We start from the raw sequence: 114,020 nt of genomic DNA, 5'->3' as shown, positions 1-114,020 counted from the left end.
CGTTTACTGCCATTCCGATACCGGACGGGGAAACGTATTCGTTGGCCGCGGTGACCGATCCTTCCGTCACTGGAAGGGTCGTGAAGTCGATGTCGCCGCGTACCGCCGGGTTCAACTTGTCGGTGGCAAGGCTGGGCAGTTCCCAGGTGCCGATGTTGTACATGGCAGCTTTGCCGGAAGTGAACTGGTTCTGCGCGTCGGAGTAGCCCTGCGAGGAAAAGCCGTCCTGGAAGCAGTTGGCCTTGCCCAGCGCAGACATCCACTGAACGGTTTTCTGGCCAGCGGGATCGGAGAATTTGGCCTCGCCCTTCTTCACCTTCTGGATGAAGTCCGGACCGGCTGCCCGGAAGGGCTGGTAGGCGACGTAGCGCTCCAGCGGCCACTGGTCCTGTCCGTCGATGGCGATTGGCGTGATGCCGGCCTTGCGCAGGGCTGTGCACATTGCGGGGATGTCGTCCAGGGACTTCGGGACGGCCACGCCCGCCTTCTGCAGCAGCGCCTTGTTGTACCAGATGAACTCCAGTTCGAACTGGAACGGGATCATGTAGAGCGACCCGTCGTCGAACCGCTGGTAATCCAGGGCGGCGGGCCGGTAGGTGTCGTAGACGTTCAGGGTCTTGAGCAGCTTTTCGGCGTCGACCATCTTGCCCTGTTTTGCCAGCTGTTGGGCGAACGGGGTGGCATCAGTGTCGAAGAGCTCCGGGAGTTTGTTCGCGGCGGCGAGGGTTTCCAGCTTTTGGATGTAGGACGGCCTGTCGGGAGTGGTGATCAAATTCAGTGCGAAGCCTGGGTGGTCCTTGGCGTATTCACCAGCGAGCTTTTTCATGATGTTGATGACCGCGCCATCGGCCGGTCGAGACAATAGCCACGAAATTTCACGGGGCTTGATTTCTCCGGTGGGAGTGACGTTGGAGGGGCTGCTGGCATCTCCGCCGGCGCAACCTGCGAGGGCCAGGACGGCGACGGCTGCCACGGCAGCTGCTCGGAACAGTTTTTTCATTGCGGCAATCTTCCTTGATTGATTCGGGACCGTACGGGTTGAAGGGCTATTCAGTTTGTGCTGCGCTGACGAATGTCAAGTTCGGTGACCGCCACGGAACCCTCGCCGGCGAACACGCCGAGCAGGCCGTCGGCCAGGTCGTAGACTCTGGTGCTGAGGGACACCTGCCGGTCCAGGACTGCGACGCACAGGTCTCCGTCCACGACAACTTCGAGCGTGTGCTCCCCTGGGCTGAGGTCGCACGGGCGCTCCAGCTCGATGTCGAAGGGAACGTCCCCTGAGACGTGCCACTGCGCATTGCCGGTGATCTTCCGGGGCCATCGGTCAAATACCATGCGGCCCCGCTTCGGTTCTAGACGGATGATGTAGGACCGGTCCCCGTCTGCGCTGGAGCGAAGCAGCAGACCGCACTCTGTGGTGCCCGCCTCTATTTGCAGGACGGTTTTGGCGTAGAACTGACGGGGCACGTTGTTGCCGGTCAGGATCGCTTCGTATCCGTCCGGGACCGTCAGCGTGGCGGGAAGTTCCCGGTCCAGGCCGGCAGGGATCTGGTCCCAGAAACTGTCCACGAGTTCGTCCGAAAATGAGAACGCCAGAGTGCCGTCAGCGTTTTGTTTGGCCTCGAGCACCGACATCGTGCCGGCCCACTGCCAGGGTCCGTCGTCGCGGCCGTTCTCTTTGCTGGCGATCCAGCCGAAGAAAAAGCGCCGGCCGTCACGTTCGGCCGACTTGGATGCGTAGAAGGCGCGCCCGTCGATGCTGTCCCGTTCCGGCACACTCCATGGACCGTTCGGGCCTTTGGCCATTCGGTACCGGGTGGTGAACGACTCGGAGAACTCGGAGTAGACCATGTACCACCAGTCGCCCCAGGCGAAAACGTCCGGGCATTCGTGGGTTATGTAGCGCCGGGGATCCCAGAACGGCTCGGTGTGCTCCCAGTTCATCAGGTCCGAAGACATGCACTGGGCGATCACGCCGCGGCGGCGTTCCGGCCCTTCGGCATGCCGTGCGGCCAGCAGCATCCGCCATTGCCCGGCTTCCTCGTCCCGGAAGACAAAGGGGTCACGCCAGTCACCGGTCTCGTAGCCTTCCGGGGCCCCAAAGGTGAGTTCCGGATGTTTGGTCCAGGTCTTCATGCCGTCGGTGCTGGTGGCATGCATGACGAGTTGCAGCGGAACACCGTCCGCGCCGGGATTCCCGGGGTTTTGTCCGGTGTAGAAGAGGTGGTGGATGCCTGTTTCGTCCGCGACGATGCTGCCCGTGTAGGCGTTGAAGTCAAGGTCGCCCGTCCCGCCGTGGTGCAGCGAAACCCCGTGGTCTTCAAATTCCGTGAGGTCCTTGGTGGTCACGAGGTTCCAGGACGTCCCGGGCTTCGGAACCGAGCGGAGTTCGTGAAGGTAAAAGAGCCAGAACTCGCCGTCCTTCTGAAAAGGGATGAGGTCTCCGACCCATCCGTCGGCGGGCTGGAAGAAGATTGGGTGATTCATCGGCGCTGATGTCCATTCTGCTAAAGCGTTTGATCAACCGCAGACTAGCGCGGAACACAACCGTGATCAAGCGTTTTAGCAAAATAGCCCGGAGGTCCGTGGTTCGTTATCCGGCGGTTGGCAGCTCCAGCAGCTAAAAACGGCAACGCGGGGTCACTTCGCGCCCCATGAAACCTCCGGATTGGGCGCGAAGTGACCCCGCGTTGCTTTTAGCGGGCCAACCGACCGACTGAACCACCGCGGAAGCGGAGCCCGCAGCAGCGCAGTCCTGAAAATCCAGCTGCATGGCTAGTGTGAAAGGAAAGGCAATGACACGCGAGGAAGCCTTCGCAAGTTGCACGTCGGACTCGTACGTCGAGTTCTACGGCGGTCGGTGGCTCGTAGTGCCATTCGCCCAGGTGGAGCAGTCGGTGTTCTTCGTTTGCTCACCAGGGACGCTCCGCAGCAATCTTTGAGTTGAGATGGAGCGTGTGAGAGGTGATCGGCATTCCGGGGGAGCATTATTCCAGGCGTTTGTAAGTCAATTCTCGGGGCATCTTTAGTGATTAGAAATGCTGTGGCGTCGGAAATTACCGGTGCCGAATCAAACTTATTCCAGTCGTGGGACCGGTGTCTTTTCAAGACCCGCTCTACCAATTTTCCGGCATTTCTGGTGAACTTCTGCTCAGTTGCTGGCTGAGCGGGCCGGCGTGACCTGCGGCCCTATGCGCAGCCTGGCGGGAACTTCAGGCTGCCTGTTGAGCTTCGAATCTGGCAATTTCGAGCCCGCGCGTGGCGCTAAAGGCGCTGAGGCTCTCCGGCGAGCAAACGAAGAATTGTGGCTGCTCAACCGGCGCGAAGGGAACGACGAGCCACCGGCCGCCGTAAAACTCGACATACGAGTCCGGGGGGCACCTTGCGTAAGCTTCTTCCCGAGTCATGACCTTTCCTTCCATTGAGAACCTGAACCAGATGCTGCTGGTCTTTCTGCGTGATATCCATGATTCCGAATCAAACAGGCAGGGGTAACGCCGTTTTCTGACGGTTCTGACTACCCTTTCGGATGGGGTCCTTGTTGAACCCCGTCAATTGCAGGGGTGCCAAGGCTGTCCAAAGCCTCAAAAGACCAGCAGGGCCGGCGGAGAAACCGCCGGCCCTGCATTTTTTGGAACCACCACATCACCAGTGATTCGCCGTCACCCGTGCGCGCCGCGCGCGGGAGTCGTTAGGAGCGCAGGAAGAATGTGCCCCCAGCGCGCTCGTTCTTGCCCACCTTCGCCAAAACGAGGACGCCGTCCCGGAGCACCAGGTAGGAACCCAGCATGTCGACCGACTCGAAGGAGGCGCCGGCAGCATCCGAGAGCCCGCCCCGCTGAAGGAAGGCCGACGACGATCCCTCTGTGGATGCAATGGCAACAGATGACGCCTGCACCCGGAGGTAGCGGCCCTTGGTCAGTACCGGCTCGATGACCACCGAGTTCTTCTTGGCGTACCCCGGGGCGAGCCGGAACTGGGATGCACCCAGCGCAGGGGAGGAAGCGGCGGTGACGGTGACGCCGTCGTGCGCCAGGAACGTTCCCGGAGCGGCGGCGGATTCGAGGCGCACCGGCAGTTCGCCGTCGCCCACCGGCACGCCGAAGTTCGGCGTGCCGTCCACATTCCAGGACAGCCGCTGGACCCGGGCGTGCCGGTTGGGGTCGTAGAGCGGGTCGCCGACGATGGTGCGGTAGGACCGGGCGTGGTACACCAGCACGTCATTGCCCGCCTCATCGACGGTGAAGGAGTTGTGCCCCGGGCCGTACTGCTTCGAGCCCTCGTTAGTGGTGAACACCGGAGTTGGTGTCTTGGTCCAGGATGCCGCTTTGAGCAGGTCGGCGCCTGCATCGGCAGTCAGGAGGCCCATGCAGTAGTTGGCGTCCGTGGCGCTGGCGGAGAACGTCACGAAGACGCGGCCGTTCCGCTTGATCACCGCAGGCCCCTCGTTCACCTTGTAGCCCCGGGTCTCCCAGTCCAGCGTCGGCACGGCGATGCGCACTGGGGTGCTGGACAGCGTGGAAGGCGACGACATGGACGCGATGTAGAGGCTGGAGTTCACGCCGGTGTCGCTCTGCGCCCACACCAGGTAGCGCGTGCCGGCGTGCTCGAACGTGGTGGCATCCAGCGAGAACGTATCGGCGTGGGTGTACACCCGGACCGGAGCATCCCAGACGGCGTTGGTCGGGTCCGCGGCGTCCGTGGAAATCACGTAGATCCGCACCCGGAAGACATCGTTGCTGTCGCCGGCGGCGAAATAGATGTGCCACTTTCCGTCGAAGTGGTGCAGTTCGGGCGCCCAGATGTGGCCACCCATCGTTCCGGACGCGGGCCGCGTCCACACGACCGCCTCCGAAGCGCTGCCCAGCCCCGCGATGGTGGCGGAGGAGCGCACAACGATGCGGTTGTACTCCGGCACGGAGCCGGTGAAGTAGTACTTGCCGTCCGTGTGCTTCATGAGCCACGGGTCCGCACGCTGCGGCACCACCGGGTTGATCACGGGTGCGGTGCCGACTGTGGCAGCGGCTGCAGGCGCCGCCACCAGGGCTCCGCCGCCGGCACCCGCGACGGCGAAGGCGGCTGCTGCGGCGGATCCGGAGCCGAGGAAGAGCCGACGGGAGAACTGGCGGTTGACGGAATCACTCATGCTGAAAAAGTCCTTTCGACGTGCGGGAGGTGACGTGCGGGAGATGACGTGCGGTAGGTGCGGGACAGGTAAAGAGTCAGCCGGCTTTCCGGGCGAAGAGCCGCTGCAGCAGGATGAAGACGAGGAGCAGGCCGCCGATCACGATCTTGGTCCACCAGGAGCTGAGGGTGCCGTCGTAGGCGATGAAGGTCTGGACAATCCCCAGCACCAGCACGCCGACCACGGAGCCCAGGACGTAGCCGGTGCCGCCGGTCAGCAGGGTGCCGCCGATGACTACCGCAGCGATGGCGTCGAGCTCCATTCCCTGGGCCGCGAGGCTGTAGCCGGAGAGGCTGTAGAAGGAGAACAGGATGCCGGCGACGGCGGAGCAGAGGCCGCTGAGGGCGTAGACCAGAATCTTGGTGGCCTTCACCGGCAGGCCCATCAGCGTGGCGGAGTGTTCGTTGCCGCCGATGGCATAGACGGTCCGGCCGAAGCGGGTGTGGTGCAGGACGAAGAAGGCAATGGCCACAATCCCGAGGGCCAGAAGGACGCCGGGCGAGACGAAGAGGTCCCCGGGCAGCGGAATCTGCGCCTGCGCCATCCCCGTGAAGAACCCCTCGGTGACGGGAATGGAGTCGAGGCTGATGACGTAGCAGAGGCCGCGGGCCAGGAACATTCCGGCCAGCGTCACGATGAACGGCTGGATGTCGAAGTACTGGATGATCAGCCCCATCAGGAGCCCGAGACCGCCGCCGATGAGCAACACGAGGACGATGACGGCCCCTGCATTCCAGCCCTGCTGCAGGAGCGTGGCGCTCACCATCATGGCCAGTGCGACGACGGCCCCCACCGACAGATCGATGCCGCCGGTGAGGATCACGAAGGTCATGCCGACGGCGAGGACGATGAGGAAGGTGTTGTCGATGAAGAGGTTCAGGAACACCTGGCCGGAGAGGAAGCTCGGGTACATTCCCGCCCCCACGGCGAACATGGCGATGAACAGACCCGCGGTGGCAAGCGTCGGCGCATAGCGCGCACCCCCGCGCAGGCGGTTGCGCGCCGGTGACGGCTTTTTGACGGTCAGGGGCGTGAGCGTGGACAGCGGGGACATCAGATGGCCACCTTTTCCTTTGCGGCTTCCGTTGCGGCGGGCTTGGGTGCCGCCTTGAGGCGGCTGAGCATGTTCCGTGCCTTGGGCGCCTGCAGGAGGCAAACGGTGATGACCACCAGCGCCTTGAACACCAGGGTCACCTCCGGCGGGATCCCGAGGGTGTAGACGGTGGTGGTCAGCGTCTGGATGATGAAGGCCCCGACGACGGTTCCCACCAGGGTGTACCGGCCGCCTGCCAGCGAGGTGCCGCCGATGACCACGGCCAGGATCGCGTCCATTTCGATATAGAGCCCGGCATTGTTGGCGTCGGCCGCTGTGACGTTGGAGCTGATCATCAGGCCGGCGATTGCGGCGCAGACGGCGCTGAAGACGTAGACGGTCCAGATGATGTTCCGGGCGCGGAGTCCGGCCAGGCGGCTGGCGACCGGGTTGATGCCGACGGCCTCGATCAGGGTTCCCAGCGCGGTGCGCCGGGTGAGGATGGCCGCCAGGGCGAAGACAGCGGCGGTGATCAGGATGGAGATCGGAAGCGTAAAGAGGTAGCCGGCGCCGATGGACTTGTAGTGGTCATTGGACACGGACACGATCTGGCCGCCGGTGATGAGCTGGGCCACGCCACGGCCGGCCGTCATGAGGACCAGGGTGGCGATGATCGGCTGCACGCCGATGGTGGACACCAGGAAGCCGTTCCAGACACCCAGGGCAAGGCCGGCGACGACGGCGATCAGCACCGCAGTTGCTGCCGTCACCGGGGAACCGGGCTCGGGGGAGCCGGCGATGTAGGCGCAGGAGGCCGCGCCGGCGATCGCCACCACTGCCCCCACCGAAAGGTCGATGCCGCGGGTGGCGATGACGAGGGTCATGCCCAGTGCGATGAGGATGGTGGGTGCGCCGTTGCGCATAATGTCGATGAGGCTGCCGTAGAGGTGGCCGTCCTGCATCCGCAGTCCCAGGAAGTCGGGCCGGAAAACCTGGTTGAGCAGCAGCAGCGCTGCCAGGGCGATGACCGGCCACGCAAGGCGGTGTTTCAGAAGGGATTTCACTGGGCGCCTCCGGCGATGACCGTCATGACGTCTTCCACAGAGACGCCGTCGTTGTTGATTTCGGCGACCATCGCCCTGTCCTTGATGACGGCGATGCGGTCGCTCACGCGCAGGACTTCCTCGAGCTCGGAGGAAATGAAGAGGATGGACATGCCCTCGGCAGCGAGCTGGCTGACGAGTTTCTGGATCTGGGTCTTGGCTCCGATGTCGATGCCGCGGGTGGGCTCGTCGAGGATCAGGAGTTCGGGGTGGGTGACCAGCCAGCGGGCGAGGAGTACCTTTTGCTGGTTTCCGCCGCTGAGGTTCCGGATGGGTGCGTCGGGGTTGGCCGGGCGGATGTCGAGGGCCTTGATGTACTCGGCCACGAGCTCGTCCTGGACCTTGCGGGGAATGCGGCGCGCCCAGCCCCTGCTGGCCTGCATGGCAAGGACCAGGTTGTCGCGGACGGTGAGGTCGCCGATGAGGCCTTCCTCCTTGCGGTCCTCCGAGCAGAATCCGATCCGCTTGTCGATGGCGGTGCGCGGGGAGCGGATTTTCTGGCCCGCTCCCTTGATTTTGATGGAGCCTTCGTCGGCCTTGTCGGCTCCGAAGAAGAGCCGGGCGATCTCGGTCCGGCCGGCGCCGAGCAGGCCCGCCAGGCCCACCACCTCGCCCGGATGGATGGACAGGTCCACGTTGGAAACCGATCCCTTCCTGCCGAGCCCCTGGGCCTGGACGAAGGGCGTTACGCCGTCCCCGGTGCTGGCGCGGGTGCGGGCGGATGCCTGGTCCAGTTCGGCGAGGGCTTCCATGTCCTTGCCGATCATCTTGGAGATGAGGCTCATCCGGGACAGGTCCCGGGTCAGGTATTCGCCCACGAGTTTGCCGTTGCGCAGGACCGTCATGCGGTCGGAGATCTCGTAGACCTGTTCCAGGAAGTGGGAGACGAAGAGGATGGCGACGCCACGGTCGCGGAGGTCCCGGATGACGCGGAAGAGCTGGCTGACCTCGTCGGCGTCCAGGCTCGACGTCGGCTCGTCCAGGATGAGGACCTTGGCGTTGATCTCCACCGAGCGGGCGATGGCGATCAGCTGCTGGACCGCGATGGAGTGCATGGACAGCAGCGATCCGGGATCGATGTGGTCCAGCTGCAGCTCGGCCAGGACCTCCCGGGTCCGGGACCGCACGCCCTTCCAGTCGATGGAACCGCGGCGGCGCGGCTCGCGGCCCAGCAGGACGTTTTCCTCCACGGTGAGGTTGGGGCAGAGGTTGACTTCCTGGTAGACGGTGCTGATGCCGGCTGCCTGGGATTCCCCGGGCGTCGAGAACCGCTTTGCTTCGCCGAGCACGGTGATGGTGCCGGAATCAATGGTGTACACGCCGGTCAGGGCCTTGATCAGCGTGGACTTTCCGGCGCCGTTCTCACCCATCAGGGCGTGGACCTCACCTTTGAAGAGGCGGAAGTCGACGCCGTCGAGCGCCTTAACTCCTGGGAATCCAATAGCTATGTCGGTCATCTCGACGACCGGAACGATCTCGTTCATCCTTCTGTCTTTCCTGTGCTTGGTCTGCCATGCTGCGGCTGGTGTGCCGTGCGGCGGCGGTTCTCCGCCGCCGCACGGACGTTCAGGGGCGCCGCCGCTTAGTAGGGGCGGCTGGCAAGAACCTGCTTGGCCTGGTCCGGGGTAAAGGTAGTCTCCTCGGTGACGACACGCTCCGGAACGCTGTCGCCGGCGACGACCTTCTTGGCCAGCCCCATGAGCTGGTCACCGAGCATGGGGCTGCACTCGACGATGTAGTTGATCTTGCCGTTGCTCAGCGCGGTCATGCCGTCCTTGGTAGCGTCGATCGTGATGATCTTGATGTCTTTGCCCGGAACCTTGCCGGCGGCTTCGATGGCCTCGATGGCGCCCAGGCCCTCGTCGTCGTTGTGGGCGAACACCACATCGATCTTCGGGTTGTTCTTGAGGAAGGCCTCCATGACCTGCTTGCCGCCGCTACGGGTGAAGTCGCCGCTCTGCGAGGCGATGATCTTCAGTTTCGGATCAGCTTGGATGGCGTCCGCGAAACCCTTCTTCCGGTCGTTGGCGGGTGCGGATCCGGTGGTGCCCTGGATTTCGACGATGTTGACGGTGTCCGTTGCGGACTTGGAGTCCTTGACAAGCCAGTCCCCGGCCTTCTTCCCTTCTTCGACGAAATCGGAGCCAATGAAGGTCTTGTACAGCGTCTTGTCAGAGGAATCCACCGCACGGTCGGTCAGGATGACCGGAATCTTCGCGTTCTTGGCCTCCTTCAGCACCGTGTCCCAGCCGGACTCCACCACGGGGGAGAAAGCGATGACGCTGACCTTCTGCTGGATGTAGGAGCGGATGGCCTTGATCTGGTTCTCCTGCTTCTGCTGGGCGTCGGAGAACTTCAGGTCGACGCCGGCCTTCTTGGCTGAGTCCTGGACCGACTTGGTGTTGGCGGTGCGCCAGCCGCTTTCGGCGCCCACCTGGGCGAAGCCCATGGTGATCTTGTCGCCGCCGGAGTTGCCGCCAGCGCTGCCGGCGCCAGCGGTTCCGCCACAGGCAGTGAGGGTAAGCATCGATGCGGCGGCCACCGCAAGCAGGGATTTCTTAAACACAACATCCTCCCGGAAGCGTTAGTTACATGCAGGCGGGAGACTTCAAACACCGCCGTTGCTGCAAGTGAGCTGATGCGCTCTGCGAATCATTGTGAACGCTAACAATAGAGCCGTCAAGTAGTCCCGGTCACAAATTCGCGCGAGTCACGCGCAGTCTGTCGATTTTTGAGAACCCCCTTTACAAGAGCGAAAAGATGTCGAATACTCGACTCCGGTCGGCACTTTGTTAGCGTTCACATCGGGGTCACTCGAACTGGTTGCCGGCGAACCGTTCAATGGAGAAAGGCCATCCCTTCCATGCCATCCAAACCATCAGGTCCCGCTAAGCGGACCTGCACCATGGTGCTTGCCGGGTCTCTGACGGCCGCGCTGCTGTCACTGACGCCGGCCCTCGGCGCCACTGCCGACGCCGGGACAAACCGCACCATCAGCGTCAATGCCGACCAAACCGGACCCGCCATAGATCCGGCCATGTACGGCGCCTTCTTCGAGGACATCAACCAGGGCGCCGACGGCGGCATCTATGCTGAACTCGTCCAGAACCGGTCCTTTGAATTCAACTCCGGCGACAACCGTTCGTTCACCCCGATGACCGCTTGGGAAACCCTGAGGCGGGGCAGCGACGGAACGGTCGGCGTCGTCAATGACGATAACCGGCTGAACGAAAACAACCGGAACTACCTGCAGGTCGACGCCACCAGCGCGGGCGCGGGAAGCGGAGCCGGAGTAGGCGTAAGGAACAGCGGCTGGAATGCGGGGCAGAAGCTCGAAGCGCACAAGAAGTACGACTATTCGGTCTGGGCGCGCACCTCCAACCCGGCTGGTTCAACGCTTGCTGTGACGTTGGAGACCCCGGAAGGCGCGCGGTTGGACATTGCCACCATCAAGGTCAAGGGTGACAGTTGGGCCAAATACACGGTGACTCTTTCGCCGAAGTCCTCCACGGACGCCGGCCGGCTCGCGACAGTGGTGCAGGGCACGGGTACCGTCCGGCTGGACATGATTTCCCTGTTCCCCAAGGACACCTGGAACGGACGCTCCAACGGCCTCCGCAAGGACCTGGCCGAGAAGGTTGCAGACCTGCACCCCGGATTCCTGCGCTTCCCAGGTGGCTGCATCGTCAACACCGGCAGCTACGACTCCTACGGAGCCCCGAACTACACGCGGTCCCGGACATACCAGTGGAAGGAAACCATCGGTCCGGTGGAGCAGCGTCCCGCCAACCGCGACTTCTGGGGCTACAACCAGACCTACGGCCTGGGCTACATGGAGTACTTCCAGTGGGCCGAGGACATGGGTGCCGTTCCGGTGCCGGTGGTTCCAGTCGGCGTTACCGGCTGCGGAGACAACAACCAGGTTCCCGATCAGGCCACGCTGAACCGCTACATCCAGGACACCCTGGACCTGATCGAATTCGCCAACGGGGACGCCAGCACCACCTGGGGGGCCAAGCGGATCGCCTACGGCCACCCTGCCCCCTACAACATGGACCGCATTGAAGTGGGCAACGAAGAGTACAAGCCAGAATTCAAGCAGTACTTTGTCCAGTTCCAGGACGCCATCAAGGCCAAGTACCCCAACATCAAGATCATCAGCAACAGCGGTCCCGACGACCAGGGCGCGGTCTTCGACGATCATTCCGTATTCAACGCCCAGCGCAAGGTCGACATGGTCGACGAGCACTACTACAACGACCCCGCCTGGTTCCTGAACAACAACCACCGCTATGACACATACGACCGCAACAGCTACAAAGTCTGGCTTGGCGAGTACGCGTCATTGGACAACAAACCGGCCAACGCCCTGGCCGAAGCCTCATACATGACGGGACTGGAACGGAACGCCGATGTCGTGAAGATGGCATCCTACGCGCCGCTCATCGCGAGCGACGCAAACACTCAGTGGCGCCCGGACATGATCTACTTCAACGGAACCTCCGTACGCACCACCCCCAATTACGAGGTCCAGAAGCTGTTCATGAACAACGTTGGCACCCAGGTGGTTCCTAGCACGCAGGACAACCCGGCCTCCACCGTGGTGCCGATTTCCGGCAAGATCGGCCTGTCCACGTGGGCCACCTCCGCCCGGTACGACGACGTTAAGGTCACCGGAGCTGACGGCGGCACCCTGTTCAGCGACGACTTCTCCGGAACCGCCGCGGCCTGGACCGGCAACGGCACCGGATCCTGGTCCATCAAGGACGGCGGCTACGTCCAGTCGAGCACCACGGCCCAGAACACCATGGTGACCGCCGGAAACGCGGACTGGAGCAACTACACGCTCAGCACCAAGGCCACCAAGCTGGCCGGTTCGGAAGGCTTTTTGGTCTCCTTCGGGGTCAAGGACACAGGCAACTACTTCTGGTGGAACCTAGGCGGCTGGAACAACACGAAGTCGGTCGTCGAGAAGGCCGTCAACGGCGGCAAGACGAACGTCATCGAAAAGAACACCGTGATCCAGACCGGGCACGAATACGACATCAGGATCGAGGTCACCGGGCGCGCCGCGAAGCTGTACCTGGACGGCGTCCTGTGGGGCACGGTGGACGACACACAGGCTGATCCCGTCTACTCCGTGGTCACGAAGGACGCCAAGTCCGGCGACACCATCGTCAAGGTGGTCAATACCTCCGCCGACAAGACGCCGGTGGACATCAAGGTGGCGGGCGCGTCGGGCATCAGTTCCACGGCCGCGGTGACCACCCTGACCCAGACAGCCGACGGGCAGAACCTGGCTCCGGCGTCGAGCACCTTCAGCGGAGCCGGTTCGGCATTCACGTACGATTTCGAGCCCAACTCAGTGACCTTCATCCGGCTCGCCGCAGCCCGCAAGTAAGCAGCACACCAAAGCCACGGCTTTGACCGGGAAGGCCCGGCTGGATTGCGCAGCCGGGCCTTCTCCTTTTACGCGGACCATTTCCCTAGGAGATCCAATGACGAATCACGTGTCCAGGCGCAACATCCTTCGGCTTGGGGCGGCCACGGCCGTCCTGCCCTGGCTGCCATCGCTCGCCTCGGCAGCCGCAACCGCCGCGGAGGGCCCCATGACCACTGCACTCGCCGCAGCGGCGGCCGTCCGTCCCTTCAAGCTGTCCGATGTCAGCCTGGGCCCGGGCGTGTTCGCCCGGAAGCGTGAGCTGATCCTGAACTTCGCGCGCGGCTACGACGAGCGGCGCTACCTCAACGTCTTCCGCGCCAACGCCGGACTGCGGCCGCTCGACGGGGTGGTCCCGCTGCCGGCCGGCGGTTGGGAAGGGCTCGACGGCGAGGCGAACGGCAACCTGCGCGGCCACTTCACCGGCCACCACATGTCCATGCTGGCACAGGCCTATGCGGGCACGGGGGAGGAAGCCTTCGGGACGAAGCTGCGGAACCTGGTGACCTCCCTGCACGACTGCCGGCAGGCGCTCTCCCAGGAACCCGCCATCCAGGCCGTTGCCGGCCGGCTGCCCGGGACCGCCGTCGACATAGCCCGGGGTTCCTACGTGTACGGCCAGCTCCCTGCGGGCACCGTTGACGGGCTGACGGGCATGACTTTCGCCGCGTGGATACGCCCGACGGCGGCGGCGAACTGGGCGCGGATCTTCGACTTCGGCAACGACACCAAAACGTACGCCTTCCTCGCCCAGCGCGACGGCGGCGGGCTGCCGCGGTTCGCCATCACCAGGAACTTTGCCGGGGGTGAGCAGACAATCGTCGGCTCCGCCCCGCTGCCGGTTAACGAGTGGAGCCACGTTGCGGTGACCCTGGACGGCCGCAGCGGAACCTTGTACGTCAACGGCCAGCGGGCCGGCCAGAACAGCGGCATGACCCTGACGCCCGCGCAGCTCGGCAGCCTGGCGAACGTCTGGCTTGGGCGGTCGCAGTACAACGACCCCACCTTTGCCGGCGCCTACCAGGACGTGAACATCTGGTCCGCCGCGCTGACCGCAGGTCAGGTCGCAGAGCTGGCGGCAGCCCGCGCGTCGGGTACTACAGCCGGGAACGGCGACGTCGTCTCCCTTGCCTGCAGCGAAACGGGCGGAAACGTACTGGCCGATGCCTCCGGCAGGGGCCGGCATGCCACGGTCCGGCGCACCTGGGGCTTGCCCAGCCATCCCGGATTCCTCGCGGCGTACCCGGAGACCCAGTTCATCGAGCTGGAGAGCAGGACCACGCCGGACTATTTCCGGGTCTGGGCCCCGTACTACACGGCGCACAAGATCCTGAAGGGCCTCCTTGACGCCTACACGGCAACCGGGGAACCGAAGGCGCTGGACCTGGCCACGGGGCTCTGCGACTGGATGCACTCCCGCCTGAGCATACTCACCCCGGCCGTCCGCCAGCGCATGTGGGGAATCTTCTCCAGCGGCGAATACGGCGGCGTCGTGGAGGCCATCCTGGAGACCTACGGCCACTCGGGCAAGCCGGAGCACCTGGAGCTCGCCAAGTACTTCGACCTCGACTCCCTCATCGATGCGTGCGCCCAGAACAAGGACATCCTCGCGGGCCTGCACGCCAACCAGCACATCCCGATCTTCACCGGGCTGGTGCTGATGTACAACGCCACCGGCGAGGAGCGGTACCTCACCGCGGCCCGCAACTTCTGGACCATGGTGGTGCCAACCCGCATGTTCAGCATCGGCGGAACCAGCCAGGGCGAGTTCTGGAAGGAGCGCGAGAAGATCGCCGCCACCCTGAACGCCACCGACGCCGAGAGCTGCTGCGCCTACAACATGCTCAAACTGTCCCGCGAACTGTTCTTCAAGGACCAGAATCCCGCGTACATGGACTATTACGAGCGGGCGCTTTTCAACCAGGTCCTCGGCTCCAAGCAGGACCAAGAAAACGCCGAAATGCCGCTGGCCACCTACTTCATCGGCCTGCAGCCCGGCGCGGTCCGCGACTTCACGCCCAAGCAGGGCACCACGTGCTGCGAAGGCACGGGCCTCGAATCGGCCACGAAGTACCAGGATTCCGTCTACTTCACCGCCGACGACGGCAGCGCGCTCTACGTCAACCTCTACATTCCGTCGACGCTCCGCTGGGCCGGGAAGAACCTCACGGTCACGCAGAAAACCTCCTACCCCTTCGAACAGCGGACAACGCTGCAGATCGCAGGATCCGGGCAGTTCGAGCTCCGGCTGCGCGTTCCGGCCTGGGCCACGGCCGGCTTCACGGTCCGGGTCAACGGTGCTCCTGTTGATGCGGCGGCCACGCCCGGCACCTACCTGAGCATTGATCGGGCCTGGAAGAGCGGGGACACCGTGGACGTGGACATGCCGTTCACCCTCCGCGCTGAGCGGGCCCTGGACGATCCTTCTGTGCAGACCCTCATGTATGGGCCCGTTCATCTCGTGGCCCGTGACGCCCGCACCACGCTGCTGCCGTTCAGCCTGTACGGAGCAGCCGCGCTCAGCGGCGACCTCGCGCCGGCGCTCCAGCCTGTGGCGGGCAAGCCCCTGCACTCCATGCTGGCAGGAGTGGAGTTGGCACCGTTCCTCGAAGGAACCGAGGACGCCTTCCACTCGTATTTCCGGCGCGCCGAGGCGTCCGTGGTGTTCGGCGGAGTGGACTCCGGAGTGGCCAACCCCGCGGGGGCAGACAAGTCCACGCTCCTGGACGACGTCTGGCAGTCGGCGCCGTTTGCCAACAAACCGGAGCTTCTCCGGCGCGTCACCCGGGTGGCGGACGCCTGGGTTGCCGACGGCTCCCTCACCCGCCCGGACGCGGACCGCATCTACAAGGCGGCCCAGCGGGCGGCATTCGGCAGCCCCGAGGGCGAGATCGCAGACCTTCAGGAGATTGCAGACGCGGCGCTGGCAGCCGGCAGGATCACAACTGAAACCTCCGGCATGCTCGGCGCCCGGCTGAAATCGGCCAGCAAGGCGCTCGCCCAGAAGACCACGGCCAAGGCCGTGCACTATCTCGAGCAGTACATCGACGGCGCCACCCGCAACATTCCTGACCAGGCCCTGCAGGGCCTCCTGGTCAGCGGCGGTCAGGCGCTCATCGTCCGCCTGACCGCCTGAGCCGGCCAGTCCGACGTCGTCCGTTCCGACAGCTTCCACCCTCACCATTCCAAGCAGCGGCCTTGGGCCGCCCGAACGAAAGTGTCTCAATGCTCCCAACACACTCACGGGCCCGCACAGGCCCGGCACTGATCACCGCTGCGGTCCTGGCGCTCGGGGGGCTGGCCGCCGCGGCTCCGGCCCACGCGGCCGTCGACGACGGCCTTGTCCTTAAATACAACCTGACGGAAGCCGCCGGGACGGTGGCGGAGGACAGCTCCGGCAACGGCCGCAACGGCGTCATCAGCGGTGACGCCACCTCGCTGGGCAGCGAAGGGCTGCAGCTCGGCGGGACAAGCGGCCACGTACGCCTTCCGAACGACGTCATGCGCGGGCTTGATTCCATCACCGTCTCCACCGACGTGAAGATCGCCGCCGACCAGGGCGCCCCTTACTTCATCTGGGGGCTGGGCAACACCACCAACGGCACCGGCAACGGCTACCTCTTCACTACCGGCAACGCGTACCGGACCTCCATCGCCACCGGCAACTGGTCGACCGAACAGACCCTTAGCGCCAACCGGGACCTGGCCCGCGGCGCCTGGAAGACCATCACCTACACGCTCAGCGGCGGCACTGCCGTCCTCTACGAGGACGGCACCGAGGTCGCCCGGAAGACAGGCGTCACCATCACGCCCGGAAGCATTGGGGGAGGAACGACGACGGCGAACTACCTTGGGCGGTCCGTCTACACCGGCGACAAGTACCTCAAGGGCCAGGTCCGCGACTTCCGCATCTACAACCGGGCCCTCTCGGCCGACGAGGTGCGCGAGCTCGGGTATGTTTCGCCGGAGCAGCGGGTTGCCCTCGATCTGCAGGACCTGTCCCTGGGGGACACCACCGCAGTGACCGCCAACCTTAAGTTGCCTGCCACCGGGCCCAACGGCTCGGCCTACACCTGGTCCTCCTCGGATCCGGCCAGGGTCTCCGCCCAGGGCGCGGTCACCCGTCCGGTTAACGGAGCCGGCGATGCCACCGTGACCCTGACCGCCACGGCCACCTCGGGCGAGGCGTCGGCGTCGAAAGCCTTCGACGTCACGGTGCCGGAGGATATCAGCGACGGCCAGAAGGTCACCGAGGCCGCCGCAGCCCTCAACGTGTGGGACGCGGACGCGATCCGCGGGAACATCACCCTTCCCGCAGCGGGCCTGTACGGAACCAAAGTGGCATGGGAGTCGAGCGAACTGTCCGTCATCACTGCCACCGGCGAGGTGACGCGGCCGGCGTACGGCAGTGCCCCGGCGAAGCTCAACCTGCACGCCACCGTGTCCTTGGGTAAGACCAAGGTAAGGAAGAAGTTCCGGGTGACGGTGCTGCCGCTGCCCAAGGCGGAAGCCAAGGAAGGCTACGCGTTCGCGTACTTCACCGGCAACGACCTCGCCGGCGAGAACATCTACATGGCGGCGAGCCGCGGCAACGACGCACTCAAGTGGGACGAACTGAACGGCGGGAAGCCGGTCCTCAAGTCCGGCCTGGGCACCAAGGGCCTGCGCGATCCGTTCATCATCCGCTCCCCGGAAGGCGACAAGTTCTACATGATCGCCACCGACCTCTCCATCGGCAGCGGCACCAGCTGGGACTCCTCCCAACGCCAGGGCAGCCAGTACATCGAGGTCTGGGAATCGACCGACCTGGTGAACTGGTCCGGCCAGCGGCACGTGAAGGTCTCGCCGGACACCGCGGGCAACACCTGGGCGCCGGAAGCCCACTATGACGAGAAAATTGGTGCTTATGTCGTGTACTGGGCCTCCAAGCTCTACGCCGAGAATGACCCCAACCACACCGGCGGCACCTACAACAAGATGATGTACTCCACCACCCGGGACTTCCGGAGCTTCACCGAGGCCAAGGTATGGAATGACCCGGGCAACTCGGTCATCGATTCCACGGTCATCAAGGAGGGCGACTCCTACTACCGGTTCACCAAGGACGAGGGGCAGGTTTCGGGCTGCCTGGACATCATGCAGGAAAAGTCGAGCGACCTGCTGGCGGTCGACCTGCCCGCCACGAACCCGCGCAACTGGACGCTGATGGGTAACTGCATCGGCAAGAAGGCAGGAACGGGAGGCGTGGAAGGGCCCACGGTCTTCAAGTCGAACACCGAGCAGAAGTACTACCTGTTCGTCGACGAGTTCGGCGGCCGCGGCTACATCCCGCTGGAAAGCACCAGCCTGGAAAACCCCAACTGGAAGCTTTCCACCAACTACGAGCTGCCCCGGGCACCGCGCCACGGCACGGTCCTTCCCGTCACCAAGACGGAGCTGGAGCGGCTGCACGGACAGGTGTGAATCTAGCTCGCTGAATCACTGAGCAAGGGCTCCGCCGGAACCGGCGGAGCCCTTGCTGGACGTTTTATCGCTTGCCGTACTTCTTGTGGACTGCCTGCTTGCTGACGCCGAGCGCGTGCGCGATCGCCTCCCAGGGCAAGCCTGCCGCGCGTGCCCGCCGAACCAGGGCCGCTTCTGCCCGGCCGACTTCCCTATGCAGCTCGGCAACGGCCTGCAGGCCATTCACCGGATTGTCGCCGTCCATTGATCCCAGCAAGGTTTTCAATCGGTCCACCTCCACGGCGTCAACGTTAGTTGACGGCCCGCCCCGCGTCAACGAAAGTTGACGCGGTTCCTTTGGATGGTCCGGCCCGCTTGTCGAATCATCAACCGGTTGACCAATGGGGATTAAGGGGTTGGGAACACGATCCGAGGCCGGGCCTAGAATCCTTCTATTGATTCTGCCCGCTCCCATACCTTGGAGTTTCTATGATCCGGAAGGCTGTTGCCGGAGACGCTGCCGCCCTTGCTGACTTGGCGGCGGCGACTTTCCCGCTCGCGTGCCCGCCGGGCTCCTCACCTGAGGACATCCGGCTACACCTCAAGCGGACGCTCAGCGAGGACAGATTCGCGGAGTACCTCGCCGACAGCAAGATCGCCATCCTGGTGCTTGAGCAGGGGAGCCGGTTTGACGGGTACACGCTACTCGTCGACCGGCAGTCAACGGATCCCGATGTGCTCCGCGCTTTGGGGTCACACCGTTCCGTCGAGCTGAGCAAGTGCTACGTGCACCCGGACCACCACGGGCGCGGCGCGGCCTCCACGCTCATGCGGGCCTCCTTGGACTGGGCCGCAGACCAGGGGGCGGCAAGCGTCTGGCTGGGGGTCAACAGCCAGAACGCCAAGGCTATCCGCTTCTATGAGAAGTCAGGCTTCACCAAGCTCGGGACGAAGTCATTCACCCTGGGCGACTCGGTGGAGAGCGACTTTATTCTGGAGTGCGCCCTCCCGGCGAAGTGCTGACCAGGCCGCTTCCAAGGCGCGTCCGCCTCCGCGGCAAGGAGGCGAGCAGCTGCTGCCGCAAGGACAGCTTGCTGCTCCGGACCACCACTATCACCGCGAGCAATCCGGTCAGCAGCACGACGGCTCCGCCCGCGGCCACTGACCAGCGGGGGCCGAAGGTGCTGCCGATCCAGCCCATAAGCGGTGCCCCCAAAGCAGTCCCGCCCTGCAGCGTGGCCAGATACAGGGCAAGCACGCGGCCCCGGAAGTGCGGCTCCACGGAGAGCTGGATGCTCGTATTGCAGCTGTTCAGGAAGGTTATTGATGCGAGTCCCACCGGAACCAGGATGGCGGCGTACAGCCAGAACGACGGCGAGACGCTCCCCAACAGCGTGAAGAGGCCCAGGCCCAGCGCTCCGCCGAGCAGGAACCGCAGCCGGGGGCGGGACCTGCGGGCTGCAAGTAGCGCTCCGGCCAGTGTTCCGACGGCCATGATGGAGCCCAGCAGTCCGAATTCACCGGGCCCCATGCCGAATTCCGCCGTGGACATCAGCGCGTTGGTGATGGGGAAATTCATGCCGAAGGCCCCCAGCACGCCCACCAGCACGAGGATCAGCACCAGGTCCGGGCGCTGGCGCACATAGCCGAGTCCCTCGGCCACCTGGTGCTTGCCGCGGACTGCCGATGCGGTGGTGGGGGCCGGCCCTGCTGCGCGGATCCGGGCCAGCGAGATCAGGACAGCGGCGAAGCTGGCGGCGTTGAGCAGGAAAACGGGGCCGGTGCCGACCCAGGCGATGAGCACGCCCGCGATCGCAGGTCCCGTGAGCCGGGCGGTGTTAAAGGAAGCGGAGTTGAGGGACACGGCATTGGCGATGTGGTCCTGTCCCACGAGTTCGGAGACGAAGGCCTGGCGTGCCGGCCCGTCGATGGCGCTGGCCAGCCCGAGGCAGAGGGCAGCTGCATACACCTGCCACAGCTGCGCCGCGCCGGTAACCACCAGGAGCCCGACGGCCAGGCCACACAGGCCCATTGCGGACTGCGTCCACAGCAGGATCACGCGTTTCCGGTGCCGGTCCGCGAGTACTCCTGCGTACGGGCCAAGCAGAAGCATCGGGAGGAACTGCAGGGCCGTGGTGATGCCGACGGCCGTGCCGGAATGGTCCGTGAGGATCGTCAGCACCAGCCAGTCCTGGGCGACCCTCTGCATCCAGGTGCCGATATTGGAGACAAGGGCACCGCCGGCCCACAGCCGGTAGTTGGGATTCTGCAATGCCCGGAAAGTGGCGCTCATCGGCCGCTCATCTCCTGCATGATGTGTGCTGCGCGGCTCAGGGTCTGCCGGTCCTCGGGACTGAGTCCGGCGACTCGTTGAGCCAGCCACGCGGTCCGCTGGCCACGCGCCTCCTCCAGGACGTCTACACCGGCGGGGGTGATGCCCACCCGGATCTGGCGGCCGTCCTCCGGATGCGCTGACCGGGACACGAAGCCCAGCTCCGCGAGGGCGTTCACGATCCGGGTCATCGACGGCGCCTGCACGTGTTCCCGTTCCGCAAGTTCCCTGGGTGTTCGCGGGCCGTCGCTGTGGAGCTGTGCGAGCACCGTGTACTGGCCCGGGGTGATGATGTCGCCGGTTGCCTCGACACGAAGCCGGCGGGAGGTCCGCATTACGGCCGTCCGGAGGTCGATCGCCAGGATATCCGGCCTGATGGATTGAGGGGTTTCTTGGTGTGCCGCTTCCGTCGCAGGCATTGAGGAAGTACGCCTCCTGTTGGTTGAGGGAATAGTTAGCAAAGCTAATTAGCTCCTCTAATCATTATTCACCGAGCGTCCCTGCGCGGCAACCAATGCCTGGGTGAATGTGACCTATTTCCCCTTCGGGGCCGCCGTGCTTGCGCGAATCACGAGTTCGGTGGGCACCAGGGTGACGCCGGGCTCAGTGGTGTTGGTGCGGATCTGCTGGAGGACATTGTCGACGCACTGGTTGCCGACGTCGGCGAAGTTCTGATGCACCGTGGTCAGCGGGGGAGCGTAGGAGGAGGCTTCGGGGACGTCGTCGAAGCCGACCAGACTGATGTCTTCAGGTACTGATATTCCTTTTTCCCGGAACGCCCGCAGCAGGCCGAGGGCCATGTGGTCGTTGGCGGCGAAAACGGCGGTGCAGCCCGGTTCGTCAGCGATTCGGAGCCCGGCCGTGTAGCCGGAGTCCGCTGACCAGTCGCCGCGGAGCACCGGCGGGACCGCTCTGCCCGCGGCGGTGAGGGTGGTGCGCCACGCGGCGGCGCGGCGTTCGCTGGCGAACGACTCCTCGGGGCCCGCGACGTGCCACACCGTCTCGTGGCCGAGATCCAGGAGATGTTTGACGGCCTTGCGGGCGCCGTCGGCCTGGTCGGTGTCCACAACGCTGTACTGTTCGCCGGCGTCGGAGTCGACGACGACGACCTTCACTCCCGGAGGCAGTGTCACTGTCGCTGCGTCGAGGAGGTGGACCTCCATGATGGCGATTACTGCGTCGACGGCGAGTTCGCCCATCCGGGAAAATGCACCCTGGATCCCGGCCTGCGTGGGTGCCGTGACGGGGATCAGTGTGATGGCGAAGTCCTGCCGGGCCGCGTGCAGCGCGATGGCCTCCAGGGTGCGCATGTTCCCCAGCGAGGACAGCGAGAACGTGATCACCCCTATGGTCCGGAAGCTCCCGCGCTTGAGCGCCCGTGCGGCGCTGTTCGGGCGGTAGCCCAACTCATTCATGGCCGCGATGACTTGGCGCCGCGTGCTTTCGATGACGTCCGGACTCCCGTTGGACACGCGGGACACCGTCTGGGAGGAGACTCCGGCGAGCTTGGCGACGTCGGCCATGGACACCTGCTGCTTTCGCTGCAGCGCGGCGCCAGCCGCGCGCTGTGCAGGGGACAAATCGTTGATCGGGGGTTGACCGGGCTCGTGCTCCATGTCACCATCGTACCAATCATGTTTGCGCAAACATTCACAAAACCGCACATCTTATGTTTACGTAAACACAACACGATCTGTCACCCGCCAGGTGACGCAGCCCTACAGAGGACCCTTCATGACAATGACGTCCCCGCAAGTCGCCGCGCCAGCCGGAGCGTCCGCTCCGGCAGGCCCACCACGTCGCCGCGCCAGCCGCCGCTCCTGGGCCGGCTGGTGGTTCATCGGCCCGTTCATGGCGGTGTTCGCCCTGGTTTTCCTGGCTCCGATCGCCTACTCCATCTACCTGAGCGTCTTCCGCAACCAGCTCATCGGGGGTACGGCGTTCGTGGGCCTGGACAACTACGCCCGGGCTTTGGGGGACGCGCAGTTCTGGTCCGCGCTGGGGCGGGTTTCGCTGTTCCTGGCAGTCCAGGTGCCGGTCATGCTGTTCATCGCCCTCGTTGTGGCCCTCGCCCTGGACAGCGGCAGGCTCTACGGAAGGTCGTTCTTCCGGATCTCGATCTTCCTGCCCTATGCCGTGCCGGCCGTCGTCGCCACACTCATGTGGGGCTTTATGTATGGCACCCGTTTCGGTCTGGTGGGAAACATCAACCAGGCCTTCGGCCTCGACCTGCCCAGCCCGCTCTCCCCGGAACTGGTGCTGGCCTCCATCGGAAACATCGTCACGTGGGAGTTCATCGGCTACAACATGCTGATCTTCTACTCGGCGCTGACCGTCATCCCCAAGTCGCTCTATGAGGCCGCCGAGATCGACGGCGCCGGCCAGTTGAGGGTCATCACCGCCATCAAACTGCCGGCCATCCGCGGGGCCGTCGTGGTGGCCAGCATCTTCTCCGTGATCGGCAGCTTCCAGCTCTTCAACGAGCCCAGCATCCTCAAGAGCCTCTCACCCAACACGATCTCGACGTACTTCACGCCCAACCTGTACGCCTTCTCCCTGTCGTTCTCCGGGCAGCAGTACAACTACTCCGCCACGGTGGCGATCATCATGGGACTGATCACCATGGCCATTGCCTCTGCCGTCCAGGTCCGCGGCATGCGAAAGGAGCGCTGACCATGAGCGTTCAGACAGCCGTCCGGCCCGGCAGTGCCTCCGAAGGCAGGGGCGCGTCCTCGCCGGCAAGATTCCGGACCCCGCGGCTGCGGTCTCCACGCACAGCCGGATCCGGGCGCTCCCGCCGGAGCGTGGCACTGACACTCCTGATGGGCCTTGTCCTGCTCTACAGCCTGGCCCCGCTGTTCTGGCTGCTGGTCAACGCCACCAAAACCCAGGACGGCCTCCTCAACTCCTTTGGCCTGTGGTTCGACGGCGATTTTGCCCTCTGGGACAACATCGCCCGGACAGCAACTTACGACGGCGGGATCTTCCTTCGCTGGTTCGCCAACACGGTCCTCTACGTCGTGCTCGGCGCCGGCGGTGCCACTTTCCTGGCCGTCCTCGGCGGCTACGCGCTGGCCAAGTTCGAGTTCCCCGGCCGGAAGGCCGTGTTCGCCGTCGTCATCGGCGCGGTTGCCGTCCCCGGCACGGCCCTCGCGGTCCCCACGTTCCTCATGTTCAGCCAGATGGGGCTCACCAACACCCCCTGGGCCGTGATCATCCCCTCTCTCATCTCGCCCTTCGGCCTCTACCTCATGTGGACCTTCGCTTCCGAAGCCATTCCCACCGAGATCATGGAGTCCGCCCGGATCGACGGCGCCAGCGAGGTACGCACGTTCTTCCAGGTCTGCCTGCCGCTGCTGACCCCGGGCATTGTCACCGTGCTGCTCTTCACCATGGTGGCCACCTGGAACAACTACTTCCTGCCGCTGATCATGCTGAAGAACCCGGACTGGTATCCCCTCACCCTGGGCCTGAACGCCTGGAACGCGCAGGCAGGCACGGCCGGCGGGGAAGCCATCTTCAACCTGGTGATCACCGGCTCCCTGCTCACCATCCTCCCGCTGATCGCAGCGTTCCTGCTGCTCCAGCGCTACTGGCAGTCCGGCCTCTCGGCCGGAAGCGTCAAAGAATAACACCCGTCCCTCACCGACAACGCAGTTAGAAGGAAGACATGATCAAGACCCTGACCCGCCGCGGCCTGTTGCAGAGCTCCGCCGTCGCCGCCGCACTCGCCCTGGGGCTCACCGCCTGCGGAGCCGGCAGCAACGCGGCGCCGCAGCAAACGGTCAACAGCGACGCCGTCGAAGCCGCCCTCCAGAAGGGCGGCAAGCTGACGGTCTGGGCCTGGGACCAGTCGCTGAAGAAGGTTGCCAAGGGCTTCGAGGCCAAATACCCGAACGTGAAGGTCAACCTGGTCAACGCAGGCACCGGCAACGACCAGTACACCGCGCTGCAGAACGCGATCTCCGCCGGCTCCGGCGTGCCCGACGTCGCGCAGATCGAGTACTACGCCCTTCCGCAGTTCGCGCTCAGCAAGTCACTGGCTGACCTCGGCCAGTTCGGCGCCGCGGACCTCGACGGCACCTTCACGGCCGGTCCGTGGTCTTCGGTGAAGGCGCAAGGTGGAGTCTACGGCCTACCCATGGACTCCGGCCCCATGGCCCTCTTCTACAACAAGGAACTGTTCGACAAATACGGCATCGCGGTGCCCACCACCTGGGACGAGTTCCTCGAGGCCGGCCGCGCGCTCAAGAAGGCCAACCCCAAGGCCTACATCGCCAACGACACCGGCGACGCGGGGTTCACCACCAGCATGATCTGGCAGGCCGGCGGCAAGCCCTACCAGGTGGACGGCACCAACGTCGGCGTGAACTTCTCGGACGAGGGGTCCACCAAGTTCGCCGAAACCTGGCAAAAGCTCATCGACGAGGACCTCCTGGCCCCCATCAGCTCCTGGAGCGACGAGTGGTACAAGGGCCTCGGAAACGGAACCATCGCCACCCTGTCCACCGGCGCCTGGATGCCCGGAAACCTCGTCTCCGGCGTTGCCGACGGTGCCGGTAAATGGCGTGTTGCCCCTCTGCCGCAGTGGGAAAAGGGTGCCAACAGCAGCGCCGAAAACGGCGGAAGCTCCCTCGCCATCCCCGCCGCCAGCAGCCAGGCAGCGCTGGCGTACGGCTTCCTGAAGTACTCCAACGTGGAGGAAGGCATTCAAACCCGGATCGCCGGCGGGGCGTTCCCCGCCACCTCAAAGGACCTCGCGTCCGAGAAATTCCAGAACACGGAGTTCAAGTACTTCGGCGGCCAGAAAGCCAACCAGATCTTCGCCGAATCGGCAAAAAACGTTCCCGCCGGCTGGTCCTACCTGCCCTTCCAGGTCTACGCCAACAGCATCTTCAACGACACCGTCGGCCAGGCCTACGTCTCCGGTACCAAGCTCAAGGACGGCCTCACGGCCTGGCAGAAAGCCTCGGTCAAGTACGGCACCGAACAGGGCTTCACGGTCAAGGAATAACAGCCCGCACGTAACCCGCCCCACTTCGGCGGACGCGCCCGCCTGCCCGGCGCGTCCGCCGCCCCCCAAGCGCGCGCCATCCAAGCGCGCCCAAATTAGGAGATCCATGCCCCTCACCACCAACCACCGCTGGCTGCGCTGGCCGTCTCCGGACACCCGGCGGCTGGCCTTCGGCGCCGACTACAATCCGGAGCAGTGGCCGCGCGAGGTCTGGGCGGAGGACGTGCGGCTCATGCAGGAAGCCGGCGTCAACGTTGTTTCCCTGGCGATCTTCTCGTGGGCCCGCATCCAGCCAGCCCGGGATAAATGGGACTTTTCCTGGCTCGACGACGTCATCGGCCTGCTCCACGCCAACGGCATTGCCGTGGACCTCGCAACCGCCACGGCATCCCCGCCACCGTGGCTGGCGGCCGAACACCCGGAAATACTTCCTGTCACCCAAAACGGCGAAACCCTCTGGCCGGGCGGCCGGCAGCACTGGCGGCCCACGTCGCCGGTGTTCCGGGAGCACGCACTGACGCTCGTGCGCACCATGGCCGAGCGCTACAAGGACCACCCCGCCGTCTGCGCCTGGCACGTTTCCAACGAACTCGGCTGCCACAACATCTATGACTATTCCGACGACGCCGCGGCCGCCTTCCGCCGCTGGCTCCAGGACCGCTACGGCACCCTTGAGGAACTGAACACCGCCTGGGGGACCGACTTCTGGTCCCAGCGCTACGCGGACTGGAACCACATCTTCCCTCCGCGGAAGGCAGCCTCCTACCCGAACCCCACGCAGCAGCTGGACTTCAAGCGCTTCTCCTCGGACTCGCTGCGGGACTACCTCCGCGCCGAACGCGACATCCTCAACAGCATCACCCCGGACGTCCCCGTCACCACCAATTTCATGGTGATGGGGGAGACCAAGGGGATGGACTACGCTGCCTGGGCCGCCGACGTCGACTTCGTCTCCAACGACCACTATGTGGTCCCGGGCCTGCAGGACCATGACGAGCTGTCCTTCTCCGCGAACCTGACCGGCAACATTGCCGGCGGCAACCCCTGGTTCCTCATGGAGCACTCCACCAGCGCCGTCAACTGGCAGCCAGTGAACATGCCCAAGAAGCCTGGGGCCCTCGCCCGGGACTCGCTCACCCACGTGGCCCACGGGGCGGACGCGGTCTGCTTTTTCCAATGGCGGCAGTCGCGGGCAGGGGCGGAGAAATACCACTCCGCCATGATTTCGCACGCCGGCAGCAACAGCAGGCTCTTCCGCGACGTCACCGCCCTGGGGCGGACACTGCGCGAACTCTCCGTCATCACGGGCAGCCGGCGTGTACCGGCACGGGCCGCGGTCCTCTTCGACTGGGATTCCTGGTGGGCCAGCGAGCTGGACTCCCATCCGAGCGACCGTCTCCGCTACCGTCAGGAGGCGCTCGACTGGTACTCGGCGTTCCTGGCCAGCGGCATCCGCGCCGATGTCCTCCCCGCGGCGGCCTCCCTCGACGGCTACCAGCTGGTCATCGCACCCGTCCTGCACGTGGTGCCGGCGGAGCTGCGCTCCCGCCTGACCGCTTTCGTCGAAGCGGGCGGGCACCTCGTGACCACGTACTTCTCCGGCGTCGTGGACGAGAACGACCATGTGTGGCTCGGCGGGTATCCGGGCGCCCTCAGCGATCTGCTGGGGATCCGGGTGGAAGAGTTCGGGCCTCTGGCCCCCGGGGAGGAGGCCACGCTCGACGACGGGTCAACCGGCACGCTGTGGGCGGACTCCGTCGCCACCACCTCCGGGGACACGGCCGTCCTGCGCCGGTTCACGTCCGGTGACCACGCCGGCGAACCGGCGGTAACCCGGCGCAGCGTGGGCACCGGATCTGCCGGCTACGTGGCGACGCGCCTCGGACCCGACGGCCTGGTCCCGGTCCTGCAGGAATTCGCCGGCCTGGCCGGCGTCGAGTCTGAACTGCCCGCGGAACTGTGTGGCGCCGTCGAACTCGCCGTCCGCGATGGGGAGGACGGACGCTTCCTTTTCCTGATCAACCGCACCGACCAGGCCGTGGACATCTCGGCTGTGCCTGGATCCGTCCTTGCGGGCACAGGCCCGGCCGAAGGCACCGCCAAGCTCGCAGCCCGCGGCGTGGCGGTCCTCCAGGCCTCCAGATAAAACCCCACACAAAGCAGCAGTCCCCAGAGATCAGCAGCATCACCGCACCGAAGGGAATTCAATGACGAACAGATCCAGACGGCCCTGGGCCGTGACCGCCGCCGGAGTCACCGCGGCGGTCTTCTCCGCAGGGCTCGTGGCCGGACCCGCGCTCGCCGCGGCGTCGCCGGTCAGGGCAGCCGATCAACCCGTGCCGGCCGGAGCCGTGACCGTACGGCCGGACCCGTCCTACCAGGGCGACGCCTTCGAAGGGTGGGGCACCAGCCTGGCCTGGTTCGCCAATGCCACCGGCGGCTACCCGGAGGAGATCCGCGGCAGGCTCGCCGACATGGTTTTCGGCGACGACGGGCTGAACCTCAACATCGCCCGTTACAACATCGGCGGCGGAAACGCCCCCAATGTGAGGGACTACCTCCGGCCAGGTGGCGCCGTGGAGGGCTGGTGGAAGGCGCCCGCCGGCACCACCCGGGAGGACAAGGACTGGTGGGACCCGAAGAACCCGGGGGACTGGAACCTCGACGCCGACCAGACGCAGCGCTGGTGGGTGGACCGGATCAAGAACGACGTCACGCACTGGGAGGCCTTCAGCAACTCCCCGCCATGGTTCCAGACCGTCAGCGGGTACGTCTCGGGCGGCTTCAACTCCTCGCAGGACCAGCTGCGGACCGAGAGTGTCGATGACTTCTCCGCTTACCTGGTGGGCGTCGTCAAGGAGCTGGAAAAGTCCCACGGCATCAAGATCGACACACTCGATCCCCTGAACGAACCGAACACGCCCTACTGGGGGACCAGCCTGAATTCGGCGGGCCAGCCGGTCGGCGGCCGGCAGGAAGGCGCCCACATAGGCCCCGAACTGCAGCAGAAAGTAGTCCAGTCGCTGGCCAAGGCCCTGGCCAGCGCGGACACCGGCGCCGTCATCAGTGCCATGGATGAGACCAACCCCTCCACCTTCGCCAGCAACTGGAACAGCTACTCCGCCGAGGCCAAGGCGAACGTCGGGCAGCTCAACGTCCACACCTACGGGACCGGACAGCGGACGGCCGTCCGGGACATCGCCAAAGGCGAGGACAAGCCGCTCTGGATGAGCGAAACCGGCGGCTCCTGGCTGGACGGGCAGAACTTCACGAGCATGCAGCCCGGCCTTGGACTGGCCCAGCACATGGTTGACGACCTCCGCGAGCTCGAACCCAAGGCATGGGTGTTCTGGCAGCCCGTTGAGGACTACAACAACATGAAACCCGGCGGCGAAAGCGCCATCGGCTCCAACTGGGGCGAGATCCAGCTGCCCTTCAACTGCACCTCGGCGGACACCCTCCAAAGCTGCCCGATCTACACGAACACCAAGTTCAACACCGCGCGGAACTTCACGCACTACATCAAGCCCGGCGACCGCCTGGTCAAGGTGGACGACGCCAACAGCGCGGCCGCCGTCTCCGGCTCCGGAGCCACGGTGGTGCACGTGAACGACAGCAAGCAGCAGCGCCAGGTGGCCCTGGATCTCTCCGGCTTCGGAGCCGTCCGGGGGAACGCCACCGTGACGCCGGTGACCAGCGACGCGTCCGGCGCGCTGGTGAAGGGCGAGCTGGTCGCCGTCGGAAAGGACCGCACGGCGGTCCTCACGGTGCCGGCTGAGTCGGTCACGACGTTCCTCGTCGATGGGGTGCACGGCGTGGCCAAGGACGCCGCCCTCGTCCAGGCGGACCACGTCTACAGCCTCCAGGGCGTCGAAAGCAGCAAGTCCCTTAGCCAGGGAACCGGCAGCGCCGCCGTCATCCGTTCCGGCGCGGGCGCAGGCCAGCAGTGGACCATCCGCCGCCTCAGCGGCGAGAACAGCAGCCGGGCCCGCTACGCAATTGAAACGGCCGACGGCGGGCGGCAGCTCTCCGTCGTCGACGGAACGCCCCAGCTGGCGCCGGCAGAGGCAACGCCGGCCGCTGCCGCGCAGTGGACCATGTCCACCACCGGCGACGGCACGTACACGTTCGTCAACGCGGCAACCGGCCGGCTCCTCGAGGTGGGCGGGCACGCCACCGCGGACGGGTCGCCGGTGACACTGTGGACCGCCAACTCCGGTGAAAACCAGCGCTGGCGGGTCATCGATGAAACTGTCCAGGGGTTCCGGAGCGCCTCGGCCTTTACCGTTCCAGGAACCGCTCCGCAGTTGCCGGCCACGGTGGTCCCCGTCTACCGCGACGGCGCCCGCGGCGAACTGCCGGTGACCTGGACGATGCCGCCGGACAGCCGGTGGAGCAAGCCGGGAACCGTGGATGTGCGCGGCACGGCGACGGACGTCCTGGGCGTTGTGCATCCGGTGACAGCCAAAGTCGCCGTAGACACCCTGGTGGCCACACTTCCGGCGCGGGCCAAGACCTATGCCGGCGGAACGCCCGTGCTGCCTGCCACCGTGACGGCCGTGACTGCCGGCGGCAGCAAGGTGGAGCGGCCGGTTGCCTGGGACGCCGCCGGACCGTTAACCCGCATTGGCGTGGCCACGGTCGCGGGCACCGCCGACGCCGCCGGCGGCCGGACGTTGCCGGCCACCGTGCGCGTGCAGGTGACGGCGGGAACGGCCGACAACGCGGCCGATGACCCGGGTACCACGTTCAGCGCCACCTTCACCGAGCCGGGCTACGGCACGGCCGGACTGGGCAACGGCATCCTGACGGACAAGGCCTGGTCCAACTGGAAGTCGGGCACCAAGAACAGCACGGACACCCTGTCTGTCTCCCTGGCGCAGCAGAAGACGGTGACCGGCGTGAAGGTCCACTTCTTCCGCGACGGATCCACCGACAGCTACGCCCAAAGCCTCCAGGTGCAGACCAAGGCGGCCGACGGCACGTGGAAGAACGCGGGCACAGCGGTCCAGGTTCCCGGCGGCAGCCCCGCCCCGGTGGTCACGGTTCCGGTTGCCAACGTGGACACCAAGGACGTGCGGGTGGTGCTCACCGCCCGGCCGAACACCCACATGACGGTCAGCGAAGTGCAGGTCTTGGCCTCGGCGCCCGGCCAGTCCTCCGACGCCGCCGCGGCCGGGATTTCCGTCAACGGCCAGCCGCTGGCGGGATTCGACCCGGAGGTGACCGCCTACCGGGCAGCTTCCCAGGGGCCGCGCCAGGAGGTCGCGGCCACTGCGGCAGACCCTTACGCGACTGTCACCGTTGAGCAGGCGGACTCGAAGTCGGGAACGGCTGTGGTTACGGTCCGGAGCGAAGACGGAAGCCAGACCCGGACGTATGGGGTCGTCGTCGGGCGGTAGCCGCCCGGCATTCCGGTAAAGCCGGCGTGACTGCAGGCACCGGGTGCGTCCCAACGGGCGCACCCGGTGCCTTCTGCCGTTAATCCGGCTTATGCCGTGAGGGCCGCCCCGAAGCCGGTGGGGTCGGCCAGGAACCGGGCGAATCCCAGTTCCGCCGCGCCAATCATCATCAGGTTGGACCCGAGCGCCGCGGGGTGCACCTTTACCTGGCCGGCGGGTCCGTCCATGGCCTGGGACAGCAGCAGGTCATCGAGGGTGGCCGGCGCGAGGGCGTAGAGCACCCCAAGGAAACCGTCGAGGATGATCACCTCCGGGTTGAAGGTGTTGACGGCATTGCGCAGCGCGATGGCCAGGAAGCCGAGCTGCCGGGATACTTCCTCCGCGACGCCGGGGCTGCCGGACGCGCGGAGGGCCTGTTCCAGCTGGGATGTGTCCCCGCCGCTGAGGCCGAGCAGTTCGAAGAGCCGGCCCTGGGACACCTCGGTTTCCAGGCAGCCGGTGGCACCGCAATGGCACCGTTCGCCGGAGGTCCGGACGAAGGTATGGCCCAGTTCCCCGGCGAAGCCGGACGCGCCGCGGAGCAGCATGCCGTTCGAAATGATCCCGCCGCCGACGCCGCTGGCCCCGCCGTTGAGGTACACGAGGTTGTCCCGCCCGGCGCCGGCACCGAAGATCAGCTCCGCCTCCGCTGCGAGCGAGGCATCGTTGGCGGCCTGGCAGGCGTAGCCGGTGGCCTCGCTGAGCATCCGGGCAACCGGCTCGTCCCGCCAGCCCAGATGGGGCGCATGGCGGACCGTCCCGTCGTCGGGGTTTACCAGGCCGGGCACCGCCACTCCGATGCCGGTGATCCGGTAGGAGTGGTCCAGCTCCGTGCGCATTCCCTCAATTACGACGGCGGCGATATTCACCGCTTCCCTTGCGCTGGGGATCCGTTCGGTGGCGAACCGGATCTTCTTCTGGACGATGCCGCCGAGGTTGACCAGCCCGATGGTGACAGCGTCGATCTCCGGGTAGACGGCGAGCGCCGCGATGGAAGGGCTCGGGCGCACCTCGGGGCTCGGCCGGCCCACCTGGGCCTCGCCCGTGGGTGCGGTCTCGTAGACCAGTCCGAGCGCGGCCAGCTGGCCGATCAGGGTCCCGACTGTTGACCTGTTGAGCCCGGTCCGTTTGGTCAGCTGCGCCCGGCTGAGGACACGGTGATGGTGGACCAAGGACGTGATCAGCGCCAGGTTGTTCCGCCGGGAGGGGTCAAGCTCGCTGGGCGGCGCGGTCGGGGCGGCCCGTTGGCGAGGGAAAGACATCATCGGAACAATATCAGCTGCCGAAAACCTTGGTGTCGAGGAAGTCGTTGCGGAACTTCCCCTCCGCATCCAAACGCCCGGCGAGGGCCTTGAAGTCGGCAAAGCGCGGGTAAAGCGGCGCGAGGCGGGAGGCATCGCCGTCGAACAGTTTGCCCCAGTGCGGACGCGCCCCGAACGGCGCCAGCTCGGCCTCGATCACGGGGAGCACGGCCTCGACGGCGGGCTGGTCCTGCCGCCACGTGAGGTGCAGGCCAATGCTGTCGGTTCCGTAGTTCGGGCTCAACCAGAGACTGTCCGCGGCCATAGTGCGGATTTCGGAGACCAGCAGCAGCGGAGTCACCAGGTGGGACAGCCGGCGCATGGCCTGGATGGCGTCCACGGCGTGCTCTCGGGGCACCAGGTACTCGCTCTGCAGCTCGTCGCCCTTGCTCGGAGTGAACTCCATCCGGAAGTGGGCCAGCCTGTCCGACCAGGGACCGGGCACACCCAACTGCTGCGTGCACGTGCTGCCGGAAACCCCGGCGATGGGATGCCGCGGTTCTTTGGCGGGGGTGCCGCCGAAGAAGCCTCCGCGTTCCGCTGCTGCTTCTGCCTCCGTCCGGGACTTCAGCCAGGCCTGGCCGATCCGGTCCCCGCTCCAGTCGGTGAACAGGCTGGTGCTGTACGCCGAGCAGGTGACGTCGTCGAAATTCTCCAGGACCTGGTCCCACGCAAGGTCCTCGAACACCGCCTGCGAGACCGGGAACGTCGGTTCGATGTCCAGGGTCAGGCTGCTGACGATGCCCAGGGCTCCGAGGTTCACCACCATGCCGTCAAAGTCGGGTTCCCCGCGGCGCGAGGTGAGGATAGCGCCGTCGGCGGTCACCAGCTCAAGGCACGCGACGGCGGTGGCCAGGTTGCCGTTGCGGTCGCCCGAGCCGTGGGTTGCGGTGGCGACGGCTCCGGCCACCGAGATGTGCGGGAGGGAAGCCAGGTTGTGCAGGGCATAGCCCTGTCGCTGGAGCTCTGCCGCCAGGGTCCCGTAGCGGGTGCCGCCGCTCACGGTGACGGTCATGTTTTCGGAATCCACGTCGATGGCGGGCGCGAGATGGCCGAGCGAGACCAGGGTGCCGGTGGTGTCGGCGATGCGGTTGAAGGAGTGCCGCGAACCGAGGGCACGCAGCTTGGTCGCGCCGGCGACGAGGTCCTGGAGCTCCGGCACCGTCGCCGGTTCCTGCACCTCGGCAGCTGAGTACCTGAGGTTGCCTGCCCAGTTGTACTCCTCCGTGTGCAGCTCAGTTCCTGCTTCGCTAACCATTGCCAGCCCTTCGTTTGGTGTTTTAGAGAACATAACACCGGATTGAGTGCCGGCGGTAGCGTATTTAGCGGTTCAACGCTTGGTGGTTTCATCCGGCAAACCATTGACAGCTCGCCAAAACCTAATATGTTTGTTTACGGAACAATTTCCGGATCTTTCCCGCGGGACAGGTCCCGCCAAACTAAACGGGAGTACTCAATGGCGATTCAGCCCACGCGTGATGACAAGTTTTCCTTCGGCCTGTGGACCATCGGCTGGGAGGCGCAGGACCAGTTCGGCTCCGCCACCCGGCCGCCGCTGGACACCGTGGAGGCAATCAACAGGCTTAGCGATCTTGGCGCCTACGGCATCACCTTCCACGACAACGACCTCTTCCCGTTCGGCTGCTCCGCGGCTGACCGGCAGCGGGAGATCGACCGCCTGACCGGTGCGCTGAAGTCCACCGGCATGGTGGTGCCCATGGTGACCACCAACCTGTTCAGCCACCCGGTTTTCAAGGACGGCGGATTCACCAGCAACGACCGGGGTGTGCGCCGCTTTGCCCTCCGCAAGGTCCTGGAGAACATCGACCTGGCCGCCGAGCTGGGCGCCGAGACGTTCGTGATGTGGGGCGGACGCGAAGGCAGCGAGTACGACGCCGCGAAGGACATCCGCGGGGCCCTCGAGCGCTACCGCGAGGCCGTTAACCTGCTGGGCGACTACGTGACGGACAAGGGCTACAACATCCGCTTCGCGATCGAGCCCAAGCCCAACGAACCGCGCGGCGACATCCTGCTGCCCACGCTGGGCCACGCCCTGGCGTTCATCGAGACCCTCGAGCGCCCGGAGCTGGTCGGAATCAACCCCGAGACCGGCCACGAGCAGATGGCCGGGCTGAACTTCACCCACGGCATCGCGCAGGCGCTGTACCAGGGCAAGCTTTTCCACATCGACCTCAACGGCCAGCGCAGCATCAAGTTCGACCAGGACCTGGTGTTCGGCCACGGCGATCTGCAGAACGCCTTTTCCCTGGTTGACCTGCTGGAGAACGGTGGTCCGCAGGGCGGCCGGGCCTACGACGGTCCGCGCCACTTCGACTACAAGCCCAGCCGGACCGAGGACATCAACGGTGTCTGGGATTCGGCGGCGGCCAACATGCAGACCTACCTGCTGCTCAAGGAGCGCGCCAAGGCCTTCCGTTCCGACCCCGAGGTGCAGGCTGCCCTGGAGGCGTCGCGGGTTTCCGAGATCAATGTGCCCACCCTGAACCCGGGCGAAGGCTACGAGCAGCTCCTCGCCGACCGCTCGTCCTACGAGGACTTCGACGCCGACGCCTACTTCGGCGGCAAGGGCTTCGGTTTCGTGAAGCTCCAGCAGCTCTTCATCGAGCATCTGCTCGGCGCCCGCTGATCCTGTGACGGCTGCTCCTATGTCAACGGCTGCTCCTATGTCATTGGTTGCCGGGGTCGATTCCTCGACCCAAAGCTGCAAGGTGGTGGTGCTGGATGCGGGCACCGGCGCACTGGTCCGGGAGGGCCGTGCCGGCCATCCGGACGGCACCGAGGTCCACCCGGACCACTGGTGGCGGGCGCTCTCCAAGGCCTTCGACGACGCCGGCGGGCTCGGCGGGGTCAGCGCGCTTTCCGTGGGGGGACAGCAGCACGGCATGGTGCTGCTGGACCGGGAGGGCAACGTGCTCCGGCCGGCCCTGCTCTGGAACGACACCCGCTCGGCAGAGTCGGCCGCGGCCCTCACTGACGAAGTGGGAGCGGAGGACTATGCGAAGCGGACAGGCCTGGTGCCGGTAGCGTCCTTCACGGTCACCAAGGTTCGCTGGGTCCGGGACCACGAGCCTGACATCGCCGGCCGGGTGGCCGCCGTCGCCCTGCCGCACGACTGGCTGACCTGGCGCCTGCGGGGCTACGGTCCCACCGGCGCCAGCCCGCTGGGACCCGATCTGGGGCAGCTCACCACCGACCGCTCCGACGCCAGCGGCACGGGCTACTGGAATCCCGCCACTGGTGCGTATGACCTGGAGCTGTTCAGGCTCGCTTTCGGCCGGAATGCTGTTGAAGCCGGGACGGATGCAAACGGAACCGGTGAAGCCGGCGCGGCCGGTGACACCGTCATCCTGCCGCGGGTTCTGGCCCCCGGCGCTTCGCCCGGCACCGTCCACGCTGAAATTGCGGGGCAGCCGATTTTGCTCGGGGCCGGTGCAGGGGACAACGCCGCAGCGGCACTGGGCCTGGGCGCGAGGGCGGGTGACGTCGTCGTGTCCGTGGGCACCAGCGGGACGGTATTCGCCGTGTCCGATGAGCACATCGGTGACCCCACCGGGACCGTGGCGGGCTTCGCCGATGCGAGCGGCCTGTTCCTGCCGATTGCCGTGACCCTCAACGCTGCCCGCGTGCTGACGTCGGTCGCTGGGCTGCTGGGTGTGGACTTCGACGAGTTGTCCCGGCTGGCGCTCGAAGCTGAACCGGGGGCGGGCGGCGTGGTGCTGGTGCCGTATTTCGAGGGGGAGCGGACGCCCAACCTGCCGCACGCCACGGCCAGCTTCTCCGGGCTGACCATCGCCTCGACCACGCGCAGCAATATTTCCCGGGCTGCCGTTGAAGGGATGCTGTGCGGGCTGGCCGGAGGACTGGCCGCCCTCCGGGGCCTGGGCCACCCCGCCGAGCGGCTTCTGCTGATCGGCGGCGCGGTGCAGAACCCTGCGGTCCAGCGGATCGCCGCCCAGGTCTTCGATCTGCCCGTGCTGGTTCCCAGCCCCGGCGAGTATGTGGCCCGGGGAGCTGCCGTGCAGGCGGCCTGGGCGCTGACGGGGGAGCGGCCGGCTTGGAACCTGGCGCTGGTCAGTACTCCCGATCCGGATTTCCGGCCCGCCATCGCGGAACAGTACAGGGCGGAGCAACGCAAAGTGGAGCAGACCTGGGTGCAATAACACCCAAGTAGGTAGCACTTCAGGGCGTTCTCAAGGCTGGGAACGCCCTGAGGTGCTACCCAGTTTCCGCGCGCCGGTGAATCAAAAAAAGTTTGTGAGTCCGCCTGAATCTGGTCCCGGATCGGCCTTTAATTCGTACCCCCTCCTCAGACTGTATTTATGGATGGAATTGGGAAATCGGAGCTGGCTTTGGCAGCGGTGCCGCACGGCGGCGTCCTGCAGGCTGCTGCGTTTCCTGACGGCGATTTCCACTTCCCTGACGCCCCGAATCCCGACGCCGATCCGTACTACGGGTTGCCGTACGACGACGATCTCGGCGTCGTCTATCCGGCATCGTTGCCGGAGGATCCATTTCCCGAGGTCCTGTTTGCGGACCGTTCTTTCGACGGGGACCTTTTTGACGACAGCCCTTTCGGCACCGGCACTTTTCACGGCGGCGCTGTTGACGGCGGCGGTCTCTCCGGCGCCGTTACCACTCGGCGCGTTGCGGCCGGTTCCAGCGTCCAGGACAGTGCAACAACGCCGAGGTGGTTTCTCCAGGCACCTGACCTCAGGGCTGACAGTGCGGGACTGATCAACCAGGTCCGCGCATATGAGAACGTCAAGTGCTGGGCCGCCGGGCAACAGGCGCGGCTGGCTGTGGCCGTCGAGGTGCGGCTCCGCCAGGAACAAACGGACCGTGGGAATTACGCGGACCGGAGGCTGTCGGCGGAGGACCTGGGCAAGGACCGCACAAAAGACCGCGACCTGGGTGCGGCTGAGCAGATCGGGCTGGCCCGGGGCGAGTCCCCGCACCGCGGCGGCCGGCTGCTCGGCATATCCAAAGCGCTGATGGAGATGCCGCACACCCTGGGCGCGCTGGATACCGGGCAGCTGAATGAAGAGCGCGTCATGCACGTGGTCAAGGAGACTGCCTGTTTGACCGTGGAAGATCGGACCGCCGTCGATGAGGAGTTGGCTGCGGATATGGGGACTTTCACCGGGGTCGGGACCCGCGGCGTCATCGCCGCGGTAAAGGCCGCCGCGATCCGGCGGGACCCGCGCTCCGTTATCCAGCGCGCGAGTCACGCCGCCTCGGAGCGGTCCGTGAGCCTGCGCCCGGCCCCCGACTGCATGACCTATTTCACCGCGCTCCTGCCCGCGCACCAGGGCGTCGCCGTGTACACAGCACTGACAAGGCGTGCCGAAGCCCTCCATTCCGCCGGCGACCCCCGCGCGCTAAATCAGGTTAAGGCCGACACGCTCGTCGAATGGACCACCGGCACCCCCTGCGGCATCACCGGGATAGACCTCAACCTTGTCATGACCGACCGCACCCTCCTCCAATGCGACAGCGAACCTGCTCGCCTCACCGGCTACGGCATCGTCCCCGGAGAGTGGGCCAGGGACCTCATCGCGCAGGGTGAAGAACAAGGAGAAGGACAGCCCTTGGCTCAGGGGCCTTGCTTGGCAGGGCGCCATGATTCCGGCTCGCCGGATCGCATTCACCCGGCGGCGGGCAGTTCAGCCGACGACCACAAGGACGCGGTAAAGGAACTCAAGATCTGGGTCCGGCGGCTCTACACCGCTCCGGGAACCGGCGACCTCGTCGCGATGGACTCCAAGCGGCGACTGTTCCCGGCCCCGCTGCGCCGCTTCATCCAAATCCGGGACGACACCTGCCGCACACCCTACTGCGACGCCCCGATCCGCCACCACGACCACATCATCCCCTGGCACAACGACGGCCCCACGTCACTGAGTAACGCCGCCGGACTATGCGAAGCCTGCAACCACACCAAGGAACTCCCCGGCTGGAAAGTAAAACCCCGGCCCGGACCGAGGCACACCATCGAAGTCACAACACCCACAGGCCACAAGTACCGCTCCATGGCGCCGCCGCTGCCGGGTACCAGGCTGCGGACCAGTGAACAGCCGGGAACCGGCGAAGCCGGAACCGGGCCGCCCGTAGCCAAACTGTAAAGCGGCGGCGGAAGTACCGCCGCCGCTGGGACCGGTCCAAGGGTGGAGTGAGCTCCTACGAGCTGACCTCGGCCACCTGCGCTGCCAGCGTCGTCAGTTCCACCGGCTCCGGACGGGCCGCCGTGCTCTTGATCTGCACTGCGGAACCCGTCCGGGCCGAAGCCAGCATGGACTCCATCACTTCGAGGACGTGGTAGGCCAACTGACCGCCGGCCCGCGGCTCGGAGCCCTGTGGTGTGGCGACGAGGTCCGCGATCCCGAAGCCACGCCCGGAGTCGACGTAGCCCGCCGAGACTGGCAGTGTCTGCCAGTCGTCGGCGCCGAGCGGGAATACCTGGACTTCGCCGTCGAAATGGTTTGGGTCGGGCACCGCCAGGGAACCGCGTTCCCCGTGGATTTCGATGTTGGGTGACTTGGACTTCACGGCGTCGAAGCTCATCAGCAGCGTGGACAGCGCACCGGAAGCGTGCACCAGCACCCCGGTGACATGTGAGTCCACAACCACCGGCACCGTCTCGCCAGCCCGCGGCCCGGATCCGATGGTCCGCTCGCTGCGGGTGTGGCTCGCAGCGCCGACCACGGAGACGACAGGACCCAGCAGCGTGACCAGCGCGCTCACATAGTACGGACCCATGTCCAGGAGGGGGCCGCCGCCGGGCTGGTAGTAGAAGTCCGGGTTCGGGTGCCAGCGCTCATGGCCGGGCGTCACCATGGTGGCCGTTGCGCTGATCGGCGCGCCGATCAGGCCGTCGTCGATCGCCTTGCGGGCCGTCTGGATCCCGGTGCCGAGCACTGTGTCAGGGGCGCAGCCGACGACGACGCCCGCCTCGCGTGCGGCCTCCAGCACCTGCCGGGCCTCGGCAGTGGTCGCCGCGAGCGGCTTCTCCCCGTAGACGCTCTTTCCGGCGGCGATTGCCTTGAGGGCGACATCGGCGTGGGCGGCAGGGATGGTCAGATTGAGGATGAGGTCGACGTCGTCCGCGGCCAGGAGGCCGTCCACGGAAAGCGCGCGGACGCCGTCGTAGTCGTCCGCAACGGCCTGCGCCCGGGCCGGATCCAGGTCGGCCACGGCTACCAGTTCGATCTGTTCAAGCCGGCGGAAGTTCGCGAGGTACTGGGCAATGATCGCGCCGCAGCCAATGATTCCTACTCTTGTGTGCTCTCCTGCGTCTAGCGACTTGCCCACAGCAGGCCCCTTTCGATGATGGTGCGGACGTTGGTGTCCTGGAGGATGTCGACGTGGTGGCCGGGGGTAGTGACGAAGATCCGGCCCTTGCCCCACTGGCGGGTCCAGATGGCCGGTGAGGTCACCTCGCGGTGCCAGGGGTCCCAGGCGCGGACCTTCTGGGTGGTGGTGGCCAGGACGTCGATGTAGTCGTCAGCCAGGACCCAGTACTGTTCGGTGACGAGTTTGAAGTCGCCGATGCCTTTGGTGATGGGGTGGTCGGCGGCGGCCGGACGCATGTTGACGGTATACGGCACGTAGTTGTCGGACTGCTCGCCGATGCGTTCGTCCGGGTGCTTGCCGGGGTGGCAGGCGAACTGGCCGCCAATCAGGTGCAAGTAGTCGGAGTTGTTGCGGTAGGAATCCGCGATTCCGCCGTGCCAGCCGGCCAGGCCCGTGCCGTTTTCGACGGCGGCCCGCAGTCCCTCGAACTCGTCCTTTTCGATCGTGGTCATGGTCATGCACTGCATGATCAGGTCTACTCCGGCCATATAGGCGGCGTCGGCGTAGACCTTGGGTGATTCCTCGACCCGGACGTCGTACCCGTTGCTTTTCAGGTATGGGATGAACAGTTCGGTGGCCTCGAAGGGCTGGTGGCCGTCCCAGCCGCCGCGCACCACCAGGGCGGATTTTCGTTCGGTCATATCAGGGTTTTCCTTTGGTTAACAGGTGTGGGCGGTTTAGCGGGTGGTGAAGGCGGCGTCGAATGCTGCGGCGGGCGGGGCGATGGCCGCGAGGTCCTTGACCAGGGCGAGCGCTTGCGGCGCGCCGGTCAGCCGGTCCATGCCGGCGTCTTCCCATTCGATGCTGGTGGGGCCGGTGTACCCGATGGCGTTCAGGGTGCGGAAGATCCTGTTCCACTGCACGTCCCCGTGGCCCGCAGTGACGAAGTCCCAGCCGCGGCGCGGATCGGCCCAGGCCAGGTGCGAGCCGAGCCGGCCGTTGCGCCCGTCAAGCTGGCGCACGGACTCCTTCACGTGCACATGCAGGATGTGGTCGGCGAAGTCCTGCAGGAACATCACCGGGTCCAGGTCCTGCCAGATGAAGTGGGACGGGTCGAAGTTCAGGCCGAAGGTGGCCCGGTGACCGATGGCTTCCAGCGTGCGCTTGGTGGTCCAGTAGTCGTAGGCGATCTCCGACGGATGCACCTCGAGGGCAAAGCGGACACCCACCTGGTCGAAGACGTCGAGGATGGGGTTCCACCGGTCGGCGAAGTCCCGGTATCCGGCGTCGATCATGGCCTCCGAAGCGGGCGGAAACATCGCCACGGCTTTCCAGATGGAGGACCCGGTAAACCCGGTTACGGTCTTCACGCCAAGCCTGGCCGCGGCCCTGGCGGTGTCCATCATGGACTGCGCCGCCCGGGCACGCACGCCCTCTGGATCGCCGTCGCCCCAGACCTCAGGTGTCAGGATGCCTTGGTGGCGTTCGTCGATAGGGTCATCGCAAACGGCCTGGCCGGTCAGGTGGTTGGCGATGGCGAAGACTTGGAGGTTGTTCTTCTCAAGAATGTCCAGGCGTCCCTGGACATAGGAATCGTCTTCGGCGGCGCGGCGCGGATCCAGATGGTCGCCCCAGCAGGCGATCTCCAGGCCGTCAAAGCCCCACTCGCCGGCGAGCCTGGCCACCTCCTCGAAGGGCAGATCGGCCCACTGGCCGGTGAACAGCGTAATGGGTCGCGTCATCGCGTTTCCTTGTTCTGCAGTCATTGTTCTCAGACTTTCTGCCATTGGCTGGAGTTGGCTGCACTGGCCTCTACGGCGGCCAGCACGCGCTGGACCTGCAGGGCATCTGCGAAGGATGGTTCCGGCTGCGTGCCCTGGGCAAGCGCGTTGACGAGGTCCACCACCTGGTGGGTGAAGCCGTGTTCATAGCCGAGACCATGCCCGGTGGGCCACCAGTTGCCGACGTAGGGGTGCTCGGGTTCGGTGACGAAAATCCGGCGGAAGCCGGCGTCGGGGGATTCGGCAGCATCGTAGAACGAAAGGGCGTTCATGTCCTCGAAGTCGAAGGCCAGGGACGCTTTGGTGCCGTTCAGTTCCAGCCGCATGGCGTTCTTCCGCCCCAGCGCGTAGCGGGTGGCTTCGAAGACGCCGACGGCGCCCGCGGAACAAGCGCCCGCGGAACCAGCGCCCGCGGAAGCAGCGCCGCCGTCGAACCGCGCGCTGAAGATGGCGGCGTCATCCACGGTGACGGCCCCGCGCGGTGCGTCCTGGCCGGCGTCGCCGTGGCCGCCCAGGCCCACCAGGTCCCCGGCCAAGGGGCGCTCCGGAACGAACGTTTCCAGCAGCGCGGAGACGCCGGTGATCCTCTGCCCGGTGATCCACTGGGCTGCGTCGATGCTGTGCGCTCCGATGTCCCCCAGGGAGCCGGACCCGGACTTGCTCCTGTCCAGCCGCCAGGTCATGGGGGCGTTCTCATCGGACAGCCAGTCCTGCAGGTACTGGGCGCGGACATGCCGGATGGTCCCCAGCCGGCCTTCGTCCACCATCCGTTTGGCCAGTGCGAGCGCGGGTGTGCGGCGGTAGCTGAACCCGCACATCGCAAAGACACCCCGTTTCCCGGCAGCCTCAGCCACAACGGCCATCCGCTCTGCCTCCTCGACGGAGTTGGCGAGCGGCTTTTCGCAGAGCACGTGCTTGCCGGCCTCGAGCGCGGCGGTCGCGATCTCGGCATGGGTGTTGCCCGGGGTGCAGATGTCGATCAGGTCGATGTCGTCGCGTTCGATCAGTCGGCGCCAGTCGGTTTCAGTCGACTCCCAGCCGAGCTTGTCCGCGGCTGCGCTGACGCCGCTGGCATTCCGGCCGGCGACGGCGGTGAGCTCGGGGTGCAGGGGCAGGTCGAAGAAACGGGGTGCTGTCCGCCAGGCATGTGAATGGGCTGCTCCCATGAACGCGTAGCCCACCATCCCGACCCGCAACGGCTTTGCGGTTGTCATCCAATATCCTTTCGTGGAAATCCGTGTGGTTACAGCTGAAGCCGGTTACTTGCTGAAGCCGGCCGTTAGCCCGCTGATCAGTTGGCGCCGCGCCACGATGTAGAGCACCAGCAACGGCAGCGTGGCCAGCACCACCGAGGCGAGCACCGCGGGGATGTTGACGCTGAATTCGCCCTGGAAGGTCCATAGCGAGAGGGGCAGCACTCGCGTGGCCGGGCTCTGGGTGAGGATCAGCGGGAAGAGGAAGCCGTTCCAGACGTGCAAGGCGTTGTAGATACCCACCGTGATCACCGCAGGCTTGGTCATCGGCAGGGCCAGCCGCCACAGCATGGCCCAGTCAGAACACCCGTCCAGGCGCATGGATTCGAACAGCTCGTTGGGGACGTCCCGCATGAAGTTCGAGAGGATCAGGACGGAAACCGGAATGGCGAACGCGATGGAGGGCAGGATCAGCGCCAACAGGGTGTCGTACAGGTGGGCTCGGGTGATCATCCAGTAGATGGGGATGATGGTCGCGTGGAGCGGAATAGCCAGGCCCAGAAGGAACAGGTTGTTGGTCCAGTTCACGAACCGGCCCTTGCCCCGGACGATCGCATAGGCGGCCATGAACGAGACGAACAATGCCGGAATGACGGTGCCCAGCGTGACCACGACGCTGTTCAGGAAGTAACGGGCGAAGTCGTTTTCCAGTACCAGTTTGTAGTTGTCCAGCGTCGGCTCGGCGGCGGGAAGCATCGGGTTGGTGGTAAAGAAGCCGGCCTGGTTCTTCAGGCTGGTAATCACCACGTAGTAGATGGGCAGGACGATCACCGCAAGCCAGAGCCAGCCGCCGAGGCCGCCGGGAAGATTTGGGCGTCGCCGTCCGGCGCGCCTGGTGTTCGGGCGAGGGGTGGCCTGGGGGAGGACCGGTGCCCCCGGCGCCGCGGGGAGCTGTGTTGTGGAAGCCATCAGGCTCCTTCCAATTGGCTGTCGTTCCGGTTCTTGCCGCCAAGGCGCTGCAGGAGCAGGGCCAGGCCCAGTCCGATGACGATGAGGATGACCCCCAGGGCGCTCGCGGCACCCATGTCGTTGGCCTTGAAGCCGGTCAGGTACATGTGCAGCGGCAGCAGCCTGGTGCTGTAGCCCGGGCCTCCGCCGGTGAGGACGAAGATCAGGTCGAAGTACGCCAGGCTGCCTACCACCATGAGGGTGGAGGAGGTGATGATGGTGTATTTCAGCTGGGGCAGGGTGATGTTCATGAACTGCCGGACCCGCCCCGCGCCGTCGATCTCCGCGGCCTCATACAGCGAGGTGGGGATCTGCCGCACGCCGCCCTGGTAGATGAGTGTGTGGAAGGGAACGAACTGCCACGCGATGACGAAGACCACCACGAACAGGACGAGGTCGGAGTTTCCCAGCCAGTCCTGGATCAGGAGCGGCACGTGAAGGCCCGGGCCGAGGCCAAAGTTGGGGTCCAGCAGCGCCTTGAAGGCAATGGCGACGGCGGCCGAGGAGAGCAGGAGCGGCAGGAAGTACAGGACGGCGAGCGCTGCCCGGTACTTCTGGCTTCCTGCCGTAAAGACGCCGAGCAGCAGGCTGATGGGTGCCTGGACGATGAACGAGAAGAACATGATCTTGGCGGTCACCAGCAGGGCGTTGCCGGTGACGGGGTCCGTGAGTACCGTGGTCCAGCTGGCGAGGCCCTCCAGCCGGATCTCGCGCAGTCCGTCCCAGTCGGTGAAACTGAGGAAAACGACGCCGGCCAGCGGGACGACGGCGAACACCAGGAAGAAGACAAGGGCTGGCGCTGCCAGCCACCCCGACGGGCCCGCGTCACGGACCCGTCGGCGGTTGGAACTGGTGATGGTCACGCCGCTACTTCCCGATCGTGGCGTTCATCGTGGAGACGAACTGCTCCGGGGTGATCTTCTTGAGGAAGATCTGGTCGAGGTTGGACAGCATCGCGTCGCCCTGCGCGGGGCTCAGCGCCTGGTCCCAGGACAGCGTGAAGCTCGGGGCCCTCTTGGCCAGGCCGTAGACGAAGCTCAGGAAGTCCTTGTCCGGCGAGGCTTCGAGCTTGCTGTCGATCCCGTTGATCACGGGGACGGCGCCGGACCCAATGAGGGCGTCCGTATCGGCGTCGGTGAACATCCCGTCCTTCACGTAGTCGAGGGCGGCCTTCTTCTGTTCATCGGTGGCCTTGGCGGAGATGGACCAGAAGTTGGAGGGGTTGCCCACCACGTTGGCGGGGTCCCCCTTGCCGCCTTCGACCGTGGGGAAGGTGGTGAAGCCGAGCTTGCCGCCGCTGACGAAGCTGCCGGCGTCCTTCTTCATGCCCTGGTAGATCCAGCCGCCCTGCAGGACCATGGCCGCCTTACCCGTGTAGAGCAGGGCCTGGTCGGCGTTGCTGTCCGCGGCGATGGACGAGAAGCCGTTCACGAAGCCGCCGGCGTCCACCAGTTGCTGGATCTTGGTCAGGGCCGCGGTCACGGCGGGATCGGACCAGGCGTTGGGCTTGTCCGCAGCGATGTTCGCAAAGACCTCCGGGCCGCCGATGCGTTCCACGAGGTACTCCAGCCACATCAGGTCCGGCCACTTGGACTGGCCGCCCAGGGAGAACGGGGCGACTCCTGCTTCCTTGAATTTCGGCACGAGCGCCATGAGCTCGTCCCAGGTCTTCGGCGGCTGTGCGCCAATTTTGTCGAAGACTTCCTTGTTGTAGTAGAGGACGACGGGCTGGACGTTGTTGTTGGGCAGGGCGTAGGTCTTGCCGGCGATCTCGCCGTTCTTCAGGACGGAGGGAAGATAGCGGTCCTTCACCTCGGGGTTCTCCTTGATAAAGGCCGAGAGGTCCTCCACCTGGCCCGCATCAACGTAGGACTTCAGGACACCGCCGCCCCATCCGTAGATGAAGGTGGGGCCTTCGCCGGCTCCGACGGCGGTGCGGACCTTGGTCTTGTAGGCATCGTTGGCGAAGAAGTCCAGCTTGATGGACTCGTCGGAGTGTGCGCTGTTCCAAGCCTCGACGGATTTCTGCAGGACCGGCTGGTTTCCGCCCGTCAGGCCCCACATGGAGGCTGATCCGTCACCGGCAGCGGTGGATCCCGCAGGTCCGCTGGAGCCGCAGGCGGCGAGGCTCACTGAGAGGGCGGCCGCTGAGATTGCCATGACGGCAGAGCGCAACTTTCGAGTTGTCATCTACATTTCCATTCATCCATCGGGCTCGACGCTGATAGCCCGGTTATGCGAGTACGGGAGCCCGCCTGGAGTGAGGCGGCACTGCCCATGAATTGTTTGCTGCGACGTTGACCGCGGTTTCGAAATGTTTCGATAAAACTTGCGGTGTGAGATAAAACATAGCCAGCGCAGGCGAATGCGTCAAGAGTCTCCAATGCTCACTACCGCCGCGGGACGTTGACGAAAGCTCGGGGAGGCTACAGACTAAGGTTCGAAATCTTTCGAAAAGGGAGCGGATGTCCAGGATCGAATCACAAGGCAAGCTGACGCTGGCCGCCGTGGCGCGGGAGGCCGGCGTCTCCACGCCCACGGTCTCCAAGGTGATCAACGGCAGGGACGACGTCTCGGCGGACACCCGTGCCAGAGTGCTCACCGCCCTTGCCCGGACCGGGTACCAGTCTCCGCTGCAGCACCGGCGGAACGTTTCCGGGCGCCAAATGGTGGAGGTGGTCATCGACAACCTCGAATCCGGTTATGCCGTGGAAGTGCTCAACGGGGTGGTGGAGTCGGCAGCCGTCTCGGACATCGAAGTTCTGCTGAATGTCACCGGAAAGCAGGGCGCATCAACGCTGACCCCGGAGCAGCGCGCCCAGCGGATCGTCGATGAGGGCCGTTGCGGCATGATCGTCGTGACGTCAGCATTCGGGGATGCTCAGCTGGACGCCTTTCACCGGCGGAAAATCCCTGTCGTGGTCATCGACCCACTCAACCCTCCGCCGGCGGAAGTGGTTAGTGTCGGCGCCAGCAACTGGGCGGGGGGAAAGGCCGCGACCTCCCATCTGTTGGAGCTTGGCCACCGCAGAATCGCTTACCTCGGCGGCCCAGATGCCGCCGAATGCAACCAGGCGAGGCTGCATGGCTATATGGCGGCCATGAGGTCGGCGGGTGTGGGCGTGGAGGACGACTATGTCCTGTCGGGCCAGTTCCGGTCGGAACACGGCGCCCAGGGCATGAAGCAGCTGCTCGGGCTGGACCAGCCCCCCACGGCCATCTTCGCCGGCAGCGACAGCATCGCCATGGGCGTGCTCGCCGAGGCCCGGCGGCAGGGAATCCGGGTGCCTGAGGACATGAGCCTGGTTGGCTTTGACGGTACTTACCAGGCTGAAGAGTCGGTTCCCCCGCTGACCTCGGTTTCCCAGCCGCTGCAGGAGATGGGTGCCACCGCCCTCCGGTTCCTCTTGCGCCAGATGCGCGGCGAGTTGCTGGACTCGCGAAGGGTGGAACTTGCCACCCAGCTGGTGGTCCGGGAGTCAACCGCCCCGCCGCGGGAAGATGAGCCCCGCAAAGACGCCCCGCGTAAAGATGGAGCTATGTCGCGCTAGCCGCTGCCCGGCCACCTCCTGCGGGTTATTCTGTGACCAGTGCCTTCAAGCGAGGGGGAACGTACTTCATGCTGCTCCGGGGGGAAGAGACTGATGATTCGTGCAACGGGTGTCCAGTCGGAGCTTCGGCCTGGTGGCGGCGCCGGCCCTGACTTGGTCGACAAGGCGGATGCATTCTTTGGCAGTCTGGGAGAACGCGGCCGAGTCATAATCCGGCAACTGCCCCTTTCCGTCACTGTGCTGCTGGTAGTTGCCGCAGCCGCCGTCTTCCATCCCGAAACGCTGGCCGACGAACGCTTCCGGCTCGCCTTGCTGGCCCACACCGCCTTTTTTGGACTGAGCGCGGGCGTACCCTGGGGCAGGCTTCCCTCGGGTGCGTACGCCGTGATTCCGGTGCTGGATTGCGTGGCCGTCGGCTTCACACGGGAGGCTGGCGGGCCCAATTTCAACGTTTTGAGCCTCCTGCTTGTCTTTCCGGTGATTTGGCTGTCCGTGGACAGCAACCGGTCCGGCGTCGTCCTCGCCGTGACTGCAACTGTCCTCAGCACCCTGCTGCCCGCAATGGCCTTCGGCACCGCGCTCACCCAGGGGTCGATGATCCGGACGATCTTCCTACCGCTGGTCATGGCCGCCATCGCCGTCACCGCCCACGTGGTGGCGGGCACCCTCTCCCGCCGGCGCGAGGCCCTGGCCAGGAAGGACGCCGCACTTGCGGACACCGCAGCCGAGAGCGTGCGCCAGCAGCGGCTCCTGGACGCCGTGCTCTCCACCGTCAATGTGGGCGTTTGGGTGGTGGATCGGGACGGGCAGGACGTGCTGACCAACAAGGCCCTGCGGACCCATGCCGCACTGTCCGGGCTGACGCCGTCGGGTGACCGGCCGAGCCTGTTCCAGGCGGACCGCACCACTCCCGTTCCGCCGCAAGGATTCCCGACGGCGCGCGCGGCCGGCGGCGAGACGTTCACCGACGAGCTGTACTGGGCCGGCGAGGGTGAGGAGATGCGCGCCTACTCCGTCACGGCCCGCAGCATGGGTTCCATGAACGGAGACCGTTTCGGCGCGGTGGTCACCTTTGCCGAAGTCACGGCCCTGATTCATGCACTGTCGGCCAAGGACAGCTTTGTCGCCACCGTGTCGCACGAGCTCCGCACTCCGCTGACCTCCATCCTCGGCTACCTTGAACTGATCCTCGACGAGCCCGGCCACGAGGACATCGGCGAGGAACTGCGGATCGTGCAGCGCAACGCCAACCACCTGCTGGACCTCGTCAACGATCTGATCGCGGTTGCCTCTGAGCGGATCGAGCTGACCCTGAAGGAGGCTGACGTGGGCAGCCTGCTTGCCGGCGTCGTGGCCTCCTCGCATACCAGGGCCAGCGTCAACGGAGTGGAGCTGGTGCTCGACGTCGAGAAGCCCCTGACCGCGCGCGTCGATCCCGGACGGATCAGCCAGGTGTTCGGCAACCTGGTGTCCAACGCGATCAAGTTCTCGCCGGACGGGGGAACGGTGATTGCGCGTGCCCATCGGGCGGACAGCCATGTTGTCTGTTCCATTGCGGACACCGGCATCGGCATGGACGGGCAGGAGCAGGAACAGGCCTTCACAAAGTTCTTCCGTTCCGCCCGCTCGCGTGAAACGGCCATCCCGGGTGCCGGCCTGGGGCTGCCGATCAGCAAGACCATCGTCGAGGGACACGGCGGTTCCATCAGCCTGCTCAGCGCGCCGGGCAAGGGGACCACCGTCACGGTGAGCCTCCCCGTCTCCTGAGCATGCGGCCCGCCCACGTAAACTGGCAGCATGCGGTTGGTAGCGAGTGACATAGACGGAACGATTCTTGGGCACGACGGAAAAATCAGTGACCGCACCATCCGTGCCTTCCATGCCTGCCGGAGGGCCGGCGTCGAACTCGTCTTTGTCACCGGCCGCCCGCCGCGCTGGCTGCACCCGCTCGAGGAGCAACTGGGCCACACGGGCACGGTGATCTGTTCGAACGGCGCCGTGGTGTGGGACCTCGAGGCGGACAAGGTGGTTTCCGCGCAGACCATGGCCATCGATGACATCTTCGAAATCCGGCGCATCATCAAGAAGCTGCGCCCTACGGCCCTCTTCGCCGCAGAGACCCTCACCGGCTTCCACCTCGAGCCGGGCTTCATCGAAAACGGCTCGAGCGAGCTGCTCGCCGAATTCACCCCTGCCCCGCTGGCCTCGACGCTCACCGCGGAAGACGCCGTCGTCAAGTTTCTGGCGATCGTCCGCGAAGGCACGGCCGACGAGTTCCTCGCCGAGGTGGGCCCCGCCGTCGGGAGCCTCGCCTCGGTAACGCACTCGGCGCCCACCGTCGCCATGCTGGAGCTCGCCGTGCCGGGGATCAACAAGGCCGTCACCCTGGCCGACTACGCCGCCTCGCTGGGAATCGATGCCGCGGACGTTGTGGCGTTCGGCGACATGCCCAACGACATCGAGATGCTCCGCTGGGCTGGCCACGGCTATGCCATGGCCAGCGGCCATCCGGAAGCGATCCGGGCCGCCGGCCAGCAGGCACCCCACTTCGACGACGACGGCGTGGCCCAGATTCTCGAGGAAAAGCTCGCCGCGCTGGGGCTCCAGCTGCCGTAAGCCGGCCGTCGTCCGCCTGCCACCGAACTCCCGGCTGCCGGTCAACTTGCGTTCATGTCCGCCCCATAGGGTGTGGCCTGTTGGGTGAGTGACCGATAGGGGACATCGTGGCCAGGAAAAAGACCAAAAATGCTGTCGAGGCACCGCTGCGTCCCGTGGAGCCCTCCCCGCACTGGTCGGCGCTGCGCGAGGGCGACCGGGTCAGCGTGCTGCTGGCGCCGGGGTTTAAAACCGGCGGACGCGTTTCGGCTATCACGGCCGACCGCACGGTGGTGTGGGTGGATCTCGACGGCGGCCGCGGCCGCACCCTGCTGCACTGCAGCGACGGCGTGGAGATCCTGCCCGCCTGAGGCTGCTCCGTTAGGCTTCGGAAATGACCGGAACCCTGCCTTACTTCTCTGTTCCCGGGTCCGTCTCGGGAGCCGGATCCGAACCAGGGGTGGGCAGGCCGGTGGCTATGGCTCACCGCGGATTTTCGCTGACGGGCCTGGAAAACTCGCTTGCGGCGTTCCGCGCCGCCGTCGAACTTGGTTATTCCCACCTCGAGACGGACGTCCACACCACCTCTGACGGCGTGCTGCTCCTCTTCCACGACCGCACCCTTGACCGGGTCACCGGCGGCCACGGCAGGATTCATGACCTCGCCGCGGCGGAGGTGCGGCGGGTGCGGATTGGCGGGACGGAGCCCGTGCCCACCTTCGACGAACTTGTGGCGGCGTTTCCGGACGCCCGCTTCAATCTGGACGTCAAGGACTGGCACTCAGTGCCCAGCGTGGTGGCCGCGATCGAGCGCCACCAGGTCCACGACCGCGTGCTGATCGCCAGCTTCTCCGACCGCCGGCGCCGCGCGGTCCTTAAGCGGCTCAGCCGCAGGACCGCATCATCGGCGGGGACCCTGGCGAACGCCCTCTTCCTGGCGCTGGGGCCACTGCTGTCCGTTCGCGCGCTGGGGTCCCCGGTGCGTGCCGTGCTGCGACGGGCGCTGCGCGGCGTCGATGCGCTGCAGGTGCCGGTCCGCTACCGGGCCATTCCCGTCATCACGCCCGGATATGTGCGCCGCGCGCATGCGCTCGGGCTGTATGTGCACGTCTGGACCATCAACGATCCCGCCGAGATGCACCGGCTGCTAGACCTTGGCGTGGACGGGATCGTCTCAGATCGCGCCGACCTGCTGAAGGAAGTTCTGCAGGCACGCGGGCAGTGGGGTTAGCTGTTACCTAGCCGCGTCCCAGGCCGGTGCCCGGGTCCTGGTCACCCTCGGAAGGATCTGCGCGCAATTCTTCCGGGTCTGGATCGGGAAGACCGGCCGGGCCGGGCACGCCGCTGGCCGCTTCGGGGGCATCAGTGCCTGCCGCGCCGATGCCGCCGGACGTCGCCGTCCCGGCCGACTCATCTGCTGTCTCCTGGCCTCCGCCCGTCCCCGTGCCCGTGCCCTGCGGCGCGTGGCCCGTGCGGCCGCTTTGCCGCCGACCGTCGTCGTCGTCGCCATCCGTGGCGTTGGAGCCTTCGCTGATGGAGGAATGGACCTGGATGTCCTCGTCGGATGCTCCGGGCTCAGGCACGTGTGCGTCGTCGGTCGGATCGGACGTCTGCGCCAGGTCCTCCATCGCGTTTTCCGCTGCCTTGCCAATGCTGTCGCCGATTCCCATCAGTTTGCTCCTTCGATACGTTCCGGCCGGGCCGGACTGTGCGGCATCTGACTGTTCCAGAATTATCAGCATGCTTACAATTAGTCCAGTGTTGCCGACCCGGGCGGCACGAGTCCGTTACCGAAGTCCGTCGCCACGCCGGCGGCTTGAACCAAGGAGGACCGCAGGACCATGAGCACCTACCATCCCGAAAATGACCCGGCCAATCCGGACCGGGACGCCGCCAGGACAGGCGAAGCCGGAACCGACGACACCGACCGCGGGGACTCGGCCGCCACGCCCAACCCTGACCCCTTGAACGGCAACATCACGGGTCTCGAGCCCGGCGGCGGAGTTCCGCCCGGCGAGACGCCGCCCGCCGAAGACCAGATGAGCGGGGATCAGGGGCACGACGAATAAGCAGGACGTCCAACAGAAGGAGTACAAGATGGCTGACCGGCTGGTTGCCGACGTAATGGTGGAGCGCCTCAAAGCCTGGGGCGTCAACAGGGTCTTCGGCTACAGCGGGGACGGCATCAACGGCTTTATGGGCGCGCTGCGTCGCAGTACTGAGGGCCGCAGTACCGGGGGCCGGAGCGGCGAGCAGAACGCTAGGGCCGGCGTCGAATTCGTCCAGGCCCGGCACGAGGAAACGGCGGCGTTCATGGCGGTGGGGCACGCCAAGTACACCGGCCAGGTGGGCGTGGTGACGTCCACCCAGGGACCGGGCGCGGTGCACCTCCTCAACGGGCTCTACGACGCCAAGCTGGACGGCGTTCCTGTGGTGGCCATCATCGGCCAGCAGAGCCGCAGCGTGCTGGGGTCGGCCTACATGCAGGAAATCGACCTGCTCACCCTCTTCAAGGACGTGGCAGCGCAGTTCGCGCAAATGGTCAACGTCCCGGAGCAGCTGCCCATGGTGCTGGACCGCGCCTTCCGCGCGGCCCTCGAAACCCGCACCCCCTGCGTCGTGATTGTGCCGCACGACATTCAGAAGGCCCCGGCCCCCGAGCTCGACCAGGAACACGGCATCATCGTCACAGCGCCCGAATGGCGGCCCGCCCGGGTATTGCCCCACGATGACGATCTGGCCAGGGCAGCCGAGGTGCTCGGTGCCGGCAGCAAGGTGGCGTTCCTGGTGGGGCAGGGCGCCAAGAATGCCCAGGCCGAGGTGGTCGCCCTGGCGGATCGGCTGAATGCCGGCATCACCACCAGCCTTCTGGGCAAGCCGTACATGGATGAGACGCTGCCGTTCGCCGTTGGCACGATGGGGCACCTCGGTTCCACCGCCAGCGCCCACCTGATGGCCAACTGCGACACCCTCCTGATTATCGGCTCCAACGACCCGTGGACGGAGTTCTATCCGAAACCCGGCGCTGCCCGCGCCGTCCAGGTGGACATCGACGGCCGGAAGGTGGGCAACCGCTACCCTGTCGAAGTGGGCCTTGTGGGCGACGCCGCCGAAACCCTCGCCCGGCTGGCGGAGTTGCTGGACGGAGCCGGTACGAACGAACAAGCCAGGAAGCAGTGGCGGGCAGAAGTGGAGGAGCAGGTCCGCGACTGGCATGCCCTCTCCGAGGAGCGCTCCCGCATTCCGGCCAGCCCGGTCAATCCTGAGCTCGTGGTCCGCGAGCTCAGCGGCAGGCTGCCGCACGACGCCCAGGTGAGTGTCGACGTCGGGAGTTGCGTTTACTGGTACGCTCGCCAACTGACCCTTCCGGCCGGAGTTCCGGCACACCTTTCGGGGACTCTTGCCAGCATGGGCTGTTCCGTTCCATACGGAATCGCGGCCAAGCTGGCCCGGCCGGACAGGCCTGTGGTGGCCTTGGCCGGCGACGGGGCCATGCAGATGGCCGGGATCGCCGAGCTCGTCACCGTGGCGCACCGCTGGCGGCAGTGGCCGGACCCGCGCTTCGTGGTGTGCGTGTTCAATAACAGGGATCTGGCCGAGGTCACGTGGGAGCAGCGCGAGACCGAATCCGAGCCGCGGTTCCCGGACAGCCAGGAAATCCCTGACTTTCCCTACGCCGGATACGCGGAGCTGCTGGGGCTTACCGGCATCCGCGTTGACGATCCCGAACAGCTCGCCGGCGCGTGGGACCGCGCCTTCGCGGCGGAGCGTCCGGTAGTGATTGAGGTTCTGACCGATCCTGACGTGCCCCTCCTGCCGCCGTTCCCGGCGGGGGCGGAAAAGCTGGACGGCATGCGCTCTGCACTCACCGAGGAAGGCGAAGCCGGAGAGGGTGCGGCGGCATTGCTGGACACCTATGCGGGCCAGGAGGCGTCCCGCAGCTGACCGTATGACGGACCGGGCAAGCGTTTTCCCAAATGGAAATGGCAGGATAGGGGCATGCGTATCCTCATCGCCCCTGACAAGTTCAAGGGATCACTCACCGCCGTCGAAGCCGCCGCCGCCATGGCCGAGGGCGCACTCCGGGTCTACCCGGACGCCGTGACCACGCAGTTCCCGGTGGCCGACGGCGGCGAGGGAACCCTGGAAGCCGCCGTCGCCGCCGGTTACGAGGAGCGGATCAACGCCGTGGTTGGTCCCATCCTGGCCCCGATAGGCGCCGCCTGGGCCCTCCGGAAGGACGGGAGCGGCGCCACCATAGCGGTGATTGAAACCGCGCAGGCGTCAGGCCTGGCGCACATGGAGCCCACCCCCGGGAACTCCCTGCGCGCCCACAGCTACGGCTGCGGGCAGCTCATCGCCGCTGCCCTTGACGCCGGCGCCACGGAAATCGTGCTGGGCGTCGGCGGTTCTGCCATGACCGACGCCGGCAGTGGCGCCTTGCGCGCGCTGGGCCTCAAGCCGCTCGACGCCGCCGGCAACGTGGTGCCGCTGGGCGGCGGCTCACTGGCCGACGCCGTCTCCCTGGACGTTACCGAGCTGGATCCGCGGCTGTCCGCCGTCAGGTTCCGGATCGCCGTCGACGTCCAAAGTCCGCTGTACGGCACCACCGGCGCCGCGCACGTCTTCGGCCGCCAGAAGGGCGCCGATGACGACGCCATTGAGAAGCTCGACGCCGGCCTGCGCAACTGGGCCTCCCTCCTCCGGGAAGCGACGGGCCGGGACGTCAACGTTCCGGGCGCCGGTGCGGCCGGCGGCTTCCCGGCGTCGTTCCTTGCCTTCACCCAGGCCACGCTGGAAGGCGGATTCGCGCTGGTGGCCGCGCTGACCGGGCTGGCCGAGCGGCTCGACGACGCTGACCTGGTGATCACCGGCGAGGGTTCCATGGACTCGCAGTCGCTCACCGGCAAGGCGCCGATCGCGCTCGCGGAGGCCGCCCGGGAGCGCGGCATTCCGGTGGTGGCGGTGGCGGGGCGGATCCTGGTCACGCCCGAGGAGCTGGCCGAGCACGGTGTGGTGGCCGCGGCGCAGCTGCTGGACGTCGCGCCCAGCCCGCAGGATGCCATGGCCGACGCCGGCAAGTACCTCACCTGGGCCACGCGTCAGGTACTGGAAGGGGCCTAGTTTTCCTGCTTCTTGGCCTTCCGGTGCAGGTACACGGGAACGTAGGCCAGCAGGATGGCCAGCACAGCGAAGAGCACGCCGCCGGCAATGAGGCCCACCGTGCGCCCGGCGGTAACGTCGAACACCAGCGCGGCCGTTCCCACACTCAGGGCAGCCACCCCGCCGAGGGCGATCTTGGTGATGTTATCCGCGCTGGCCACGAGGGTTGCCTTAAGCCGCTTCCGGAACAGCCGGCGGTGGACGCTGACCGGCAGGAGGATGAACGCCGTGGTCAGCGCGGCGAGGCCCACGTTCACGAGGTAGAGCGTGACCTGGAAACGGTCGAGGGTCTGGAAGCGCTGCTGGAACGGCAGCGTCAGCAGAAAGCCGGCAAGGATCTGGACGCCCGTCTGAAGTACACGCAGCTCCTGGATCAGCTCCATCCAGTTCCGGTCCAGCTGCTCCTCGCGGGTCTCGTTCCTGCCGCTGCCAGCCAGGGCGTCCGGATCGGTCATAAACCCTCCTTTGTCTGGCCCGCAGCGGGCGTGCTTGCTCCCAACCTAGGCTCAAGTCTGCCCTAATTCAACAAATGCTAAGTTTGCTGACTAGTGTTGTGTCAGGTGATGGACTTGCTCCTCAAACCTGCGTTAGGTTCGAACAACCGGCAGCCCGATAACGTGAGCTAAGCAGTTCCCAGCCAAGCAATTCCCCACAAACAGGAGGAACAGATGAGCGAGGACAACCAGAATGCAGCCCCGGAAGAGGAAGTGGGAGGATACGGCACCCCCACCGCGGAACAGGAAGCCGGTGGCCAGCAGTTCGCCCAGCCCCGGGAAGAGGAAGATTTCGACGCCGCGGGCCTGAACCAGAACAGCCCCGACGGCGAGACTTTCCAGACCGGCACACCGAACCTCAGCCACTTCGCCGAAGAGGACCAGGACAGCTCCGGGGAACCCGGGGCAGGACGCTTCGGCGGAACCGACGAGCAGCTCCACGCCGAGAGTGAGAGCACCGTGGCGGGCTTTGACCCGGTCCCCGGTGAATCGCCACTGCCGCGCGATCCTGACGCCTCACCCGGGGCTGGCGCCGAGGATGGGGACACGGCCGTGCCCTCGGCGGATGCGGAAATCGACGAGGGAAACACGGACGAATCCGGCGCCGGGCAGTTCTCCTCAGAACCCGGGCAGGAGGCCGCCGGCATTCCGGACGGCAGCGGGAACGACCTGCCGAAGGAAGAATCCCCCAACGACGACGACGAAACGTTCGACGCCGGGTAAGACCGCGCGGGACTGGCTTCGGAGGCAGCCCGGAAGCAGCTAGCGCTTCTTGGGCTGCCTCTTTGCTGCGGCGTTGATGGCTGCCTTGGCGGCTGGGGGCAGGCCCTGCTGCTCGGTCTCGGGCTCGGCGGCGGTGCCGCGTGCCTTCGAGATGGCCCGCATGCCGTGGTAGATCACCAGGGCTGCGGCGGACCCGAGCGCGATGCCCGTGAACTTCAGGTCCCCAACGGTCCAGGTGTAGTCCGCAATGCCGATGATCAGGGACACGGCGGCCGTTGTCAGGTTGACCGGATTCGAAAAGTTGACCTTGTTCTGGACCCAGATCTTCACGCCGAGGATGCCGATCATGCCGTACAGCATGGTGGCGGCGCCGCCCAGCACGCCGGGCGGGACGGTGGCGATCAGTTCACCGAACTTCGGCGAGAAGCTCAGCAGGATGGCGAAGATGCCGGCCACCCAGTAGGCCGCGGTGGAGTAGACCTTGGTGGCCGCCATGACGCCGATGTTTTCCGCGTACGTGGTGGTGCCGGAGCCGCCGCCGAAGCCTGCGAGCACCGTGGCGGCGCCGTCGGCCAGCAGGGCGCGGCCGGATACGCCGTCCAGGTTCTGGCCGGTCATGGCGGACACAGACTTCACATGCCCGATGTTCTCCGCCACGAGGACCAGGACAACCGGCACAAAGAGTCCCACCACGCCGAGGTGGAACTCGGGGGTCTGGAAGTGGGGGAGCCCCACCCAGGCGGCGGCGTCCATCTTGGAGTAGTCCACCTCGCCCCGCAGCATGGCTACGAGATATCCCACCACCACACCCAGCAGAATGCTGAGGCGGCCAAGGATCCCGCGGAACAGGACACTCACCGCGATGATGGTCACCAGCGTCACCAGTGCCGTCACGGGGGCGGCGTCGAAGTTGTTCTTGGCTGCAGGGGCCAGATTGAGCCCGATCAGGGCCACGATTGCACCGGTGACAATCGGCGGCATCAGCCGGTTGATCCAGCCGGCGCCGAACTTCTGCACGATTGCGCCGACGACGGCCAGGGCGGCGCCGGCCAGCACCACCCCGCCGAGCGCCCCGGGGATCCCGAACTGCTGCTGGGACGCGAGGATGGGCGCGATGAACGCGAAGCTGGAACCGAGGTAGCTGGGCACGCGGCCCTGGGTGAGCACGAGGAACAGGAGCGTGCCGATGCCGGAGAAGAAGAGTGTGGTGGCCGGCGGCATTCCGGTGATGATCGGCACCAGGAACGTGGCGCCGAACATGGCAACGACGTGCTGCATCCCGACGCCGATGGTGAGCGGCCACGCGAGCCGTTCGCCGGGAGCCACCACCTCGCCCGGGCGCACGGCCTTGCCGTTGCCGTGCAGCTTCCATTTGGTTCCGAGCATGCTCATTTGGCGGGGCCTTTCGGAGGGGAGTTGCCCGCTCGCCGGGCTGGATCTTCAGGAGAAAGAATACCCCGCCGGGCACGGGTGCAAGAGGGCTTCGGGCCAGCAGGTTTGTGCAGTCGGCGTGGGGTGCGTGCGGGTGTCAAAGGTCACGCCGTTGATTTGCCGGTTCCGGGAAGAGCCTGCCCGTTCAGCTGGTTGAACCCAAGCGAAAGCAACCAGTACTGCCCGACGCCGCACGCAGGGATGTCGGCCTAGTGAAAGGGGCACGAATGACAATCGCCCATGAAGAAGCAGTGATCGATTCCGCCGCCGTGGACGCCATCTTCGCCGAAGCCCGTACCGCCAACGCCTTCACCGGCGAGGTCAGCGAGCAGCAGGCGCGAGCCATCTACGAACTGACCAAATTCGGCCCCACCGCCTTCAACTCCCAGCCGCTGCGCGTCACGTACGTGCGCTCGGAGGAGGCCCGCGCGAAGCTCGTGCCCACGCTGTCCGCAGGGAACCGGGCCAAGACGGCCTCCGCACCGCTGGTCGCGATCCTCAGCTTCGACACGGCCTGGCAGGAGCAGTGGGACAACTTCCTCCCCGGCTACAACGCCCCCAAGGCAATGTATGACGCCTCACCGGACCTGGCCACCTCGACGGGCAACAACAACGCCCACCTGCAGGCCGGCTACTTCATCCTGGCCGTGCGCTCGCTCGGCTTCGCCGCAGGCCCGATGACCGGCGCGGACTTCTCCGCCATCGACGCCGAGTTCTTCCCGGCAGGCGACCAGAAGAGCTTCCTGGTGGTGAACATCGGCCAGCCCGGCCCCGAAGCCTGGGGCGACGCCAAGCCCAAGTTCGCTTACGATGACGTGGTCCGCACGGTCTGATGCTGCCGCGGTCTAATGCTGCCGCGGTTTAATGCTGCGCTGACCAGAGGCTGAAGGGAGCCGGACGCGGAATGCCTCCGGCAATATGGGGGACATTCCGGAGGCATTCGGGACAGTATTTTTGCAGTTCAGAACTGCAAGGCATGCATCCGGGCCACTTCCATATTAGCCCTGTTTGGGCCTGTTGGGCTGGTCCGCCTGGCCGAAACGTGGCCCCGGACAGCGGAAAGAAAGCTCCGGATGGCTAATGCCATCCGGAGCTTTCTGGTTACAGGCGGGGCCAGTGAATTCCCGGCGGAGCCTAGGAAATAACCCCGTCCACCAGCGCCTTGGCTTCGGCCTGGACCTGCTTCAGGTGGTCGGCGCCCTTGAAGGACTCCGCGTAGATCTTGTAGACGTCCTCGGTGCCGGAGGGGCGGGCCGCGAACCAGGCGTTCTCCGTGACTACCTTCAGGCCGCCGATGGAGGCGCCGTTGCCCGGGGCCTTGGTCAGCTTCGCCGTGATGGTCTCGCCGGCCAGATCAGTGGCTGTGACGTCCTCCGGCGACAGCTTGCCGAGCGCCGCTTTCTGGTCACGGCTGGCCGCGGCGTCGATCCGCGCATAGACGGGGGCGCCGAACTGGTCTGTCAGACCCTTGTAGAGCTGGGACGGTGACTTGCCGGTGACGGCCGTGATCTCCGAGGCCAGCAGGGCCAGCAGGATGCCGTCCTTATCTGTGGTCCAGACGCTGCCGTCCCTCTTGTTAAAGGAAGCGCCGGCCGATTCCTCGCCGCCGAAGGCGCCCTCGCCGGAGAGCAGGCCCGGGACGAACCACTTGAAGCCCACGGGCACCTCCACGAGCTTGCGGCCCAGGCCGCCCGCCACGCGGTCGATGATGGAGGAGGACACCAGCGTCTTGCCGACGACGGAGTTCGGGTTCCAGCCGCTGCGGTTGCGGTAGAGGTAGTCGATGGCCACCGCGAGGTAGTGGTTGGGGTTCATCAGGCCGCCGTCGGGTGTAACGATGCCGTGCCGGTCGGCGTCGGCGTCGTTACCGGTGGCCACGTCGAAAGCGGCGGACCCGTCCGCACCCACCGTCATCCGGTTGATGAGCGAGGCCATGGCCGACGGCGACGAGCAGTCCATCCGGATCTTCTCGTCCCAGTCCAGGGTCATGAAGGCCCATTGCGGGTCCACGGTGGGGTTGACCACGGTGAGGTTCAGCTGGTGACGTTCACCGATCTCACCCCAGTAGTCCACGGACGCGCCACCCATGGGGTCAGCACCGATCCGGACACCGGCGTTGCGGATGGCGTCCAGGTCCAGGACAGACGGAAGATCGTCCACATAGCTGCTGAGGAAGTCGAACTTTCCGGTGGTCTCCGCCTCGAGGGCCTGCGCCAGCGGAATCCGCTTCACTCCGCGGAGCCCATTCTGCAGCAGTTCGTTGGCGCGGTTGGCGATCCAGCCCGTCGCGTCGGTGTCAGCCGGGCCGCCGTGCGGAGGGTTGTACTTGAAGCCGCCGTCGGCCGGAGGGTTGTGGCTGGGGGTAACAACAATGCCGTCAGCCTGCGGTGCGCCGGCCGGGGCGTTGCGGTTGTAGGTGAGAATGGCGTGGCTCAGTGCCGGGGTGGGGGTGTAGCCGTGCCGCGCGTCGATGAGGACGTTTACCCCGTTTGCCGCCAGCACCTCAAGCGCGGAGTTCTGCGCCGGTTCGCTCAGCCCGTGGGTGTCCTTGGCCAGGAACAGCGGGCCCGTGATGCCCTGCCCGGCGCGGTACTCCACGATCGCCTGAGTGATTGCCAGGATGTGCCCCTCATTGAAGGACGCTTTCAGGCTTGAACCGCGGTGCCCGGAGGTTCCGAATGCCACGCGCTGGCCAGGATCCCCCAGGTCAGGCTTGACGTCGTAGTACGCGTCGAGCAGTGCGGTCAGGTCAACAAGGTCTTGGGGTTGGGCAACTGTGCCCGCTCGACTAGCCATGGCACCAGCATGCCAGACGACAGCGAACGGCAACACGGAGTGTCCGGATTCCGGCCCCTGTGACGCAGAATGTCACAATTTTTCCGCGCTACTTGCATTTGCCCGGAACAAAAAAGTGAGTAGTGCCGAAAAAGTACTTATATACCGCGCCCGGACGAGGCTGTTACGTTCAAACGGCAGAAACTCGTCCGGTGCCATGTACGACGCCGGGCGTCCGGACCAGCGGAAACGTCCCGAAACGCCTGTGGCCCAGTCTCAGTGATGAAATTGGGGCGGGTAATTCGCAGGCTTTGGGCCGGAATTCCGCTGGTCATTGTCCGGGTCTTTTGGTTCGGGCTGTTTTGGGTCCGGCATTTGGAAGACGAGTAACGCAGAGGTGAACAATGGGGGCTGGGGATGCAGCATTCGAACGGACGCGGCTCGCTTCCGAGCGGATCGCGCGGCTGAAGCGCGACCTCGCCCCCGTTGAGTCCGGCGCCCTCGGCGGCGGCGCCGCGCGTGGAGCGGCAACCCGTGGCGCGGGTCCTGTTAGCGCCGAGCAAAGCAGCCATCTGGTGGCCGAAAGGCTTGGCGAGCTGGGGCCTCACGGCTGGTTCCTCCTGCACGACATCCGTTGGCCCGGCCGCCCGCTGGCCCGGCTGGAGCACGTGCTGGTGGGACCCGGCGGTGTTGTGGTGGTCAGCGCCAAGAACTGGTCCGGCGACGTTGGCGTGGCTGACGGCGTGCTCCTCCAAAACGGTCAGGACAGGTTTCCCGTGGTTGAGACGGCGCTGTCGCAGGCGGCCGCAGTGGCTGCGGTCCTGCCGCCGCCGTGGCGGAGGCTGGTGCGCTCGCTGATCTGCCTGACCGCCCAGCCGGAACTGCAGGGCACCACGGCTCCCGGCATCGAGGTGCGGGGGATCGACTCCGTGGCGGCCGTGGTGATGGGCCTGCCAGCTGTGCTGGATGCACCTTCGGTGCTGAAGCTCTATGCCCAGCTTGGGCAGCTCCTCACCCGCCCACCGGTGCCGGGGGCAGGCGCCGTTCGGAACCCTGCGTACCGCCCAGCCGGTGGCCGCCGGCCCAGGGACTACCAGGGCACGGATGAGCCAGTCGCGGTTGACCCGCGCACAGATGAGCCGAACACGTCCGACTCAGCGCCACGGCGCCCGGTCCCCAGGCATCCCGTTCCCCCGCAGTACCTGTACCGGCGGGATCAGCGGCCGGGCACCGTGCTGCGCGTCATTGGAAGGTCGCTCGTCGCTGGCCTGGTCTCCGCCGCACTGCTGGCGCCGCCGCTGTGGCTGCTGTGGGAGCTGCTCCCCAAGTGAGCCGACCTCCCGGGCCAATCTCCTGCCTGCGGCGGTAATGTTTTGTTGAGGACCAGACAAGGGGATTTTAATGACAGAGCAGCGTCCCGGATCCGGTGACGAGCCGGCACCGGACACCCAACACCAACCGCCGTACATCAGCCAGGGCCCGGACATCCCGGCCCCGCCGCTGTACGATCCGCCGCTGTACACCCCGCCCGGCCAGCAGTTTGGCGGACAGTACGGCGACACCGGCCAGCAGCACGGCCAGCCGGCCAGCCCCTATGGCCAGCAGTACGGTTACCAGTACGGCCAGCAATACAGTCAGCAGTATGCCAGCCCGTACGGCCAGCAGTCGTACTTCGGCGCGGCGCCCCAGCCGAAGGGCCTGAGTATCGCCAGCCTGTGCTGCGGCATCGCCGTGTACCTGGGCTTCGGGTTCTTCATACTTCCGCAATTTGCCGCCGTGATCCTGGGCCACATGGCGCTGCGGCGTGAACCGACTGGCCGCGGCTTCGCCATCGCCGGCCTGGTGATGGGGTACCTCGGCCTCGTTCTGACGGTCCTCGCAATCGTGGGGCTCACCATCCTGGCGAGCGTCGCCAGCACGTCCAGCACCATCTGACCGACTGGAACTCGCGTCAGAACCCCAACTGGGCCGCCACCTGCAGGAGCAGTGCCTCTGAGCCGGGCCGGCCGATCAGTTGGATGCCCATCGGCAGCCCCGCGCCCGGGCTGCCCCCGGTCCAGTGCACGGGAATGCTGACGGCCGGCAGGCCGCACACATTGACCATGGACGACCACGGCGCGAACTCGCACTGCCGCCGGTAGTCGCCGTCGGCGTCGCCCGCCCATTCCGACGCCGGCCATCGGCTGTCACCATGGCCCGACCCGGTGAACCAGCCCACCGGACGCGGCGTCTGCGCCAGCGCGGGCGTCAGGATCAGGTCCCACGCCGAGTACTGTGCCAGCGTGTCGCGCTGGAACCGCCGCAGGAACGCCAGGCACTCGTTGAGCTTCGCGGCGCTGCGCTGCTGTGCGCGGCGCCGGAACGTGCGTGTCAGCGGCGTCAGCAGGGCCTCCCGGTGCGGCGCGATCCGGGCTGCACCGACGCCCGCCGTCCACGCGGTGGTGAACGCGTCAGGGTAGCGGTTGTCGTACCGGATCTCAGCCTCGGCCACATCGTGACCGGCGCCGGTGAGCAGCCGGATGCCGGCCTCCAGCGCGTCCAGCGCCTCCGGATCCGGGGTGAACGGGAAGATCCCCGCCCAGGGGCTGTCCAGGCTGATGCCGATCCGCAGCGAAGCAGGAGCCCTGTTCACGGCATCCAGGTACCCTGCGTTCGGCGCCAGGACGTCCAGCATCAACGCGGCGTCGGCAGCGGAGCGCGCCAGCGGACCGGCTACCACCAGGCCCGCAGGATCCCCGCTGCTTTCACCCGCCGGGACAACACCGCGTCCGGGCTTCAGGCCCAGCAGCCCGCACGCCGCCGCCGGGATCCGGATGGATCCGCCGCCGTCGGTTCCCGGAGCAAACGGCACCAGCGCCGCTGACACGGCAGCGGCGCTACCGCCGGAGGAACCGCCCGAGCTCTTGCTCAGGGCATAGGGATTGCGAGACGGCGGCGCAATGCGGTTCTCGCTGTAGGCCGTCAGCCCGAATTCGGGAACCTGCGTCTTGCCGAGGGAGATGGCCCCGGCACCCCTGAGAGCTGCGGCGAGGGCGCCGTCGGCCGGGGCCGGACGCCGGTCCAGCGCTGCGCTGCCGTGGGTGGTGACCACGCCGGCAACGTCGGTGAGGTCCTTGAAGGCCACGGGCATTCCATGCAGCGGCGGCAGCGGCTGGTCCTGGCGACGTCGGGCGAATAGTGCGTCCGCCGCTGCGGCCTCGGCCATCGCCCGCGGCCCGGTGACGGTGATGAAGGCCCCCAGCTTCGGGTTCGAATCCTCGATCCTCGCCAGGAAATGGGCGGTGACCTCGCGGGCGGAGAGTTCCCCGGAACGCAGAGCTGCCCTGAGCTGCACGGCCGGAAGGCGGTGGATGTCAGCCAGGCGGTGTGGGGCGGACACTATACTCCTTTGCGGCGGCTCGCGGGCTCCCGACCAGCGTAACCTGTGCGGCGGCGGCGGGGTGCCGGTGCTGCGCTGGCGATACGCTGGAGCTGAGAGAGCTTGAAGCCAAGGAGAGGACTCCCGTGAGCGACTTCGATACCGTCACCGTGAAGGACGTCCCCGCGGACGCCACCATTCTGGACGTGCGGGAGGACTACGAATGGGCAGCAGGGCACGCTGAAGGTGCCCTGCACATCCCAATGGATCAGTTGCCCGGGCACCTGGACGACCTCGACCCGGACGAGGACCTGTATGTCATCTGCCGGACCGGCGGGCGTTCTTTCAGGGCGGCGCATTGGCTGGTTGGCCAGGGTTACTCGGCGGTGAACGTGGCCGGCGGCATGGACCAGTGGCTCGAATCCGGCAAGCCGCTGGTGTCCGACAACGGGCTCAAGCCCGTGATTCTTTAAGCCGCTCCTCCTGCCCGAGCTTCCCGAACGCGCCCACACGCGCACGCGCCCACACCCGCAAAGGACCATCCATGCCCGCCGCCCGCCGCACCTACACCTTCCTCGGCCCCGAGGGCACCTTTACCGAGGCGGCGCTTCTACAGGTTCCGGATGCAGCCGAAGCGGTGCGCATCCCGTCCTCCAACGTCAATGCGGCGCTGGACCGGGTGCGGGACGGGTCGGCCGATGCGGCGATGGTGCCCATCGAGAACTCGGTGGAAGGCGGGGTGACGGCCACCCTGGACGCCATTGCCGCCGGACAGGAACTGAGGATCATCCGTGAGGCCCTCGTGCCCATCAGCTTCGAGCTCGTGGTACTGCCTGGCGTCGAACTCTCGCAGATCCGCCGGATTTCCACGCACGGGCACGCCTGGGCCCAGTGCCGGCTGTGGGTGGACGAACATATTCCCGGTGTTGAATATATTCCCGGCTCTTCCACAGCGGCCGCCGCGATTGGCCTGCTGGAGGGTGACGCGCACTACGACGCCGCCATCTGCGCGCCGATAGTCGCCACCGAGCAGGCCGGACTGAGGGTCCTGGCCGAGAACATCGGAGACAACCCCGGCGCGGTGACCCGTTTCATTCTGGTCAGCCGCCCGGGCGTCCTCCCGGCCCGGACCGGCGCGGATAAGACGACGGTGGTGGTCCCCCTTCCCGAGGACCGGCCCGGCGCGCTGATGGAGATCCTGGACCAGTTCGCAACCCGCGGCGTTAACCTGAGCCGCATTGAGTCCCGCCCCACCGGGCAGTACCTGGGGCACTATTTCTTCAGCATCGACGCCGACGGCCACGTGGGCGATGCGCGGGTGGCCGATGCCCTAGCCGGCCTGCACCGCATCAGTCCGGCCACGCGGTTCCTCGGCTCCTACGGCCGTGCCGACGCACAGGCTCCCGTGGTGCCGGCGCACACGTCCGACGAGGCATTCCAGGCAGCGCATGCATGGGTCAAAGAGATACTCGCCGGCGAATCCCTGGGCTCGGAGACGCCGGTGGAAGCTTCGCCCTCAGCGTAGATAAATGCCCCTCGGGGCACTTCCCTGCCTCTGTTGCTGTGCGTATGCTTGCTTGATCAACAAAGGGATGGCCCCAGCGAAAGGAGCGGGTCATGTCAGATCAGAAGGACAATGACGGCCAGGGAATGATCGTCAATCCCAAACCCACAGCTGAGAACCAGGACTGGGACGGGGACGAGGCCGACCGTGCGGACCGCCTGCGCTTCGAAGAGGAGCAGGCCATGATCCGCGAACAGTCCGAGGCCCGGGCAGCCGCAAAGGCCGCTGCCGAGGCCGCCAAGCACGCACAGTCAGCCTAGGCAGGCTGTCCCGGGCGCATTCCGAGGCGGGCCGTTTCCTCCCTGACCCGCACCAGCAGAGACCTGGGCTCCACTTGGACCGTCACCTTCGTGGCATCTCCGGACGTGTCGCCGTCGAGCTGCGTTGGCAGGGGCTCCGGGCTTTTGATGACCACCTTGCCGGAGCGGTAGACGCTCATGACGGGCAGATGCCGCTTGTGCTTGAACAGGATTTTGGCGTACATCGCGAGCCAACCCACAGCACTGCGGGGGCTCATGACCACCACGTCCAGTATGCCGTCGTCGATCATGGCCTGCGGGATGAAGTCGATGCCGCCGGGAACAAGCCCGCAGTTCGCAAATAGCACGCTGCGGATCTTCCTGGACTGGTCCGGCTGGTCATCGAGCGAGATGGCGACCTTCTTCCTGCGCCCGGGAAGGTGCCGGACCCCCGCCTCCGTGTAGGCAAGCCAGCCGACGGCGCGCTTGAGGCCATCGTTCGTGTCACCCACCACCTCGGCGTCCATGCCGATGCCGGCGATGACGAGGAATGAGTGGCTTGAGGAGTGGCCGGTGTGGGAGTTTTCGATTTTCATCCGCGCCGTGTCGATGAACCGCTGGTGGCCAAAGAGCGCGGTCTGGATGTTGCCGTGCAGGTCGTAGACGTCCAGGTCCACGTTGCGGGCCAGCAGGTTGCCGGTGCCGAGGGGGACCAGGCCCATCGCCACCCCGGTGTGCGCCAGGGCCTCAGCCGCCACGCGCACGGTACCGTCGCCGCCGCCCACGAGAACGACGTCGGCGCCGTACTCCAGCGCAGCCCGGACCTGTGAGTGGCCCGGGTCCTCCTGCGTCGTTTCGAAGAAGCGGGGCTCCTCCCATCCTGCGGCCAGGCAGGCCCGCTGGATGGTGGCGCGGGCTTCATCGGCCTTGGCCTTGACGGGGTTGATGATGACGGCGACGCGCTGGCGTTCCAGGCCGTGTTCGTGGGCAATTTCCTTGACGGCGCTGCGGACGTGCAGGGCCTTCAGCCTGCGCACGCCCCACCAGCTGGAGACGGCGAAGGCCAGTGCTGCAGCGATCAGGACGTATAGAAGCAGGTCGCTCATGGTGCTCCAACACTATCCCGCCCCGAGTGTCCCGCAGATTCGATACCCTTGTCTGGTGATCGACGTAAAAGACCTCAGCGAAAATCCGGACAAGTTCCGCGCCAGCCAGCGCGCCCGCGGTGCGGACGAAACCCTGGTGGACGCGATCATCGACGCAGACGCCGCGCGCCGCGCGGCACTGATCAGCTTCGAAAACCTCCGCGCCGAACAGAACGTCTTCGGCAAGAAGGTGGCGCAGGCCAAGGGTGAGGAAAAGCAGGCGCTGCTCGCCGAGGTCCGGGAGCTGGCGGGCGCGGTGAAGGCCGCCTCCGCCGAGGCCGACGCAGCCCAGGCCAAGCAGGAAGAACTGCTGCGCACCATCCCCAACCTCATCGAGGACGGCGTGCCGGCCGGCGGCGAGGATGACTACGTGGTGGTCAAGACCGTCGGCACCCCGCGGGCATTCCCTGACTTCGAGCCCCGCGACCACCTCGAGATCGGCGAGCTGATCGGCGCGATCGACATGGAGCGCGGGGCCAAGGTCTCGGGCGCGCGCTTCTACTTCCTCCGCGGCGTCGGCGCCCGGCTGGAAATGGCCTTGCTGCAGATGGCCATGGAACAGGCCATTGAGGCCGGCTTCATCCCCATGATTACCCCCACGCTGGTACGCCCCGAGACCATGCAGGGCACCGGGTTCGACGTGAAGCACGACGCCGAGATCTACCGTCTCGCCGAAGACGACCTTTACCTTGTGGGCACCTCGGAGGTGCCCCTCGCCGGGTACCACGCGGACGAGATCCTGGACCTTACTTCCGGCCCCATCCGCTTCGCCGGCCAAAGCTCCTGCTACCGCCGCGAGGCGGGCTCGCACGGCAAGGACACCCGCGGGATCATCCGCGTCCATCAGTTCAATAAGGTGGAGATGTTCATCTACACCACAGTGGAAGCGGCCGCGGCCGAGCATGAACGCCTGCTGGCCTGGGAAGAGCAGATGCTGGCCAAGTGCGAGCTTCCCTACCGCGTGATCGACACCGCGGCCGGCGACCTCGGCATGTCCGCGGCCCGCAAGTTCGACTGCGAAGCCTGGGTCCCCACGCAGGGCGCCTACCGCGAGCTGACCTCCACGTCCAACTGCACCACCTTCCAGGCGCGCCGCCTCAACATCCGCGAGCGCGTGGTCAGCGAGGACGGCACCCCCAAGGGCACCCGTGCCGTCGCCACGCTCAACGGCACGCTGGCAACCACGCGCTGGATCGTGGCTCTCCTGGAACACCACCAGAACGCTGACGGCTCGGTCACCGTGCCTGCGGCCCTGCAGAAGTACCTCGGCGGGCTGCAGGTTCTCCCGGTTATCTGACATGAAGGGGCCTCCAGGCTCCGAATCTGTTGCGCGGGTAAATACTCACAGCGGGGACGACCTGTGAGTATTTACCGGCTGTTCACACGCTGCTGTGGCCTGCGTCCTAGCTGGTGTCAGGGGTGTCTGCTCTACTAGGAGGCATGACTACACTGACTGAATCCTCAGCCGCTGGCACCGAAGACCAGCGAGAACCGCAACAGCAGCTCATGATCGCCCTGGACGTCGACGGCACCCTTGTTGACCACGACGGCCACATGTCCGCAGCCGTCCGCGAAGCCGCGCAGGCCGTGGTCGCGGCTGGCCACGAGGTCCTGATTGCCACCGGGCGCTCCCTTAACGCCACGCTTCCCATCATCGAACAGATCGGCATGGAGCACGGCTACGCCGTCTGCTGCAACGGTGGCGTGACGCTGCGGCTGGACCCGGGGCTGCCCGACGGTTACGACATTATCCACAAGGCCACCTTCGACCCCGGCCCCGCGCTCCGCGCCCTCCGCAAGCGCCTTCCCTTGGCGAAATACGCGCTGGAGGACGAGGACGGCAACTTCCTTTCCACCGAGCGCTTCCAGGATGCCAGCTTCGGCGTCGAGGCCATCGGCGTCGACTTCCAGACCATGCTTGAGGCCACCGCGGTCCGCGTCGTGGTCTTCAGCGCGGAGAACACGCCGGAGGAGTTCAACGAAGCCATCGAGCACATCGGCCTTGCCGGCGTGACCTATTCAGTGGGCTGGACCGCATGGCTGGACATCGCCGCGGCCGGCGTAACGAAGGCCAGCGCGCTGGAAAACCTTCGCAGCTGCCTCGGCGTTGATCCCGCCGCCACGGTTGCCATCGGCGACGGCCGCAACGACATCGAGATGCTCACGTGGGCGGGCCGGGGGGTCGCCATGGGGCAGGCGCCGGAGGAAGTGGTGGCCGCCGCGGACGAGGTCACCAAGTCGGTGTACGACGACGGCGCCGCCCACGTGCTGCGCGGCCTCCTGTAAGCGGGACGCCGGTAAATCGGGTTCCGGTATCGCTCTGCCGCTAAAACGGGCTAGCGGACGTCGAGAATCAGCGCGAGCAGCCTGGCCGCCGCCGGCCGGGCTGCGTGCTCCTCGTTCCACTGGGACCTCGCCACCGCCTTGCTGACAGCCTGGGAGGTAATGCCGAGTTCCGCTGCCACGGTCTTCTGCTGTCCGCGCACACCGGGAGTCATCAGGTCCAGCACGCGCCACTCGGCCTCGCTCCTGTCCCGGACAATGTGGCCCAGCAGGCGGAGCACGGACTCTGACTCGGCAGCCACGTCTCGGAGCGGGCCCTCCACGGCCACGGGAATGCGCTCCTTGCTGTTGCGGAGGCGGTCCACGGCCCTGCGCGCATAGATGAGGCCGTGCCCGCTGGCGTCCTTGATCTGGTTCGGCAGCGGCTCATTCACGGGTCCCACGCCAATGCCCACATACCAGCTTCCGCAGCGGAGCGCGATCAGGGCGGCATCCACCGCCTGGTGCGGGCAATCCACGATTCCCTGCACCTCGTCCTCGACGGAGCGGTCAAAGTCCAGTCGCGCCGGGATATGCCGTAGGTCCTTGAGGAGATGCGGGACCCGGTCGCCGTCGCGCCGGCTGTCTGTTTGATTGATAGTCAGCGTGAACATGGTGGACATCAGACTACCCGGTGGCCACCCCGAGGCAAGCTGGGAGCCAGCGGGACGTTAGGGATCTCACGGCGCGGGCCTTTGCCGGAAAAGAACGACGGCGGGAGGTGCGGTTCATGAGGAACCGCGCCCCCCGCCGTCGGGCTTGAACGCTGACCGTCAGTGCGCTGCGGGCACGTAACGCTTGATGGAAGCCTCGAGTTCGGCTTCGGCGGCGGCGCGGTCGGCCCAGCCTTCGGCCCTGACCCACTTGCCGGGCTCCAGGTCCTTGTAACGGGTGAAGAAGTGCTCGATCTCCTTGATCAGGAACTCATTGACGTCGCTGACTTCCTGGATGTGGTCAAACCGGGGGTCCGCCGGGACGCAGAGGACCTTGGCGTCTCCGCCGCCGTCGTCGGTCATGTTGAAGACGCCGATCGGACGGGCTTCGACGATGACGCCCGGGTGCAGATCGAAGTCCTGCAGGAGCACCAGTGCGTCCAGCGGGTCGCCGTCTTCGCCGAGGGTGTTCTCGAAGAAGCCGTAGTGGGTGGGGTACTGCATGGAAGTGAAAAGGACGCGGTCCAGGCGGACTCGGCCGGTCTCATGGTCGACTTCGTACTTGACGCGCGATCCCTTGGGGATCTCGATGGTCACGTCATGCTTCATGGAATGCTCCTCGACGATTGCTTGGTGTTCGCGGCACACGCGATGATCAACCAAAAATGGACTGTCGGTGCCGCCGACTACTATTGAGGATATAGCGAGAGTCCCAGGTTTCAGGAACTAATGGGGTAATTTCAGGACTTTGAGGACCAGCAGCATGAGCGGCACCAGGGGCACGGCGAACGGCCGCGGCAGGCTTTCCACGATGGTCCGGAGCTGGCCCACCCTCCTGCTCACCGTGCTTCTCCTGGCGCTGGCCTTTCCCGCGGGGATGCTGATTGCGCCCGCGCTTACCGGCCCCGCCCAGTCCACTGCCCTGCCGGCGCAGACCCCCGCATGGCAGCGGGTTCCGGCACGCCTGTCCGTCCCGCAAGGCATCGACCCGCTCAGCCAAGCGGCACCGGTGCCGGTTCCCGCCAACGTGGCCTCCCGGCTGGACCCCGTCCTCAAGACCGACGGCGGCGGCACCTTCACGGCCGTGGTCCAGGACGCCGCCACCGGCAAGGTCCTGTATGACCGGGACGGCGCCGCCAACAGGATTCCGGCGTCCAACATGAAGCTCCTCACCGCCGTGGCTGCGCTGCGGGGGATCGGCCCAGAGGAACGGTTCAGCACCAGGGTCGTGACCGGCCCGGCCGCAACACCGGGCGCAACACCGGGGACCGCCACGAGGTCAGTCGTGCTCGTGGGCGGCGGTGATGTCCTGCTTGGCGCCGGCGACTCCGCTGAGTCCAAAGTCCTGGGCCATGCCGGACTCGCCACCCTGGCCAGACTGACTGCGGACTCCCTGCGGAACGGCGGCTTCAAGGGGCAGGTCCAGGTGCTCGTGGATGATTCCCTTTTCACGGGCCCTGCACTGAACCCGGCCTGGAGCCTGGATGACGTTGCAGCCGGAGAGACGGCACCGCTGTTTCCGCTGGCCCTGAACTCGGCGCGGTTTGATCCCGCGGACACCACGGGGCCGCGGCCCCAGGACTCCGCCATCGCCGCGGGGGAGGCGTTCGCTGTCCGGCTCAAAGCGGCCGGTACCGCCGCGGGCCTCACGGTGGCACCCGCCGTCGTCCGTCTTGGCGGAAAGCCGGCGGCGGACGCAAAGGTTCTCGCCGAAGTGCAGTCCGCCACGGTCAGCCAGCAAGTGGACCTCATGCTCCAGACGTCGGACAACTACCTCGCTGAAACCCTGGGCCGTATGACGGCGGTTGCGGGCGGCCGGCCGGCCACCAGCGACTCCGCAAGGGCCGCCGTCCTCAACGAACTCGCCGCACTGGGCATCCCCACGAAAGGCATGGCCACCGCGGACGTCTCCGGCTTGGCCCTGGGCAACCAGGTGTCCGCCCGTCAGTTCGCAGAGGTGGTTCGCGCCATCACCAACGGCCACGACACGCGGCTCCGGGCCGCACTGGCGGGATTCCCGGTGGCCGGACTGACGGGCACGCTCGGCGACAGATACATCGACGAGTCCACGGCCGAGGGTGCCGGCCTGGTGCGGGCCAAGACGGGAACCCTGAATTCGGTCATCGCCCTGAGCGGGTACGTGGTGGACGCTGACGGCCGGCTCCTGGTGTTCTCGTTCATCGGCAACGGCCTGACGCCGGGCGCGGAGGGCAACAAGCCGGCGCTGGACACCGCCGCCACGGCGCTGGCCGGCTGCGGCTGCAGCTAGGCCTGCCCCGGCTTCCGGTGCCGCCTGTGCCGGTTCGCCGGTCAGCGAACTTAAGGCGCGCTGCAGGGCGCATATGTTCTGATGGACCGTATGGAGTCCACTGCAAGCCAGTCATCCGCCCCGGCCCAGGCCCTCATCAACTGGGACCTCGCCGCGTCCGCAGCAGCACGGCTGGCTCCGCCGGGTCCGTCGCTGACCGCCGCCGAGATCGGGGACGCCGTCTCCCAGCTGCGCAAGCTGGCAGATGCCTCCGTTCCGTTCGTCCACGAGATCACGGGACTGGAGGCCGCCCGCGACCTTCGTGACTCATCAGTCCTGGTGGTGGACCGCGCCTCCTGGGCGAAGGCCAACACACAGAGTTTCGCGGTGATGCTCAAGCCCGCCATCGAAAAGATGCTGGAGAACCGCCGCGGCACCATCAGCCCCGGAGCCGCCACCGTCAGCGGCGCCATCACCGGCAGCCAGCTCGGCGCCGTGCTGGCCTTCCTCTCCAGCAAGGTCCTGGGCCAGTACGATCCCTTTGCTGCCCTCGCCGAAGGATCACAGGCGCCGTCGGGCGGCCGCCTGCTGCTCGTCGCGCCCAACATCATCGCCGTCGAGCGCGAGCTCAACGTGACCCCCGCGGATTTCCGGCTCTGGGTGTGCCTGCACGAGCAGACCCACCGGGTGCAGTTCGCCGCAGCGCCTTGGCTCCGCCACCACATGCTCAACGAGATCGACAACCTCAGCGGGCACCTTCTGGGCAACGTCGACTCCCTGATGGAACGCGCCTCGGCGGCCGCACGCTCGCTCAAGGACCGGGCCGCCTCCGGGGCAACGCCCGGCCGCGGGGCCATCCTGGACCTCCTGCAGGATCCGGAGGAAAAGGCCTCACTCTCCCACCTCACGGCGGTCATGAGCCTGCTCGAAGGCCACGCCAACGTGGTGATGGACGCCGTGGATGCCAGCATCGTCCCGTCCGTGAAGACCATCCGGCAGCGGTTCAACGCCCGCGGCAAGGACAGGGGCGTCATCGAGAAATTCATCCGCAGCCTGCTGGGCCTCGATGCCAAGATGAAGCAGTACAGCGACGGCGCCAAGTTTGTCCGCGCTGTGGTGGACGTGGCCGGGATGGACGGGTTCAACCGCGTCTGGGAAGCCCCGGCGAACCTGCCCACCGAGGAGGAGATCCACAACGCGAGGATCTGGCTCGACAGGATGGGTTTCTAGGTTTCCGTGCAACACCTCCCCAACACTGCCGGCGGCCCTGTTCCCGGCGGCAGTCTTCCCAGTGGCGGTCTTCCCAGCGGAAGGCGGCGGCCGGGACGGCTGGCGCCGGTGCTCGGCACGGCCCGAAAGATGCTTCAGGATGCACTGGCCGAAGCAGGCTACCCCCAGCGGGTCCTGGTGGCCTGCAGCGGCGGCCCTGATTCCCTGGCTCTCGCGGCTGTGGCCGCCTACTTCGCCCGGCGCGGCCACGTGGACGGCCGGCCGGTTACCGTCGGCGCGGTGATTGTGGACCACCAGCTGCAGCCCGGCTCTTCCGAGGTTGCGGCGAGAACGGCTGAGACGCTCCGGGGGGTCGGCCTGGACCCGGTGCAGATCCGCACGGTTGACGTTGCCGCCACCGGTTTCGGTCCGGAAGCTGCAGCACGCGACGCCCGCCATGCCGCACTGGAGGAGGCGGCGGGGGAGTGGAGAGCCGGCGCCATCCTCCTCGGCCACACGCTCGATGACCAGGCGGAGCAGGTGCTGCTGGGCCTGGCCCGCGGCTCGGGCACGCGGTCCCTGGCCGGGATGCGCCCTGCACGGGGAAAGCTGCTCCGGCCGTTCCTTGGCCTCCGCAGGGCAGACACCCTGGAGATTTGCCGCGCGGAGGAGCTCGAGCCCTGGCACGACCCCAGCAACGCCGATCCCGCTTTCGCCCGCTCGCGGACCAGAGTGGAGGTCATGCCGGTGCTGGAGGAGAAACTCGGTCCGGGCGTGGCCGAATCCCTGGCCCGCACCGCTGCCATCCTCCAGCTGGATGCAGACTATCTCGAGGACGTGGCCAACAGCACTTACGCGTCGCTCGTAGAAAACGACGGACCGGACAGTAGCCTGCCGGAGGCCGCCCTGGCTGAACTGGCCCCGGCCATCAGGTTCCGGGTGATCGCGAAGGCCGCTGCCGGCGTCGGCGGTCAACAGCCCAGCTACCAGCGCCTTATGGCGGCCGAGGCGCTGTTGCGTCGGAAGGGCTCTGCCGGGCCGGTGGAACTGCCCGGCGGGGTCAGCGTGTACCGGCTTTCGCTTGCCGAGCTGCAGGACGGGGAGCGTACCCGGGGCCAGAGCGGGGTGGGCGGCGTTCCCCGCGAGGCCGCGCGCTGTGGGAAGCTTGTATTCCGGCTTCATAAACCGTCCCGCAAATAGTCGCACCCGCATCTACACAGGAGCAATTGGTGGATTCATCCGACGTCCAGGCAGACCTCAAGCACGTTCTCTACACCAAGGAACAGATCCAGCAGCGCATCACCGAGCTCGCGGCCCAGATCGACAAGGACTACGAAGGGCGCGACCTGCTCATCGTCGGTGTGCTGAAGGGCGCTGTCATGGTCATGGCCGACCTCGCGCGGGCACTCCACAGCCACGTCTCCATGGACTGGATGGCTGTGTCCTCCTACGGCTCCGGCACGCAGTCCTCCGGCGTGGTGCGCATACTCAAGGACCTCGACACGGACCTGATGGGCAAGGACGTGCTCATCGTCGAGGACATCATCGACTCCGGCCTTACCCTGTCCTGGCTGAAGACCAACCTCGAATCCCGCGGCACTGCGTCGGTGGAAATCTGCACCGCCTTCCGCAAGCCGACCGCCGCCAAGGTGGAGATCGACGTCAAGTACGTCGGCTACGACATCCCCAACGAGTTCGTGGTGGGCTACGGCCTGGACTACGCCGAAAAGTACCGCAACTTGGACTTCGTGGGCACCCTCGCCCCGCACGTCTACGAGTAGAGACCTCTCGCAAGGCATTTTTGCTCCACTTTCGCCGCACGCGCCGGTGTCGGGCCCTCACAACACGGGTCCGACAGCGGCGCGTGCCACTTAAGCGCGCGCCACTTAAAGAGGTGCAGAAAAGTGCTTGTTCAGGCCGTGCGAGGAAGTCCGTGGGCTGCATGCCGTCCAGCGTGGCCCAGCCGCGTTGGATCCTGGCAGGGGGGCCTGGGTATGTGGACAGCGGAGGCCGCCGCGGGCCTGTGGAGGGCAGGTGTCCGCCAGGTGCCCGGGCGTTTCTGCAGCACTTTCACGGCGCGCTGCGTGGCGTGGCTCAGCAATCCGGCCGGGCGTTTTCCGGGCTGCCCGGAAAGGGTGCAGAAATGCCGGCGGCGGACCCGTTGGCGACGCGACCGCGCTCCGACCAGCCACTACGCCCTGAGGGAACTTTTGTATTACACCGTGCGTGAATTACTCCTGACGGTGTATAGCTAGAAACGACGCAGCACCACACGCGCGCAGTCCTCGCGCCGTGCAGCACTACCAGGAGGGACGGGGCCAGCCCCCGAACAGATGAAAGCTAAGAGTTTCTTCAAGGGCCCGGGCATTTGGATCATTGTGGTGGTCGGCATGCTCCTGCTGGCCTTTGCAACGTTGGCTCCGGGCGGCTCGACGCGCATCGACACGCAGCCGGGCCTCGAGCTTCTCGCCCAGAGCGGCAAGGTGGAACAGGCCAAGATCTTCGACGGCGAAAACCGCGTCGACCTGGTGCTGAAGGACAACCTCGTCATCGACGGCCAGGACAAGGGCAAAAACGTCCAGTTCTTCTTCGTCAATGACCGCGGTCCGGACATCGTCAAGGCCGTGACTGCCGCCAACCCCTCCAAGGGCTACACGGACCAGCCGGTGGAGAGCAACTGGCTCTCGGGACTGTTCTCGCTGCTGGTGCCTGTGCTGCTGCTCGGCGTCCTCTTCTGGTTCCTGCTCTCCCGCATGCAGGGCGGCGGCTCCAAGGTCATGCAGTTCGGCAAGTCCAAGGCCAAGATGGTCAGCAAGGACATGCCCCAGGTGACCTTCGCTGACGTCGCCGGCGCAGACGAGGCCGTCGAGGAACTGCAGGAGATCAAGGAATTCCTTGCAGAGCCGGCAAAGTTCCAGGCCGTGGGCGCCAAGATCCCCAAGGGGGTGCTGCTCTACGGCCCTCCGGGCACCGGCAAAACCCTGCTGGCGCGCGCCGTCGCAGGTGAGGCCGGCGTCCCGTTCTTCTCCATCTCCGGCTCCGACTTTGTGGAAATGTTCGTCGGTGTGGGTGCTTCCCGCGTCCGCGACCTGTTCGAGCAGGCCAAGTCCAACGCGCCCGCCATCATCTTTGTCGACGAAATCGACGCCGTCGGCCGCCACCGTGGTGCCGGCATCGGCGGCGGCAACGATGAACGCGAGCAGACCCTCAACCAGCTCCTGGTCGAGATGGACGGCTTCGACGTCAAGACCAACGTCATCCTGATCGCGGCCACCAACCGGCCCGACGTGTTGGACCCGGCGCTGCTGCGCCCAGGGCGCTTCGACCGCCAGGTTTCCGTGGAAGCCCCGGACCTGATCGGGCGCGACCAGATCCTCCAGGTCCACGCCAAGGGCAAGCCGATCGCGCAGGGTGTGGACCTCAAGGCCGTGGCCAAGAAGACCCCCGGCTACACCGGCGCTGACCTGGCCAACGTGCTGAATGAAGCTGCGCTGCTGACCGCCCGCTCCAACGCCAACCTGATCGACGACCGCGCACTGGACGAGGCCATCGACCGCGTCATGGCCGGCCCGCAGAAGCGCAGCCGCGTCATGAAGGAGCACGAGCGCAAGATCACCGCGTACCACGAGGGCGGCCACGCCCTGGTAGCCGCCGCGCTGCGGAACTCCGCTCCGGTCACCAAGATCACCATCCTGCCCCGCGGCCGGGCCCTGGGCTACACCATGGTGGTCCCGGAGAACGACAAGTACTCCATCACCCGCAACGAGCTGCTGGACCAGATGGCCTACGCCATGGGCGGCCGCGTGGCCGAGGAAATCGTCTTCCACGATCCGTCCACCGGCGCCTCGAACGACATCGAAAAGGCCACCGCCACGGCCCGCCAGATGGTCACTCAGTACGGCATGAGCGAGCGCGTGGGTGCCGTGCGCCTGGGCCAGGGCGGCGGAGAGCCGTTCCTGGGCCGCGACGCCAGCCACGAGCGGAATTACTCCGACCAGATCGCCTACATCGTGGATGAGGAGGTCCGCCGCCTGATTGACCAGGCCCACGACGAGGCCTACGCCATCCTGACCGAGAACCGGGACGTCCTGGACCGGCTGGCCCTGGAACTCCTGGAACGGGAAACCCTGAACCAGCTCGAAATCGCTGACGTCTTCCGAGACATCCGCAAGCGCGACTTCCGCGAGGTCTGGCTGTCCAAGGAAACCCGCCCGGTGCAGAGCGCCGGTCCGGTGGAGTCGCGGCAGGAGCGTGCCGAACGCGAGGCCCAGGAAGAAGCCAAGGAAGCCCGGCTGGAGGAGCCGCTGGACGCGATTCCGCCGCATCCCCAGGGTGTTCCGGAGGACGCCTCCTTCCAGGGCGGAGTAACGGAAGCCGGACCAGACGGCCACCACGGCTAAGCTCTTTGGTGTGACTCACTTCGACGACGACGACCTCACCGCCACCGCCGACCCTTCGGCGGTGGCCGGATCAGGCCACCACCACAAGGTGGACAGGCCCCGGATTGAAGCAGCTGTGCGGGAAATCCTGCTGGCCATAGGCGAGGACCCGGACCGCGGCGGGCTGCAGGACACGCCCAAGCGCGTGGCCAAGGCCTATGCCGAGGTCTTTGCTGGCCTGCACCAGGATCCGGGCAGCGTGCTCGGCACCACCTTCGACCTCGACCACGAGGAGCTTGTGCTGGTCAAGGACATCCCGTTCTACTCCACGTGCGAGCACCACCTGGTGCCGTTCCACGGCGTCGCGCATGTGGGGTACATCCCCTCGCACGACGGCAGGGTGACGGGCCTGAGCAAGCTGGCACGCCTGGTGGACATCTACGCCCGCCGCCCGCAGGTGCAGGAGCGCCTCACCACGCAGATCGTTGAAGCACTGGTCACATTCCTCAAGCCGCGCGGAGCCATCGTGGTGGTGGAATGCGAACACATGTGCATGTCCATGCGCGGCATCCGCAAGCCCGGAGCCAAGACCGTCACAAGCGCGGTTCGCGGGCAACTTCATGATCCGGCCACCCGCGCCGAAGCCATGAGCCTCATACTCGGAAGGTAAAAAACAGACTATGGATTCCCTAGCTGCAGCACCTGGAACCGGCCCCGCAACGTCACCCCTGCCCATCCTGCGCAAACCGCGGCCGGCAGCCAAGTTCGAAGCCCTGCCCACAGACCGCACGCTCGTCATGGGCATCCTCAACGTCACCCCCGATTCCTTCAGCGACGGCGGCAAGCACGCGACGGCGGACACCGCCATCGCCGCCGGCCTGCGCATGTTCTACGCGGGGGCCGACATCATCGACGTCGGCGGGGAATCCACCCGTCCCGGCGCGGAGGAAGTCAGCCCGGCGGAAGAGCAGCGGCGGGTGGTGCCTGTCATCGCAGCCCTCGTGAAGGCCGGCGCGCTGGTCAGCATCGACACCACCCACGTCTCCACCGCCGAAGCCGCGCTGAATGCCGGTGCGGCGGTCATCAACGACATCTCCGGCCTCAGCATCGAACCCGGCATGGCCGAACTCGTGGCGAAGACCAAGGTGCCGTACGTCCTGACCCACCGCCGCGGCGACGCCAAGACCATGACTTCCCTGACGGAGTACGACGACGTGGCTGACGACGTCGTCTCCGAGCTGAGCGGCGTCCGCGACAAGCTGTACGCAGCCGGCGTCCTTCCCGAGCAGATCATCGTGGACCCGGGCATCGGGTTCTCGAAGACGGACGTGCAGAACTGGGAACTGCTGCGGAACCTGGACCGGCTCGATGCCATGGGCCACAAGGTGCTGGTGGGCGCGTCCCGCAAGCGCTTCCTGGGCACGCTCCTGACGGTCGCCGGGAAGGCGGCGCTCCCGGAAGAGCGCGACGCCGCCACCGCCGCGATCACAGCCATCAGCGCCGCCCGCGGCGCGTGGGCCGTCCGCGTGCACGACGTCGGACCCAGCCTTGACGCCGTCAAGGTTGCCGCCCGCATGGCGGCCCCGGATCACGGCCACTGACCAGGAAAGGCCGAGCAGAACCGTCATGGACAGGATCTCGCTGACCGGTGTCACCGCCACCGGCTACCACGGGGTGTTTGATTTTGAGCGCCGCGAAGGCCAGCCGTTTGTTGTGGACGCCGTGCTGCATCTGGATTTCAGCCAGGCTGCAGTTTCGGACGACGTCCGCGACACCGCGCACTACGGTGAGGTGGCCGGACGGATCACCGACTGGATCACCGGCGAGCCGTTGAACCTGATCGAGGGATTGGCGGTGCGGATGGCGGAGGGACTGCTCAAGGAGTTCAAAATCCAGGCCGTGGAGATCACGGTGCACAAGCCGAAGGCGCCCATCGAGGTTCCTTTCGGCGACGTCGCCGTCACCGTTTTCAGGGAGCAGCCATGAATCCGGCACGCGCAGTGGATGAGAAACCGGTGCATGAGAAGCCGGCTCCAGCGAAGACCGGCTACACGCGGGCGGTGCTGGCGCTTGGCAGCAACCTCGGGGCGCGGAACGAGACACTCTCCGAGGCCGTGGCGGACCTTGTGGACCGTCCGGAGGTGCGGCTCCTCGCCGTCTCGCCGATAGTGCAGACCAAGGCTGTTGGCGGCCCTACTGGCCAGCCGGACTTCCTCAACATGGTGATTTCCGTCGAAACATCACTGGAACCGCTGGAGCTCCTGAAGCACTGCCAGTCGGTGGAGAACAAGCACCACCGGGTGCGTGAGGTCCGTTGGGGGCCGCGCACGCTCGACGTCGATGTCGTTGTCTACGGGGACGTCGTGAGTTCTGATCCTGTGCTCACCCTGCCCCATCCGCTCGCGGCGGAACGGGCTTTCGTGCTCTTCCCCTGGTCCCAGATGGACCCCTCGGCCACCCTGGACGGGCAGCCGGTGGGGGAGCTGGCCGCCAGGGCCACCGACTTCCCGGACCTGAAGCCGTTCGACGGTTTCGGGGATTTCGACGGCGTTCCCGCCGGCGGGGCGGTGGAGCAGCCGTGAAGCCCGTGAGCCCGCTGCTGCTCGCAGTCGTGGGCGTAGCCTTGGCCATCGCAGGCTGGTCCGCTGCCGTCCTGACCGTCCGCTATGGCATGGCCACCCCGGTCCTGCCGGCCACGGCCCTGGTCACCATGGGCGTCATCGTGGCGCTGACCCTGGTGCTGGGCATCCGCGTTCTCCGCTGGCGGAACGGCAAGAAGAAGAAGATGCTGAACCCCATCCTGGCGGCGTGGACGCTGGTCCTCGCCCAGGCCTGTGCGTTCACCGGTGCGATGCTGCTGGGGTGGCACGCCGGGATCTTCCTGGACCAGCTGCGGTTCTGGAGCATCCGCAGCGGGCTGGACGTCACCTGGCTCGCCCTTGGCATGGCGGGCGGCGGCCTGGTCATGATCGTGGTGGGTCTCGTCGTCGAACGTTTCTGCAGGATTCCGCCGGAGGACGGCGAGACTGACGCCAGCGAGGGGCTGCCGGGCCACGGCCGGGGCAAGGCCAAGGGGGAAGGCGAGTATGCCTACCGCGGCGATTGATCCTCCCGGGATCACCTGGCTGCGCGTGTCCCCGAAGTACGTCACGGTCCGGCTCGTTGAGTGGGCCCTCGGCAACCTGGTCATGGTGGCCGTGCTGAGCCTGCCGCTGGTGTTCGTCCGGCTCGGCTGGTGGAGGTGGCCGCCCCTGTGGCTGGCCATCGGCATTCCCGCTTTCATGCTGCTGCTGGCACTGTGGCGCCTGGTGCTGATCCCGCGGCAGGTGCGGGCCATCGGCTATGCCGAGCGCGACGACGACCTGCTGATCCGCGGCGGCATCTTCTTCCAGCGCGTCATGGTGGTGCCGTATGGCCGTATGCAGTACGTGGACATCAGCGCCGGACCGGTGGAACGCGGGCTGGGGCTGTGCACCCTGAAACTGCACACGGCATCCGCCGGAACCAACGCCGGCATTTCGGGACTTCCCGCCGAGGAAGGCGCCCGGCTCAGGGAACAGCTCTCGGCCCGCGGCGAAGCCAGGCTGGCCGGGCTGTGAGCGCCGGCGGCCCCGCTTCCGGAAGGCCCGACGGCGAGTGGCTGCGTGTGCACCCTGCGACACCGTTCGTGCGGGGCTGGGTTGCGCTGGCGGCCATCGGGTACTTCTTCGGGCGGGACAGCTTCGAACGGATCCTGCAGGGCCAGACGCTTTTCGATGACCGCATTGCCGGGCGCGCCCCGTGGCTCCTGGGTGGCGGGGCGCTAATGCTGGTGCTGGCGGTGCTGGGCTTCATCCTGTCCTGGTACTTCACCCGCTATCAGGTGGCGGAAGGCTACGTCCGCGTCAACACCGGCTTCCTGTTCAAGCAGCAGCGGCAGGCCCGCCTGGACCGGGTCCAGGCCATCGACATCGTCCAGCCGCTGCTCGCCAGAATTTTCGGCCTCGCGGAACTCAAGTTCGAAGTCGCGGACGCCGGCCAATCGGCCGTCCGGCTGGCGTACCTCCGCATCGACGACGCCCGGCAGTTGCGCGCCACCATTCTCGCCCGTGCGTCGGGTGTCCGGCTGGATCCTGCGTACCCCGAAGCAGCCGCTCCTGAGGCGCCGGAGCAGCAGGTCCTGCGGGTCCCGCCGTCGCGCCTGTTCGGCTCGCTCCTGTTCAGCGAGCAGACCGTGTTCATTGTCCTGGGCGCCGCGGCATCCGTGATGCTGTCCGCGCTGACCGAGAACAGGGCCTTTTTCCTCTACCTGATTCCGGCGGCACTCGGCCTCATTGCCGCGTACTGGAACTCGTTCACCAAGGGCTACAACTTCACCGCGGCCATCTCCCCGGACGGCATCAGGCTCCGGTACGGGCTGCTCGACACCCAGGCCCAGACCCTGCCGCCCGGCCGGATCCAGGCGCTCAGGGTGGCGCAGCCACCGTTGTGGCGCCTCTTCGGTTGGTACCGGATGCAGGTCAACGCCGCCGGCTACGGAGCCGCCGGGGCGAACAACGGCGAGGCCGGCGCCCGCACCACGCTGTTGCCGGTGGGGAAAATGGATGACGTCCTGAACATGCTGGCCCTCGTGCTGCCCGACCCGGGAACGGCAGAACCGCTGCGTGTCTTCCACCAGGGCGTGAACGGACTGGATTCCGAGGCCGGATTCGTCACCAGCCCGCGCCGGGCGCGGCTGCTGGCTCCTCTGGGCTGGCGGCGCAACGCGTTCGCGGCCACGGACACCGCGCTGCTCATGCGGTCGGGCCGCTGGTGGCGGCAGCTCGTGGTGGTGCCGCACCAGCGGACGCAATCGATCGCGATGCAGCAGGGACCGCTCGCGCGCCTGTTCGGGCTGGCCGACCTCGTGCTGCACACCACCGCAGGTCCGGTGGCGCCGCGGGTGATCCAAGCGGACATCCGCCAGGCGCAGGCGCTCTTCGACGCGCAGGCAGCCCGCGCCCGCGCGGCCCGCCTGCGGCAGACGAGTGAGCAGTGGCTGGCCCAGCTGGCCCCGGCCCCAACTCCGCTGGTTGAGCCCGCCCCGCTGCCGCCGGTTGGGCAAGGCCCTCCGGACTCCGACAAGCTCGATCAACGACCAACCACAGCACCCCAACAGGAAGGCCAGCAACGTGGCTAAGCCAGGACGCCTCGGCATCGGAATCATTGGTGCCGGCAAAGTGGGCGCAGTCCTCGGTGCGGCGCTGCGCGCGTCCGAGCACGCCGTCGTCGGGGTTTCCGCCGTCTCCGACGCCAGCCGGGAACGGGCCGAAACCCTGCTGCCCGGCGTTCCGGTCCTGGAGATCCAGGACATCGTGGAACGCTCGGAACTGGTCCTCCTGGCCGTTCCGGATGACGCGCTCGGCGGGCTTGTGGAGGGGCTGGCCAAGCTGGGCGCGTGGCAGCCCGGCCAGCTCGTGGCGCACACGTCGGGCCGGTTCGGCGTCGGCGTGCTGCATCCTGTCCGGGCAGCGGGCGCCGTGCCGCTGGCCCTGCACCCGGCCATGACCTTCACCGGCATGAGCCTGGACCTGACCCGGCTGCTGGACTGCACCTTCGGGGTGACCGCGGACGCCGCGATGCTCCCCATCGCCCAGGCACTCGTCGTCGAGATGGGAGCCGAACCGGTGGTGATCGCCGAGGGTGACCGCACCATCTACCACGCCGCCCTGGCCCACGGTTCGAACCATCTGGTCACGCTCGTGGCGCAGGCGTCGCAGCTGCTGGGCGAGGTGGGTGTGGAGTTTCCTGAGCGCATGCTCGGGCCGCTGCTGCGGGCGACTTTGGAGAATGCGTTGGCCTCCGGCGAGTCTGCCCTGACGGGCCCGGTGGCCCGCGGCGACACGGGAACGGTGGACGCGCACGCCCGCGCGCTGCGGGAGCACGACGGCGGCGCAGGCGGTGACGTCCTCGCAGCGTACCTCGCCATGGCACTCGCTACCGCCAGGCGCGCGGAAGCGCGGGGCCTGCTGAAGCCGGACCAGGCGCAGAATATACGTATCGCACTTGAGGGCACGGATGACGAGGGCCCGGATGCAGACGGCACTGGCGAAAACGGCCACTGATGAAAACCGGCCACAGGGCCAAGGGAGGACACTGACATGGCAATCCGACTCGTAACGACGGCAGACTCCCTACGGGCGCAAAGCAGACTGCTCCTGACGCAAAAGAACGGCTCGTCCGTGGGCCTGGTGCCCACCATGGGCGCCCTGCATGCCGGCCATGGGCGGCTGGCGCGGGCCGCCGTCGAACAAAATGACGTTGTGGTGGCCTCCATCTTTGTGAACCCGCTGCAGTTCGGCGAGGCGCAGGACCTGGACCGGTATCCGCGGACCCTCGAGGCGGACATGGGCCTGCTCGAGAAACAGGGCGTGGACCTGGTCTTTGCGCCGTCGGTAGAGGAGATGTACCCGGGCGGCCAGCCGATGGTCAGGATCACCTCCGGTCCGCTGGGGGAGAAGTGGGAAGGCGCGTCTCGGCCAGGCCACTTCGACGGCGCACTTACTGTGGTGGCCAAGCTGCTGCACCTGGGCATCCCCGGGACAGGCCTGCCTGGCGGCGGCGCCTTCGTTGCCGGTTCCGGCGGCGGCCTGCCGGCATACCGCGCCTACTTCGGGCAGAAGGACGCCCAGCAGCTGGCCCTGGTGCGCCGGATGGTGGCGGACCTGAACTTTCCCGTCGAGATCGTTGCCGTGCCAACCGCCCGCGACGCCGACGGGCTGGCATTGTCCAGCCGGAACCGTTTCCTCTCCGACGAGGAACGGGACGCCGCCCTCGTCCTGTCCCGCGCGCTGCACCTCATCGAAGAGCGGGCCAATGCCAACGAGCCCCTTGATGTCGCCTCGGCCAAAGACCTGATCGGGTCCCAGCCGCTGGTCCAGCTCGATTACCTCGACGTCGTTGATCCCGTTACGCTGGAGCCGCTGGCCGAGAACTGCCGCGAGACGCCCTTCCGCGGCGAGGGGCTGGCACTGGTTGCCGCGAAGGTGGGGCCCGTGCGGCTGATCGACAACGTGCCGCTTAGCTCTTAATCCCCTGTGCGGGGAATGGGTCCGGCCACTACACTGTTGGAGTCTGCAGCGGCGCTGACCGCCAGCCACCACTCCAACTCCCTAAGGGCCTCGCCATGTCTACCAACGTCACGTCCAATTCGTCTGGTGAACCTGCCCGGGAGCCGGCCGCTCCCGCTCCCGCTGTCTCCCCGGCCGCAGCCCCGGCATCCCCGGCCGCAGCCCCGGCGTCGGACAGGATGTCCCGTGAGTCCGTGACGGTCATCGCCACGCTGCTGGTGGCCACGTTCGTGGTGATCCTGAACGAAACCATCATGAACGTTGCCCTGCAGCGGCTCATGGTGGACCTGCGCGTGGATGCCCCCACCGTTCAGTGGCTTTCCACCGGGTTCATGCTGACCATGGCCGTGGTGATTCCCACCACCGGGTTCATCCTCCAGCGGCTGTCGACGCGGGCCGTATTCCTCCTGGCGATGGGCCTGTTCGCCGGCGGTACTGCGCTCGCCGCAGCGGCGCCCGGCTATGAAATCCTCCTGCTCGCACGGATCATCCAGGCCGGCGGCACCGCCATCATGCTTCCGCTGCTGATGACCACCATCCTCACCCTGGTGCCGCTGGCCCGCCGCGGCGCCGTGATGGGCAACGTCAGTATTGCCATCTCCGTCGCGCCAGCCATGGGCCCCACGGTCTCAGGGTTCATCCTGCAGCACTTCTCCTGGCGCTTCATGTTCATCTTCGTCCTGCCCATCGCGCTGGCGGCGCTGGCTATCGGCGCCAGGTTCCTGACCAACGTCGGCGAGACCGAGAAGTCCAGGCTCGACTTCCTCTCCGTGGTGCTGACCGTCCCCGCCTTCGGCGGGCTCGTCTACGGCCTCAGCCAGATCGGCGGCGGCCACAGCGGCGGCAGCGGCCCAAGCATGCTGCCCGTGGTGGCGCTGGTTCTTGGTGTCGCAGGCCTCGCCGCGTTCACGTTCCGGCAGCTCAGGCTGCAGAAGTCCGAGGCCCCGCTGCTGGACCTGCGGGCCTTCAATTTCCGGATGTTCACGGTCTCCGTGCTGCTCATGGTGGTGTCCATGGTGGCGCTGTTCGGCGCCGTGATCCTGCTGCCGCTCTACCTGCAGGAAATCCGCGGCCTGCAGTCCCTCGAGACCGGGCTGGCCCTTCTGCCCGGTGGTCTCGCCATGGGCCTGCTCGGCCCGGTGATCGGCCGGCTGTTCGACAAGGTGGGTCCGTTGCCCCTCACTGTCACCGGATCCTCGCTCATGGTCCTGACGCTCTGGCAGTTTTCCATGCTCGACGCCGGCACCCCGGTCTGGTGGATCGTTACCCTTCACGTTGGCCTCAGTTTCGGGCTGGCGCTGCTCTTCACGCCCGCGTTTACCACAGGGCTGAACCCGCTGCCGCCGCACCTGTACTCGCACGGCTCGGCCATCATGAGCACCCTGCAGCAGGTGGCCGGCGCGGCAGGCACGGCGCTGCTCGTGTCCATCTTCGCCTTCGTTTCCGCGGGCTCCGGCCTCGTTGCGGGCATGAACGCCGCATTCCTGACGGCGACCGTCATAGCCGTGGCCGCCGTCGTGCTCTCCACGATGATGCGGAAGACGGCAGGCGCCGAAGACGCTCCCGCCCCGGCCCACTAAAGCCATATCAAGAACAACGCCGGGTCACTTCGCGCCCAGTCCGGAGGGTTCATTAGGCGCGAAGTGACCCCGCGTTGCTTTGTCAGCCGGCGAAGAACTCGCTGAGCTCGGTGATGAGCTTGTCCGGGGCACGGTTGACGCCGTCGTGCCCGAAGCCCGGCAGGATGGTGTAGCTCGACCCGGACAGGACGTCGTGGATCTGGCCGCAGGCCACGCCGAAGTAGGCGGGGCTTTTCTCGCCCACGATGATGAGCGTCTCCAGCGGCAGCGCCAGGAACGGTTCGGCCGGCATGTCCGCAGCGATGATCGCCTTGATTTCCCGGACGCCGGTGCGCATCATTTCGCGCATCTGCTTGCCCACCGACGTCCCCGCAGTGAGCTTGTTGGCGAGGGTCATCATGGACAACGGCATGCGGGAGGAGAAGGCGCTCTCGGCCTCGAGCCCGCGGAGCAGGACGGCGAGGGCGCGGTCGTCGTCCCCGGTGGCCGTGGCCCGTTCGTATTCCGTGGTCCAGTCCGCCTTGACGCTGTGGTTGACGGAGACGGCGGGGTCGTACACGGCGAGCCGCTCCACCGGGAGGGTCCTGGCCGCGTGCAGGGCCACGGCGCCGCCGAAGCTGTGGCCGAAGACGTCGGTGCTGGACGTGTGCTTCATGACGGTGTCGAGGTCGCGGATGTCGACGTCCAGGGTGTAGTCCCCGGCCTGTGCGGAGGATTCGCCCCGGCCGCGGCGGTTGAACGTGTGCACCGGCCGGCCGAGGGAGGCGCTGAGCTTCTGCGCGAAGCGGGTGTAGTCCGCCGCCGTCACCATAGAGGCCGTGACCACAACCACGCCGGAGCCGGCCGAGGCCAGCTCAGCGCCCGTGCTGAACAGCTCGAGCGTGCCGCCGTCGGGTGTGCTGATGATCTCGCGAGTCATGCTCCGAGCCTATCGGAGGCCGGCCCGTGCTGACAGCCAGCGGCTATACGCGCCGGCGCTTCCGGCTCCGCGGGGTGATGGTCCCGTCGGTGCCGTTGAGGAACCGCGCCATCCGAACGGCCAGGCGCTTGCCCGGCCGGATCGGCCCCTCGTGCAACTGGCCCGGAACGACAGCGAAGTCGATTGCCGGCACGGCCGCCGCCAGCTGACGGCCGGTGTCGGCGAAATATCCCGGGCTCCAGCCGCCGCTGAGCATGAGTGTGGGGGTGGTCAGTTCCATGAAATCCGAAAGCTCCGCGTCGGCGTCGAGCACTGCCCGCATTTCCTTGACCGCGGTGGGCAGCAGCTCCCGCATTTCCGCACCGACGTTGGTCCGGGCGGACATGATGCTCAGCATCCGCAGCGCGCCCAGGGGCAGGTACGACAACGGCCCGGCCGTCGCCAGCCCCTGCACCAGATGCGCCCAGGCATGGTTGAGCTGCCCCTCCGTCACGGCCTGCTCCAGTTCCGGCCGCCAGCGGTGGTTCAGGTTGCCGGACAGGGACACCGCGGCATCGTAGGTGACGAGCCTGCGCACCGGCATCTCGCGGGCTGCCTGGAGCGCCACGAAACCGCCGAAGCTGTGCGCCACCACATCCTCCGACCTCGTCGCCTTCATCACGGCGGCGAGGTCCCGGATCTCGGTCTCCACCGAGTAGTCGTCCGGCTGCGGCGCGGAGCCGGCGCGGCCGCGCCGGTTGTAGCAGTGCACCGGCCGGCTCAGCAGGAGGCTCAGGTTGCGGGCGAACGGCCGGTACAGTGCGTCGGTCACCAGCGTTCCGTGGATAACGACGACGCCGGGAGCCGTGACCGGGGCGGGGTCACCTTCCTCGGGGGTGCTGGTGGAGTTTACGGCCAGGGTTTTGGCGGCGTTCCTTCCGTTGGGGGTGGTGAGTGCAGCCGGTCTGAACGAGTGCACCTCAACCCGGTTGCCGTCGTCGTCCGTCTCAACTTTCCAGGTCTCCACAGCCCGAGTCTATGCCCCACCCACCCCGGAGTTTTTGTCCAGATAATGGTTCCAAAAGGCCCCGGAAGTCCGATTATCTGGACAAAAACTCCAGGGTGCGGGGCCCCGAACGCCGAGCCGGGAAGTCCCGGTAAACTTGATTACTGTGACTTCCCAAAACACCCCCGCCCCCAAGAACGCCCCAGAACCGCTCGACGCCAGCGAACAGATGCGCATCCGCATGGACAAGCGCGCCAAGCTGATCGAACGCGGGTCGGAGGCGTACCCGGTGGGTGTTGAGCGCACGCATTCGCTGGGCGAGATCCGCGAAAAGTACGCCCACCTGCAGGCCGACGAGACCACCGGCGACGTCGTGGGCGTCACCGGCCGCGTGGTGTTTGTCCGGAACACGGGCAAGCTGTGCTTCGCCACGCTGCAGGAAGGCGGCACTGACGGCAAGGGCACCCGGCTTCAGGCCATGCTCAGCCTGGCGAACGTGGGCGAAGAGGCGCTCGCCGACTGGAAGGCCCTGGTTGACCTGGGCGACCACGTTTTCATCAGGGGCGAAGTCATCTCGTCCCGCCGCGGTGAACTGTCCGTCATGGCCGAGTCCTGGTCCATGGCCTCCAAGGCGCTGCGCCCGCTGCCGGTGCTGCACGCCGAACTCAATGAGGAAACCCGCGTCCGCCAGCGCTATGTGGACCTGATGGTCCGTGACGAGGCCCGCGAGATGGTGTACGCCCGCGCCGCCATCACCCGCTCCATCCGCGAGACCCTGTTCCGCCACACCTACGTCGAGGTGGAGACGCCCATCCTGCAGCTGGTCCACGGCGGCGCCCTGGCCCGGCCGTTCGAAACGCACATGAACGCGTTCGACCAGAAGATGACGCTGCGCATCGCCACCGAGCTGTACCTCAAGCGCGCCGTGGTGGGCGGCATCGACCGGGTCTACGACATGGGCCGGGTGTTCCGCAACGAGGGCGTGGACTCGACCCACAGCCCGGAGTTCACGACGCTGGAGTGCTACGAGGCGTGGGCGGACCAGTTCGTCATGGCCGAGCGCATCAAGGAGATCATCCTGGACGCCGCGGACGCCGTGGGGGCCGGACGCACGCTGCAGACAGAAGCAGGCGAGATCAACCTCGACGGCGACTGGGCCTGGGTGGCAGTGTACCCGGGGCTTTCCGAAGCTGTGGGCCAGGAGATCACCCCGGACACCACGCTTGAGGAACTGCGCGCCGTGGCGGAAAAGCACGACGTCAAGGCTGACCCCAAGTGGGACGCCGAGAAACTGGCCGTGGAACTCTTCGGTGAAATCGTGGAACCCACCCTGCTGAACCCCACGTTTGTGTATGACTACCCGCCGTCCGCCCAGCCGCTGGCCCGCCCGCACCGCGAGGACGGCCGCCTGATCGAGGCCTGGGACCTGATCATCGGCGGGATGGAACGCGGCACCGCATTCTCAGAGCTTATCGACCCGGTCATCCAGCGCGAACGCCTCACCGAGCAGTCCATGCATGCCGCCGCCGGCGACGTCGAGGCCATGCAGCTGGACGAGGACTTCCTCCGCGCGCTGGAATACGGTGCACCTCCCATGGGCGGCATCGGCCTGGGCATCGACCGCCTGGTCATGCTCTTCACGGGTGCCGGCATTCGCGAAACCATTCTCTTCCCCCTGCTTAAGCCCGAAGGCCACTGATTATGGATTACGTCGCCGTATTGCTGCCCTCGCTGGTGGTTGGCCTGCTGTTCTGGTTTGCCATGAAGTCGATCTTTAACGCGGACAAGGCAGAACGCCAGGCCGAAGCGCGCGCACAGGCTGAAGCGGATGCCCAAGCGGCAGCCGGAGACGATTCCTCCGAGCCACCGACTAAATCAGACAAATAGCAGGCGACTTTTAATAGCCGTCGGTTATCCCCAAGGAACCATTGCGCGTTTTGACGCGTTGCCTTAATGGGGGAGATACTTCAGGTGTTAACATCCTGCATTTCTGATTACACGTCCTTTCCAAAAGAGAGATTTTTGATGGCACAGAAAGTCAATATCGTCCTTGTGGACGATCTGGATGGGGGATCTGCGGACGAAACCGTTCGCTTCGGCCTGGATGGCGTCGGTTATGAAATTGACCTGTCCTCTGCCAATGCTTCAGAACTGCGGTCATCACTGGAACGCTTTGTTTCAGCCGGCCGCAAAACGTCCGGCGGCCGCCCCGCCCGTGCCAAGGCACCGGGTGGACGCAGCCAGGACTCTGCCCAGATACGCCAGTGGGCGCGCGATCACGGTTACACCGTAAACGCGCGTGGCCGCATTCAGGCAGAAATCCAGGAAGCCTACCAAAAGGCCAATTCCTAGTCGGAACACTGACCCCTGACAATCAGTTAGGGTACAAAACGTTCTAGGCATATGTGCGGCGCCCCCGGATTCGCGGGGGCGCTGCGCTTTAACCGGTCGTTGCCCTCAGCATTAATCAGAACCTGCCGGCTATGCGGGTAATCAGTCCGGCACTCCGGGGAACGGACAATCCTGTCCCGCCGGGAATCCGGCTGGCTTAAAAGGCGGCGGCTGGCGGCGTATCCACCGTCGAAGGAACAATCTGCGGCGGTGATTTCCGACACCCTGTCCGTTGGAATGATAAACGCCCGCCGGTTAGCATCCGGATGCTAACCGGGCCGTCTCCGGCATCGCGCCGGTGGGGCCGAACAGCAGCTGCCCGGCTTCGCGCAAGACCACCGGTTTCCCCTGTGGCGAACAAGCTCCCCAAGTCGTGCCTCGTCCACGTAGCATCAAAGTACGTCGTAGCTAGGAGTGTGGCGAAATGTTTGAGCGATTTACGGACCGTGCCCGTCGCGTAGTTGTGCTTGCCCAAGAAGAGGCACGCATGCTGAACCACAATTACATTGGTACCGAACACATCCTCTTGGGTCTGATCCACGAGGGTGAGGGCGTTGCCGCCAAAGCTCTTGAGTCCTTGAGCATTTCGCTCGACGGCGTCCGCGAGCAGGTGCAGGAGATCATCGGTCAGGGCCAGCAGGCTCCTTCCGGCCACATCCCTTTCACGCCGCGTGCGAAGAAGGTGCTGGAGCTTTCGCTGCGCGAAGCCCTGCAGCTCGGCCACAACTACATCGGCACGGAGCACATCCTGCTGGGACTCATCCGCGAGGGTGAGGGTGTGGCAGCCCAGGTGCTGGTGAAGCTCGGTGCCGACCTCAACCGGGTCCGCCAGCAGGTCATCCAGCTGCTGTCCGGCTACCAGGGCAAGGAAGCTACCGGGGCCGGCGTCGGCCAGAGCCAGGCCGAGGGAACCCCCGCCGGTTCTGTCGTGCTGGATCAGTTCGGCCGGAACCTGACGCAGGCTGCACGCGAGAACAAGCTGGACCCTGTCATCGGGCGCGAGCAGGAAATGGAACGCGTCATGCAGGTCCTTTCCCGCCGCACCAAGAACAACCCCGTGCTGATCGGCGAGCCCGGCGTCGGCAAGACCGCCGTCGTCGAGGGCCTTGCCCAGGCGATCGTGCGCGGCGATGTGCCGGAGACCATCAAGGACAAGCAGCTCTACACGCTGGACCTTGGCTCCCTGGTGGCCGGCTCCCGTTACCGCGGTGACTTCGAAGAGCGGCTGAAGAAGGTCCTCAAGGAAATCCGCACCCGCGGCGACATCATCCTCTTCATCGACGAGATCCACACCCTCGTGGGTGCCGGCGCTGCTGAAGGTGCCATCGACGCAGCCTCGATCCTGAAGCCCATGCTGGCCCGCGGCGAGCTGCAGACCATCGGTGCCACCACGCTGGACGAGTACCGCAAGCACATCGAGAAGGACGCCGCCCTGGAGCGCCGCTTCCAGCCGATCCAGGTCAAGGAGCCGTCGGTTGCGCACGCCATCGAGATCCTCAAGGGCCTGCGGGACCGCTACGAGGCGCACCACCGGGTCACCATCACCGACGGCGCCCTCGCCTCGGCCGCGAACCTTTCCGAACGCTACATTTCGGACCGGTTCCTGCCGGACAAGGCGATCGACCTCATCGATGAAGCCGGTGCCCGGCTCCGCATCCGCCGCATGACCGCTCCGCCGGAGCTCAAGGAGATGGATGAGCGCATCTCCGAGCTGAAGATGGAGAAGGAGTCTGCGATTGACGCACAGGACTTCGAAGGCGCCGCCGCGCTGCGCGACAAGGAGCAGAAGCTCATCACCGAGCGCTCCGAGAAGGAACGCCACTGGAAGACCGGCGGCATGGACGACATCTCCGAGGTGGACGAGGACCTTATCGCCGAAGTTCTCGCGAACTCCACGGGCATTCCGGTCTTCAAGCTGACAGAGGAAGAATCCTCGCGGCTGCTGAAGATGGAAGACGAGCTGCACAAGCGGGTCGTCGGCCAGGACGAGGCCATCAGGGCGCTGTCCCAGGCCATCCGCCGCACGCGTGCCGGGCTGAAGGATCCGAAGCGCCCCGGCGGTTCGTTCATCTTCGCCGGCCCCACCGGCGTCGGCAAGACCGAGCTTGCCAAGGCTCTTGCCGAATTCCTGTTCGGCGAAGAGGACGCCCTGATCACCCTGGACATGTCCGAGTACTCGGAGAAGCACACGGTGTCCCGGCTCTTCGGTGCCCCTCCGGGCTACGTCGGCTACGAAGAGGGCGGACAGCTGACCGAGAAGGTCCGCCGCCGTCCGTTCTCCGTGGTCCTGTTCGATGAAGTGGAAAAGGCCCACGCGGACCTCTTCAACTCGCTGCTGCAGATCCTGGAAGACGGCCGCCTGACCGACTCCCAGGGCCGAGTGGTGGACTTCAAGAACACCGTGATCATCATGACCACCAACCTCGGAACCCGGGACATCTCCAAGAGCGTCGCCACCGGCTTCCAGTCCGGCACGGACACCCAGACCGGCTACAACCGGATGCGCGCCCGGGTCACTGAGGAGCTCAAGCAGCACTTCCGCCCCGAGTTCCTGAACCGTGTTGACGACGTGGTCGTGTTCCCGCAGCTGACGCAGGACGAGATCATCGAGATCGTTGACATGTTCGTGACGCGACTGGAGAAGCGCCTCAAGGACAAGGACATGGGCATCGAGCTGACCACGGCCGCCAAGGTTCTCCTGGCCACCCGCGGCTACGATCCCGCCATGGGTGCCCGGCCGCTGCGCCGCACTATCCAGCGCGAGATCGAGGACCAGCTCTCCGAGAAGATCCTCTTCGGCGAGCTGCACCCCGGCGACATCGTGGTGGTGGACGTGGACGGCGAAGGCGACGACGCGAAGTTCACCTTCGCCGGCAACGCCAAGCCGCGCATCCCGGAAATCGCCCCGAGCGCCTAGCCCCGGGCGCCCAGCGCCAGCCGCACTCCAGCGCCAAGAGGCCCCGCCCGCCCCCGAATGGGAGCAGGCGGGGCCTCTTGCTGTTTCCAGGGCCCCTGGCGGCCCTGCCGCCCATGTGGCGACTGGTCGAAGGCCGCCACAGTTCTGAAAGTACCGTTTCACTCATAGTGAACCCTCCTGTGATCCGTGGCACAGGAGGTGTTGAATCAGCACATGTCAACTGAAGATGCAGCGATCCTGCGTGAGCGACCGGCGACCCCCTTCCACGACCTCGACCACTACCTGGCGATCCCGCGCGTCAGTGGCCTGGCCCTCAGCCCCGACGGCCAGCGGCTGGTGACAACGGTCGCCACGCTGAACGGCAAGGGCACCGATTACGTCACGGCGCTTTGGGAGATGGACCCCTCGGGTGGGAGGCCGGCGCGCCGGATCACCCGCAGTGCCAAGGGCGAAGCCGGCGCCGCGTTTGCGGCCAACGGCGACATTTTCTTCACCTCCGCGCGGCCCGATCCGGACAAGGAGGCCGACGGCGATCCCGTCAGTGCGCTCTGGGTGCTCCCCGCCGGGGGCGGCGAGGCCCGGGTGGTGCTGTCGAGGCCAGGCGGCGTGGACAGGGTCATGGCGGCCCGGGATGCAAACGCGGCCTTCGTCACCGCGTCCGTTCTCGCCGGCTCCCGCGACGAGGAGGACGACGCCGAACGCCGCAAGAGCCGCAAGGACAACAAGGTGGCGGCCATCCTGCACAGCGAATATCCGGTGCGCTACTGGGACGCAGACCTCGGCCCCGCCCAGCCGCGGCTCTTCGCCGTGGAGCCGGGGCCCGAGCAGGAATCCGGCAAGCCCGCCACCGTGGACAGCGCCGCGCCCGTCACGCTGCGTAACCTGACCCCTCAGCTGGGTTCCCGCCTTCGCGAGGCCATCTCGGTGGTCAGCCCGGACGGCAAGACCCTTTACACAAGCCTGGTGAAGCCGCTGCCGAAGGCAGACCTGCGCTCGGTCCTCGCGGCCGTTGACGTTGCCACGGGCACCCTGAGAATCCTCCTCGACGAGGAGGGCATGAACTACTTCCCGGGGCCGGTCAGCCCCGACGGCGGCATGCTCGCCGTCGTCAGTGAAAGCGACACGACTCCGCAGTTGGCGCCGCAGGTCAAACTTCACCTCCTCGATGTTTCCGGGGAAGCCGGCCCGGAGGACCTGCAGCCCCTGGCGCACGGGTGGGACCGGTGGCCCCACCCGGAGGCGTGGCTCCCTGACGGCTCCGCCCTCCTGGTCACGGCGGACGACGACGGCGCGTCGCCGGTTTTCAGCGTCACCGTTGCGGCAGGTGCCGCCCGGGGGAGTGTCACCCGGGTAACGCCGGACGCGGTGGCCTATACCGACGTCGTTGTTTCACCCGACGGCAGCAGCGCCTACGCGCTCCGGAGCTCGTACGAGTTCCCCGCCGAGCCGGTCCGGATCGACCTCGCCACCGGGGACGTCACGCGGCTGCCGTCCCCCGCGGAGGGGCCGCAAACCGAAGGGTCGCTGGAACGGGTGGAGACTGCCGCGGCCGACGGCACCCGTGTGCCTGCCTACCTGGCCCTGCCGGCCGGGGCGTCCGCCGAGAGCCCCGCGCCGCTGCTGCTGTGGATCCACGGCGGCCCGCTGGGGTCCTGGAATGCCTGGACCTGGCGCTGGAACCCGTGGCTGCTCACGGCCCGGGGTTATGCTGTACTGCTGCCGGACCCCGCCCTGTCCACGGGCTACGGCCAGGAATACATCCACCGCGGCTGGGGCGGCTGGGGAAAGACGCCCTTTACCGACCTCATGGCCATCACGGATTCGGTGGTGCAGCGGCCGGACATCGACGAGAGCCGGACGGCCGCGATGGGCGGCTCCTTCGGCGGCTACATGGCGAACTGGGTGGCCGGGCAGACCGACCGCTTCAAGGCGATCGTGAGCCACGCCAGCCTGTGGGCGCTGGACCAGTTCGGCCCAACCACCGACGCGTCGCAATACTGGCTCAAGGAGATGACGGCGGAAATGGCGCTGGAGAACTCCCCGCACCTGCACGTCGAGAAGATCCGGACGCCCATGCTGGTGATCCACGGCGACAAGGATTACCGCGTGCCCATTGGCGAAGGCCTGCGGCTCTGGTATGAACTGCTGTCCAGGTCCCAGCTTGCTTCCGATGAGAACGGGCAGACCAGCCACCGCTTCCTCTTCTACCCCGACGAAAACCACTGGATCCTGCAGCCGCAGCACGCCAAGGTCTGGTACGGAGTGATTGAGCACTTCCTGGCCAAGAACGTCCTGGGCAAGGACATCGAGCTCCCCGCGGATCTGGGCCTCTAACCTCCCCGCTCCGGCCGACGCTAGCGCGAGACCCGGAGATGGCCGTGGTTGTCGCCGTAAGATGGGGGCTGTGACTGACTCCTTCACTGTTCGCCCTGCCCGGACCAGCGATGTGGCTGCCATCAAAAAACTGGTGGCGCCGCTGGCGGAAGAGCGAATACTGATGGCCAAGGAGACCGTGGCCTATTACGAGAGCCTGCAGGAGTTCCTGATCGCCGAGTCGGCGGCCGGCGAAGTCATTGGCTGCGGCGCCCTGCACGTCATGTGGGAGGACCTCGCGGAGGTCCGCACCCTGGCCGCCTCGGACGCCTGGCGGGGCAAGGGCGTGGGGCACGTCCTTGTGGAGAGTCTCCTGAAGCAGGCGGCGGCGCTGGGCGTCTCGCGGGTGTTCTGCCTGACGTTCGAGGTGGACTTCTTCAAGCGGCACGGGTTCGAGGTGATGGCTGACCAGTCGGCCGTGGACCCGCAGGTGTACTCCGAACTGCTGCGCTCGCATGACGAAGGCGTGGCCGAGTTCCTGGACCTTGCGCGCGTGAAGCCGAACACGCTCGGTAACACGCGGATGATCAAAGCGCTCTAGAGCCCGCCCCGACCTCCCCGCGCCCCACCTCCGCGCGGCTGGATTCCGGCTCCGCCTGCCCTGGGTCCGTGTAACCAGCGTCCGCGTGCCCGGCCGGGTAGATGCCACGCGGCTCGGATCGCTGGCCGCGCCTCCAGTCCGGCGGCTGCAGCTTCGGGAGGACCTTGGCGAGAGCCAGCGCGGCGTACATCACCGTGTTCACCGCCACGAAGGCTGCCATCACGCGGAACCAGTCGGTGAAAAGCAGGGCCTCGGGCACAAGGACGCCCGCACGTACTGCTGTTGCAATCATCCTCACCCTGCCTTTGCCAGGTGCTTCCAGCTGGCCTCCCGGCCCACTGACATGTCGATGATGCCCTTCACATAGACGACGTTGAGGAACATGTCGAACACCAGTTCCGGGACGACGGTCAGGGCCAGGAGGCGCGCCGGCCAGCCTCCGTGCCAGACGGTGACCATCCCCTAAAAGGAGAAAAGCAGGCCCAGCCCCAGCCAGAAGGGGAACCAGATCCACGTGTCGAGCGCGAGCACCGTCAGGAGGATCAGCAGCAGGTACGAACTCAGGGCGATGACTCCGTGTCCAAGGCCGAACTGCTGCGCCCAGTACCGGGCTGTCGGGGGCGTCAGGCCATAGGCTCCCAGGTTTTCCAGGGCACCGCGCTGCCACCGCAGGCGCTGGGCCCAGAGCGTCCGCCACGTCGGCATGAGCTCGGTGACCACTGCGCACTCCGACGGCGAGACCATGAGGCCGCCGAGTGACTTCAGGGCTATGGTCAGCTCATTGTCTTCGGTGAGCGCCCACGTGTCGTAGACGTCCCCCGTCACGCCGGGCAGGCCGTGGCCGCGGTTCTCGGCCACGGCCCGCAGCCCTGCCGGGCGGAAGACCGAGGCCGTTCCCGTGAGCACAAAGACCCTGCCGCGCCGGCGCCGCATGTCCCGCGCGTACCTGATGTATTCGTTGCGTTGGAATTGGCCGAGCAGCCCATGGCCCGGCTCGCCGTAGAAGAGCCCGCCGACGGCCATGAGGGCCCTGTCCCGCCTGAAGTATTCGACCGCGCAAGCCAGGAACCCGTCGTCGAGCAGTGTGCCGGCGTCCATCACCATGACAAGGTCGTTGTCGCCTTGGCCCGGAAGCATCCGCTTCAGCGCCTGGTTCAGGGCGCCGGCTTTCTTTTGGCTGTTGCGCACCGTCTCAAGAACTTCGACGCCGGCCGCACGGGCGGCCTCTGCCGTGGCGTCGGTGCAGTTGTCCGCGACCACGATGATCCGCTGCGGCGGGTGCGACTGGGCGAGGAGCGACGCGAGCGTCGATGGCAGCGACGCGGCCTCGTTGTGGGCCGGAATGAGGACGGTCAGCGTGACCGGTCCGGCGTAGACGCCCCGGGTCCTCGCCATCACGATGCGGGGTGCCAGCGGCTGCGCCGGGTTTGCTGACCGGCGCGCCTTCAGGGAGATGTGCCGGTCAGCCACGGCGATGCCGGCGATGAGCAGGAATGCGACGGCGATCGCCGTCGTCAGCAGCCAGGGCGCCGGGGCTTCTGCCACGTAGAGCACACCCCAGATCCCCAGCAGCTTGCCTTTGCTCGGGGCGGACACGGCCGGCGGCACAGTCGCCGTCACGGCCAGCCACAGCAGTGTGGCAGTACCAGTCGCGCCCAGGGCGATCAATGCCCCGGCGGTTTTCTGTAGCGTGCCTGGCGGTTTTATGGCTCACTCCCTCCTGCCGATTGTCGTGGTCGGCGATCTGACCGAAGCGATCGTGACAGGGCCGTCTCCGTTTTGCCGCGGGAACCGATCAAGATCCGCTCAAAGTTGCCGCGTAACAGCCTTCTGTTTTATAAATTTGCTGGATAAACTATGGGGAACCGGAAGGGACAGCATTGGGGGCTGTCCCTTCCGCCGTTTTTGAGCTTCCGCCCGGCCGGTGCCGGTAGTAGGGTCAAAGCACATCCTGACCGATGTCAACGAAGCACCGAAAGCCCAGGAGCCGGCCGTGAAGAAGCTCATCAATGATCCCCGCGCTGTAGTCGATGAATCCGTCGAAGGATTTGGCCTTGCCCATGCGGACCTCGTGACCGTCAGCGCCGACCCGAAGTACGTCACCCGCAAGGACGCCCCTGTTGCCGGCAAAGTCGGCCTGGTGTCCGGCGGCGGCAGCGGGCACGAACCGCTGCACGCCGGTTTTGTGGGACGGGGGATGCTCGACGCCGCTGTGCCCGGCGCCGTGTTCACCTCCCCAACCCCCGACCAGATCATTCCGGCCACGCTGGCCGCCAACTCCGGCGCCGGGGTGGTCCATATCGTCAAGAACTACACCGGCGACGTCCTGAACTTCGAGACGGCGGCGGAGATGGCCCAGGCGGAGGGGGTGGAAGTCCGTACCGTGCTCGTCAATGACGACGTCGCAGTGGAGGATTCGCTGTACACTGCCGGCCGCAGGGGAGTGGGCGGCACGGTCCTGGTGGAGAAGATCGCCGGCGCTGCAGCCGAGCGCGGTGACGGCCTCGACGCGGTAGCCGCCATCGGAAACCGGGTGAACCAGAATGTGCGGACCATGGGCGTTGCGCTCACGGCCTGCACGGTGCCCCACGCCGGCACTCCGAGCTTTGACCTCGAGGACGACGAGATCGAAATCGGCATCGGGATCCACGGCGAGCCGGGCCGCCACAAGATCGCCATGGAGAATGCCGACGGCATCACCAACCGGCTGCTGGAGCCGATTCTCAGCGACCTCGGGACAACGTCGGGGGAGAAAGTGCTGCTGTTCGTCAACGGCATGGGCGGAACCCCGCTGAGCGAGCTGTACATCGTCTACCGCCGGGCTGCCCAGGTCCTGGCGGAGCGGGGCATCACGGTGGAGCGTTCCCTCGTGGGGAACTACATCACGTCCCTCGAGATGCAGGGCTGCTCCATCTCCGTGCTGCGGCTTGACGACGAGATGACGGCACTCTGGGATGCGCCCGTGCACACGCCGGCCCTGCGGTGGGGCGTGTAGCAGTGGGGCTGGACGTGACCTGGGCCGTCAAATGGCTGACGCTGTCCGCCCAGGCGATGGCGGAACACAGGGTGGAACTCATCGAACTGGACAGGGCCATCGGGGATTCGGACCACGGCGAAAATATGGACCGCGGCTTTCAGGCGGTCCTGGACAAGCTGGCCGAGAGCCCTCCTGAAACCCCCGGCGCTGCGCTCAAGCTGACGGCGATGGCGCTGATGTCGAAGGTGGGCGGGGCTGCCGGCCCGCTGTACGGCACGGCGTTCCTGCGCGCCGCCACCACGCTGGGGGACGCCGCGAATGTGGATGCTGCGGCGCTCGCCGCAGCACTCGCGGCGGCCAGGGATGGCATCGTGGCCCGGGGAAAGGCCGAGGCAGGCGACAAGACGATGGTGGATGCCTGGACGCCGGCCGTTGACGCAGCCGCAGCAGCCGCGGCCGACGGCGACACGCTGGCAGTCCTCATTGCTGCGGCGGAGGCCGCCGAGGCTGGCGCCGTGGCGACAGATCCGCTGGTGGCGCGCAAGGGCAGGGCCAGCTACCTCGGGGAGCGCAGCGCCGGGCACCGGGACCCCGGAGCAGCCTCGAGTGCCCTCATTCTCCGCGCCGCTGCCGGAGCCGCCGCATGACGGTGCGGATCGTGGTTGTTTCGCACAGTGACAAGATTGCCGACGGCGCCGTGGAACTCGCTGCCCAAATGGCACCGGACGTGATGATGGTTCCGGCCGGCGGTACCGCTGACGGCCGGATTGGCACCAGCATGGAAAAGGTGATGGCAGCGCTGGAGGCCGCGGCCGGAGGCGACGGCGTGGTGGTGTTGACCGATCTTGGCTCGGCAGTGATGACCGCGGAATCGGCCATGGAGTTCGCTGAAGGCAGCGGCACTGTGCTCCTTGCTGACGCCCCGATCGTCGAGGGTCTCGTGGCGGCCGCCGTGGCGGCCCAGGGAGGGGCGAGCGTTCATGCTGTCCGGCGTGCCGCCGAGGCTACCCACGGGTACCCTGCATCCCGTCCCAAAGCCGAGGACCACCTTGCCCCGGCCTCCGGTGTAGGGCAGCCGGGAATGCAGGTGGCAGACGGTGAAACCGGGGCCGCCCCGGCAACGGAAGAACAGGCCTCCCCGGATGCCAGCGGCGACTTTGAACTCGTCAACCTCGCAGGCATGCACGCCCGGCCCGCGGCCAAGATAGCCGGCGGGCTGTCGGCGCTGGACGCGGACGTGACGGTGAACGGAGTGGACGGCGCCTCCATGACGGGCCTGATGACGCTGGGCGCAGGCAAGGGATCGGTGCTGCACGTGGAAGCGTACGGCCCCGACGCCGAGCGGGCTGTGGCGTATGTGGCGGGGCTGGTCAGGGACGGCTTCGGGGAACCCTGATGCGGTTCGGGCGGGCTACGTGTCCTGCCTGAGACCGGCTGCATCCAGCACCACGGAAGCGGAGACAAACCGTCCGCACTGCTCGCCGAACGGGAAGCTGGCCTTGGGCTCGAAGCGCAGAGTGCGCGTTGGCAGCGGCTTGCCGTTGGTGTACGACCCGCTCGCAGTGACGTCCATGGGGGAGTCGCCCAGGGTGTCCAGCTCAAGCATTCCCCGCTGCGTGCCGTCAGGCTTGGACGTTGCTGAGCACGTGCCGTCCGGCTTGGAACCGGCGCAGCCCAGATCCACCGGGACCGAGCCGGCCACCAGATCCAGGGTGTCCTCTGTGCACTTGCCGTCCTGGCAGGCCTTCAGATGCAGCATTTTCACGGCGGGCGAGTAGCCGGCCGCCACGGTGACCACGACTCCGGGCACCTGGCCGACCGCCGGGCACGCCGTTTCGAAAGCATGGCACCCCGAGAGGAGTGCCGTCGTCGTGATTGTGGCCAAAAGTACCCCTGTCTTGCCCATACTTCAGGGTAAATCCGCCCTTCGGCGGCGGAGCCGGCCAGCGCAAAACTGGCGCCCTCATCGTTACCCGGGCACCAGGAGTGGCGGCCAAAATGAGACCAAAAACCCGTGCGGCGGCCCCGTGGCGGCCCCCTGCCAATGGCGGTCAGGCGGGCAGCCGGTAACCACCCTGATGAAGCTCGGCCAGGCCGTCCGCGAGCAGGCCAGCCAGCGCGCGCTCCAGTTGCTCGGGCGCGCAGTTCAGCCTGTGCAGGGCAGCCAGCGGCACGCCGACGCCGGCGGCTTCGAACCCGAGGTCGGCCGGGGCCTGCTGGAACATCTCTGCCGGCACGGGTGCGTCGGCCAGCCGGAGGACGGCCATCACGCCGCCGCGGACTTGCCGGTCGGTGCCGTGCCACGCCTGGCCCTTGGGCGTGTACGACGGCGGCGGCTCGCCGGCGGCGAGCCAGGCGCACCGGTCGCGCACCGGGCACGCCGCGCATTTGGGCGAACGCGCCGTGCACACCAGGGCCCCCAACTCCATGACCGAAGCGTTCCAGCGGACGGAACTGCCGGCATCGGAGGGCAGCAGTTCCGCGGCAAGCCGCATCTCCGCCGCGGTCAGGGCGGGGGCGGGCAGGGCGGATCCGGAGAAGAGCCGCGCGTGGACGCGCCGGATGTTGGTATCCACCACCGTCTCGCGCCGCCCGAAGGCAAAGGCGGCGACGGCGGCCGCCGTGTAGCTGCCCACGCCCGGCAGGCCAAGCAGCTCCGCGAAGTCCGACGGGACCCTGCCGCCGTGGTCGCGCACGATGGCGACCGCCGCGCCGTGCAGCCTGAGCGCGCGCCGCGGATAGCCCAGCCGGCCCCAGGCGCGTACCGCTTCGCCCGCGGGTTCACCGGCCAGCGCAGCAGGCTCCGGCCACCGGCGCAGCCACTCTTCCCAGACCGGCAGCACGCGGACAACCGGGGTCTGCTGCAGCATGATCTCGCTGACCAGCACACCCCAGGGCGGGCAGTCGGCCGAGCGCCACGGCAAGTCCCGGGCCTCCGCCTCGAACCAGCCCTCCAAGGTGGAGTGGACGTCGGTTAACTCGGGGTAATCGGTTGTGGTTTTGATGCCAACACTCTAGTTGAAAACCCCGACGGCGGTTCCCGGCCGGGTGCCGTCAGCTGGCCTCCTTCTCCGCAGGCGGCAGTCCTTCACGCCGCCCGGGCAGCCGCCTGACATGGCCGTGCAGGGTTTCGCCACCGCGGCCGTTGGCGGCCGGAACGGCGAGAGCCACTACGAAGCTGGCGCTGTCCGGATCCCCGGCGCGGATGGTCAGGCTGCGGGTTCCTTCCGGTATGGACGGCGCAAAGAACTGCAGCTGGCGGGAGCCGACGGTGGCCACCTCATCCAGTCGGTACTCCGTGCCGAAGTGGTCATGGATAACGATTTCGGGGGTTTGCGGCTCGTCGTCATTGACTGAGGCGAGATGCAGGTTCACCACGATTCCGGTGTCCCAAATCTCAACCGCAAGCACCGTGAACTCAGTCCCCTGGCTCTGATGTTTGCCAAACGTCAGCGGCAGAAGGACGCGTTCGAGGTGACCGCCAGACACATGATCTACCATCAGTGGTCCTCTCCAACTCGGCCCGGTAAGTGGTAACCGGAATTCAATTTTAGTAAGCGTGCTGACAGTTGTCACCCGAATTTGGGTCACGAATTGGACATGGTGGGGCAGGGGCGGCGTGGTGGGCCAGCAGAAGGCCGGCCGTTCCTTAGCCTAGAGGGATGGGCAGGCAAGACACTCCGAACTCCGGCGCGGGCCGGAACCGGTCACCGAAACCGGCGGCACAGAAAACAGCACCCGGAAAAACGGTGCCCCGCACAGGGCGCAAGCCGAGCCCCGCCGTGTACCGCCGCCGTCGGCTTTTTGCCGGAGTGGCGCTGCTGTTGGTCCTGGGCCTGATCGCCGGCGGGGCAGCCACGCTCGCCAGTCTCCTCGGCGGCGCGCAGAAGGTCTCCTCTGCAGAGGACTCCTCCCAAAACTCGTCAGCGCAGGATTCGTCAGCGCAGGGCACCTCGCAGCCGGGTGCCACGGCCTCGGCCAGCCCTTCGGCAACCCCCTCCGCGTCGCCCACCTGCGACCAGAAGCTCGTGACGGTCAAGGCAGCCACGAACAAGACCTCCTACGCCGCGGACGAAAAACCGGTACTGAGCCTCACAGTCACCAACGGCGGAAAGCTCCCGTGCAAGGTCAACATCGGCACGTCGCAGATGGATTTCCTGGTCACCAGCGGCTCGGACCGGGTCTTCTCGTCCGCCGACTGCCAGGCATCCAGCACCGACCTGGTCAAGACCATCGCCCCCGGCAAGAGCGAAACGGCGAACTTCCCGTGGCCGCGCAACCGGTCGGTGCAGGGCTGCGAAAAGGTGCCGGACGGCGCAGTGGCCGGCAGCGGGTACTACGTGTTCATCGCAAAGCTTGGCGCGAAGGTCAGCCCGCCGACGGTCTTCGAGCTCAGCTGACGCCGCTCAGAGGAAGCGGTCCAGCAGGCTGGCTTCGGCCATCCGGCTGAGGCCCTCGCGGACCGTACGGGCACGCTGGTCGCCGATGCCGTCCACGGTCATCAGGTCGTCAATGGTCGCGGCCATGAGATGCTGCAACCCGCCGAAGTGGTCCACCAGCCTGTCCGCGACGGCCTTCGGCACGGCCTTAAGCCCGGAAAGAAGCCGGTAGCCCCGCGGCTGGACCACGGCATCGAGGGTGTCGACGCCGCCGGCGAAACCAATGATCCCGGCGATCTTGCTGAGGTCGATCAGTTCGGTGGGGCCGAGGTTGAGGAGGGCGTTGACAGCGCCGTCGATGTCCTCGGGGGACGCGTTCGGCCCGGCGTAGTCGCGGATGATGATGTCGCTGCCCGGCCCGCGGCCCACGGTGAGCTCGTCCAGCTGGAGGGACAGCAGCCTGCCGTCCTCGCCCAGCTCCAGCACATACTGTGAGATCTCCTCAGAGATCCGGCGCACCATCTCCTGGCGCTGCAGGGTCACGGCTACGTCGCGGACGGTCACCATGGCCTCGATCTCCAGGGCGGAGAGCGAGCTGGTCACCTGGTCAAGCCGGGAGCGGTAGCGCTCCAGCGTGGCCAGGGCCTGGTTGGCCCGGGCCAGGACCTTTTCGGAACCCTCGAGCACATGCCGCAGCCCGTTGACGTACAGGGCGATGATCTGCATGGACTGGCTCACCGAGATCACCGGGACACCCGTCTGGATCGCGACGCGTTCGGCGGTCCGGTGCCGGGTGCCCGATTCCTGGGTTTCGATGCTCGGGTCCGGCACCAGCTGGACAGCCGCCCGCAGGATATTGCCGGCGTCCCGGTCGCAGATGATGGCACCGTCCATCTTGGCCAGCTCGCGGAGCCTGGTGGGCGAGAAGTCAATGCCGATGTCGAACCCGCCGGAGCAGATCGAGTCGATGGTCCGGTCTGATCCCAGCACGATCAGCGCGCCGGTTCGTCCGCGGAGAATGCGTTCCAGGCCGTCCCGCAACGCGGTCCCCGGGGCCACCCTCCCCAAAGTCGCCTTGAGCGATTCTTCAGGGCTGCGAGCCATAGATATTCCCTTCAAAGGTGCAGGCGGGGCCTGCAGGTTTGCCGGTTTTCACTCGTCCGCCGGCAGGATCAAAAGTACTCGGTTTCCCGCACGCACCATCCTAGAGGTAGATTACCCCAGCAACCGCACGGGCAAGCCTCAAAGTGCCCCGTCGGGGGCCTGCGAAACAGGCATCCGGAGTGCGTTCGACGGCGGCTGGCTGAGGGGCACTTTCGGCCCGCCTTCGGTGCGGATTCCGCCCCTGCGATAAACTTGAAGCCTTGGCTGGCAGGTTCCGCCGCCACCCGGCGGGCGGATTTCGGAGCATCTGGTGTCCCCATCTGATGCGTCGGAGACTTTTCAGGCCGTTCCAGATTTCCAACCCGGATCCCCCGCGGATCGCAGTGAAAGTAGCACCGTGTCCCAAGAAGTGCAGAGCCCCGCCCGAGTGCACGAGATCCACAAGCAGGCCTCCCGGCGCCGGACGTTCGCCGTCATCTCCCACCCTGACGCCGGCAAGTCCACGCTCACCGAGGCCCTTGCCCTGCACGCCAAGGTGATCGGCACGGCAGGCGCCTCCAGCGGCAAGGCCAACCGCAAGGAAACGGTCTCGGACTGGATGCAGATGGAGAAGGACCGCGGCATTTCCATCAGCTCGGCAGCCCTGCAGTTCTCCTACCGGGACACCGTAATCAACCTGCTGGACACTCCGGGCCACGCGGACTTTTCCGAGGACACCTACCGGGTGCTCGCCGCCGTCGACTGCGCCGTGATGCTTGTGGACGCGGCCAAGGGCCTTGAGACGCAGACCATGAAGCTGTTTGAGGTCTGCAAGCAGCGGAACCTCCCCATCATCACCGTCATCAACAAGTGGGACCGCCCCGGTCTGGACGCGCTGGCGCTCATGGACGAGATCACGGAGCGGACCGGGCTGCTGCCCATGCCGCTGACGTGGGCGGTGGGCATTTCCGGTGACTTCCGCGGCGTGTGGGACCTGCGGAACGACCGCTTCGCCCGGTTCCAGCGGAACAACGCCGGCGCCAGCATCGCCCTCACCGAATACTTCACACCGGAGGAAGCGGCCGCCAACCAGGGCGACGACTGGTCCAACGCGGTCGATGAAGCCGGCCTGGTGATTGAATCCAACCTTGACTTCGACCTTGAAAGCTTCCACGCCGGCAAGGCCACCCCCATCCTGTTCAGCTCCGCGGCGCTGAACTTCGGCGTCAAGGAACTCCTGGACGCCCTGGTCGATTTCGCCCCGCCGGCCGCGCCCCGGCCGGACATCGAGGGCACGCCGCGTCCGGTCGAGTCCCCGTTCTCCGGCTTCGTCTTCAAGGTCCAGGCCGGCATGAACAAGGCCCACCGCGACCACGTTGCTTTCATCCGCGTCTGTTCCGGCGTGTTCGAGCGCGGCATGGTGGTCACCCAGACCCGCACCGGAAAGTCGTTCGCCACGAAGTACGCCCAGCAGGTGTTCGGCCGGGAACGGGAGGTAATCGACGAGGCCTACCCCGGCGACGTCGTGGGCCTGGTGAACGCGTCCTCGCTGCGCGTCGGGGACAGCCTCTTCCTTGAGGAAGCCGTGGAGTTCCCAGCCATTCCGCTGTTCGCTCCCGAGCACTTCCAGGTGGCCCGCTCCAAGGACCCCAGCCGCTTCAAGCAGTTCCGCCGCGGCATCGAGCAACTCGAGCACGAGGGCGTCATCCAGGTGCTGCGCTCCGACGTCCGCGGTGACCAGGCGCCGGTACTTGCCGCCGTCGGACCCATGCAGTTCGAAGTGGTGGAGGACCGCATGGCGCATGACTTCAGCGCGCCCATGCGCCTGGAACGTCTCCCATACTCCATGGCCAGGATCTCGACGGCGGACGCCATGCCGGCGCTGGCCAACGTGCCGGGCGCTGAGGTGCTGCTGCGGTCCGACGGCGAATACCTGGCCCTCTTCAACGATGTCTGGGCCCTGCGCCGGATCGAGAAGAACCACCCGGACCTCACGCTGGTACCGATCGGCACGCACAACCCCGCAAAGTAGCCGCGCCAACGCGGGGCTCCGGCTCCCGGACGGTCTCCCAACCAAGGAAGCAAGGTATCGCCGTGCCCACAAACCAGCCGTCTGCAGTACCGCCCGTTACAGGATCAGCCCGTATTCCGGGATCAGCAAGTGTTTCGGGACCAGCCCGCGTCGTGGTGACCGGCATGGGTTCCATGAACCCGTTGGGGGCCAACGTCGCGGAGACCTGGGAGGCGATGCTGGCCGGGCGCTCGGGCATCGCCGCGCTTACTGACGGCTGGGCTGAGGCCCTGCCGGTGCGCATCGCCGGCCGGGTCACCGCAGACCTCGGCGATTTCCTTGGCACCCGCGAGCTGAAACGGATGGACAGGTGCGGCCAGCTGGCGCTCGTGGCCGCCCGCGAAGCCTGGGAACAGGCGGGCAAGCCCGGCGTTGAACCGGAGCGGCTCGCCGTCGTGATCGGCTCGGCCTACGGCGGCATGGACACCGTCCTGGCCCAGGTCCGGGAGCTGGATAAGGGCGGCCCCCGCAAAGTTTCCCCGCACACCCTGACCCGGCTCATGGTGAACGGGCCGTCCGCGTGGGTTTCCATTGACCTCGGCGCCAAGGGCGGGGCGCGCACCCCGGTCAGCGCCTGTGCGTCCGGGGCTGAGGCGATTTCCCAAGGTGCCGAAATGATCAGGTCCGGGGCGGCCGACGTCGTCATCGCCGGCGGCGTGGACGCCTGTGTCAACGACCTCATCATCAGCGGTTTCTCACAGATCCGGGCGCTTTCCACGCGCAACGGTGATCCGGAGCAGGCCGCGCGGCCGTTCGACCGGGACCGCGACGGGTTCGTGCTGTCCGAGGGCGCGGCGATACTGGTGCTGGAAAGCGAGGACCACGCACGTGCCCGGGGCGCTGAAGTGCTGGGCGGTGTTGCCGGGGCGGCCGTGACCTCGGACGCGAACGACATCGTGGCAGCCGACCCGGACATGCAGGTGCGCGTCATGGAGAAGGCGATTGCGTCCGCCGGCCTCCGCGGGACGGACATCGGGTTCGTTCACGCGCACGCCACCTCTACTCCAGTGGGCGACCGGCTGGAGGCGCAGGCCATCAAGGCCGTTGCCGGGAACCAGGTTCCTGTAACCTCCACGAAGGCGCTGACCGGACACCTGCTCGGCGGCGCCGGCGCGCTGGGCGCGATCGCCACACTCCAGGCCCTTCGGACCGGCGACCTGCCCGGAACCTACAACGTGGCCAGCCTTGATCCCGAGGTGGACCTGAACGTCATCACCGGCACCGTCCGCGGCAGCACCGCGACGGCGGGACTCGTCAACGCCTTCGGCTTTGGCGGGCACAGCGTGGCGCTGGTGGTCACCCGCGGGTAAACGTTAACGCTTCCGGGTCCGCACCCGGGCCGCGGTCCCTGCCGCCAGGTCCAGGAGACCCGCGCCGAGGCCGACGATGCCGAAGGTGTTGTCAGGCGCGGCCGTAACCGGGGTGGTTGACGGGAACCCTGAAGGTCAGCTGCGAGAAGTCGCCGGCCGAGGTTGAGGCGGGGTCCACGTGCACGTGGGCGGATGCCGAGCCGACGCCCAGGACCATGAGGCCGGCTGCGGCCGTGACAACGGTGGCGGTTCTCAGGGCAGGGACCTTCAGTGCTGAAGTCTTCACAACAGGCTGGTGTGGCACTCCGACCAAAAAACACGGCAGCGTGGAAAAACCTTGGGCGCGGACCCGGATTGTCACCGGTTTGGGCGGCCCGGAATGGTGGTCGGACAGATGGCACACCGGGGAGGGGTGGCTGCCGGCCCTTAGAATTGCAGGGACGCCCGCACTGCCCCGTCGACTTTCCGGAAAGGACCGCTGATGATGCCCCGTGCCTCGTTCCGGCTTTTCCGCACCGGACTGATCGGCTCGCTCGTCATCGGGTTTGCCGCCGGCGGCCACCTTGCGGGTGGCGGCGAGCTGCCCTCTCCGGCCATCCTGGCGGCGCTGTCGGCCGTGACACTGGTTCCCGTCGCCGTCCTGACCCGGTTCCGGCTCTCCTTTCCGGCCCTGGTCGCGCTGCTGGGCGCCGGCCAGTCCTGGCTGCACTGGGCCTTCGATGCGCTGGGCGGCGCGGGGGCTGCCGCACCGGCATCCGCGGCGCTGATGCCTGGCCATGCCGGCCATGAGGGTGCAGCTTTGGATCCGGCGGGCATAAGTCCGGACGCACTGGCCGCCGCAGGGTCTGCAGCCGCCGGAGGCGTCCATTCCGCGGCATCCGACAGCGTCATGTTCGCCGCACACGCCGTGGCCACCCTCTTCACGGCCGCCCTGCTGGCCCGCGGGGAGCGGGTGCTGGCAACTCTGTCATCATGGCTACGGCCGCTCACCCGCCGGCCCGAACCGGCGGCTGTCCTTCCCGCCCGCATCCCGGTGCCCTGTGCAACTCCGGTCATCCTCCCTCGGCGGCGCCCCGGTGTGCGGCTGCCCACCCGGCGAGGTCCACCCGTGTCTCTGGCCGCCTAAAGGGGTTCCTTCCAGAGCGCTGTTCCTTTGCGGACTGTTCGCTTTCAGGCAGGGGGCCGACGGCGGCGTGCAGCTACCTGCCCGCGCCACCCTGATGGGCGCGCGGGACCCTGACTGATTTTTCCGTGAAAGGCATTACCCTCATGAACACCTCCCTTCGCCGTGCCCTCAAGACCGCAGCAGCCGCTTCCCTCACGGCCGGGCTCCTCGCCGCCGGTGCAGCTGCCGCCTCCGCACACGTGACCGTTGATCCCTCCGCGACCTCCGAGGGCGGCTTCACCAAGCTCACGTTCAGCGTTCCCAATGAGTCCGTGACGGCCAAGACCAACCGACTGGAGGTCAAGCTTCCCACCGGCACCCCGCTGACCTCGGTCTCCGTCAAGCCGATGGACGGCTGGACGGCCCAGGTGGTCACCACCGCCCTGCCCAAGCCGGTTGAAATTTCGGGCGCCACAGTTACCAAGGCCCCCACCAGCGTGATCTGGACCGCGGACGCCGCCCACCAGATCGGGCAGAACGAATTTCAGACCTTCACGCTGTCCGTCGGCCGGCTCCCGGCCGCGGGCACCACCCTGATGCTGCCCGCGGTCCAGGGCTACACCGACGGAACCACAGTTAACTGGGCCGACGCAGCGGAGGCCGAGCACGACCACGCATCCGCAACCTCCACTGCTCCGGCCGCGGAAGCGGAGGAACACCACCCGGCGCCGTCGTTCGTCGTCACCGCGGCGGCCGCTGACGATCCCGCAACGGCGATGCCGGACGCCGCGCCGGCGTCGGCTACGCAGGCCGAGGGATCCAACGGCGGCCAGGCCGCCGGCTGGATCGGGCTGGTCGCGGGTCTTCTGGGCCTCGCCGCGGGTGCCACGGCCCTGGCCCGCACCCGCGCGCTCAGGAAGTAGCCGGGAGGCTCCACCAAGCACAGCATCAAACCGAAGTGGCCCGTGCCCTCACCCTGGAACTGCGAGGGGACGGCGCGGGCCACTTTGACTGGCGGCTCAAGGCTTGCCGATGAGCAGTTCCAGGACCTCTGTCAGGTGGCCCACTTCCTTCACGGAAAAGCCTGCCGGGACCGGGCCGTGCCCGCTGGGGCTGGCGGGAACGACGGCGTGCGTGAAGCCCAGCCGGTGGGCCTCCTGGATGCGTTGGTTGATTCCCGGGACGGGGCGTACCTCGCCAGCCAGGCCCACCTCACCGAAGGCGATCAGGCGCTGTGGCAGGGGTTTCTTGTGCTTCGCGGACGCCACAGCCAGCGCTACCGCGAGGTCGGTGGCCGGCTCACTGAGCTTCACGCCGCCAACCGTGGCCACGTAGGAATCGTCCTTCTGCAGCTGGCACCCGGCACGCTGCTGCAGCACTGCCAGGAGCATGGCCACCCGCGAACCGTCCAGGCCGCTCGTTGCCCGCCGCGGCTGGGAGTTCTGGGTCTCGGCGAGCAGGGACTGCACCTCGGCGAGCAGCGGCCTGCGGCCCTCCATGGTGACCGTGATGCAGGTGCCCGATACCGGATCCTTGGTCCGGGTGACGAACAGGCCGCTCGGATCGGCCAGGCCTAGGATACCGTCCTCGGTGAGGTCGAAGCAGCCCACGTCATCGGTGGGCCCGTAGCGGTTCTTAACCGCCCGCAGCAGCCGCAGGCGGGAGTGGCGCTCGCCCTCGAACTGGCACACCACGTCCACCAGGTGCTCCAGCAGGCGGGGCCCGGCGATGGAACCGTCCTTGGTCACATGCCCCACCAGCAGCGTGGTCATGTTCCGGCGTTTGGCCGCCGAAATGATCGATGCAGCCACCTCGCGGACCTGGGAGACGCCTCCCGAACTGCCCTCTACATCGGCGCTGCTGAGCGTCTGCACGGAGTCCACCACCAGCAGCTTCGGCTCCACTTGTTCTACCTGGCCAAGTGCCTGGCCGAGGTCGGTCTCCGCAGACAGGTAGAGCGTGTCCGCAATCGCGCTGATCCGCTCCGCCCGCAGTTTCACCTGGGCCGCCGATTCCTCGCCGGTCACATACAGGACGCTCTGCCCCGTCCGGGCGAACTTGGCAGCGACGTCCAGCAGAAGCGTGGACTTTCCCACACCGGGTTCGCCCGCGAGCAGGATGACCGCACCGGGCACAATGCCGCCGCCGAGCACGCGGTCCAGTTCGTCCACGCCGGTGGGCAGGTAAGCAGCGGTCGTGGCGTCAACATCGGCGATGGGCCGGGCGGGCTCCAGAACTGTCGTGGCCGCCGTCGTACGGGCCACTGCGGCGCCGGTTTCCTCAACGGTGCCCCACGCCTGGCACTCACCGCACCGGCCCACCCACTTGACCGTGGTCCAGCCGCATTCCGCGCATTTATAGCCCGGAGCCTTGGACACCCGGGAAGTCTTTGTAGCCATTGCTCCACACTAACCGGGGGCTCCGACATTCCCCCGCCGGCGCTGCCTACAGCGGGGGCAGGAGGTCGCGTGCCTCGTGGGGATCGATGCCGGCGGCTTCAAGCAGGTCCACCATGAGCGGCCGGAACAGCATCACCACGGTCTCGCCCTCGAGCTTCTGCACCTTCAGCATCCTCGGGTGCAGCCGCCCAGCGATGTCGCCGAGGTCCTGCCGGGCGCTGCGCAGGTGGGCATGGCGGGCACCCTCCTGCACCTCAGCCAGGCCGAGCGAGAGCTCGTCCACGGATGCCGCCGTTTCCTGCAGCACCTCGGCGATGTTCTCCGTGGCTTCGTCGGACAGTGCGGCGTGGTTGATGGAGCTGGTGAGCCGGCGTGCGAAGACGCGGCTGTTGCGCAAGGCAAGGTCTATGTACTCGAGCGACTGCTCCAGCCGGTCCAGTTCGTCCCGGTGCCTGCGGTAGGCGGGCGCCAGCGTGGCTACCTCGCCGGAGGCCCGCAGCGAGTGCCGCATGGCGTCCACCAGCGGCTGGCTGTTCCGGCCCCGGACCAGGGCATGCCATGCCCGGGTGGAGTCGCTGTCCACCAGTGCGGCGGCGCATTCCCGCAGCACTTCCGCCAGTTCATGGAGCAGTTTCTGGACGTCCTTGCGCGGTTCGCGGCGGGGATCCTTGGGCGCCAGGATGGTGACCAGCAGGGCCACCACGCCGCCCACCACGGCGTCGATACTGCGGGTGAAGGGGCCGCCGGCAGGCGCCGGCAGCAGCACCACCAGGAGCGACTGCAGCGCCAGCTGCGTGGTGAAGATATTGCCGCTGTCCAGGAAACGGGCCAGCAGGATAGAGGTCAAAAGCACGACGGCGGCCTGCCAGATCCCGGCCCCCAGCCAGTGGAGCAGCAAGTCACCCAAGGCAATGCCGATGGTGCAGCCCAGGCCCACCTCCATCACCCTCCGCAGGCGCAGATCGCGGGAGAAACCGAGTGCGATCAGGGAGGACGTGGCGGCGAACAGCGGCCCCGTGTGGCCCAGCACGAACTCGGCGAAGGCGTAGGCTCCGACGGCGCCGAAACAGGAAGAGCCGCCGTCGCGGGTGGCGACGGCGGCTCTCGTGTTTCGGGGGGCGGGTTAGCCGTTGATGATCTGGGGGACGCCGAGGTGTTTGAGGCCTTCGACGCCGAATTCCAGGCCGTAGCCGGATTGCTTGGCTCCGCCGAAGGGGACGCGGGGGTCCACGGCGCCGTGCTTGTTGATCCAGACGGTGCCGGCTTCGATCCGGGCRGCGACTTCGCGGGCGGCTGCCAGGTTGGGGGACCAGACSGAGGCGCCGAGCCCGACGTCGAGGCCGTTTGCCATCTCAACTGCCTGGTCGATGGTGCTGTAGCGGATGATGGGCAGGGCGGGGCCGAATTGTTCCTCGGCGACGAGCGGGTTGTTGTTGTCGATGTCGGCCACGAGGGTGGTGGGGTAGAAGTAGCCGGGCTGGGCGGCGTCGGGGTTRCCGCCGAGCAGGATGCGGGCGCCGGAGCCACGGGCTGCTTCGACGAGGTCGGCGACGATGTCGTACTGGGCCTTGTTTTGCAGCGGGCCCAGGACGTTGTTTTCGTCCAGGCCTACGCCCATGGGCATCGCGGCGGCGACTTTGGTGAGTTCTTCGCAGACGGCGTCGTAGATGTCGTCGTGGACGTAGAGGCGCTTGAGCGCGGCGCAGGTCTGGCCGGTGTTGATGAAGGCGCCCCAGAAGAGGCCTTCGGCGATGGCTTTGGGGTCGGCGTCGGGCAGCACGATGCCGGCGTCGTTGCCGCCGAGTTCCAGGGTGAGTCGTTTGACGGTGTCGGCGGAGGACCTGATGATCGCCTTGCCGGCGGCGGTGGAGCCGGTGAACATGACCTTGCCGACGGCCGGGTGTTCGGCCARCCGGGCGCCGACTTCGCGGTCGCCGGAGATGACGGACAGGACGCCGTCGGGGAGTTCCTCGTTGAGGACYTTGATCAGGGCCAGGACGGAGAGCGGGGTCATYTTGGACGGTTTGACGACGGCGGTGTTGCCCATCCGCAGCGCCGGGGCGATCTGCCAGACGGTGATCATCATGGGCCAGTTCCAGGGSCCGATGGCGCCGACGACGCCGATGGGCTTGTAGTGCAGCTCGGCGTACGTTTCGCCGTCGTCCACGACGACTTCGGGCTTGAGTTCGGTRGTGGCGGTGGCGCGGAGCCACGCGGCGCAGGCACCGACCTCGAAGCGGGCGTTGGGGCCGTTGAGGGGTTTGCCCTGCTCGCGGGAGAGCAGTTGGGCGAGTTCCTCGGCAGAGCGTTCGACGGCGTCGGCGGCCTTGAGCAGCGCGGCGGACCTCGCGTCGTGGCCCAGGGCAGCCCACGCCGGCTGGGCAGCCTGGGCTGCGGTTACCGCTCGCTCCAGGTCTTCGACGGTGTGGACCGGTGCCTCGCCAACGGGCTTCCCGGTGGCGGGGTCGA

99 protein-coding genes and 1 pseudogene (1 of these 100 running past the window's edge) are annotated in these 114,020 nt (G+C 66.8%); 59 read left to right on the top strand and 41 right to left on the bottom strand.

Going from position 1 to position 114,020, the window contains the following annotated elements:
• A protein-coding gene (locus tag AC1DFE_RS10850) for an ABC transporter substrate-binding protein (RefSeq protein WP_476905888.1) crosses the window boundary here: on the bottom strand, nt 1-1,000 show its 5' portion. The gene continues 335 nt to the left of window position 1, outside the view; 1,000 of the gene's 1,335 nt are visible here — the first part of the coding sequence; the start codon lies at nt 998-1,000; its stop codon lies beyond the left edge, outside the window.
• A 50-nt stretch (nt 1,001-1,050) separates the two neighbouring features.
• On the bottom strand, nt 1,051-2,487 hold the full coding sequence (locus AC1DFE_RS10845) for a glycoside hydrolase (RefSeq protein ID WP_476905887.1): 1,437 nt from the start codon (nt 2,485-2,487) through the stop codon (nt 1,051-1,053).
• A gap of 308 nt (nt 2,488-2,795) precedes the next feature.
• Between AC1DFE_RS10845 and AC1DFE_RS10840 the strand changes: the two genes are divergently transcribed.
• Complete coding sequence (locus AC1DFE_RS10840; protein WP_476905886.1) at nt 2,796-2,942, top strand: hypothetical protein; 147 nt, start codon at nt 2,796-2,798, stop codon at nt 2,940-2,942.
• Between the two features lie 749 nt (nt 2,943-3,691).
• Here the strand turns inward: AC1DFE_RS10840 and AC1DFE_RS10835 are convergent.
• From AC1DFE_RS10835 to AC1DFE_RS10815, 5 genes are all read right to left on the bottom strand, one after another.
• Nucleotides 3,692-5,146, bottom strand: coding sequence for a family 43 glycosylhydrolase (locus AC1DFE_RS10835; protein WP_476905885.1), 1,455 nt, complete (start codon nt 5,144-5,146; stop codon nt 3,692-3,694).
• Nucleotides 5,147-5,222: 76 nt separating this feature from the next.
• Nucleotides 5,223-6,239 (bottom strand): galactofuranose ABC transporter, permease protein YjfF, encoded by a 1,017-nt coding sequence (gene yjfF, locus AC1DFE_RS10830; protein WP_476905884.1) that lies wholly within the window; start codon nt 6,237-6,239, stop codon nt 5,223-5,225.
• The gene (locus tag AC1DFE_RS10825; protein WP_476905883.1) at nt 6,239-7,282 is read right to left on the bottom strand and encodes an ABC transporter permease; all 1,044 of its coding nucleotides are present in this window, start codon (nt 7,280-7,282) and stop codon (nt 6,239-6,241) included. The genes yjfF and AC1DFE_RS10825 overlap by 1 nt, the downstream gene beginning before the upstream one ends.
• Nucleotides 7,279-8,805 (bottom strand): sugar ABC transporter ATP-binding protein, encoded by a 1,527-nt coding sequence (locus AC1DFE_RS10820; RefSeq protein WP_476905882.1) that lies wholly within the window; start codon nt 8,803-8,805, stop codon nt 7,279-7,281. Before AC1DFE_RS10820 ends, AC1DFE_RS10825 begins: the two co-directional genes overlap by 4 nt.
• A 98-nt stretch (nt 8,806-8,903) precedes the next feature.
• The gene (locus AC1DFE_RS10815) at nt 8,904-9,887 is read right to left on the bottom strand and encodes an ABC transporter substrate-binding protein (RefSeq protein WP_476905881.1); all 984 of its coding nucleotides are present in this window, start codon (nt 9,885-9,887) and stop codon (nt 8,904-8,906) included.
• 297 nt (nt 9,888-10,184) lie between these two features.
• On the opposite strand from AC1DFE_RS10815, the gene AC1DFE_RS10810 reads away from it, so the two are divergent.
• The 3 genes from AC1DFE_RS10810 (at nt 10,185) to AC1DFE_RS10800 (ending at nt 18,224) form a co-directional block, all read left to right on the top strand.
• Nucleotides 10,185-12,722, top strand: a complete 2,538-nt coding sequence (locus AC1DFE_RS10810; RefSeq protein ID WP_476905880.1) for an alpha-L-arabinofuranosidase C-terminal domain-containing protein — start codon at nt 10,185-10,187, stop codon at nt 12,720-12,722.
• A 97-nt stretch (nt 12,723-12,819) separates the two neighbouring features.
• Nucleotides 12,820-15,897 carry a beta-L-arabinofuranosidase domain-containing protein gene (locus AC1DFE_RS10805; RefSeq protein ID WP_476905879.1) on the top strand — a complete coding sequence of 1,026 codons (3,078 nt, stop codon included), beginning with the start codon at nt 12,820-12,822 and terminating at the stop codon, nt 15,895-15,897.
• A gap of 89 nt (nt 15,898-15,986) precedes the next feature.
• Nucleotides 15,987-18,224 (top strand): immunoglobulin-like domain-containing protein, encoded by a 2,238-nt coding sequence (locus tag AC1DFE_RS10800; RefSeq protein WP_476905878.1) that lies wholly within the window; start codon nt 15,987-15,989, stop codon nt 18,222-18,224.
• 64 nt (nt 18,225-18,288) lie between these two features.
• Here the strand turns inward: AC1DFE_RS10800 and AC1DFE_RS10795 are convergent, their stop codons facing one another.
• Nucleotides 18,289-18,504, bottom strand: a complete 216-nt coding sequence (locus tag AC1DFE_RS10795; RefSeq protein ID WP_476905877.1) for an AsnC family protein — start codon at nt 18,502-18,504, stop codon at nt 18,289-18,291.
• 188 nt (nt 18,505-18,692) lie between these two features.
• Between AC1DFE_RS10795 and AC1DFE_RS10790 the strand changes: the two genes are divergently transcribed.
• The gene (locus tag AC1DFE_RS10790) at nt 18,693-19,226 is read left to right on the top strand and encodes a GNAT family N-acetyltransferase (protein WP_476905876.1); all 534 of its coding nucleotides are present in this window, start codon (nt 18,693-18,695) and stop codon (nt 19,224-19,226) included.
• Here AC1DFE_RS10790 and AC1DFE_RS10785 read toward each other — a convergent pair.
• From AC1DFE_RS10785 to AC1DFE_RS10775, 3 genes are all read right to left on the bottom strand, one after another.
• Entirely contained in the window at nt 19,192-20,496 is a 1,305-nt protein-coding gene (locus tag AC1DFE_RS10785) for an MFS transporter (RefSeq protein WP_476905875.1), read from the bottom strand. The two genes, AC1DFE_RS10790 and AC1DFE_RS10785, sit on opposite strands and share 35 nt — an antisense overlap.
• A complete protein-coding gene (locus tag AC1DFE_RS10780; protein WP_476905874.1) occupies nt 20,493-20,954 on the bottom strand; it encodes a MarR family winged helix-turn-helix transcriptional regulator in 462 nt (153 codons plus the stop codon). The genes AC1DFE_RS10785 and AC1DFE_RS10780 overlap by 4 nt, the downstream gene beginning before the upstream one ends.
• A 114-nt stretch (nt 20,955-21,068) precedes the next feature.
• The gene (locus AC1DFE_RS10775; RefSeq protein ID WP_476905873.1) at nt 21,069-22,151 is read right to left on the bottom strand and encodes a LacI family DNA-binding transcriptional regulator; all 1,083 of its coding nucleotides are present in this window, start codon (nt 22,149-22,151) and stop codon (nt 21,069-21,071) included.
• A 118-nt stretch (nt 22,152-22,269) separates the two neighbouring features.
• Here AC1DFE_RS10775 and AC1DFE_RS10770 point away from each other — a divergent pair, with 118 nt between their 5' ends.
• The 5 genes from AC1DFE_RS10770 (at nt 22,270) to AC1DFE_RS10750 (ending at nt 30,951) form a co-directional block, all read left to right on the top strand.
• Nucleotides 22,270-23,208, top strand: coding sequence for a carbohydrate ABC transporter permease (locus AC1DFE_RS10770; protein WP_476905872.1), 939 nt, complete (start codon nt 22,270-22,272; stop codon nt 23,206-23,208).
• A gap of 2 nt (nt 23,209-23,210) precedes the next feature.
• Nucleotides 23,211-24,167, top strand: coding sequence for a carbohydrate ABC transporter permease (locus tag AC1DFE_RS10765; protein WP_476905871.1), 957 nt, complete (start codon nt 23,211-23,213; stop codon nt 24,165-24,167).
• Nucleotides 24,168-24,205: 38 nt separating this feature from the next.
• Nucleotides 24,206-25,549 carry an ABC transporter substrate-binding protein gene (locus AC1DFE_RS10760; RefSeq protein WP_476905870.1) on the top strand — a complete coding sequence of 448 codons (1,344 nt, stop codon included), beginning with the start codon at nt 24,206-24,208 and terminating at the stop codon, nt 25,547-25,549.
• A gap of 106 nt (nt 25,550-25,655) precedes the next feature.
• Nucleotides 25,656-27,695, top strand: coding sequence for a beta-galactosidase (locus AC1DFE_RS10755; RefSeq protein WP_476905869.1), 2,040 nt, complete (start codon nt 25,656-25,658; stop codon nt 27,693-27,695).
• A gap of 61 nt (nt 27,696-27,756) precedes the next feature.
• Complete coding sequence (locus AC1DFE_RS10750; RefSeq protein ID WP_476905868.1) at nt 27,757-30,951, top strand: Ig-like domain-containing protein; 3,195 nt, start codon at nt 27,757-27,759, stop codon at nt 30,949-30,951.
• An 89-nt stretch (nt 30,952-31,040) separates the two neighbouring features.
• On the opposite strand, the gene AC1DFE_RS10745 is transcribed toward AC1DFE_RS10750, so the two are convergent.
• Together AC1DFE_RS10745 and AC1DFE_RS10740 are read right to left on the bottom strand one after the other, a co-directional pair.
• The gene (locus AC1DFE_RS10745) at nt 31,041-32,255 is read right to left on the bottom strand and encodes an ROK family protein (RefSeq protein WP_476905867.1); all 1,215 of its coding nucleotides are present in this window, start codon (nt 32,253-32,255) and stop codon (nt 31,041-31,043) included.
• 10 nt (nt 32,256-32,265) lie between these two features.
• On the bottom strand, nt 32,266-33,549 hold the full coding sequence (locus tag AC1DFE_RS10740) for an FAD-binding protein (RefSeq protein ID WP_476905866.1): 1,284 nt from the start codon (nt 33,547-33,549) through the stop codon (nt 32,266-32,268).
• 198 nt (nt 33,550-33,747) lie between these two features.
• Here AC1DFE_RS10740 and xylA point away from each other — a divergent pair, with 198 nt between their 5' ends.
• From xylA to AC1DFE_RS10725, 3 genes are all read left to right on the top strand, one after another.
• Nucleotides 33,748-34,938: a xylose isomerase gene (gene xylA, locus AC1DFE_RS10735; protein WP_476905865.1), complete on the top strand. Its 1,191-nt coding sequence runs from the start codon at nt 33,748-33,750 to the stop codon at nt 34,936-34,938.
• 37 nt (nt 34,939-34,975) lie between these two features.
• A complete protein-coding gene (locus AC1DFE_RS10730) occupies nt 34,976-36,472 on the top strand; it encodes a xylulokinase (protein WP_476905864.1) in 1,497 nt (498 codons plus the stop codon).
• 159 nt (nt 36,473-36,631) lie between these two features.
• On the top strand, nt 36,632-38,434 hold the full coding sequence (locus AC1DFE_RS10725; protein ID WP_476905863.1) for an HNH endonuclease: 1,803 nt from the start codon (nt 36,632-36,634) through the stop codon (nt 38,432-38,434).
• 55 nt (nt 38,435-38,489) lie between these two features.
• Here AC1DFE_RS10725 and AC1DFE_RS10720 read toward each other — a convergent pair whose 3' ends face one another.
• The 7 genes from AC1DFE_RS10720 to AC1DFE_RS10690 are packed head-to-tail and all read right to left on the bottom strand — an operon-like array spanning nt 38,490 to nt 45,774.
• Nucleotides 38,490-39,620, bottom strand: coding sequence for a Gfo/Idh/MocA family protein (locus tag AC1DFE_RS10720; protein WP_476905862.1), 1,131 nt, complete (start codon nt 39,618-39,620; stop codon nt 38,490-38,492).
• Nucleotides 39,605-40,303: a ThuA domain-containing protein gene (locus AC1DFE_RS10715; protein WP_476905861.1), complete on the bottom strand. Its 699-nt coding sequence runs from the start codon at nt 40,301-40,303 to the stop codon at nt 39,605-39,607. Before AC1DFE_RS10715 ends, AC1DFE_RS10720 begins: the two co-directional genes overlap by 16 nt.
• A 36-nt stretch (nt 40,304-40,339) precedes the next feature.
• On the bottom strand, nt 40,340-41,344 hold the full coding sequence (locus tag AC1DFE_RS10710) for a sugar phosphate isomerase/epimerase family protein (protein ID WP_476905860.1): 1,005 nt from the start codon (nt 41,342-41,344) through the stop codon (nt 40,340-40,342).
• Nucleotides 41,345-41,373: 29 nt separating this feature from the next.
• Complete coding sequence (locus tag AC1DFE_RS10705) at nt 41,374-42,597, bottom strand: Gfo/Idh/MocA family protein (protein WP_476905859.1); 1,224 nt, start codon at nt 42,595-42,597, stop codon at nt 41,374-41,376.
• Between the two features lie 45 nt (nt 42,598-42,642).
• Nucleotides 42,643-43,545 (bottom strand): carbohydrate ABC transporter permease, encoded by a 903-nt coding sequence (locus AC1DFE_RS10700; protein WP_476905858.1) that lies wholly within the window; start codon nt 43,543-43,545, stop codon nt 42,643-42,645.
• On the bottom strand, nt 43,545-44,447 hold the full coding sequence (locus AC1DFE_RS10695; protein WP_476905857.1) for a carbohydrate ABC transporter permease: 903 nt from the start codon (nt 44,445-44,447) through the stop codon (nt 43,545-43,547). The genes AC1DFE_RS10700 and AC1DFE_RS10695 overlap by 1 nt, the downstream gene beginning before the upstream one ends.
• A gap of 4 nt (nt 44,448-44,451) precedes the next feature.
• Entirely contained in the window at nt 44,452-45,774 is a 1,323-nt protein-coding gene (locus tag AC1DFE_RS10690; protein WP_476905856.1) for an extracellular solute-binding protein, read from the bottom strand.
• A gap of 275 nt (nt 45,775-46,049) precedes the next feature.
• Between AC1DFE_RS10690 and AC1DFE_RS10685 the strand changes: the two genes are divergently transcribed.
• The 5 genes from AC1DFE_RS10685 (at nt 46,050) to AC1DFE_RS10665 (ending at nt 50,961) form a co-directional block, all read left to right on the top strand.
• Entirely contained in the window at nt 46,050-47,135 is a 1,086-nt protein-coding gene (locus AC1DFE_RS10685; protein ID WP_476905855.1) for a LacI family DNA-binding transcriptional regulator, read from the top strand.
• 93 nt (nt 47,136-47,228) lie between these two features.
• Complete coding sequence (locus AC1DFE_RS10680) at nt 47,229-48,902, top strand: sensor histidine kinase (RefSeq protein ID WP_476905854.1); 1,674 nt, start codon at nt 47,229-47,231, stop codon at nt 48,900-48,902.
• Between the two features lie 30 nt (nt 48,903-48,932).
• On the top strand, nt 48,933-49,751 hold the full coding sequence (locus tag AC1DFE_RS10675; protein ID WP_476905853.1) for an HAD family hydrolase: 819 nt from the start codon (nt 48,933-48,935) through the stop codon (nt 49,749-49,751).
• A 107-nt stretch (nt 49,752-49,858) separates the two neighbouring features.
• A complete protein-coding gene (locus tag AC1DFE_RS10670; RefSeq protein WP_476905852.1) occupies nt 49,859-50,101 on the top strand; it encodes a hypothetical protein in 243 nt (80 codons plus the stop codon).
• A gap of 23 nt (nt 50,102-50,124) precedes the next feature.
• The gene (locus AC1DFE_RS10665; RefSeq protein ID WP_476905851.1) at nt 50,125-50,961 is read left to right on the top strand and encodes a glycerophosphodiester phosphodiesterase family protein; all 837 of its coding nucleotides are present in this window, start codon (nt 50,125-50,127) and stop codon (nt 50,959-50,961) included.
• Nucleotides 50,962-50,968: 7 nt separating this feature from the next.
• On the opposite strand, the gene AC1DFE_RS10660 is transcribed toward AC1DFE_RS10665, so the two are convergent.
• Nucleotides 50,969-51,400, bottom strand: coding sequence for a hypothetical protein (locus AC1DFE_RS10660; protein WP_476905850.1), 432 nt, complete (start codon nt 51,398-51,400; stop codon nt 50,969-50,971).
• Between the two features lie 171 nt (nt 51,401-51,571).
• Between AC1DFE_RS10660 and AC1DFE_RS10655 the strand changes: the two genes are divergently transcribed.
• From AC1DFE_RS10655 to AC1DFE_RS10645, 3 genes are read left to right on the top strand one after another with little or no spacing between them, the layout of a single operon-like run.
• Nucleotides 51,572-51,799, top strand: coding sequence for a DUF6480 family protein (locus AC1DFE_RS10655; protein ID WP_476905849.1), 228 nt, complete (start codon nt 51,572-51,574; stop codon nt 51,797-51,799).
• 28 nt (nt 51,800-51,827) lie between these two features.
• Nucleotides 51,828-53,675, top strand: coding sequence for a thiamine pyrophosphate-requiring protein (locus tag AC1DFE_RS10650; RefSeq protein ID WP_476905848.1), 1,848 nt, complete (start codon nt 51,828-51,830; stop codon nt 53,673-53,675).
• Between the two features lie 54 nt (nt 53,676-53,729).
• On the top strand, nt 53,730-54,854 hold the full coding sequence (locus AC1DFE_RS10645) for a glycerate kinase (RefSeq protein ID WP_476905847.1): 1,125 nt from the start codon (nt 53,730-53,732) through the stop codon (nt 54,852-54,854).
• On the opposite strand, the gene AC1DFE_RS10640 is transcribed toward AC1DFE_RS10645, so the two are convergent.
• Complete coding sequence (locus tag AC1DFE_RS10640) at nt 54,851-55,348, bottom strand: DUF6328 family protein (protein ID WP_476905846.1); 498 nt, start codon at nt 55,346-55,348, stop codon at nt 54,851-54,853. The two genes, AC1DFE_RS10645 and AC1DFE_RS10640, sit on opposite strands and share 4 nt — an antisense overlap.
• Nucleotides 55,349-55,561: 213 nt before the next feature.
• Between AC1DFE_RS10640 and AC1DFE_RS10635 the strand changes: the two genes are divergently transcribed.
• The gene (locus tag AC1DFE_RS10635; protein ID WP_476905845.1) at nt 55,562-56,110 is read left to right on the top strand and encodes a hypothetical protein; all 549 of its coding nucleotides are present in this window, start codon (nt 55,562-55,564) and stop codon (nt 56,108-56,110) included.
• 39 nt (nt 56,111-56,149) lie between these two features.
• On the opposite strand, the gene AC1DFE_RS10630 is transcribed toward AC1DFE_RS10635, so the two are convergent.
• On the bottom strand, nt 56,150-57,502 hold the full coding sequence (locus AC1DFE_RS10630) for a uracil-xanthine permease family protein (protein WP_476905844.1): 1,353 nt from the start codon (nt 57,500-57,502) through the stop codon (nt 56,150-56,152).
• Between the two features lie 266 nt (nt 57,503-57,768).
• Here AC1DFE_RS10630 and AC1DFE_RS10625 point away from each other — a divergent pair, with 266 nt between their 5' ends.
• A complete protein-coding gene (locus tag AC1DFE_RS10625; RefSeq protein ID WP_476905843.1) occupies nt 57,769-58,374 on the top strand; it encodes a malonic semialdehyde reductase in 606 nt (201 codons plus the stop codon).
• A 301-nt stretch (nt 58,375-58,675) separates the two neighbouring features.
• On the opposite strand, the gene pgm is transcribed toward AC1DFE_RS10625, so the two are convergent.
• Nucleotides 58,676-60,337, bottom strand: a complete 1,662-nt coding sequence (gene pgm / locus AC1DFE_RS10620) for a phosphoglucomutase (alpha-D-glucose-1,6-bisphosphate-dependent) (protein ID WP_476905842.1) — start codon at nt 60,335-60,337, stop codon at nt 58,676-58,678.
• A gap of 383 nt (nt 60,338-60,720) precedes the next feature.
• Here pgm and AC1DFE_RS10615 point away from each other — a divergent pair, with 383 nt between their 5' ends.
• Both AC1DFE_RS10615 and AC1DFE_RS10610 read left to right on the top strand, forming a co-directional pair.
• Nucleotides 60,721-61,647, top strand: a complete 927-nt coding sequence (locus AC1DFE_RS10615) for an NERD domain-containing protein (protein WP_476905841.1) — start codon at nt 60,721-60,723, stop codon at nt 61,645-61,647.
• A gap of 70 nt (nt 61,648-61,717) precedes the next feature.
• The gene (locus AC1DFE_RS10610) at nt 61,718-62,251 is read left to right on the top strand and encodes a DUF4190 domain-containing protein (protein ID WP_476905840.1); all 534 of its coding nucleotides are present in this window, start codon (nt 61,718-61,720) and stop codon (nt 62,249-62,251) included.
• A gap of 16 nt (nt 62,252-62,267) precedes the next feature.
• Here AC1DFE_RS10610 and AC1DFE_RS10605 read toward each other — a convergent pair whose 3' ends face one another.
• Nucleotides 62,268-63,677 (bottom strand): amidase, encoded by a 1,410-nt coding sequence (locus AC1DFE_RS10605; protein WP_476905909.1) that lies wholly within the window; start codon nt 63,675-63,677, stop codon nt 62,268-62,270.
• Nucleotides 63,678-63,820: 143 nt separating this feature from the next.
• On the opposite strand from AC1DFE_RS10605, the gene AC1DFE_RS10600 reads away from it, so the two are divergent.
• From AC1DFE_RS10600 to AC1DFE_RS10590, 3 genes are all read left to right on the top strand, one after another.
• Nucleotides 63,821-64,147, top strand: coding sequence for a rhodanese-like domain-containing protein (locus AC1DFE_RS10600; protein ID WP_476905839.1), 327 nt, complete (start codon nt 63,821-63,823; stop codon nt 64,145-64,147).
• Nucleotides 64,148-64,218: 71 nt separating this feature from the next.
• Entirely contained in the window at nt 64,219-65,199 is a 981-nt protein-coding gene (gene pheA / locus AC1DFE_RS10595; RefSeq protein WP_476905838.1) for a prephenate dehydratase, read from the top strand.
• 92 nt (nt 65,200-65,291) lie between these two features.
• Nucleotides 65,292-65,498, top strand: a complete 207-nt coding sequence (locus tag AC1DFE_RS10590; RefSeq protein ID WP_476905837.1) for a hypothetical protein — start codon at nt 65,292-65,294, stop codon at nt 65,496-65,498.
• Here the strand turns inward: AC1DFE_RS10590 and AC1DFE_RS10585 are convergent.
• Entirely contained in the window at nt 65,495-66,583 is a 1,089-nt protein-coding gene (locus AC1DFE_RS10585) for a diacylglycerol/lipid kinase family protein (protein WP_476905836.1), read from the bottom strand. The genes AC1DFE_RS10590 and AC1DFE_RS10585 overlap by 4 nt on opposite strands.
• 55 nt (nt 66,584-66,638) lie before the next feature.
• On the opposite strand from AC1DFE_RS10585, the gene serS reads away from it, so the two are divergent.
• Together serS and AC1DFE_RS10575 are read left to right on the top strand one after the other, a co-directional pair.
• The gene (gene serS, locus AC1DFE_RS10580; RefSeq protein ID WP_476905835.1) at nt 66,639-67,919 is read left to right on the top strand and encodes a serine--tRNA ligase; all 1,281 of its coding nucleotides are present in this window, start codon (nt 66,639-66,641) and stop codon (nt 67,917-67,919) included.
• 143 nt (nt 67,920-68,062) lie between these two features.
• The gene (locus tag AC1DFE_RS10575) at nt 68,063-68,908 is read left to right on the top strand and encodes an HAD family hydrolase (protein WP_476905834.1); all 846 of its coding nucleotides are present in this window, start codon (nt 68,063-68,065) and stop codon (nt 68,906-68,908) included.
• A 50-nt stretch (nt 68,909-68,958) separates the two neighbouring features.
• Here AC1DFE_RS10575 and AC1DFE_RS10570 read toward each other — a convergent pair whose 3' ends face one another.
• Complete coding sequence (locus AC1DFE_RS10570; protein ID WP_476905908.1) at nt 68,959-69,558, bottom strand: hypothetical protein; 600 nt, start codon at nt 69,556-69,558, stop codon at nt 68,959-68,961.
• 159 nt (nt 69,559-69,717) lie between these two features.
• Entirely contained in the window at nt 69,718-70,206 is a 489-nt protein-coding gene (locus tag AC1DFE_RS10565; RefSeq protein ID WP_190605671.1) for an inorganic diphosphatase, read from the bottom strand.
• A gap of 154 nt (nt 70,207-70,360) precedes the next feature.
• Between AC1DFE_RS10565 and dacB the strand changes: the two genes are divergently transcribed.
• The 15 genes from dacB (at nt 70,361) to AC1DFE_RS10490 (ending at nt 86,101) form a co-directional block, all read left to right on the top strand.
• Nucleotides 70,361-71,866, top strand: coding sequence for a D-alanyl-D-alanine carboxypeptidase/D-alanyl-D-alanine endopeptidase (gene dacB, locus AC1DFE_RS10560; RefSeq protein WP_476905833.1), 1,506 nt, complete (start codon nt 70,361-70,363; stop codon nt 71,864-71,866).
• A gap of 90 nt (nt 71,867-71,956) precedes the next feature.
• Nucleotides 71,957-73,075, top strand: a complete 1,119-nt coding sequence (locus tag AC1DFE_RS10555) for a zinc-dependent metalloprotease (RefSeq protein ID WP_476905832.1) — start codon at nt 71,957-71,959, stop codon at nt 73,073-73,075.
• A gap of 129 nt (nt 73,076-73,204) precedes the next feature.
• A complete protein-coding gene (gene tilS, locus AC1DFE_RS10550) occupies nt 73,205-74,254 on the top strand; it encodes a tRNA lysidine(34) synthetase TilS (RefSeq protein ID WP_476905831.1) in 1,050 nt (349 codons plus the stop codon).
• Between the two features lie 29 nt (nt 74,255-74,283).
• Nucleotides 74,284-74,835 carry a hypoxanthine phosphoribosyltransferase gene (gene hpt, locus AC1DFE_RS10545; protein WP_111903204.1) on the top strand — a complete coding sequence of 184 codons (552 nt, stop codon included), beginning with the start codon at nt 74,284-74,286 and terminating at the stop codon, nt 74,833-74,835.
• Nucleotides 74,836-75,387: 552 nt separating this feature from the next.
• Entirely contained in the window at nt 75,388-77,454 is a 2,067-nt protein-coding gene (ftsH, locus tag AC1DFE_RS10540) for an ATP-dependent zinc metalloprotease FtsH (RefSeq protein WP_476905830.1), read from the top strand.
• 10 nt (nt 77,455-77,464) lie between these two features.
• Nucleotides 77,465-78,103, top strand: coding sequence for a GTP cyclohydrolase I FolE (gene folE, locus AC1DFE_RS10535; RefSeq protein ID WP_476905829.1), 639 nt, complete (start codon nt 77,465-77,467; stop codon nt 78,101-78,103).
• Between the two features lie 10 nt (nt 78,104-78,113).
• Nucleotides 78,114-79,034, top strand: coding sequence for a dihydropteroate synthase (folP, locus tag AC1DFE_RS10530; protein WP_476905828.1), 921 nt, complete (start codon nt 78,114-78,116; stop codon nt 79,032-79,034).
• A gap of 25 nt (nt 79,035-79,059) precedes the next feature.
• Nucleotides 79,060-79,419, top strand: a complete 360-nt coding sequence (gene folB / locus AC1DFE_RS10525) for a dihydroneopterin aldolase (RefSeq protein ID WP_476905827.1) — start codon at nt 79,060-79,062, stop codon at nt 79,417-79,419.
• A complete protein-coding gene (gene folK / locus AC1DFE_RS10520) occupies nt 79,416-80,015 on the top strand; it encodes a 2-amino-4-hydroxy-6-hydroxymethyldihydropteridine diphosphokinase (protein ID WP_476905826.1) in 600 nt (199 codons plus the stop codon). Before folB ends, folK begins: the two co-directional genes overlap by 4 nt.
• Nucleotides 80,012-80,539, top strand: coding sequence for a DUF3180 domain-containing protein (locus AC1DFE_RS10515; protein ID WP_476905825.1), 528 nt, complete (start codon nt 80,012-80,014; stop codon nt 80,537-80,539). The genes folK and AC1DFE_RS10515 overlap by 4 nt, the downstream gene beginning before the upstream one ends.
• Nucleotides 80,520-81,032: a PH domain-containing protein gene (locus AC1DFE_RS10510; protein ID WP_476905824.1), complete on the top strand. Its 513-nt coding sequence runs from the start codon at nt 80,520-80,522 to the stop codon at nt 81,030-81,032. Before AC1DFE_RS10515 ends, AC1DFE_RS10510 begins: the two co-directional genes overlap by 20 nt.
• Nucleotides 81,029-82,591: a PH domain-containing protein gene (locus tag AC1DFE_RS10505; protein ID WP_476905823.1), complete on the top strand. Its 1,563-nt coding sequence runs from the start codon at nt 81,029-81,031 to the stop codon at nt 82,589-82,591. Before AC1DFE_RS10510 ends, AC1DFE_RS10505 begins: the two co-directional genes overlap by 4 nt.
• Nucleotides 82,584-83,516 carry a Rossmann-like and DUF2520 domain-containing protein gene (locus AC1DFE_RS10500; RefSeq protein ID WP_476905822.1) on the top strand — a complete coding sequence of 311 codons (933 nt, stop codon included), beginning with the start codon at nt 82,584-82,586 and terminating at the stop codon, nt 83,514-83,516. The genes AC1DFE_RS10505 and AC1DFE_RS10500 overlap by 8 nt, the downstream gene beginning before the upstream one ends.
• A gap of 36 nt (nt 83,517-83,552) precedes the next feature.
• Complete coding sequence (locus AC1DFE_RS10495) at nt 83,553-84,482, top strand: 4-phosphopantoate--beta-alanine ligase (RefSeq protein ID WP_476905821.1); 930 nt, start codon at nt 83,553-83,555, stop codon at nt 84,480-84,482.
• A gap of 95 nt (nt 84,483-84,577) precedes the next feature.
• Nucleotides 84,578-86,101, top strand: a complete 1,524-nt coding sequence (locus AC1DFE_RS10490) for a DHA2 family efflux MFS transporter permease subunit (protein WP_476905820.1) — start codon at nt 84,578-84,580, stop codon at nt 86,099-86,101.
• 82 nt (nt 86,102-86,183) lie between these two features.
• Here AC1DFE_RS10490 and AC1DFE_RS10485 read toward each other — a convergent pair whose 3' ends face one another.
• Together AC1DFE_RS10485 and AC1DFE_RS10480 are read right to left on the bottom strand one after the other, a co-directional pair.
• Nucleotides 86,184-87,020: an alpha/beta fold hydrolase gene (locus tag AC1DFE_RS10485; protein ID WP_476905819.1), complete on the bottom strand. Its 837-nt coding sequence runs from the start codon at nt 87,018-87,020 to the stop codon at nt 86,184-86,186.
• 43 nt (nt 87,021-87,063) lie between these two features.
• Nucleotides 87,064-88,026: an alpha/beta fold hydrolase gene (locus AC1DFE_RS10480; RefSeq protein WP_476905818.1), complete on the bottom strand. Its 963-nt coding sequence runs from the start codon at nt 88,024-88,026 to the stop codon at nt 87,064-87,066.
• Between the two features lie 145 nt (nt 88,027-88,171).
• On the opposite strand from AC1DFE_RS10480, the gene lysS reads away from it, so the two are divergent.
• The 6 genes from lysS to AC1DFE_RS10450 all read left to right on the top strand — a co-directional run bounded on the left by lysS (nt 88,172) and on the right by AC1DFE_RS10450 (nt 96,227).
• Nucleotides 88,172-89,704, top strand: coding sequence for a lysine--tRNA ligase (gene lysS, locus AC1DFE_RS10475; RefSeq protein ID WP_476905817.1), 1,533 nt, complete (start codon nt 88,172-88,174; stop codon nt 89,702-89,704).
• 2 nt (nt 89,705-89,706) lie between these two features.
• The gene (locus AC1DFE_RS10470) at nt 89,707-89,892 is read left to right on the top strand and encodes a hypothetical protein (RefSeq protein ID WP_214857686.1); all 186 of its coding nucleotides are present in this window, start codon (nt 89,707-89,709) and stop codon (nt 89,890-89,892) included.
• A 138-nt stretch (nt 89,893-90,030) separates the two neighbouring features.
• Nucleotides 90,031-90,357: a histone-like nucleoid-structuring protein Lsr2 gene (locus tag AC1DFE_RS10465; protein WP_476905816.1), complete on the top strand. Its 327-nt coding sequence runs from the start codon at nt 90,031-90,033 to the stop codon at nt 90,355-90,357.
• Nucleotides 90,358-90,820: 463 nt separating this feature from the next.
• Nucleotides 90,821-93,313, top strand: a complete 2,493-nt coding sequence (locus AC1DFE_RS10460) for an ATP-dependent Clp protease ATP-binding subunit (RefSeq protein WP_476905815.1) — start codon at nt 90,821-90,823, stop codon at nt 93,311-93,313.
• 213 nt (nt 93,314-93,526) lie between these two features.
• Entirely contained in the window at nt 93,527-95,647 is a 2,121-nt protein-coding gene (locus AC1DFE_RS10455) for a prolyl oligopeptidase family serine peptidase (RefSeq protein WP_476905814.1), read from the top strand.
• Between the two features lie 61 nt (nt 95,648-95,708).
• Complete coding sequence (locus tag AC1DFE_RS10450; RefSeq protein ID WP_476905813.1) at nt 95,709-96,227, top strand: amino-acid N-acetyltransferase; 519 nt, start codon at nt 95,709-95,711, stop codon at nt 96,225-96,227.
• On the opposite strand, the gene AC1DFE_RS10445 is transcribed toward AC1DFE_RS10450, so the two are convergent.
• From AC1DFE_RS10445 to AC1DFE_RS10435, 3 genes are read right to left on the bottom strand one after another with little or no spacing between them, the layout of a single operon-like run.
• Entirely contained in the window at nt 96,214-96,519 is a 306-nt protein-coding gene (locus AC1DFE_RS10445; protein ID WP_476905812.1) for a hypothetical protein, read from the bottom strand. The two genes, AC1DFE_RS10450 and AC1DFE_RS10445, sit on opposite strands and share 14 nt — an antisense overlap.
• Before the next feature lie 2 nt (nt 96,520-96,521).
• Nucleotides 96,522-96,686: a hypothetical protein gene (locus AC1DFE_RS10440; protein WP_476905811.1), complete on the bottom strand. Its 165-nt coding sequence runs from the start codon at nt 96,684-96,686 to the stop codon at nt 96,522-96,524.
• A 3-nt stretch (nt 96,687-96,689) separates the two neighbouring features.
• Entirely contained in the window at nt 96,690-97,895 is a 1,206-nt protein-coding gene (locus AC1DFE_RS10435; RefSeq protein WP_476905810.1) for a glycosyltransferase family 2 protein, read from the bottom strand.
• A gap of 325 nt (nt 97,896-98,220) precedes the next feature.
• On the opposite strand from AC1DFE_RS10435, the gene dhaK reads away from it, so the two are divergent.
• The 3 genes from dhaK to dhaM are packed head-to-tail and all read left to right on the top strand — an operon-like array spanning nt 98,221 to nt 100,600.
• A complete protein-coding gene (gene dhaK / locus AC1DFE_RS10430; protein ID WP_476905809.1) occupies nt 98,221-99,222 on the top strand; it encodes a dihydroxyacetone kinase subunit DhaK in 1,002 nt (333 codons plus the stop codon).
• Between the two features lie 2 nt (nt 99,223-99,224).
• Nucleotides 99,225-99,851, top strand: a complete 627-nt coding sequence (gene dhaL, locus AC1DFE_RS10425) for a dihydroxyacetone kinase subunit DhaL (RefSeq protein ID WP_476905907.1) — start codon at nt 99,225-99,227, stop codon at nt 99,849-99,851.
• A complete protein-coding gene (gene dhaM, locus AC1DFE_RS10420; protein ID WP_476905808.1) occupies nt 99,848-100,600 on the top strand; it encodes a dihydroxyacetone kinase phosphoryl donor subunit DhaM in 753 nt (250 codons plus the stop codon). Before dhaL ends, dhaM begins: the two co-directional genes overlap by 4 nt.
• Nucleotides 100,601-100,615: 15 nt before the next feature.
• Here the strand turns inward: dhaM and AC1DFE_RS10415 are convergent, their stop codons facing one another.
• The 3 genes from AC1DFE_RS10415 to AC1DFE_RS10405 all read right to left on the bottom strand — a co-directional run bounded on the left by AC1DFE_RS10415 (nt 100,616) and on the right by AC1DFE_RS10405 (nt 102,705).
• Nucleotides 100,616-101,089: a hypothetical protein gene (locus tag AC1DFE_RS10415; protein WP_476905807.1), complete on the bottom strand. Its 474-nt coding sequence runs from the start codon at nt 101,087-101,089 to the stop codon at nt 100,616-100,618.
• 166 nt (nt 101,090-101,255) lie between these two features.
• Nucleotides 101,256-102,092, bottom strand: coding sequence for an A/G-specific adenine glycosylase (locus tag AC1DFE_RS10410; RefSeq protein ID WP_476905906.1), 837 nt, complete (start codon nt 102,090-102,092; stop codon nt 101,256-101,258).
• A 166-nt stretch (nt 102,093-102,258) separates the two neighbouring features.
• Complete coding sequence (locus AC1DFE_RS10405) at nt 102,259-102,705, bottom strand: hypothetical protein (RefSeq protein WP_476905806.1); 447 nt, start codon at nt 102,703-102,705, stop codon at nt 102,259-102,261.
• A gap of 248 nt (nt 102,706-102,953) precedes the next feature.
• On the opposite strand from AC1DFE_RS10405, the gene AC1DFE_RS10400 reads away from it, so the two are divergent.
• The gene (locus tag AC1DFE_RS10400) at nt 102,954-103,604 is read left to right on the top strand and encodes a hypothetical protein (RefSeq protein WP_476905805.1); all 651 of its coding nucleotides are present in this window, start codon (nt 102,954-102,956) and stop codon (nt 103,602-103,604) included.
• A gap of 6 nt (nt 103,605-103,610) precedes the next feature.
• Here AC1DFE_RS10400 and disA read toward each other — a convergent pair whose 3' ends face one another.
• A complete protein-coding gene (gene disA / locus AC1DFE_RS10395; RefSeq protein ID WP_476905804.1) occupies nt 103,611-104,687 on the bottom strand; it encodes a DNA integrity scanning diadenylate cyclase DisA in 1,077 nt (358 codons plus the stop codon).
• A 397-nt stretch (nt 104,688-105,084) separates the two neighbouring features.
• Between disA and AC1DFE_RS10390 the strand changes: the two genes are divergently transcribed.
• Together AC1DFE_RS10390 and AC1DFE_RS10385 are read left to right on the top strand one after the other, a co-directional pair.
• Entirely contained in the window at nt 105,085-106,698 is a 1,614-nt protein-coding gene (locus AC1DFE_RS10390; RefSeq protein WP_476905803.1) for a peptide chain release factor 3, read from the top strand.
• A 155-nt stretch (nt 106,699-106,853) separates the two neighbouring features.
• Nucleotides 106,854-108,047, top strand: a complete 1,194-nt coding sequence (locus AC1DFE_RS10385; RefSeq protein ID WP_476905905.1) for a beta-ketoacyl-[acyl-carrier-protein] synthase family protein — start codon at nt 106,854-106,856, stop codon at nt 108,045-108,047.
• Between the two features lie 91 nt (nt 108,048-108,138).
• On the opposite strand, the gene AC1DFE_RS10380 is transcribed toward AC1DFE_RS10385, so the two are convergent.
• Entirely contained in the window at nt 108,139-108,333 is a 195-nt protein-coding gene (locus AC1DFE_RS10380) for a hypothetical protein (protein ID WP_476905802.1), read from the bottom strand.
• 195 nt (nt 108,334-108,528) lie between these two features.
• Between AC1DFE_RS10380 and AC1DFE_RS10375 the strand changes: the two genes are divergently transcribed.
• Complete coding sequence (locus tag AC1DFE_RS10375; protein ID WP_476905801.1) at nt 108,529-109,173, top strand: hypothetical protein; 645 nt, start codon at nt 108,529-108,531, stop codon at nt 109,171-109,173.
• Between the two features lie 143 nt (nt 109,174-109,316).
• Entirely contained in the window at nt 109,317-110,075 is a 759-nt protein-coding gene (locus AC1DFE_RS10370) for a YcnI family copper-binding membrane protein (protein ID WP_476905800.1), read from the top strand.
• 96 nt (nt 110,076-110,171) lie between these two features.
• Here AC1DFE_RS10370 and radA read toward each other — a convergent pair whose 3' ends face one another.
• From radA to AC1DFE_RS10355, 3 genes and pseudogenes are all read right to left on the bottom strand, one after another.
• Nucleotides 110,172-111,551, bottom strand: a complete 1,380-nt coding sequence (gene radA, locus AC1DFE_RS10365; protein WP_476905799.1) for a DNA repair protein RadA — start codon at nt 111,549-111,551, stop codon at nt 110,172-110,174.
• Nucleotides 111,552-111,597: 46 nt separating this feature from the next.
• A pseudogene (locus AC1DFE_RS10360) lies at nt 111,598-112,611 on the bottom strand (FUSC family protein); the annotation flags it as partial.
• 63 nt (nt 112,612-112,674) lie between these two features.
• Nucleotides 112,675-114,020 (bottom strand): aldehyde dehydrogenase family protein (locus tag AC1DFE_RS10355; protein WP_476905798.1); only part of this gene is annotated, 1,346 nt, incomplete at its 5' end.

Source organism: Arthrobacter sp. 05T423 (assembly GCF_056396245.1).
This window is presented reverse-complemented; position numbering and strand designations above follow the sequence as displayed.

What these genes read in the sequence shown, in the direction of transcription:
- AC1DFE_RS10845 (WP_476905887.1), bottom strand. Translation starts at nt 2,487, where the DNA reads ATGAATCACCCAATCTTCTTCCAGCCCGCCGACGGATGGGTCGGAGAC.
- AC1DFE_RS10840 (WP_476905886.1), top strand. Translation starts at nt 2,796, where the DNA reads ATGACACGCGAGGAAGCCTTCGCAAGTTGCACGTCGGACTCGTACGTC.
- AC1DFE_RS10835 (WP_476905885.1), bottom strand. Translation starts at nt 5,146, where the DNA reads ATGAGTGATTCCGTCAACCGCCAGTTCTCCCGTCGGCTCTTCCTCGGC.
- yjfF (WP_476905884.1), bottom strand. Translation starts at nt 6,239, where the DNA reads ATGTCCCCGCTGTCCACGCTCACGCCCCTGACCGTCAAAAAGCCGTCA.
- AC1DFE_RS10820 (WP_476905882.1), bottom strand. Translation starts at nt 8,805, where the DNA reads ATGAACGAGATCGTTCCGGTCGTCGAGATGACCGACATAGCTATTGGA.
- AC1DFE_RS10810 (WP_476905880.1), top strand. Translation starts at nt 10,185, where the DNA reads ATGCCATCCAAACCATCAGGTCCCGCTAAGCGGACCTGCACCATGGTG.
- AC1DFE_RS10805 (WP_476905879.1), top strand. Translation starts at nt 12,820, where the DNA reads ATGACGAATCACGTGTCCAGGCGCAACATCCTTCGGCTTGGGGCGGCC.
- AC1DFE_RS10800 (WP_476905878.1), top strand. Translation starts at nt 15,987, where the DNA reads ATGCTCCCAACACACTCACGGGCCCGCACAGGCCCGGCACTGATCACC.
- AC1DFE_RS10790 (WP_476905876.1), top strand. Translation starts at nt 18,693, where the DNA reads ATGATCCGGAAGGCTGTTGCCGGAGACGCTGCCGCCCTTGCTGACTTG.
- AC1DFE_RS10785 (WP_476905875.1), bottom strand. Translation starts at nt 20,496, where the DNA reads ATGAGCGCCACTTTCCGGGCATTGCAGAATCCCAACTACCGGCTGTGG.
- AC1DFE_RS10780 (WP_476905874.1), bottom strand. Translation starts at nt 20,954, where the DNA reads ATGCCTGCGACGGAAGCGGCACACCAAGAAACCCCTCAATCCATCAGG.
- AC1DFE_RS10775 (WP_476905873.1), bottom strand. Translation starts at nt 22,151, where the DNA reads ATGGAGCACGAGCCCGGTCAACCCCCGATCAACGATTTGTCCCCTGCA.
- AC1DFE_RS10770 (WP_476905872.1), top strand. Translation starts at nt 22,270, where the DNA reads ATGACAATGACGTCCCCGCAAGTCGCCGCGCCAGCCGGAGCGTCCGCT.
- AC1DFE_RS10765 (WP_476905871.1), top strand. Translation starts at nt 23,211, where the DNA reads ATGAGCGTTCAGACAGCCGTCCGGCCCGGCAGTGCCTCCGAAGGCAGG.
- AC1DFE_RS10760 (WP_476905870.1), top strand. Translation starts at nt 24,206, where the DNA reads ATGATCAAGACCCTGACCCGCCGCGGCCTGTTGCAGAGCTCCGCCGTC.
- AC1DFE_RS10755 (WP_476905869.1), top strand. Translation starts at nt 25,656, where the DNA reads ATGCCCCTCACCACCAACCACCGCTGGCTGCGCTGGCCGTCTCCGGAC.
- AC1DFE_RS10750 (WP_476905868.1), top strand. Translation starts at nt 27,757, where the DNA reads ATGACGAACAGATCCAGACGGCCCTGGGCCGTGACCGCCGCCGGAGTC.
- AC1DFE_RS10745 (WP_476905867.1), bottom strand. Translation starts at nt 32,255, where the DNA reads ATGATGTCTTTCCCTCGCCAACGGGCCGCCCCGACCGCGCCGCCCAGC.
- AC1DFE_RS10740 (WP_476905866.1), bottom strand. Translation starts at nt 33,549, where the DNA reads ATGGTTAGCGAAGCAGGAACTGAGCTGCACACGGAGGAGTACAACTGG.
- xylA (WP_476905865.1), top strand. Translation starts at nt 33,748, where the DNA reads ATGGCGATTCAGCCCACGCGTGATGACAAGTTTTCCTTCGGCCTGTGG.
- AC1DFE_RS10730 (WP_476905864.1), top strand. Translation starts at nt 34,976, where the DNA reads ATGTCATTGGTTGCCGGGGTCGATTCCTCGACCCAAAGCTGCAAGGTG.
- AC1DFE_RS10725 (WP_476905863.1), top strand. Translation starts at nt 36,632, where the DNA reads ATGGATGGAATTGGGAAATCGGAGCTGGCTTTGGCAGCGGTGCCGCAC.
- AC1DFE_RS10715 (WP_476905861.1), bottom strand. Translation starts at nt 40,303, where the DNA reads ATGACCGAACGAAAATCCGCCCTGGTGGTGCGCGGCGGCTGGGACGGC.
- AC1DFE_RS10710 (WP_476905860.1), bottom strand. Translation starts at nt 41,344, where the DNA reads ATGACGCGACCCATTACGCTGTTCACCGGCCAGTGGGCCGATCTGCCC.
- AC1DFE_RS10705 (WP_476905859.1), bottom strand. Translation starts at nt 42,597, where the DNA reads ATGACAACCGCAAAGCCGTTGCGGGTCGGGATGGTGGGCTACGCGTTC.
- AC1DFE_RS10700 (WP_476905858.1), bottom strand. Translation starts at nt 43,545, where the DNA reads ATGGCTTCCACAACACAGCTCCCCGCGGCGCCGGGGGCACCGGTCCTC.
- AC1DFE_RS10690 (WP_476905856.1), bottom strand. Translation starts at nt 45,774, where the DNA reads ATGACAACTCGAAAGTTGCGCTCTGCCGTCATGGCAATCTCAGCGGCC.
- AC1DFE_RS10685 (WP_476905855.1), top strand. Translation starts at nt 46,050, where the DNA reads ATGTCCAGGATCGAATCACAAGGCAAGCTGACGCTGGCCGCCGTGGCG.
- AC1DFE_RS10680 (WP_476905854.1), top strand. Translation starts at nt 47,229, where the DNA reads ATGATTCGTGCAACGGGTGTCCAGTCGGAGCTTCGGCCTGGTGGCGGC.
- AC1DFE_RS10675 (WP_476905853.1), top strand. Translation starts at nt 48,933, where the DNA reads ATGCGGTTGGTAGCGAGTGACATAGACGGAACGATTCTTGGGCACGAC.
- AC1DFE_RS10665 (WP_476905851.1), top strand. Translation starts at nt 50,125, where the DNA reads ATGACCGGAACCCTGCCTTACTTCTCTGTTCCCGGGTCCGTCTCGGGA.
- AC1DFE_RS10660 (WP_476905850.1), bottom strand. Translation starts at nt 51,400, where the DNA reads ATGGGAATCGGCGACAGCATTGGCAAGGCAGCGGAAAACGCGATGGAG.
- AC1DFE_RS10655 (WP_476905849.1), top strand. Translation starts at nt 51,572, where the DNA reads ATGAGCACCTACCATCCCGAAAATGACCCGGCCAATCCGGACCGGGAC.
- AC1DFE_RS10650 (WP_476905848.1), top strand. Translation starts at nt 51,828, where the DNA reads ATGGCTGACCGGCTGGTTGCCGACGTAATGGTGGAGCGCCTCAAAGCC.
- AC1DFE_RS10645 (WP_476905847.1), top strand. Translation starts at nt 53,730, where the DNA reads ATGCGTATCCTCATCGCCCCTGACAAGTTCAAGGGATCACTCACCGCC.
- AC1DFE_RS10640 (WP_476905846.1), bottom strand. Translation starts at nt 55,348, where the DNA reads ATGACCGATCCGGACGCCCTGGCTGGCAGCGGCAGGAACGAGACCCGC.
- AC1DFE_RS10635 (WP_476905845.1), top strand. Translation starts at nt 55,562, where the DNA reads ATGAGCGAGGACAACCAGAATGCAGCCCCGGAAGAGGAAGTGGGAGGA.
- AC1DFE_RS10630 (WP_476905844.1), bottom strand. Translation starts at nt 57,502, where the DNA reads ATGAGCATGCTCGGAACCAAATGGAAGCTGCACGGCAACGGCAAGGCC.
- AC1DFE_RS10625 (WP_476905843.1), top strand. Translation starts at nt 57,769, where the DNA reads ATGACAATCGCCCATGAAGAAGCAGTGATCGATTCCGCCGCCGTGGAC.
- pgm (WP_476905842.1), bottom strand. Translation starts at nt 60,337, where the DNA reads ATGGCTAGTCGAGCGGGCACAGTTGCCCAACCCCAAGACCTTGTTGAC.
- AC1DFE_RS10615 (WP_476905841.1), top strand. Translation starts at nt 60,721, where the DNA reads ATGGGGGCTGGGGATGCAGCATTCGAACGGACGCGGCTCGCTTCCGAG.
- AC1DFE_RS10610 (WP_476905840.1), top strand. Translation starts at nt 61,718, where the DNA reads ATGACAGAGCAGCGTCCCGGATCCGGTGACGAGCCGGCACCGGACACC.
- pheA (WP_476905838.1), top strand. Translation starts at nt 64,219, where the DNA reads ATGCCCGCCGCCCGCCGCACCTACACCTTCCTCGGCCCCGAGGGCACC.
- AC1DFE_RS10590 (WP_476905837.1), top strand. Translation starts at nt 65,292, where the DNA reads ATGTCAGATCAGAAGGACAATGACGGCCAGGGAATGATCGTCAATCCC.
- AC1DFE_RS10585 (WP_476905836.1), bottom strand. Translation starts at nt 66,583, where the DNA reads ATGAGCGACCTGCTTCTATACGTCCTGATCGCTGCAGCACTGGCCTTC.
- AC1DFE_RS10575 (WP_476905834.1), top strand. Translation starts at nt 68,063, where the DNA reads ATGACTACACTGACTGAATCCTCAGCCGCTGGCACCGAAGACCAGCGA.
- AC1DFE_RS10570 (WP_476905908.1), bottom strand. Translation starts at nt 69,558, where the DNA reads ATGTTCACGCTGACTATCAATCAAACAGACAGCCGGCGCGACGGCGAC.
- AC1DFE_RS10565 (WP_190605671.1), bottom strand. Translation starts at nt 70,206, where the DNA reads ATGAAGCATGACGTGACCATCGAGATCCCCAAGGGATCGCGCGTCAAG.
- dacB (WP_476905833.1), top strand. Translation starts at nt 70,361, where the DNA reads ATGAGCGGCACCAGGGGCACGGCGAACGGCCGCGGCAGGCTTTCCACG.
- AC1DFE_RS10555 (WP_476905832.1), top strand. Translation starts at nt 71,957, where the DNA reads ATGGAGTCCACTGCAAGCCAGTCATCCGCCCCGGCCCAGGCCCTCATC.
- tilS (WP_476905831.1), top strand. Translation starts at nt 73,205, where the DNA reads ATGCTTCAGGATGCACTGGCCGAAGCAGGCTACCCCCAGCGGGTCCTG.
- ftsH (WP_476905830.1), top strand. Translation starts at nt 75,388, where the DNA reads ATGAAAGCTAAGAGTTTCTTCAAGGGCCCGGGCATTTGGATCATTGTG.
- folP (WP_476905828.1), top strand. Translation starts at nt 78,114, where the DNA reads ATGGATTCCCTAGCTGCAGCACCTGGAACCGGCCCCGCAACGTCACCC.
- folB (WP_476905827.1), top strand. Translation starts at nt 79,060, where the DNA reads ATGGACAGGATCTCGCTGACCGGTGTCACCGCCACCGGCTACCACGGG.
- folK (WP_476905826.1), top strand. Translation starts at nt 79,416, where the DNA reads ATGAATCCGGCACGCGCAGTGGATGAGAAACCGGTGCATGAGAAGCCG.
- AC1DFE_RS10510 (WP_476905824.1), top strand. Translation starts at nt 80,520, where the DNA reads ATGCCTACCGCGGCGATTGATCCTCCCGGGATCACCTGGCTGCGCGTG.
- AC1DFE_RS10495 (WP_476905821.1), top strand. Translation starts at nt 83,553, where the DNA reads ATGGCAATCCGACTCGTAACGACGGCAGACTCCCTACGGGCGCAAAGC.
- AC1DFE_RS10490 (WP_476905820.1), top strand. Translation starts at nt 84,578, where the DNA reads ATGTCTACCAACGTCACGTCCAATTCGTCTGGTGAACCTGCCCGGGAG.
- AC1DFE_RS10485 (WP_476905819.1), bottom strand. Translation starts at nt 87,020, where the DNA reads ATGACTCGCGAGATCATCAGCACACCCGACGGCGGCACGCTCGAGCTG.
- AC1DFE_RS10470 (WP_214857686.1), top strand. Translation starts at nt 89,707, where the DNA reads ATGGATTACGTCGCCGTATTGCTGCCCTCGCTGGTGGTTGGCCTGCTG.
- AC1DFE_RS10465 (WP_476905816.1), top strand. Translation starts at nt 90,031, where the DNA reads ATGGCACAGAAAGTCAATATCGTCCTTGTGGACGATCTGGATGGGGGA.
- AC1DFE_RS10460 (WP_476905815.1), top strand. Translation starts at nt 90,821, where the DNA reads ATGTTTGAGCGATTTACGGACCGTGCCCGTCGCGTAGTTGTGCTTGCC.
- AC1DFE_RS10455 (WP_476905814.1), top strand. Translation starts at nt 93,527, where the DNA reads ATGTCAACTGAAGATGCAGCGATCCTGCGTGAGCGACCGGCGACCCCC.
- AC1DFE_RS10450 (WP_476905813.1), top strand. Translation starts at nt 95,709, where the DNA reads ATGGGGGCTGTGACTGACTCCTTCACTGTTCGCCCTGCCCGGACCAGC.
- AC1DFE_RS10445 (WP_476905812.1), bottom strand. Translation starts at nt 96,519, where the DNA reads ATGATTGCAACAGCAGTACGTGCGGGCGTCCTTGTGCCCGAGGCCCTG.
- AC1DFE_RS10440 (WP_476905811.1), bottom strand. Translation starts at nt 96,686, where the DNA reads ATGGTCACCGTCTGGCACGGAGGCTGGCCGGCGCGCCTCCTGGCCCTG.
- dhaM (WP_476905808.1), top strand. Translation starts at nt 99,848, where the DNA reads ATGACGGTGCGGATCGTGGTTGTTTCGCACAGTGACAAGATTGCCGAC.
- AC1DFE_RS10405 (WP_476905806.1), bottom strand. Translation starts at nt 102,705, where the DNA reads ATGGTAGATCATGTGTCTGGCGGTCACCTCGAACGCGTCCTTCTGCCG.
- disA (WP_476905804.1), bottom strand. Translation starts at nt 104,687, where the DNA reads ATGGCTCGCAGCCCTGAAGAATCGCTCAAGGCGACTTTGGGGAGGGTG.
- AC1DFE_RS10375 (WP_476905801.1), top strand. Translation starts at nt 108,529, where the DNA reads ATGATGCCCCGTGCCTCGTTCCGGCTTTTCCGCACCGGACTGATCGGC.
- AC1DFE_RS10370 (WP_476905800.1), top strand. Translation starts at nt 109,317, where the DNA reads ATGAACACCTCCCTTCGCCGTGCCCTCAAGACCGCAGCAGCCGCTTCC.
- radA (WP_476905799.1), bottom strand. Translation starts at nt 111,551, where the DNA reads ATGGCTACAAAGACTTCCCGGGTGTCCAAGGCTCCGGGCTATAAATGC.